This window comes from Sphingobacterium kitahiroshimense, assembly GCF_025961315.1.
GTDB classification, from domain to species: domain Bacteria; phylum Bacteroidota; class Bacteroidia; order Sphingobacteriales; family Sphingobacteriaceae; genus Sphingobacterium; species Sphingobacterium anhuiense.
Genome location: NZ_JAOQNK010000001.1, coordinates 3921664 through 4037006, shown reverse-complemented (window position 1 = coordinate 4037006; position 115343 = coordinate 3921664). Strand labels below are relative to the sequence as shown.

General features: G+C 39.1%; 73 protein-coding genes and 1 tRNA gene (2 of these 74 only partly in view). 38 read left to right on the top strand and 36 right to left on the bottom strand.

Annotation, left to right across the window (positions count from 1 at the left end):
- The 10 genes from M2265_RS17740 to M2265_RS17695 all read right to left on the bottom strand — a co-directional run.
- Nucleotides 1-2774: the 5' portion of a family 43 glycosylhydrolase gene (locus M2265_RS17740; protein WP_132769623.1), read on the bottom strand. Its footprint begins 622 nt before the window's first position; 2774 of the gene's 3396 nt are visible here — the first part of the coding sequence; it begins with the start codon at nucleotides 2772-2774; its stop codon lies off the left edge, out of view.
- A gap of 71 nt (nucleotides 2775-2845) precedes the next feature.
- The gene (locus M2265_RS17735) at nucleotides 2846-5905 is read right to left on the bottom strand and encodes a beta-L-arabinofuranosidase domain-containing protein (RefSeq protein ID WP_132769625.1); all 3060 of its coding nucleotides are present in this window, start codon (nucleotides 5903-5905) and stop codon (nucleotides 2846-2848) included.
- Between the two features lie 272 nt (nucleotides 5906-6177).
- Entirely contained in the window at nucleotides 6178-8421 is a 2244-nt protein-coding gene (locus tag M2265_RS17730) for a S9 family peptidase (protein WP_132769627.1), read from the bottom strand.
- A gap of 68 nt (nucleotides 8422-8489) precedes the next feature.
- Nucleotides 8490-9911: an APC family permease gene (locus M2265_RS17725; protein ID WP_132769629.1), complete on the bottom strand. Its 1422-nt coding sequence runs from the start codon at nucleotides 9909-9911 to the stop codon at nucleotides 8490-8492.
- 21 nt (nucleotides 9912-9932) lie between these two features.
- Nucleotides 9933-11708: a DUF885 family protein gene (locus M2265_RS17720; protein WP_207902405.1), complete on the bottom strand. Its 1776-nt coding sequence runs from the start codon at nucleotides 11706-11708 to the stop codon at nucleotides 9933-9935.
- A 16-nt stretch (nucleotides 11709-11724) separates the two neighbouring features.
- Nucleotides 11725-12984: an NAD(P)/FAD-dependent oxidoreductase gene (locus tag M2265_RS17715; RefSeq protein ID WP_132769631.1), complete on the bottom strand. Its 1260-nt coding sequence runs from the start codon at nucleotides 12982-12984 to the stop codon at nucleotides 11725-11727.
- A gap of 23 nt (nucleotides 12985-13007) precedes the next feature.
- A complete protein-coding gene (locus tag M2265_RS17710) occupies nucleotides 13008-14006 on the bottom strand; it encodes a 4-hydroxyproline epimerase (protein WP_132769633.1) in 999 nt (332 codons plus the stop codon).
- 21 nt (nucleotides 14007-14027) lie between these two features.
- Nucleotides 14028-15515, bottom strand: coding sequence for an aldehyde dehydrogenase (NADP(+)) (locus tag M2265_RS17705; RefSeq protein ID WP_132769635.1), 1488 nt, complete (start codon nucleotides 15513-15515; stop codon nucleotides 14028-14030).
- A gap of 95 nt (nucleotides 15516-15610) precedes the next feature.
- Nucleotides 15611-16513 (bottom strand): dihydrodipicolinate synthase family protein, encoded by a 903-nt coding sequence (locus M2265_RS17700; RefSeq protein ID WP_132769637.1) that lies wholly within the window; start codon nucleotides 16511-16513, stop codon nucleotides 15611-15613.
- A gap of 113 nt (nucleotides 16514-16626) precedes the next feature.
- A complete protein-coding gene (locus M2265_RS17695; protein WP_237682833.1) occupies nucleotides 16627-17508 on the bottom strand; it encodes an AraC family transcriptional regulator in 882 nt (293 codons plus the stop codon).
- Nucleotides 17509-17711: 203 nt separating this feature from the next.
- Between M2265_RS17695 and M2265_RS17690 the strand changes: the two genes are divergently transcribed.
- Together M2265_RS17690 and M2265_RS17685 are read left to right on the top strand one after the other, a co-directional pair.
- Nucleotides 17712-20441 (top strand): DUF5695 domain-containing protein, encoded by a 2730-nt coding sequence (locus M2265_RS17690; RefSeq protein ID WP_132769639.1) that lies wholly within the window; start codon nucleotides 17712-17714, stop codon nucleotides 20439-20441.
- Nucleotides 20442-20929: 488 nt separating this feature from the next.
- Nucleotides 20930-24976, top strand: coding sequence for a hybrid sensor histidine kinase/response regulator transcription factor (locus tag M2265_RS17685; RefSeq protein WP_165905871.1), 4047 nt, complete (start codon nucleotides 20930-20932; stop codon nucleotides 24974-24976).
- A 152-nt stretch (nucleotides 24977-25128) separates the two neighbouring features.
- Here the strand turns inward: M2265_RS17685 and M2265_RS17680 are convergent, their stop codons facing one another.
- The 6 genes from M2265_RS17680 to M2265_RS17655 form a co-directional block, all read right to left on the bottom strand.
- Complete coding sequence (locus M2265_RS17680) at nucleotides 25129-26883, bottom strand: family 16 glycosylhydrolase (protein ID WP_132769643.1); 1755 nt, start codon at nucleotides 26881-26883, stop codon at nucleotides 25129-25131.
- Between the two features lie 153 nt (nucleotides 26884-27036).
- On the bottom strand, nucleotides 27037-29034 hold the full coding sequence (locus tag M2265_RS17675) for a RagB/SusD family nutrient uptake outer membrane protein (RefSeq protein WP_132769645.1): 1998 nt from the start codon (nucleotides 29032-29034) through the stop codon (nucleotides 27037-27039).
- A 12-nt stretch (nucleotides 29035-29046) separates the two neighbouring features.
- Entirely contained in the window at nucleotides 29047-32253 is a 3207-nt protein-coding gene (locus tag M2265_RS17670) for a SusC/RagA family TonB-linked outer membrane protein (protein WP_132769647.1), read from the bottom strand.
- 257 nt (nucleotides 32254-32510) lie between these two features.
- Nucleotides 32511-33884 carry a sensor histidine kinase gene (locus tag M2265_RS17665; RefSeq protein ID WP_021192012.1) on the bottom strand — a complete coding sequence of 458 codons (1374 nt, stop codon included), beginning with the start codon at nucleotides 33882-33884 and terminating at the stop codon, nucleotides 32511-32513.
- On the bottom strand, nucleotides 33874-34554 hold the full coding sequence (locus M2265_RS17660; protein WP_021192013.1) for a response regulator transcription factor: 681 nt from the start codon (nucleotides 34552-34554) through the stop codon (nucleotides 33874-33876). Before M2265_RS17660 ends, M2265_RS17665 begins: the two co-directional genes overlap by 11 nt.
- A gap of 161 nt (nucleotides 34555-34715) precedes the next feature.
- Nucleotides 34716-35372, bottom strand: coding sequence for a Pr6Pr family membrane protein (locus tag M2265_RS17655; RefSeq protein ID WP_132769649.1), 657 nt, complete (start codon nucleotides 35370-35372; stop codon nucleotides 34716-34718).
- 309 nt (nucleotides 35373-35681) lie between these two features.
- On the opposite strand from M2265_RS17655, the gene M2265_RS17650 reads away from it, so the two are divergent.
- Nucleotides 35682-35756, top strand: a tRNA-Val gene (locus tag M2265_RS17650).
- 57 nt (nucleotides 35757-35813) lie between these two features.
- Here M2265_RS17650 and M2265_RS17645 read toward each other — a convergent pair.
- The 3 genes from M2265_RS17645 to M2265_RS17635 form a co-directional block, all read right to left on the bottom strand.
- Nucleotides 35814-36992, bottom strand: a complete 1179-nt coding sequence (locus tag M2265_RS17645; protein WP_132769651.1) for an acyloxyacyl hydrolase — start codon at nucleotides 36990-36992, stop codon at nucleotides 35814-35816.
- 288 nt (nucleotides 36993-37280) lie between these two features.
- Nucleotides 37281-38729, bottom strand: coding sequence for a SusD/RagB family nutrient-binding outer membrane lipoprotein (locus tag M2265_RS17640; protein WP_132769652.1), 1449 nt, complete (start codon nucleotides 38727-38729; stop codon nucleotides 37281-37283).
- A 14-nt stretch (nucleotides 38730-38743) separates the two neighbouring features.
- Nucleotides 38744-42010, bottom strand: a complete 3267-nt coding sequence (locus M2265_RS17635; protein WP_243655403.1) for a SusC/RagA family TonB-linked outer membrane protein — start codon at nucleotides 42008-42010, stop codon at nucleotides 38744-38746.
- Between the two features lie 441 nt (nucleotides 42011-42451).
- On the opposite strand from M2265_RS17635, the gene M2265_RS17630 reads away from it, so the two are divergent.
- The 6 genes from M2265_RS17630 (at nucleotide 42452) to M2265_RS17605 (ending at nucleotide 54938) form a co-directional block, all read left to right on the top strand.
- Nucleotides 42452-45583, top strand: coding sequence for a SusC/RagA family TonB-linked outer membrane protein (locus tag M2265_RS17630; RefSeq protein WP_237682835.1), 3132 nt, complete (start codon nucleotides 42452-42454; stop codon nucleotides 45581-45583).
- A 10-nt stretch (nucleotides 45584-45593) separates the two neighbouring features.
- Nucleotides 45594-47171 carry a RagB/SusD family nutrient uptake outer membrane protein gene (locus M2265_RS17625; protein ID WP_165905872.1) on the top strand — a complete coding sequence of 526 codons (1578 nt, stop codon included), beginning with the start codon at nucleotides 45594-45596 and terminating at the stop codon, nucleotides 47169-47171.
- Between the two features lie 297 nt (nucleotides 47172-47468).
- A complete protein-coding gene (locus M2265_RS17620) occupies nucleotides 47469-48047 on the top strand; it encodes an RNA polymerase sigma-70 factor (RefSeq protein WP_132769655.1) in 579 nt (192 codons plus the stop codon).
- A 66-nt stretch (nucleotides 48048-48113) separates the two neighbouring features.
- On the top strand, nucleotides 48114-49259 hold the full coding sequence (locus tag M2265_RS17615; RefSeq protein WP_132769657.1) for a FecR family protein: 1146 nt from the start codon (nucleotides 48114-48116) through the stop codon (nucleotides 49257-49259).
- A 250-nt stretch (nucleotides 49260-49509) separates the two neighbouring features.
- Nucleotides 49510-52932: a TonB-dependent receptor gene (locus M2265_RS17610; RefSeq protein WP_132769659.1), complete on the top strand. Its 3423-nt coding sequence runs from the start codon at nucleotides 49510-49512 to the stop codon at nucleotides 52930-52932.
- A gap of 11 nt (nucleotides 52933-52943) precedes the next feature.
- The gene (locus tag M2265_RS17605; RefSeq protein ID WP_132769660.1) at nucleotides 52944-54938 is read left to right on the top strand and encodes a RagB/SusD family nutrient uptake outer membrane protein; all 1995 of its coding nucleotides are present in this window, start codon (nucleotides 52944-52946) and stop codon (nucleotides 54936-54938) included.
- 289 nt (nucleotides 54939-55227) lie between these two features.
- Here M2265_RS17605 and M2265_RS17600 read toward each other — a convergent pair whose 3' ends face one another.
- Both M2265_RS17600 and M2265_RS17595 read right to left on the bottom strand, forming a co-directional pair.
- Nucleotides 55228-55947: a YoaK family protein gene (locus tag M2265_RS17600; RefSeq protein WP_132769662.1), complete on the bottom strand. Its 720-nt coding sequence runs from the start codon at nucleotides 55945-55947 to the stop codon at nucleotides 55228-55230.
- 170 nt (nucleotides 55948-56117) lie between these two features.
- Nucleotides 56118-60197 (bottom strand): hybrid sensor histidine kinase/response regulator transcription factor, encoded by a 4080-nt coding sequence (locus M2265_RS17595; protein ID WP_132769663.1) that lies wholly within the window; start codon nucleotides 60195-60197, stop codon nucleotides 56118-56120.
- A gap of 333 nt (nucleotides 60198-60530) precedes the next feature.
- Here M2265_RS17595 and M2265_RS17590 point away from each other — a divergent pair, with 333 nt between their 5' ends.
- From M2265_RS17590 to M2265_RS17570, 5 genes are all read left to right on the top strand, one after another.
- Complete coding sequence (locus tag M2265_RS17590) at nucleotides 60531-63734, top strand: SusC/RagA family TonB-linked outer membrane protein (protein WP_206368566.1); 3204 nt, start codon at nucleotides 60531-60533, stop codon at nucleotides 63732-63734.
- 118 nt (nucleotides 63735-63852) lie between these two features.
- Nucleotides 63853-65781: a RagB/SusD family nutrient uptake outer membrane protein gene (locus M2265_RS17585; RefSeq protein ID WP_132769665.1), complete on the top strand. Its 1929-nt coding sequence runs from the start codon at nucleotides 63853-63855 to the stop codon at nucleotides 65779-65781.
- 39 nt (nucleotides 65782-65820) lie between these two features.
- Nucleotides 65821-67017 (top strand): DUF5000 domain-containing lipoprotein, encoded by a 1197-nt coding sequence (locus M2265_RS17580; protein WP_165905873.1) that lies wholly within the window; start codon nucleotides 65821-65823, stop codon nucleotides 67015-67017.
- A 33-nt stretch (nucleotides 67018-67050) separates the two neighbouring features.
- On the top strand, nucleotides 67051-68292 hold the full coding sequence (locus tag M2265_RS17575; RefSeq protein WP_132769669.1) for a DUF4998 domain-containing protein: 1242 nt from the start codon (nucleotides 67051-67053) through the stop codon (nucleotides 68290-68292).
- Nucleotides 68293-68303: 11 nt separating this feature from the next.
- Complete coding sequence (locus M2265_RS17570) at nucleotides 68304-69536, top strand: hypothetical protein (protein ID WP_132769671.1); 1233 nt, start codon at nucleotides 68304-68306, stop codon at nucleotides 69534-69536.
- Nucleotides 69537-70518: 982 nt separating this feature from the next.
- On the opposite strand, the gene M2265_RS17565 is transcribed toward M2265_RS17570, so the two are convergent.
- Together M2265_RS17565 and M2265_RS17560 are read right to left on the bottom strand one after the other, a co-directional pair.
- Nucleotides 70519-70713 carry a hypothetical protein gene (locus tag M2265_RS17565; RefSeq protein WP_132769672.1) on the bottom strand — a complete coding sequence of 65 codons (195 nt, stop codon included), beginning with the start codon at nucleotides 70711-70713 and terminating at the stop codon, nucleotides 70519-70521.
- Between the two features lie 18 nt (nucleotides 70714-70731).
- The gene (locus M2265_RS17560) at nucleotides 70732-70980 is read right to left on the bottom strand and encodes a hypothetical protein (protein WP_132769674.1); all 249 of its coding nucleotides are present in this window, start codon (nucleotides 70978-70980) and stop codon (nucleotides 70732-70734) included.
- Between the two features lie 454 nt (nucleotides 70981-71434).
- Here M2265_RS17560 and M2265_RS17555 point away from each other — a divergent pair, with 454 nt between their 5' ends.
- The 12 genes from M2265_RS17555 to M2265_RS17500 all read left to right on the top strand — a co-directional run bounded on the left by M2265_RS17555 (nucleotide 71435) and on the right by M2265_RS17500 (nucleotide 88937).
- On the top strand, nucleotides 71435-71620 hold the full coding sequence (locus tag M2265_RS17555; protein WP_132769676.1) for a hypothetical protein: 186 nt from the start codon (nucleotides 71435-71437) through the stop codon (nucleotides 71618-71620).
- A gap of 24 nt (nucleotides 71621-71644) precedes the next feature.
- Complete coding sequence (locus M2265_RS17550) at nucleotides 71645-73360, top strand: hypothetical protein (RefSeq protein WP_132769678.1); 1716 nt, start codon at nucleotides 71645-71647, stop codon at nucleotides 73358-73360.
- A gap of 763 nt (nucleotides 73361-74123) precedes the next feature.
- Nucleotides 74124-76862, top strand: coding sequence for a carboxypeptidase-like regulatory domain-containing protein (locus M2265_RS17545; protein ID WP_165905874.1), 2739 nt, complete (start codon nucleotides 74124-74126; stop codon nucleotides 76860-76862).
- Between the two features lie 236 nt (nucleotides 76863-77098).
- Nucleotides 77099-78235 carry a DUF4876 domain-containing protein gene (locus tag M2265_RS17540; protein ID WP_165905875.1) on the top strand — a complete coding sequence of 379 codons (1137 nt, stop codon included), beginning with the start codon at nucleotides 77099-77101 and terminating at the stop codon, nucleotides 78233-78235.
- A 47-nt stretch (nucleotides 78236-78282) separates the two neighbouring features.
- A complete protein-coding gene (locus M2265_RS17535; RefSeq protein WP_264599358.1) occupies nucleotides 78283-79812 on the top strand; it encodes a DUF6850 family outer membrane beta-barrel protein in 1530 nt (509 codons plus the stop codon).
- An 11-nt stretch (nucleotides 79813-79823) separates the two neighbouring features.
- The gene (locus tag M2265_RS17530) at nucleotides 79824-80942 is read left to right on the top strand and encodes a cytochrome-c peroxidase (protein WP_132769685.1); all 1119 of its coding nucleotides are present in this window, start codon (nucleotides 79824-79826) and stop codon (nucleotides 80940-80942) included.
- Between the two features lie 1116 nt (nucleotides 80943-82058).
- Nucleotides 82059-82715: a hypothetical protein gene (locus tag M2265_RS17525; RefSeq protein ID WP_132769687.1), complete on the top strand. Its 657-nt coding sequence runs from the start codon at nucleotides 82059-82061 to the stop codon at nucleotides 82713-82715.
- A 202-nt stretch (nucleotides 82716-82917) separates the two neighbouring features.
- A complete protein-coding gene (locus M2265_RS17520; protein ID WP_132769689.1) occupies nucleotides 82918-83886 on the top strand; it encodes a hypothetical protein in 969 nt (322 codons plus the stop codon).
- 22 nt (nucleotides 83887-83908) lie between these two features.
- A complete protein-coding gene (locus M2265_RS17515) occupies nucleotides 83909-84520 on the top strand; it encodes a hypothetical protein (protein ID WP_132769691.1) in 612 nt (203 codons plus the stop codon).
- Nucleotides 84521-84563: 43 nt separating this feature from the next.
- Nucleotides 84564-86552, top strand: a complete 1989-nt coding sequence (locus M2265_RS17510) for a sensor histidine kinase (RefSeq protein WP_132769693.1) — start codon at nucleotides 84564-84566, stop codon at nucleotides 86550-86552.
- A gap of 1 nt (nucleotide 86553) precedes the next feature.
- On the top strand, nucleotides 86554-87165 hold the full coding sequence (locus tag M2265_RS17505; RefSeq protein WP_132769695.1) for a response regulator transcription factor: 612 nt from the start codon (nucleotides 86554-86556) through the stop codon (nucleotides 87163-87165).
- 554 nt (nucleotides 87166-87719) lie between these two features.
- On the top strand, nucleotides 87720-88937 hold the full coding sequence (locus M2265_RS17500; protein ID WP_132769697.1) for an enolase C-terminal domain-like protein: 1218 nt from the start codon (nucleotides 87720-87722) through the stop codon (nucleotides 88935-88937).
- Between the two features lie 362 nt (nucleotides 88938-89299).
- Here the strand turns inward: M2265_RS17500 and M2265_RS17495 are convergent, their stop codons facing one another.
- Together M2265_RS17495 and M2265_RS17490 are read right to left on the bottom strand one after the other, a co-directional pair.
- Nucleotides 89300-89548, bottom strand: a complete 249-nt coding sequence (locus M2265_RS17495) for a hypothetical protein (protein ID WP_021190102.1) — start codon at nucleotides 89546-89548, stop codon at nucleotides 89300-89302.
- 290 nt (nucleotides 89549-89838) lie between these two features.
- Nucleotides 89839-91077 carry a phage integrase SAM-like domain-containing protein gene (locus M2265_RS17490; RefSeq protein ID WP_132769699.1) on the bottom strand — a complete coding sequence of 413 codons (1239 nt, stop codon included), beginning with the start codon at nucleotides 91075-91077 and terminating at the stop codon, nucleotides 89839-89841.
- Between the two features lie 579 nt (nucleotides 91078-91656).
- Here M2265_RS17490 and M2265_RS17485 point away from each other — a divergent pair.
- From M2265_RS17485 to M2265_RS17475, 3 genes are all read left to right on the top strand, one after another.
- Entirely contained in the window at nucleotides 91657-92040 is a 384-nt protein-coding gene (locus M2265_RS17485) for a response regulator (RefSeq protein ID WP_132769701.1), read from the top strand.
- 53 nt (nucleotides 92041-92093) lie between these two features.
- A complete protein-coding gene (locus M2265_RS17480; RefSeq protein ID WP_132769703.1) occupies nucleotides 92094-92531 on the top strand; it encodes a hypothetical protein in 438 nt (145 codons plus the stop codon).
- Between the two features lie 101 nt (nucleotides 92532-92632).
- Nucleotides 92633-93802, top strand: a complete 1170-nt coding sequence (locus M2265_RS17475; protein WP_132769705.1) for a hypothetical protein — start codon at nucleotides 92633-92635, stop codon at nucleotides 93800-93802.
- A gap of 74 nt (nucleotides 93803-93876) precedes the next feature.
- On the opposite strand, the gene M2265_RS17470 is transcribed toward M2265_RS17475, so the two are convergent.
- The gene (locus M2265_RS17470; RefSeq protein ID WP_165905876.1) at nucleotides 93877-94974 is read right to left on the bottom strand and encodes a PAS domain-containing sensor histidine kinase; all 1098 of its coding nucleotides are present in this window, start codon (nucleotides 94972-94974) and stop codon (nucleotides 93877-93879) included.
- Nucleotides 94975-95438: 464 nt separating this feature from the next.
- Here M2265_RS17470 and gldL point away from each other — a divergent pair, with 464 nt between their 5' ends.
- Together gldL and gldM are read left to right on the top strand one after the other, a co-directional pair.
- A complete protein-coding gene (gene gldL / locus M2265_RS17465) occupies nucleotides 95439-96251 on the top strand; it encodes a gliding motility protein GldL (protein ID WP_132769708.1) in 813 nt (270 codons plus the stop codon).
- 30 nt (nucleotides 96252-96281) lie between these two features.
- A complete protein-coding gene (gene gldM, locus M2265_RS17460; RefSeq protein ID WP_132769710.1) occupies nucleotides 96282-97814 on the top strand; it encodes a gliding motility protein GldM in 1533 nt (510 codons plus the stop codon).
- A gap of 271 nt (nucleotides 97815-98085) precedes the next feature.
- Here the strand turns inward: gldM and M2265_RS17455 are convergent, their stop codons facing one another.
- The 5 genes from M2265_RS17455 to M2265_RS17435 all read right to left on the bottom strand — a co-directional run bounded on the left by M2265_RS17455 (nucleotide 98086) and on the right by M2265_RS17435 (nucleotide 101651).
- A complete protein-coding gene (locus M2265_RS17455; RefSeq protein WP_132769712.1) occupies nucleotides 98086-99033 on the bottom strand; it encodes an Rpn family recombination-promoting nuclease/putative transposase in 948 nt (315 codons plus the stop codon).
- Nucleotides 99034-99310: 277 nt separating this feature from the next.
- On the bottom strand, nucleotides 99311-99613 hold the full coding sequence (locus M2265_RS17450) for a hypothetical protein (RefSeq protein WP_132769714.1): 303 nt from the start codon (nucleotides 99611-99613) through the stop codon (nucleotides 99311-99313).
- A gap of 95 nt (nucleotides 99614-99708) precedes the next feature.
- Nucleotides 99709-100173, bottom strand: a complete 465-nt coding sequence (locus M2265_RS17445; protein WP_207902406.1) for a DUF5675 family protein — start codon at nucleotides 100171-100173, stop codon at nucleotides 99709-99711.
- Nucleotides 100174-100764, bottom strand: coding sequence for a fibronectin type III domain-containing protein (locus M2265_RS17440; RefSeq protein ID WP_132769716.1), 591 nt, complete (start codon nucleotides 100762-100764; stop codon nucleotides 100174-100176).
- Between the two features lie 569 nt (nucleotides 100765-101333).
- On the bottom strand, nucleotides 101334-101651 hold the full coding sequence (locus M2265_RS17435) for a hypothetical protein (protein ID WP_132769718.1): 318 nt from the start codon (nucleotides 101649-101651) through the stop codon (nucleotides 101334-101336).
- 313 nt (nucleotides 101652-101964) lie between these two features.
- Here M2265_RS17435 and M2265_RS17430 point away from each other — a divergent pair, with 313 nt between their 5' ends.
- Together M2265_RS17430 and M2265_RS17425 are read left to right on the top strand one after the other, a co-directional pair.
- Entirely contained in the window at nucleotides 101965-102222 is a 258-nt protein-coding gene (locus tag M2265_RS17430; RefSeq protein ID WP_207902407.1) for a helix-turn-helix domain-containing protein, read from the top strand.
- Nucleotides 102219-103445, top strand: a complete 1227-nt coding sequence (locus tag M2265_RS17425) for a type II toxin-antitoxin system HipA family toxin (protein ID WP_132769720.1) — start codon at nucleotides 102219-102221, stop codon at nucleotides 103443-103445. The genes M2265_RS17430 and M2265_RS17425 overlap by 4 nt, the downstream gene beginning before the upstream one ends.
- 795 nt (nucleotides 103446-104240) lie before the next feature.
- Here the strand turns inward: M2265_RS17425 and M2265_RS17420 are convergent.
- The 4 genes from M2265_RS17420 to M2265_RS17405 all read right to left on the bottom strand — a co-directional run bounded on the left by M2265_RS17420 (nucleotide 104241) and on the right by M2265_RS17405 (nucleotide 111550).
- Nucleotides 104241-105887, bottom strand: coding sequence for a RagB/SusD family nutrient uptake outer membrane protein (locus tag M2265_RS17420; protein WP_132769721.1), 1647 nt, complete (start codon nucleotides 105885-105887; stop codon nucleotides 104241-104243).
- Nucleotides 105888-105892: 5 nt separating this feature from the next.
- Nucleotides 105893-108943, bottom strand: a complete 3051-nt coding sequence (locus tag M2265_RS17415) for a SusC/RagA family TonB-linked outer membrane protein (RefSeq protein ID WP_243655405.1) — start codon at nucleotides 108941-108943, stop codon at nucleotides 105893-105895.
- A 765-nt stretch (nucleotides 108944-109708) separates the two neighbouring features.
- Entirely contained in the window at nucleotides 109709-110767 is a 1059-nt protein-coding gene (locus tag M2265_RS17410; protein WP_132769722.1) for a histidine kinase, read from the bottom strand.
- Between the two features lie 15 nt (nucleotides 110768-110782).
- Complete coding sequence (locus M2265_RS17405; protein ID WP_132769723.1) at nucleotides 110783-111550, bottom strand: LytR/AlgR family response regulator transcription factor; 768 nt, start codon at nucleotides 111548-111550, stop codon at nucleotides 110783-110785.
- 159 nt (nucleotides 111551-111709) lie between these two features.
- Here M2265_RS17405 and M2265_RS17400 point away from each other — a divergent pair, with 159 nt between their 5' ends.
- The 4 genes from M2265_RS17400 to M2265_RS17385 all read left to right on the top strand — a co-directional run bounded on the left by M2265_RS17400 (nucleotide 111710) and on the right by M2265_RS17385 (nucleotide 114466).
- Entirely contained in the window at nucleotides 111710-111910 is a 201-nt protein-coding gene (locus M2265_RS17400; RefSeq protein WP_132769724.1) for a hypothetical protein, read from the top strand.
- A gap of 26 nt (nucleotides 111911-111936) precedes the next feature.
- Nucleotides 111937-112509, top strand: coding sequence for a hypothetical protein (locus M2265_RS17395; protein ID WP_132769725.1), 573 nt, complete (start codon nucleotides 111937-111939; stop codon nucleotides 112507-112509).
- Nucleotides 112510-112573: 64 nt separating this feature from the next.
- Nucleotides 112574-113386, top strand: a complete 813-nt coding sequence (locus M2265_RS17390; RefSeq protein ID WP_132769726.1) for a hypothetical protein — start codon at nucleotides 112574-112576, stop codon at nucleotides 113384-113386.
- Nucleotides 113387-113473: 87 nt separating this feature from the next.
- The gene (locus tag M2265_RS17385) at nucleotides 113474-114466 is read left to right on the top strand and encodes an AraC family transcriptional regulator (protein WP_132769727.1); all 993 of its coding nucleotides are present in this window, start codon (nucleotides 113474-113476) and stop codon (nucleotides 114464-114466) included.
- 66 nt (nucleotides 114467-114532) lie between these two features.
- Here the strand turns inward: M2265_RS17385 and M2265_RS17380 are convergent, their stop codons facing one another.
- Nucleotides 114533-114802: a hypothetical protein gene (locus tag M2265_RS17380; RefSeq protein WP_132769728.1), complete on the bottom strand. Its 270-nt coding sequence runs from the start codon at nucleotides 114800-114802 to the stop codon at nucleotides 114533-114535.
- 536 nt (nucleotides 114803-115338) lie between these two features.
- Between M2265_RS17380 and M2265_RS17375 the strand changes: the two genes are divergently transcribed.
- Nucleotides 115339-115343: the start of a MauE/DoxX family redox-associated membrane protein gene (locus tag M2265_RS17375; protein WP_132769730.1), read on the top strand. Its footprint extends 604 nt past the window's final position; the window shows 5 of its 609 coding nt (coding positions 1-5); it begins with the start codon at nucleotides 115339-115341; the stop codon falls past the right edge of the window.

The following is a 115343-nucleotide window of genomic DNA, read 5'->3' as shown; positions in this document are numbered from 1 at the left end:
AGCGGTTTGGACTTCGGGATATCAACCACTAATGCTTTACTCACATTTCCGAACTCATCTTTTGCAAAAATTGAAATAGTCTTGCCCACATGTGCGCGATCGAATAAATGATAAGGTTCTTGAATCCAACCCGTATCGTATTGACCTGTAGAAAATAGATACAACAAGTCAGACCGATCTCCATGGATCTGTACAAATATATTGTTATCATTGATCCAATACGGATTAACCGCAGTAACCGGTACATAATTATTCAGATCAGCGGCACTTTTAGCTTTCCATGTCTGATAGTTTTCGTGCATCTGATCTAACGAAAATTTTTCAGGATAAGCATTGAAAAAATGAACAGCATGTTTCAATTCAAATTGATCATTTTTTATGCGCAACAGTCTATTCATCTGTTTCACCTGATCTTGTTTTCCATTTTTATAAAATAACGTTTTTCCCTGATCGCATATTGCCAAACCGTGATTCCAAGCTTGACCATCAAACCAGTCAAAAGCTAAGGTATAGGATGGTTGAACAATAATACTAGACAATGCAGAATCTTTCAATTCACCCATTTTAAGGGCAGTACGATTGCCTTGTAAGAGCACTTCTCCATAAACTACAATGTCATGATGTTGACTGGATCCCTGATTTCTTACTTTGTTGATTTTACCGATAGCAAGATCATCTGTCTGTATTGCGAAAAACATATTTTCAGCATGATAAAAAGTCTCCTTTTCCTTTATTAATGTAGCAGAGAGATCCACATTAGCTACCTTAAAATCTGCCAGATAACCTGAAAAATGCTGATCCAAAAGATCCGATGCGCCTACCACAAAATAATCTGCAGGATTAACAAATAACATTCTGTTTTCTTCTCGTTGCAACTGTCCGTCCACATAAATACGTTCCATATAACCATCAAATGAAATTATGATATGGTGCCAATGATCTGCTAGCGGTAGCGTCTTAAAACCCATATCAGGCCAGGCACCATGGATAACAGCTCCGCGCTGCGCATCTGTTCCATAACCGAATATTGCTTTGCTAATATCTTGATTGCCTTTAGACCACGCTACGACGTTTTCAAATCGATCTATGTTAGGATTGTTTATCCACATAGATACGGTGTAAGGACTATTACCGGCTAGCGATTGAGGAACTGTAAATGTCGAACGAAGTGAAGCTGAACCATTTAAGAAAAAGGCTTTCTTCCCTTGGTAATTCTTGACATAAACGGGTTTTTCACTATCTAAACTTCCTTTTAACAAGCCCTTGTTTTGGATCGTTGTGATGCGCTCACCTTCACGATAATCCAACGCATCTAAATGGATTAAAGAACCAAAAGTCTTCTCATTAGGAGCCATATTTTGCGGGGCTGACCATACCGTTTCTTCCATGAGAGGCTTATCATAAACTTTAATATTCCATACTCCACGAGGCAAACCCGCTAATTGTGTATTCAATATATGGAGACGGACATATCGTGCCGCTACATTTCCATGCGACAATACTGGACTTGCCCAACGGTTATTGTTAGACTGATCATCATACGGTGTCCAATTTTTAGCATCTGTTGAAGTTTCTATCCGGTATTGGTAAGCATAAGTAGGATATTCAAATTGAATGGCAACAGTCTGTACATCTGTTATTTTTTCCAGGTCGATCATGAGCCAGGCGGGTTGATGATTGTCTTTTGCTCTCCATAAAGTTCCGTTATTGTCATCAACCAAAAAGGACGCCCTAAAATCTTCATTATAAAAAGAAGAGACCACCACAGGCTTTCCAAACGCTCGATCCTCCGGATAAGATTTTTGTTTGATGAGATCAGCAATTCCTTCATGCGTAGGAACGACTTTTTGTATATCCCCCTCAGGTGTAAAAAAAAGCTCATCTACTGCAATTTGCCTATGAAAACCACCACCTGAATGCGGATTGTTATGCCTGTGATACACGATGTAATATCGACCTCCTTCTTCCAGCACACTATGGTGCCCAGGACCATGTATTGTACCATCATCATTTGTTACCAATATGGGATTATCGGCCGGATATTCAAATGGTCCCATCGGTCCTACCGTACTTTTTACATATTGGACGCGGTAAGTATGATCTTCGCAATGACCAGATGAATACATCATATAATATATACCATTGCGTTCAAACATAAATGGAGCTTCAAAAAAATCTTTTGCCACTGTGTTGGGGATCAACTCAATTTTTTCAAAGCTCTTCATGTCTTGCCCCATTAATCCTACAGCGCAGCCATGGTCTGGATAAATACCCCAAGTACCCCAATACATATAAATTTTTCCGTCCCGATCCGTAAATGTTTGACCATCCAAGGTAATCACTCCAGGAATCATATAATTGGGTATAATAGATTTACCGTTATCAACCAAAGATGTCCAAGGCCCAACAGGTGTATCTGATACCGCACCGAATATCTCAACAGGCTGACTATAATACAGATAATACCTTCCGTCATATCCTTTTGTCATATCGGGAGCCCAATACCAATGCGTATTAGGCCAGTTCATGGGTTGTATAGTCCAATTCTTAAAATCTGTGGAGGTCCATGCCTGCGATGGACCAGCCCCCCACCCATTCCCATCAGTTGTAGCGTAAATATAGTAGGTGTCGCCTATTTTTTTGATTGTAGGATCAGCAAAATACCCTGGCAATAATGGGTTCATAGCATGAGGTGCTTCATACTTTTTTAATGACTGAGCAGATCCAGCTCCCATGATAAGGGAGAAAAAAGCTGAAAACAAAATTTTTTTCATAGTCTGTATGTATAATAAAGGGGTACATCGTCAAGCAAAGTACCCCTCAGATTTTTTAGCATAATTTGCACTTATTTCAACGTAACATCCAAATAAACAGAGTGTCGTCCGTAGGTATCATAGAATGGTTTAAAATCAACTCCATCAATCTTGAACGCTAAACGCTGCGGATCTCCCGTTATTGATTTGCTGATATCCTTTGCATCCAAAGACACTTTACGCCAATCTTTTCTCGCTTCCGGTTCTTGAGCCGCCAACAAAATAGGTCCATAAAATAAACTGGCAATATTCTGTTGATCCATGACCGGATCTAAATAAAATTGGAAAGGCATTTTCAGCGTAATGCGATCACCATTCTTCCAATGGCGACTCAATTTCAAGTAAGAACCTGGCTTTGCCTGTACTTTTTGATCTTTACCGTTAATAGTCACATAAAATCCTTTGGTTGCCCAGCTCGGCACACGGATATGAAGATCAAATTTACCATTTCCATTTATGGTCAGCTCGGTCTCGTCTTGTTTTGGAAAGCTGGTCTTCTGTTCCACAGTCACCTTACGTTCAGTCCAGTCCAAAGTAGAAGGAATAAATAGATTGACATATAAAGCTTGATCATCCTTGCTTTTAAAATAAATACTATTCTGCAATTTGGTACTACTTTCTATTGCGGTACCATTACAACACGTAAAGCCTGTCATATTGGGGTTTCCAAATTGCTTTATTGCTCCTGGTCTCAGTGGCACATGGTACGTATTCGCTGGAGTATTTTCAGCAACAGAAGCTAAAATATGGTTATACAATCCACGTTCATAGTAATCCATATATTCAGCACGTTGATCAAAAAGAAACAGGTTGCTCGTTAATTTAAGCATATTATAAGTCGCACAAGTTTCATTCTGTCCACCTTCAGAAAAACCATTTTCATATAACGTCGCCGGTTCTGCTGTAAAAACTTCAGCATTAGCCGGATTGCGTGCACCCGCAACCCCACCTATGCTGTACATGTAGTCATTGACAGCTTTATACCAGAAATTGTCTGCTACGCGGTAGTATTCAGGTAGGTTTGAAACTTGGTATAGCTCGATACTCCCCACAATTTGTGGAATATGTTGATTGGCATGCAACCCCCGAAAAGTATCGACATTCTTCGCCAATCCATGTGCATGCTGCGCATTGCCAAAGAACATATCGATATTGTCAAACAATTGAGCAGTTTTCAAATAGTGTTCCTTATTGGTGATGCGGTAGAGATGCGCCATTGTCTCATTCATTCCTCCAAATTCACCTGCAATGTAAGTATTCCATACCTTTATCAGGGTCTCCTTAGGCAATTGACTAAGACGCGCATGCACCCAGTCTGCCATTCCTGTTGCCACTTGAAGCGCCTTTTCATTGCCGCTTACCTCATAAATATCAATTAAGCCGGCCAAAATTTTATGTAAGGTATAATAGGGAGCCCAAACTTGCGTTTTCTGTCCCCCATATTTCGCACCCTTTTCCAACATAATAAATTGATCGGGTGGATAGGCGCTAATATAACCTACACCCCAATTCCAATAATCCGTACGGATACCTTCTTGACTCAGATCAGAGTCATAGGTTGATTTGCCTGGACCGTAAGGTACAGCAGTCGGATCAGCTATAGCCACGGCATCTGCTTGTTGTGGTTTGCCCGACAATTGTGCCAGTTCGTATAGGTTATTGACCATATACGTCATTTTCTCTGCAAAGTTAGCGTGCAAAGTTTTATCATATCCAGTACTCGCATAGGCCTGTGCAATCGCAGTCAAATAATGACCCGTAGCATGGCCTCTGAGTTTGGTATCCTGACTATCCCAGACCCCTAAAGGTTTAGCACCTTCAGGCTGTCGTTTCCCAAATGCATCACGAAACATATAGAGAAAAGAGTTGGGATCAGTCGTCGCTAATGTGTTGATAAATTTATCCCGATTTTCAATGAATTTCGTTTCTTGATTTTGCGCATCAGCTTGCAAGGAAACCTGATTAAGATCAAAAACTTCCAGCTTTAAGCTTGGTGCAGCATTGGTCTTGCTTGACTTTACAGTCACGATTGCTTTAGGTTGTAAATCTGTTCCCGGAACTCGTCCTGTAATGGTATAACGTCCAGCTTCCAAGACGGTACTGTTATCATTTGGCGAAGGCCACAATACCCGTACTTTAGGACCAACCATCTCCTCTTTATATGTTCCCTGTATATAACTTGGTAAACGTGGTAAATCTCCTAATGCGGTTTCCACCTGTATATCTGGCACAGCAACTAAGTAAGCATTATAGAGTTGTGCTTGGGTCAATGGAAACTCCGGTAGGTTATCCTCCACTTTCGTCACATTTACGTCGCGATTACTTACTCCACGTTGTGAATTGGTATAAATTCCAGTAAGCTGATTTTTACTCAGCGGAACACGATAGATCCGAAAATCATGCAACATGCCATCCAATGACGGAGATCCTGTCAAAAATGATTTTCCGATATACAATTTGTTCTTATCTCCAGAAGATCCAAAAACTTCGGTCAACTCACGCGGTATCTGCTTAGATTCCCCAACAAGCACAGCATCCACATAAGTCTTCATCGTTTTAGCCGGAATATCCACCACGATCGTCAGGTAAACCCACTTGTTCAATACTAATGCTGGAGAAACCGCTCCTTTTTGATTATTTTTCCCTGCTGTTATTAAACTTTGGAAACCATCTTGAATGGTCGTGCCAAAAGGAGCTGCAAAGAAATGTTTATGCACATCCTTTCCAAAGTCAAAAAAGACTTGATTTTTTTTATCCGAACGCAAATAAACCCAACCTGAGATACTTAACGACTCCATATCGGTCAATGCATCAGCAGGGATCTGTATAAAATCATTACTTTCTCCCGTCAACGACAATACTTTTCCAAACCGCTTATCGTTGATAAATGCAGCATTCCGTCCAGCTGTGGCATGCAGATTATTTCGAGACCAATCTTTCAAATCTCCATTAAATACATATCGTGCGATCATTCCAGTTTCGCCGATTCCATCCAATATCTGATCCCCATTTTGAGCCTGCACTGGGCTGAACCCTTTCGTTAGGATCGTAGCAACGAGGATAACACGTAAAAAAAAAGTGTAACTTTTCATGTCTAAATCATTCCTTTATGAGCTCGCAAGCTCGGTTTAAAGTTATAAAGGCGATGAAGCCTTCAAATTATTTCCTGAGCTCACAAGCTCAATTTTCATTCTGTCTATGTTCAACAACATGCAAGCAACCGTTAAATCTATCTATAATCACAAAAATTAATTTTTCGATCTTATCTATGTGCATGCCTGTCTATGCCAATCGTTTTACGATCGGCATAATGATAAGATACTCCTGTTTTGGTTTAAAACAATTATCAGTCAGCGCACTTTCGCTAATAAGCCGTCCATGCTGGAGGTTCTACTCCAAGCAAGTGTTTCACGAAATAATCGCGACGTTTCTTTTCTCCAAAATCACCACCAGAAGCATGCCCCATTCCCGGAACCATAATGAAGTCGTGGTCTTTACCATGTTTAATCAACTGATTAACGAACTGATAAGTCGATGCAGGATCCACATTATCGTCTAACTCACCCACGATCAATAGCAACTTTCCTTCTAATTTATATGCATTTTCGATATTAGAGCAAGCTGCATATTCAGGTCCGATCGGCCAGCCCATCCATTGTTCATTCCACCATATTTTATCCATACGATTATCATGGCATCCACAAGATGAAACCCCTACCTTATAAAATTCAGGATGAAACAAGAGTGCTCCAGCAGAAGACTGACCTCCAGCAGAAGTACCATAAATACCGACTTTTTCAATATTCATATAGGGATATTTAAGCGCGGCAGCCTTCATCCAGGCAATACGATCAGGAAAACCAGCATCTTTTAAATTTTTCCATGCCACATCTTGAAATGCCTTCGAACGATTGGATGTTCCCATTCCGTCAATCTGCACGACTATAAAGCCCAGTTCAGCAAGCTCAGCTAGTCCTGCCGGATTAGCAGAAAATGATTTAGGGACAAAAGCGCTATGTGGACCAGCGTAGATATACTCGATGACAGGATATTTTTTGTTCGGATCAAAATTTCGTGGACGGACTATAATCCCCCAGATCTCTGTTTTACCATCTCTAGCCAGAGACTTAAACACTTCAGGTTTGCGCCATCCCATAGCCTCCAGATCCGAAATATCTGCATGTTCCAAATCCATCACAGTCTGTCCATCTGCCACACGTCTTAGTACGGCCTGCGGAGCTTGGTCAACCCGAGAGTAGAGATCTACAAATAAAGAATGATCAGTATTGAAGGTTGCCTGATGATTGGCTGCTTCAGGAGTAAGTTCCTTCAAACCCTTACCATCAAAACCAATTGCGTAATAACGGATTAAGTAAGGATCCAAATCTTTATTCATGCCACTCGCCTCAAAAATAATTTTTTTGTTATCCTCATCGACATTAACAACTTTACGCACGACCCAATTTCCTTTTGTAATCTGATGTTTCAATGCGCCCGTTTTAGCATCGAACAGATACAGATGATTCCACCCATCGCGTTCAGAAGCCCAAATGATGTCATCTGTTTTTTTAAGATCATTCCGATATTTCTTTCCACTATAATCAATAAATGTTGCGCTGCGCTCCGAAATAATGACTTTTGTTTTTCCGTCCACAGCATTCAATTCCAGCACGTCATACCGTTGATGACCACGTTGGTTATATTCAAATGTGATTCCAGTATTATCCGCCTTCCATACCAGTGCAGACAATGAAAATTGATTGGCGACCTGGGCAGGATCTACAGTTATCACCCGACCATCCATCACATCAATAATAGTTGGATAATATTGTGACAAAGCATCTCCAGGTTTATTATAATCTCTGGTTTGTAATTTAGGTTGTAATTGATCCACTGGAGAAGACTCCAATAAAGTCAACTGTCTAATTTCAGCCTTTCGTACTTTTGAAGCAGCCAATTTCTTTGAATCATTGGACCATTGGATACGGGCACTATAATACTCACCGGGGCTTCCATCAAAGGTCAACTGTCGCTCACTTTTTGAATCCCCTTTTTTGCTGATGTATACATTACTATTTTTAATATAAGCAGTATAGGCCTTATCGGGTGAGTCTACAGATTCCCCCTTACTATCATCCCATCGTGCTCCCCAATATCCGTCCGATCTACGGTCAGCACCTGTTGCAGGGACATCTCGCAACTTGCTCAGTTTATTTTCCTGGGCATTCCACTTCCAGACCACTTTTTCTTCTGTAAACTCCACTTCGTTGGCCGTCAGCACTTTCAGATCTCGTCCCCACAATACACCTAATTTCACTTCTTTATCCAACTGATCGGATAGCTGCTTTTCAATCGCAGCAACATCGGTATCTATTTTTTTCTTGTTCAGCGCATCGACCAGATATAAGCTCCTCTTTCCGTCTTTCTGGGTCACCCGATAAGAAAAACTATCTCCTTTTTCAGACCAAATAATCTGCTGTGGAACCTGATACACCTTGCCAAATGAACTCCTGATCTCTTTGGCACGTTTATAATCGTCCAATGTGCCCTGTGCCATTGTCGTAAGTTGCAATAGCACCACTAAAACAGCGGTTAATGTTAACTTCATATGTGTTATTTTTTTATATCTTATAGATGATGCCTTTATCCATAAACAGGCATGATGAAATAAATAGATTACGTCTTCGCTTCCTTTTGTTTCACAACATAGTATAATGGGATACCCAAAAGCGTGATGATAATACCTGGCCAAGTAAATTGCGGTTTATAGATCACCAACAAAATAATAAACGAGATCCCCATCAAAATATAGATGGCCGGTATAAAAGGATATCCAAAGGCTTTATAAGGTCTCGGTACATCGGGGCGCTTATATCTTAGCCAAAAGATGCCGATGATGCACAAAACATAAAACATAACAACCACACAGGTAATCATATCCAACAAATCGCCATACTTACCTGTTAAACACCATATAGAAGCAATCACCGCCTGCAACCACAAAGCGTAAGCCGGTACTGCATTCTTATTTAGGGTTCCTGTTTTCTTAAAAAACAAACCATCCTTAGCCATGGAATAATAGATCCTTGCACCAGCCAAGATCAGTCCATTGTTACATCCAAAAGTGCTGACCATAATCATAATCGCCAAGATGGCTATACCAACAGGACCAAAAATTTCTTGCGCCACAAGCATGGCCACACGATCTTTAGGCGCACTGGCCATCTCCTCGATCGTCAATACACCCGTATACATCAAATTTGTCAAAATATAGATCACGGTCACAATGAGAGTCCCCAGTGCTAAACTCAGCCCAATGTTGCGTTGCGGATTCTTGATCTCGCCTGCTACAGCAGAAGATGAATGCCAGGAATCGCTGCTGAACAACGCCCCTACCAAAGCAGCAGATATGGCACCAAATGCACCAAAAGTGGCATAATCTGCCGTCGATCCATCCACATTTAATCGCTGTAGATTCCACATATTCTCCGAAGACCAGTTTTGATTCCACACCTCCAGATCGAAAGCCGCAAAACCAAAAATAACCAATAAAACCAAGCTTAATATTTTGATCAAGGTAAGTATGGTCTGTACCATTTTGCCATTCTTTACACCCCCTGTATTAATAAAGGTCAGCAGCAAAATAACAGCGATAGCCAGCACTTGAGCAGATGAAATATGATAGTTCCCCATCACCAGCAAATAAACATCTTCATCTAGTACCGGAAACAAATAAGCTGTAAACTTGGAGAAAGCAACCCCCACAGCTGCAATCGTAGCCGTCTGAATAACGGCAAAAAAAGTCCAACCGAACGTAAAACTAACCACCGGCCCATAAGCTTCTTTGAGATAAACATACTGACCACCAGCTTTCGGAAACATGGCACTGAGCTCGCCATAACTCAAAGCTGCGGCTAAAGTCATAAATCCGCAGATCAGCCACACCACCATCAGCCAGCCAGCAGACCCCGTATTTCGGGCGATATCTGACGATACAATAAAGATACCCGAACCAATCATACTTCCGGCAACGAGCATCGTTGCATCCAATAAACCTAAGGACTTTTTGAAATCTTGACTATTTTCTTGACTGCTCATAGATTGAGGATTGAATTGCGCTTATTTAAAATTATAAAATTTCCATTTTGCTTGATGGTTAGGTTCAAGCTTTTGATTTGTCAATATCGCCCTGACCATCTCCATAGGTAAGTAATTCTCCTTAATGACCCGGTCATGAAATTCGGTATAGGACATTTTCCCCGATCCGACCAATTCATCACTGATACTCAGTAACTGCAAACCACCGATCAAATAAGCCAATTGATATAAAGGATCGTAGGAACCTTCAAATGATCGCTTCACTTCACCATGCGCATTTGCAGGTTCATGACCGACCTGATTAACTAAATAATCAACACATTGCTGTGGCGTCCACTCACCTAAGTGAAATTTAATACTGAAGGTAATCCGTGCGCAACGGTGCATCCGCCAAAATAACATCCCGATACGTTCTTCCGGTGTTTTTGCAAAACCCATTCTATAGAGCAGTAATTCCCAATATAACGTCCAGCCTTCTGTCCAGAATGGTGTATTGAAATTCTGCTCACGATACGGTTTATACCTTTTATTCATAAAATACTGTAGATGATGCCCCGGATTGAGTTCGTGCTGCACCGTACCCAAAGAAAAATGTGGATTGTTACCACGCATGCTCATCATTTTCTGATCATAAGTCATGGTATTGGTCGGATAGGAAATACTGATCTCACGCCCTCCCGTAAAAAAAGGATTCACCAACTGCCGTTCAGGAGTCATCATAATCATTCCCCAGGTCTCATCCGCCAATTCAGGAATTGCAATTAGCTCGTGCTCCTTGATAAATGCTTGGGCCCGATCATACAATTCATTGATCAGACCAGGTTGTTGCCCTTCTGGCACATAGGTGTTTTTAACCTTTTCCTGCGCGGCCTTCCAGTCGTCTCCAAATCCCATCTCACGAGAAGCTTTTAATAACTCTGCCACGCACCATTCCCATTCCTGATCAGCGATACGCAACAACTCATCCGCATTATATGCAATCATTTCTTCACGTAACTTTTTGTTGAGTGCAGATTTTCCGATCGGTTGCCCACCAATATTACTGCCATCATTAAAGACTTTCCAATTGCTCTTTCCCTGCAAAGCTGTTTTATATTGAATCAGTTTTTCATTTAAACTTTCATAAGATTTAGGGACCCACCAAGTAAACATCGGGTCATATCCATTATAGAAATCGAACGCACTCTCCAAACGGACTCGCAATGACTCCACCATATTGACCAAAAAATTGACATCAGCAGATTCAATCGCGGCCGCATTTTCTAGCTTTTGAATCGATTCAGAAACCTGATCAGTCGTTTTTTCTAACACTATGGCAACATCCTTGCCGACCACAGCGGCACCGCGACGACGTTTCTGTTCAAACTGAAGAATATTTTCGGCAAAGGGTAAGTAGGCCTTCAGTCGATTGTAAGAAGCTAATGTTTCTTTGAGTTCTTCCTTTTGTCGTTGCACTTTTTGGTTCAGCAAAATATAATCGACTTGACCATTTGTATTCAATTTCTTATAATCAAATCCTTTTAATTTAGCTAAATAGTCATCATCGATCTTGACCAGTCTATTGATCTGCTCGGGTGAGGCTGCCGACTGCTGAAATCCCCAATTTTTAGGCATTGGGCCATAAAAATAATTGACAGCCTGCAGATCATGGCGGTATTGTATGATATAAGGCTCAATAGGTGTTGTGTGTTGATACAAATCCATATCTTGGGCATCTGTTAGCGAAGAAGCCATACAAAGCACTCCAATGACTATAAATTTCTTTACGTTAGGGTTATTGTTGTTTTTCTTCATCATTTAGGTTTATTTTTGTCTATTGAAACCGATCTGGACTAAAGCCCTTGATATCCGTTTCTGTAGGTTTATCGGATAGTAGCGCTGTGATCGCTTTTCCGTAAGCAGGTCCCAAACTCAAACCCATCATACCACCCGCACCCGCAATGCTGACATTGCTGTATTTAGAAGTCCTGCCCAAATATGGAAGCCCATCTGGCGAACATGGTCTGTAGCCAAACCAGATATCCTGCGGATAATCGACCTTTAGATCAGGGAAATATTTAGGGATAGATTCGACGATACCTTTTACGCGATTACTGTATATCTTATCATTTGCCGGACCTAATTCCATGGTTCCACTAAAACGAATCTGATTATTCATAGGCGTCACCGCTACACGAGCTTCTAACAGCAAAGCCGCATGTACCATCTGGTTATTGTCGGTTGTATTATGCATAAAAGAATACCCCTTTCCAGGCATTAAAGGTAACTTCAAATGTAACTTCGAAGCTAATGCAGGTAGCGACGCTCCCCCAGTCACGACAATTTCATCGGCATGAAATGCTCCTTTTGAAGTAAGGATTTCAGACACCTTTTTACCTGAAAACTTGAATCCTGTTACATCTGTTTGATAGTGAACCTGGACACCATGAGCGAACAAGTAATCTGTCAATGTTTTCATCAATTTGGGAGGATACAAGATACCATCACATTTGTATAAAATACCTCCGATCGTATCCATTCGGAGATTAGGCTCTAAAGCCTGTATACCCGCTTGATCAAAAACTTCCACATCCAATCCCAAGTTTTGGGCTTTTTCTGCCAATTCAATTTCTTCATGCGCAACATGGCTAGATTTGTAGAGCATCATAATACCGTTCTGTCTTAGCTCAAAATCAAAACCCTCCTGTTGAGCCAATTCATCATATGATCGGCTACTCGCAAGGTTCAAATCACGTATAGCTGCTGCATTTCGGTTTACATGTTTTTCATTGGCATGCTTCAAAAATTTCAAACCCCAATCGATCAATGAAAAATTCAATGAAGGTCTGACGTAAAATGGACTTTTACTATTCAGCATCCATTTTACACCTTGTGCCACGATGCCTGGTGCTGCCAATGGTGTAAAATGACTAGGCACGATCATTCCTGCATTGCCATAGGAACAATTGTCTTGCCCATTCCCTTTCTCTAAAATTTGAACTTCCCAACCATCCTGTAAGAGGTAATAGGCAGTAGACAATCCTGCTATACCCGCCCCTATGATAGCAACTTTTCCTTTATTATGTGTTGACACTTTTTTTGATATTTTAATAGTAATTACATAACCTGAAATCCTTCTTTATAGGGGTCTTCATCATCAATAATGATTTGACTATACCCCGTAATTCTTGCCCAGCCTTCTACAGAGGGAATGATGGCAGTCTGCCCCGATATAGTTGTTTCTTCTTCGATACGACCGACAAATTGCGAACCGATATAACTCTCATGAACAAACTCTTCTCCTTTTTTCAACTTCCCTTTAGCATACCATTGTGCCATGCGAGCAGAAGTTCCCGTACCACAGGGAGATCTATCCAATGCATTCTCACCTACCAACACAGCATTTCTTCCTGTAGAATTTTCTTTGGTTGGTTTCCCAGTCCATTGGATATGGCTCAGACCATAAATATTTTCATTTTCAGGATGAACAAAATCTGTCTGCTCATTAAGTAAATGGCGAATAATTTTCCCATAATGAATGAGCTGACTCGCTGAAAAATCGCTTATATCTCTAAAATTTTTCTGCGGATCAACAATGGCGTAAAAATTCCCACCATAGGCTACATCAACAATAATTTCACCCAAATCTGGGCATATCACGTTAAGTCCTTCTTTATAGAGAAAAGACTTAACATTGGTCAGCTTAACCGTTTTTACCTTTGGTCCTTCTTGTACATAATCGATCAGGATTAAACCTGCTGGTGTCTCTAGACGCAGCTTACCCGGTACTTTAGGGATGACCAATCCCTCTTCAATCGCAATAGTCACAGTACCAATAGTACCATGTCCACACATCGGAAGACAGCCGCTTGTTTCAATATAAAGTACACCGGTATCATTATTTGGATCTGTTGGCGGATACAGAATACTTCCGCTCATCATATCATGACCACGGGGTTCAAACATCAATCCTTTACGAATCCAGTCATATTCTTCCATAAAATGTAGCCGACGTTCCATCATCGAATTTCCATGCAACACCGGCCCTCCTCCTGCTACCAACCTAACTGGACAACCACAGGTGTGGGAGTCAATACAAAAAAACGTTTTCTTCATCAATTGCTATACAAAAATGTCCTAAATACTTGTTGTTGTAACCACAGCACCATCTACGATCCGCGCAATACCTAATGGATTTTCATTTTTCAACTCTTCTGGCAAGAATTCATCTGGCCAGTTCTGAAAAGATAAAGGGCGTACAAAACGCTTCACCGCATCCGGTCCTACAGAGGTAAATCTTGGGTCGGTACAGGAAGGAAAAGGACCTCCATGCTGCATCGCATAGACCACTTCTACTCCAGTTGGCATTCCGTTAAATAAGATACGCCCTGCTTTATCTTTCACCACATTAAAAACATCTAGATGTTCTTGCACATCCTCCTTAGTCCCTGCAATTGTAATCGTCAATTGTCCCTTGAGCTGCTGCGCTATAGCCAGTACTTCATCATCATTTTCGGCTTCTACCAATACAGCAAAAGGACCAAATACTTCTTCACTTAATACCTGATTTTTTAAGAAATTGCTTGCTGAAGTTCTAATGATCCTGGGACGACCTTGACCTCGAGTGGATTCAACACTCGATTCGGCGATTACAGCTACCGCATGTTGGCTGCTTAATGTTATTTTATTTTTTTCAAAATGTTCATAAATACCCGCATTGAGCATTGTGCCCGGAGCAATAGTAGCTATTGCCGATGCCAACGCTTTTTTAAACCGTTCTAGAGCATCACCTTTTACAGCTATAAATACCCCAGGATTGGTACAGAACTGGCCCACACCCAAAGTCAGCGAAGCGGCATATTCTTTCGCGAGATCTTCCGCTCTATCCGTTAGGAGATGGGTAAAGGCAAATACCGGATTGATACTTCCCATCTCGGCAAATACCGGTATCGGTTCTTCCCTTTGGTTAGCGATATCAAATAGGGCTTTCCCACCCCAATACGACCCCGTAAAGCCAACCGCTTTCACAAGAGGATGAGCCGTCAGATAGGCACCTATCTTGGTATCTGTACCTTCAATATGGGCACCAAGAATATGGCTAAACACTCCTTCCGGCCACCCAAATTCTTTAATAACAGTCGCTATCGCATCGGCCATAATGGTCGATGTTTGAGAATGTCCCGAATGGCCTTTCACAATCACTGGACAGCCTGCGCCAATAGCACTCGCCGTATCACCTCCTGCCGTAGAAAAAGCAAATGGAAAATTACTGGCCCCGAATACAACAACTGGTCCTATGCCCAAATTGAATTTCCGGATATCACTTTTACCTGTTTCAGTATTTGCTAAATCGATGCGGGCTTCTGTATAAATACCCATTGCCACCGCATTGGCATAACTGCGCCATTGCCCTACTGTTCGTGCCTTTTCGCCTGTAAGACGAGGCAAAGGCAATGCTGTTTCTGCATGAGCAGTCTCCAAAAGTTCCGGGCCTAACCCTTCAATTTCAGTTGCAACAGCATGCATAAATGCGGCACGCTGCGCAATCGTCGTAGATTTCAAAAATTGAAATGCTTCTGCCGCTATGCGAATACGCTCATCCAAATAAACTTGTGATTGATTCATTATTTATTTCAATTTTTATATATAAAAAACGCACCGTAGGCGAATAGTATTCACCAATCGCCCACAGTACCTTAATGCTATTTAACCTGCAGATCCTAATTTAACTGAGGGCGATTAGCAATACCATCAGCAATAACTTTATTAATTCTTTCCGCTTCTTCACCCACCAACGGAAGTCTAGGTGCACGAAGATGTGGCGTACTTATTCCTTCGGCTGTTGCGGCAAGCTTAATATATTGAATAAGCTTAGGGTGGATATCCAGCTCCAATAGAGGCATAAACCAACGATAGATTTCTAATGCCTTATCGTATTCACCATTTAAAGCATAATTATACATCGCAACAGTTTCATTCGGAAAAGCATCAACTAAACCAAAAACCCATCCATCAGCACCCACTACTATTGATTCCAAAGAGATTGTATCTACACCACCTAATACCTTAAAGCGTTCACCAAATTTATTTTTCATCCGGGTTATATTTGTCAAATCTCGGGTGGATTCTTTTACCGCAACGATCGTTGGACAATCTTTCAATTCATCAAACATAGCAGTTGATACAAACACCGAATAATCAACCGGGTTATTATAAATTAATATTGGCAAATCTGTTGCATTCGCTACTGCTTTAAAATATGCGACCACTTCACGGTCATCAGCCCTATAGCGCATCGGAGGCAATAACATTAAACCGTCTGCGCCTAATTCTTTTGCTTTAACAGCAAAATTAACAGCATGTTTAGTTGTATTTTCTGCAATGTTTAATATAATCGGTACCCGGCCGGCGATAACCTGAATTGCGTAAGTCAATAATTCAAATTTTTCATCCGTATCCAGAACTGCTGCATCACCCAATGATCCTGCAATGATAATACCATGCACCCCTGCTTTAATCTGTGCTTCGGTATTCTTAGCAAACATATCAAAGTCAATTTCACCATTCTCTTTAAAGGGGGTCAATACTGCTGGGTATACACCCTTCCAATTTAATTCAGCCATAGTTGGTTTTTACTTTATTAGTTTAATATTTTCTTTTATCAAAGAAACCAACTATAATAGAAGTAAACTAACCGCCTTTTAATAATTACTTATTGGATATTGACATTTACAATCTATTCGTAAAGTAAATTTTTATAATTAGCAACATACATCTTGGGTGAGATTCCTAGAATACTTCTAAAAACGCGATTAAAATTTGTAATACTATTAAATCCCGAATCATAAGCAACAATCGAAATGCAGTCATAGTCCTTTCCTCCCAATAACCGACAAGCTTCTCTCACTCGTAATTCATTCAAATACGAAACAAAAGTTTTACCAGTGCTTTTCTTAAAATAGCGACAAAAGGCCTGTGGTGTAAGATTAGCCTTTTCCGCCATCTCATTTAAACCAATATTCTCCTTATAATTATTTTCAAGAAAATTACATAAGGTGGTAATCCTAAAAGATCCAACTTCCCCAAAGCCATGAGATATCATTCCAGAAAGGGGTTTAAGCTTAAATGACAGTTTATTCAAAGACTTCAACAAATAAAAAAAACTTACAAGCTGTCCCAAACTATCCGAATTCTTAAGTGCTTCTATTCTCCGGCTCACTTGTGGTAAGTATAATTCAGGAACTTTAAAACCACGACCGTTTTTGTCAATAAAATCAAGTAGCATACTTAATTCTGGAACATTCAAAATCTTTGACAAAGCACCTTTTAAACTAAAGAAAATAGAAATGGACTGAACACAACCGTACATTAAATCATTTTTAAAAACATGAGCTTGGTTAGATCCTAAAAGAAAAATATCATTCTTTTCAAAATAATGTACATTATCATCTACTAATAATTGTCCAGCTCCCTCTTTGATCCAGATTAACTGATATTCCTCATGACAATGCATATGAGGATAAAACTTATCCAAAAAATCTTCTTGAATAAAAACGGTTCTATCTTTTGGAACGGGAACCCGATATTGAACGGGTTTCATAAATTGAATTGGTTTCATAAATAGATTGGTTTATAATAAATGTCATTTATACATTAAATTTATAACTTAGTTGTTTACAAAACAAATATTTTGTTGCTTTATATCAATAACATGTTACACATTGTTAAAATCTGGTAATAAAAAAAGAACTTAATAAGTCAAATTTGTAACAGTTCACCTTATATCCTATTAAAGATTAATTAATCTCTAAACTTTGCAAAATGAATTTAAAGAAAAGTTGTTATCTCCTATTTACAATATTTTACATCCAATATAGCCTTCCAGCATTAAGTCAACAGGATGAACATCCCGTATGGAAGGCAACAAAAAGTCAACCTGCTACTTTAGGCATAGACCAAGGAGCCAAAAGTTTTAATCTAAATCAGTTGAAAATTAAAGTGCTTAATACGTCACAAACTTTATCGGCTTTTCAACAGACCAATGGCGATCTTGCTTTTGATTATACGCCTATTGAAATGCTCCATAAACGTGACCGTAATAACTTTTTCCATATCGGCGATATCAACATCAGTCTTAAACGACAAGGAGAGACACAGTGGTCAAGTTATTCTTCGGCCAAAGACCGCAAGAAAGTAATCGAAATAACGCCTTCAAAAACAATTCTAGCTGCTGCTGACATTACCTCAACATTAGGAGACATTCCATTAAAAATTGTGCGAAGCTGGGAAAATGTAAACGGCGATCTGATCTTAAAGTTTCAAATCACTAATCCTACCGATCAAGCTATTGAAATCGGAGCTTTGGGCATACCGCTACCCTTCAATAACAATATGGATTGGAAAAATCTGAATCAGGCGCATGCACAAAATGTGTTTTTCGACCCCTACATTGGAAAAGATGCAGGTTATATGCAAGTGAACCATTTACATGGAAATGGCCCTAGCCTATTGGTTCTACCATATGCCAATGCAGGATTTGAGGCATACAACCCCTTAAACACTGATCCTACACCAAAAAGTATTACTTTCGAAGGTTTCCATGAATGGATGATCCATAGCAAAGCACTAGCTGAAACAGAATGGAAAGGAGTAGAACAATGGAATACACCAACTTCGACCCTATTAAAACCAAATGAGTCTAAAACATTTGCACTCAAGTTTGTCCTGGCACCAAGTATTAAAGAAATTGAAAATACGCTCCTAAAAAATAATAGACCCGTGGCAATTGGAGCTCCTGGATATGTCGTTCCATTAGATAATCCTGTCAAGTTGTTTATCAAACATAACAAGGCCATTAAAAACATTTCTGTCTATCCAGAGGGTTCTTTAAGTATTATTAAGCAAAAAGATACACCACAAAAATGGCATCAATATGAGGTCAAAGGTCAACAATGGGGTCGTGCACGATTGACTATTACCTACCAGGATGGTATCGAACAAACCATCCAATATAAAGTGATTAAGTCAGAAAAAGATGTGGTGAATGATCTTGGAAATTTCTTAACGACCACACAGTGGTATGAAAATGATAAAGACCTTTTTGGAAGATCTCCATCTGTTATCAGCTACGATTATGAAGATAAGAAATTAGTCACCCAAGAACAGCGCGCTTGGTATGCCGGCTTAAGTGATGAAGCCGGAGCAGCTAGTTGGCTAGCCGCAATCATGAAACAGGTCTTACAGCCTAATACCACAGAGATCGCAAAGTTAAAACGCTTTGTCAATGAAACCATGTATGGTCGAATCCAACATAAGGACGGTGATCAAAAATATGGTGTCGTCAAAAGTTTATTTTATTACGAACCTGATTCAATGCCAGCAGGCACTTACCAAACAGATATTAATTGGAAGACTTGGTCGGCATGGCCTAAAAAAGAAGCTGATAATATTGGGCGTTCTTACAATTACCCCCATGTTGCTGCTGCACATTGGGTCATGTACAGATTAGCCCGCGATTATCGTAATCTCGTACAGGAAGAGAGCTGGGATATCTATCTAGATCGAGCTTTTCAAACCAGCATGGCGATGATTGAAAAAGCACCTTATTATGCGCAGTTCGGCCAGATGGAAGGCAGTATATTTCTACTTATCCTCCATGATTTACGTCGCGAGGGATTAACAGATGCGGCCAATAAATTGGAAGCTGTGATGCGTAAAAGAGCCGAACATTGGAAAACCCTTGATTATCCATTTGGAAGTGAGATGCCTTGGGACTCTACAGGACAAGAAGAAGTATATTTATGGTCTCGATACTTTGGTTTTGACGATAAAACTCAAGTTACCTTAAATGCCATTCTCGCGTATATGCCTACAGTACCACATTGGGGATACAATGGTAGTGCCCGTCGTTATTGGGATTTTGTATATGGGGGAAAACTATCCCGGATCGAGCGTCAACTTCATCATTATGGTTCCGCTTTAAATGCTATCCCTGTATTAACAGAATACCGAGATCACCCTGATGATTTCTACCTGCTTCGTGTAGGCCATGCAGGTATGATGGGGGCATTAGCCAATGTAACTGCAGATGGTTTTGGTCCTGCAGCATTCCATTCTTACCCCTCTACCTTAGCTAACGATGGTATATCGGGCGATTACGGTACTGGGTTTTATGGCTATGCCGTAAATTCAGGCACCTACATCATAGAACATCCAGAATTTGGTTGGCTGGCATTTAGTGGTAATCTGAAAGCCGATAAAAATAACATCGAAGTAGCAATAAAAACAGCTTCCAAAGGTCGTGTTTTTCTAGCCAAAGAAAATTTATGGTTAACATCCGATGCCGGAGAAATTGAAACCTTCACCTACAATCAAAAAGATAAAACTGTATTGTTAAACTTTAATACAAGTCAATCCGCGATAGTACCAAATATTTTGCTTAATATCAATCCGGAAAGTGGCTATGAAATTGAAGGGTTTAACAAGGATAAATACAACCGTTACGAAATACCCGCAAATACGAATACCGTGAAACTTGTGAAAACAAAGTAACATCAGGTCATTTATATTCTTGCAGAAAAGCCCTGTTTAATATTAAACAGGGCTTTTTAGTGTTTCAAATTTTTCCCTGAGTCTTTCTACAGACTCATCTTTATTATTTTCACATCGAATAAAGCATTCTCCCTATGAAGAAGAGTTTCACAAAAACCTACCTATTTCCGTCCGAATATCATTGCTTTATCGATCAAAACTACCCACCTGTATCTTCATTTTAAATGATCTGTTAGCTTGATAAATGTAAAGCAAACAGTTATTATTTATTAAACATTCTATATCTTTAAAAAATCACCGGTTTTAAAGATAAAATATGTGTCCAAACGAGGTACCGTTTAGCGTATAATGTCTATCTATAAATTTATGATATTTAAAAATATTTGATATTTAAAAATCTGACAACAAGGGAAATAGCAGCATTTTTTTGGTAAATAAAAAGCCATTTTTAAACAAGGTAAATGCTGTTGAATGGAAAAATCACAACAATGAACAGTCATAAATTTCATCAACTAATAATTTCAATACTGATTCTATTGTATTATACACGACCGTGGAGTGCAGTAAGCCAAATTACGAATTCGAACATCAATCAACAAATATCGAACAGTTCGGTTAAATCAATCTTTCAAGATAGCCAAGGCTACATGTGGTTTGGCACATTTGATGGATTAAACCGTTACGATGGTTACGAAATCAAAGCATATCGCAATCAGCTGAATCAGACCAATAGTCTTCCCCACAATTATATTTATTGCATTGTAGAAGATCAATTAAAAAAATTATGGATCGGAACAGGACAAGGCGTTGCTATTTATGACCGAAATTTTGATACCTTTTCCCTTCTGTCTTTCTTAGACTTTGACAATCCTGAAAAAAAATATATCATGAATGTCGACACAAAGACGATTCAAGTCGACAAAAAAAACAATGTTTATATTGGGACAAACGGATTAGGACTATTACTCAAAGAAAATAACCGGGATAATGCCATCCGTATTCCATTAAAATTTGACAAAGAAAGATCAGTAGTGGATTACTCAGTTCCTGTTATTCATATTGATAAAAAAAATCAAATCTGGGTATTTATTAGTGACAGAGGTTTATATCGATTCGATATTCAAAATCAAGAATTACAACTTATCAATCATGATATTCTAGAAGCAACAAGTATGACCAGTAATCAAACTGGTGATATTTTTATTGCAAACTATCACGGTGTATACATTTTTCATAACGCATCTCGAAAAATATCAAAAGTATTTCAAAAAAATTTAAGTTCGGATCAGGTCAATCAACTAACCCTAGTCAATGACGATCAGCTATGGGTTTCTACGCAAGACAATGGCATATCCATCATCGATTTAAAAAACGATAATGTGCGCTACCTGAATCAGTCTTCCTTAGCTCCCAATGCTTTAACGAGCAATGCGATCTATACAACCTATGTAGGAAAAGACAACAAAAAATGGATTGGAACTGCTAAGGGAGGTATCCATTTGATTGATGATCAGCAACTGAATTTCCAATCACAGCAGGATAAATCATTACAAAACAATACTAACTATCCAAAATTTGTACGCTCCTTTGCTCAAGTTGATCCATCCACACTTTGGATAGGCACAGAAGGAAATGGATTGTATATATGGAACCGTTCCACAAACCTATTTCGATCTATAAAAAAAGGGGATCAGAACTTAACGGACAATGTCATTAATAATATTTTAGCAGATCGTAACGGTAACATCTGGTCTGCAACCGACAATGGGATTGTCCTATATGAGCAACATGGTAAGTCTAAAACCTACACGTGTATTGCCGATAATGGACTGATCAATAGTAGCGTACAGATTCTATTAGAAGATGCTGCAGGAAATATTTGGGCAACTACTTTTTCAAATGGATACCTCTACAAATATAACCCGATCACAGATCGATTCGAGCAATTCAATGATTCCTTAATCGATCTGAACTGCTTAACCGAAGATAAATCAGGAAGTCTTTGGGCTGGAAATTATAACACATTAATAAAGATTAATAAACAATCGCAAGCTTTTGAAACTTATCACATTGGAAAACCCGTCCGTTCAATCTATATCGACAGCAAAGGTCGTATGTGGATCGGAACCGAGGGTCGTGGACTAATTGAATTTGATCCAAACAGCAAAAAAATAAAAGTTAATTATTCCCAGAGCAATGGACTCTCGAACAATTCTGTTTTAAATATCTTAGAAGATCGGAAAGGAAATTTATGGTTGAGTACTTTTAATGGTCTGTCTAGATTTAATACAACTACAAAATCATTCACAAATTACGATCAAACAGATGGTCTGCTGAATAATGAATTTTCGTATAGTGCCGCTCATAAACTAAGTGACGGACAACTCATCTTTGGCGGTATCAATGGATTTGACTTATTCGATCCAGACAAGATCCAAGCCAGAAAACATATACCATCACTGGCATTGACTACCATCAAAATTAATAATATTAAACTGAATGACTCCACTCATCAGGTTCAACTCAATGATAAACATCAAATTTCCCAAATAACCTTACCCTATGGATCATCAATATCCATTGACTATGTTGCCCTAGAGTTCGCCTCCCCCAACAAGATCAAGTACAGGTATATGCTCGAAGGTTGGGATAAAAATTGGAATGATGCAGGAGTCTCCCGTTCCATTAATTATAATAATCTATACGAAGGAAAGTATACATTACTGATCAATTCAACAGATACTGAAGGCAAGTGGACAAAAAATATTGTACCGCTAACGATCCGTATATTACCACCCTGGTACCGTACCTGGTGGTCTTACCTGATTTATTTATCAGGGATAGCATGTGCCTTTTATTACTACAATCGCTATCGAAACAAACAAACGGCACTCCAATACCAGGTTGAAGTTTCGCAATTGCATGTCATCAAGGAACGTGAAATTTATGAAAAAAGGCAAGCCTTTTTCACGAACATATCACATGAATTCAGGACTCCACTTACTTTAATTATTAATCCTATAACAGACCTGTTGCAAAGCGATGAAAATAACCGGAATTCAACCACATTACAAGTGGTACACCGTAATGCCAAACGCCTTTTAAGTCTTGTCGATCAATTATTGATTTTTAGAAAAGCGGAGGAACAGGGTGAGAAACTTCACATTAGCCAATTTAACTTACACCACTTTGCAGAAGAGATCTATTTCTATTTCTCTGCACAAGCAAAATTACAGCATATTGATTATCAATTTTCTGCAGATCGTGATGACATTATCATCCAAGCAGATAAAGAAAAAATAGAGATTGTACTTTGTAATTTAATCTCCAATGCCTTTAAGTTTACTCCAGAACACGGTCAAATTACTTTTACTATAAACTGCCATCCAAAATATATACAAATATTGATCAAAGACTCCGGCATTGGAATTCCGGATCATATCGGCGATAAGATTTTTGAAAAATTTTATTCGGACAACCGCAATGGAACAAAAAAACAGACCGGATTTGGAATTGGCATGTATTTGACCCGAACTTTTATAGCGATGCACAAAGGACATATTTCCTATCAAAGCTCGCAGGACCAAGGAACTGTTTTCGAGCTCAAGCTTCCCTTACTAAACGAAAACTATCAACGGGACCATTCATCCAATCCAAATAGTAATTATACCTCAACGTTAATGGAAACATGGATCTCTTCACCAACAGAAACAACAAACTCGTCTAATAAGCTTCATTCTGTTAGTCCAAAAGTAGGTTTATTAGTCGTTGATGATGATGATCAACTACGAGATTATTTGGTTAAGCTTTTTGAAAATGATTATATGGTCTATCATGAAGCAAACGGCATCGATGCATTATCTACCATTAAAAGTAAGCAACCCGAGGTTGTTATCAGCGATGTAATGATGGATGGTATGAACGGTATAGAGCTCTGTCAAGCCATAAAATCCAATCCATTATCCAGTCATATTCAAGTTATCTTACTCACCAATAGTGCTTCTTCAAGCACTAAGCTAGAGGGGATCCGGTTTGGTGCAGATGATTATATGAGCAAACCATTTGATGCGGCTGTATTGCGTGCCAGAGTCAATACGCTAGTCAAAAATCGTCAGCATCTACAAGAGTTTTTCTTCAATGCAATTACCCTTCAGTCCAACACATTAAAAATAACCGACAAAGACAAAGATTTCATTGAAAAGTGTATTCGCATCATCGAGGAGAATTTATTAGAAGATTTGAACGTCACCTCCCTATCTGCAAAAATTGGTATGAGCCATTCCAATTTATATAAAAAGATAAAAGCCATATCCGGACAAACAATAAATGAATTTATCCGATCGGTCAGGCTCAAAAAAGCTGCAGAAATATTAATCAATACGGACGCAAAAATTAATGAAGCTGCTGATATGGCTGGATTTTACGACATCAAATATTTTCGTGAACAGTTCAAAAAGCTATTTGGATCAAATCCTTCAGATTATGTAAAAAAATATCGAAAAGCATTTCAAAACAGATATCGAATGCCCGATTAGACGATTAAATTACAGTACCCATTAAGGTAGAAAAATCTGTTTCAAATTGTTTATAGCACATTTAAAACAGATTTTTGATGCACCTTAAAGGTAGATTGATTTATACCAATGTTAAAAACCTTAAAGCAATGAGATTAACGAATGTCCAAATTTCATTTAAATACATCAAGCTTCCATTGATCTTTCCATGAGACGGTTACCGTACCATTCTTAAGGTCAATCGGGAGCCAGATGTAGCGACTATCCAACAAATTTTTAGGCTTCCAACGGTCCGCCATAAAAATAAAGGCGTCCTTCTTTCCCGCAACAGGTAAAACAAAAGTAGATTGCGCGTCAAAGGTAATTTGCGCGTCGGGGCCACGCATCGGATCTCCTAAAGAAGTCCAGGGTCCAAAAAGATCATCTGCAACATGCAATTCCGCCTTATTGGGTGCCCAACCTGTACAACCGCTTGTAAACAAATAATATTTTTTATTGTATTTAAACAATGCAGGAGCTTCGCGATGATTTCTAAACAATAATTTATCCGATGCTGTAGGAGCCAAATAATCAAGAGTCAACTTTGATAATCTCAATTCGTAATTCTCATCTGAAGAATAGATGTGATATGCAACATCATCATCATCCACAAAAAGTCCCATATCCCTCGACATATGACCATTAGGTCTAAAGCTGTCTACCAGCTTAAAAGGACCTGTGGGAGAATCACTAATTGCAACCGCAGCCCGCGCCGCGGCATAACCTTGACCTTTCAACTCGAGATGAAACCACATCACAAATTTCTTAGTCCTTTTATTGTATATGACCTTTGGTCGCTCTATGATACAACCCCAAGCAATATCACTCTCCTTATCATCTGACGGAGAAAAGGCCAATTTCTCAAAAGTCCAGTTATAGAGATCCTTAGAAGAATAAACATTGACACCCTGTGATTCAGTTCCCCCTCTTTTCTCACCATACCAATAATAAGTGCCACTATGATGAACAATTCCACCACCATGTGCATTTATGTGATTGCCTTTATTATCCTGCCAAAGCTCGCCAGGTACAAATTTTACTTTTTTTTGCTGTTTATCACTCTTTTGATATACCCTGACATAATCAATCTCATATTTGGCCGGCAACAGATTTTCATCAACTTCTCCTCCGTTGATACCGCCTAAAGCTAAATTAAGTAAGATATAATGTGGCTGTTTAAAAGGATTAAATCCTGTACCATCACGGTTTGTCAATTTATCCAGCTTCACTTTATTCATCAGTATATCATCCACATACAAAGCAATCTCATGTTCATCCCAGTACATGCTCCAAACATGAAATTGTTTGGCCCATTCTATTCCCCCTAAATTTGAAACCGCTTTTTTCTGACTATGCCAGTTCGCCTGCCATCTTTTATCCGTCCCAGAAGCAATATTTGCTAAGATATTACCCTTATAGTATTCCATAATATCTATTTCCCCGTTCGAAGGCCATTCTTTTTCGATTCCTAGCGTCCAAAATGCAGGCCACAATCCGTTACCCACCGGAATACGGGCCCGCATTTCAAAGATGCCGTACTTCCAGCTATGCTTGTCAGATGTATTAATCGATGCAGACGTATAGCGGATATCTGATCGCGAAAGCGCCCAATGTGGAGTGTCCGGTTTATAAGTAGGATTAGGTTTAATCTCTCGTCTAGCTTCAATAGTCAATATACCGTCTTTACAGGATACATTTTCTTTCTGATACCATTGGTCTTCCTGGTTACGCATGAACCCCTCCTCAAATCTCCAATTTTGATCATTTACAGAACCCTTTTGATCAAAATCATCAGACCAGACCAATGTATATCCTTCCTTAGAAACATGTTGTGCACTTACCTGTATAGCAAGATGCAATAGAAAAATCAAGTAGTATAGTTTTTTCATGAATAAAATACGTTATTTATTAAAATCCTTTTAAGTCTCTTTCTCCTTAGATCGCGCTTTGCATAAAAGATCCCCCATCTCATATTATCATGGAGGGGGATACTAGGCAAAAAAAACAATTCTTTAATTGATGTCGACAAGTAGGTTAACCTATCAATAGCCTGTTGCCCCATTTCCGGCAACCAAAGGCCATCCCGGATTCTGGTAAATAACAGCATTTTCAATACTTCCGTCTACCGAAGTAAGTTGAAAATGCTCTATGGCTACAGGAGATAGGTAATGCGCCATTGCAAATTTAATTCCAGCATATGACAACGCATTACTGCGGACTTCCAAAGGACGCAGATAAATACTTAAAGCCGGATCGGAGACAACAGATTGATCACTCGAAGCACCATATTTCAACTGCGCCGCCGTATACCATTCCTTCATTGGCCCCCAGAGTTTAAACCCTTCATAATGATCGGGAGTCGTAATTAACTGATCCATTGCTCTCCAGCGTTTTAGATCCATCAATCGCAAACCCTCGGCCATCAGTTCGTTTCTTCGCTCCCTGCGGATATTATATAAGGTCGGTGAAACAAAATTTCCAGCAGAATAAACGCCCCAGTCTTTCTTTTCCAAACTCATATTTGTTGCCGCAATAGTTGCATTAAAATCAGGATCCACCTTTGCCCGCGTTCTGATTGCTCGCCAATAAGCCTCCGCTTTTCCATCCAGATTACCATTTTTTTCATAAGAAGCCTCAATATAATTTAAATAAGCTTCCGAAGCTCTAAACGTAATACTTCCGGTATATCCGCCATTATTATTTGTCTGTAGACCATCATAGGAGATACCTTTACGGATGGTGTATCCTGTTGTATAACGACGTTCCCAATCTGTTTCCCATATACTGGGATACGGTTCCACCAAAGTATAGTGTGTACCTGCGCCAACATTGATCAGCACGTTTTTCTGTCCCGGTTCTTTCAAAAACAACTGCAATCGACCATCACGGTCTTTGCGCACATTTGCAATGTAATCATCCCCATGATATCCGCTGCCGGAAGCATATACCGGAAGTCCATTTTTCATTAAGAAACTCTCGACCATACTACGCGTTAAGCCAACCGCATAATTACTTCGCTGTTGATACACAGGAACATTATGGGTAACCAGACTTTGATTATACTGGCGCCATAACAACACTTCACTATAGTTGGACATATCAACCGCTCCAAACATGCTGAAATAAGGATTTTCATTATTGGCCGATTCGATGATCCCCGTATTATTGACCAGAGCAACCGCATCTGCAACCGCGGCGGCAGCAGTCATGGATGCTGACAAGAAAAAGTCAATTTCCCCATCAATACTTCCAGAAGGAAACGTATAACTTTTCAAATAATCTTTCGATTCCCCTGGCCAACCCGCACCCTTAGGTACAAAAGCAGTTCCTTTAAAATATTTCAACCAGGTACCTTCATATAAACCAACGCGCGATTTTAAAAGCTGTGCAACATGTTGTGATATCCTCTGTTTCTTTCCATCGGGAGAATTTGTCTTCAATAAAGTTATTGCCGAATCCAGATCAGACAGAATAAAACGTGCTACTTCATTTCGAGGCGCTCGTTTACTCGCTTCTATTAATATATTTTTATCCTTATCGGACATGACATTTTTAATGATCGGAAAATCACCCAATGCCTGCAGTTTTGTAAAATAAACATAAGCTCTCAAAAAATAGGCCTCTCCTATATAATGCTCCACATTAGATGCATTACCCAGTAATTTCTTTTCCTTCCATTTTGGCACCACGGTGTTGATAAAATAATTCATCTGGTAAATATTTGAAAAGTTCCAGTCACCGCCTTCAGCTCCAACACGCCATTGACCTGGAATAAAGCGGTTATCTAAATTTGGCATGGCCATGTTGTCCGTATTACCATCAATTCCAAATGTTCCAAATGACCACGTCCCGTGCGAAGGAAACACCTCCGTATAACGTGCAATGGTATAAGCCGCTAATTGCGATTCTTCCGTCAGGTAAACTTCTGGGATGATTTGGGAAGGTGGATTAATATCCAAATATTTATTACAAGAAGAAAGACCGACCGCAGTTATCAATCCCAATTGAAATATATTAAAAATTTTATGCTTGAATTTCATGATGAATTATTTTTAAAAGGTTACACTTAAGCCCGCTGACCATACTTTTGTTAAAGGATACACAGTACCGTTACTGCCTCCGTCAATGGTTTCAGGATCGAACATCCCCGCCACCTTCGATCCCGTCCAGACGTTTTCTCCTGCGATATACACACGTAAACGTTCGACACCAATACGATTGGTCGTCGCTTTAGGAATCGTATATCCCAATTGCACATTTTTTATTCGGATATAGGAAGCATTTTGTAGGTAGCGACTTTGTATTTCTTGATTTTTAGAGGTACCAAAAGTCGGACGAGCATAGTATCCATCCAAGTTTTCACCAAGTACATTATCTGCTGTACGGAAATAATCTAAATGATCCACCAAACCTGTAGACCACCATTTACTATTTGTCGCTCCCCAGAAATAATAGCCTCCTTGCCATACATCACGTTTCATGACACCTTGAAAGAAAATACTGAAATCAAAATTCTTATACTCCGCATTTAGATTTAAACCAAAAGTATACCTTGGTGTGTTATTTCCGATGACGCTCAAATCCCCTGAATTTCCTTCCGTACTAGCTCCTTTATCAATTTTACCATCACCATTTATATCTTTGTACATCACATCACCTGCGGCCCATTGTGTACCGATAGCGCTCTGACCTCCATTGGGAAGCGATGCCAAATGACGATCCATTTCCTCTTGTGATTTTGCTATCCCCAGCGTCTGCAAACCCCAGATATCACCCCATCTTTGGTTTGTACGGTATTTATTTAATACACCAATCTCATTTGGATATCGTGTTATTGTTGTTACGTTATCCGAAATCAAAAACTTAGCACCATAACTTAATCCGCCTTTTGTCCGATCATTCCAACCAATAGTTGCTTCAAAACCCTGTGTTTTCAAGTCCGTATTATTGGTCTCTGGTACTTGAGTACCCAATGTAACAGGTAACTGCGGAGCTGGGCCTACCATATCGTAGGTTCTACGATCAAATACTTCAAATGAACCTGAAAGTTTGTTATTTAGTGCGGCAAAGTCAACACCAATATTGGTGGTGTTAATAGACTCCCATGTCAATAGCGCACTGACTAATCCCGGAGCCGAAGCTGTGTTAGGACGTGCATTATTGATTAACCAACCGCCATTGTTTGTTCCCGTAGGTTGCACCACATAAGTTGGATACCATATTTCTGTATTCTGATTACCCAATTCTCCATACGAAGCTCTGAACTTAAACATATTGATATAGGGTAACGCCTCTTCAAAAAAGGTCTCTTTTGCCACATTCCAACCAGCAGAAACAGAAGGAAACCATCCCCATCTACTATCACTTCTGAATCGAGAAGATCCATCATAGCGCAAATTTGCTTCGAAAAGATATTTATCCCTAAAATCATAATTTAATCGACCAAAAAAACCTGCCGAAGCCCATTTTTGGTATTCCCCAGAAACCGATGGTACTACAGGATTGCCACTGATATCTGTTCCTGAAGCAATATTAATAACCGGTTGATCCGGTAGGATAATTCCATCCCTTTGCACGCCTAAATTACGGAAAGCAGTTTGTTCCGCTTGAAATCCGACCATCCCTTTAAAATGATGATCGCCCATGCGCTTATCATACTCTGAGTAAATATTAATATTGTAGTAATTCTCCTTCAATCCAAATTCGTAGACATTCGACGTATTTTTATATAAATAAGGATTACCATTTACATCATGATTATACAGTTTTTGAGAATCCCAATGACGAAATTGTGTTGTCGTACGATAATTGAGATTAGCAATCGTTTTCCAACCTTTTAAAGGCTCCAATGTTAATTGCAATTGCTGATAAATGTAATCTTTGGTTGAATTATCCACCCCGCCCTCTTTCATAACCAAAGCAGGGGAAGGCGAACTATAGAGAAATCCATTCGGGTCGTATAACGGGAGCGTGGGCCATCCTTGACGACCTAAATCATCATAAAAACTATTGGTCAGTGCGGCAGGTCGTTCATAATCCTCTCTTACCAATCGCGCATTATAGCCAATTTGAAAAATGTCGGATACTTTTGAGTTTATTTTTGCCGAAATCGCATACCGATCATAATGATCTGTATTGAAGGCCATCAAACCCTGCTGTTTCATAAAATTTCCTGACAGATAATACGTAGTTTTATCCGATCCTCCATTCAGGCTTAAGTTATGCTCATGTGAAAAGGCTTGATCCCGATACATCGCTTTAAACCAATCTACATTATCATTACCGTATGCATACCCATCTGCCCAATATTGCGAATTGTCCGGAGATACAATAATTGAATTTTTATTTGATCCGTTTTGATAATCTAAAATGCGCTTCAGGTATTCCTCAGAAAAATGAGGCGTACCATTTCCATTTACTTCCGCCTGATTGAAATATTGGGCAAACGTATAAGAATCCATCATCTTAGGCATTAATGTCGGTTTATTCATTCTCAGACTATTGTTATAATTAACAGAAGTCTTTCCAACTTTTCCCGATTTTGTTGTAACTAGGATAACACCAAATGCGGCTCTAGAACCATAGATAGAAGCAGCTCCAGCATCTTTAAGTACAGATACACTTTCGATATCCTGAGGGTTGAGAGCTGCTAATGAGCCTTCTGATCCATCGATCAAAACTAAAGGTGAAGAAGAAGAAGTTCCTATCGTCCCTACACCACGAATATTTATCGCTGGATTAGATTCCAGACTTCCACCATTTTGCGAAATATTTAATCCAGGAGCAAGACCTTGCAAAGCTTGAATCGCATTTCTCACTGGTCTATTTTCCAATTGCTTCGCATCAACAACAGCAACCGACCCTGTTAGATTTGTTTTTTTCTGTGTTCCAAATCCAACAACAACAACTTCATCCAAAAGGTCTCCCTCAGACTCCTTTAATGTCACATTTAAAGTATAAATACCATTCTTTGAATCGGTGATATCCTGAAGAACAACACGTTGTTTTTCATAACCAATAAAGGTAAATATAACAGCATTGGCACCCGTTGTATTTAAACTGTATTGACCATTAGCATCCGTTTGTGTTTTTAATGAAGATCCTTCGGCAGAAACCGTCACTCCGGGTAAAATACCCGCTGCATTAGTAACTATACCCTGGATCTTGGTGATTTGTCCGGAGGCATAATTAAAGCCTAACAAAAGAAAAAAAAAGATAAAAAACCCTTTTCCTTTCCAAAAAAGTACATTTCCTTTCATAATTATAATTGGTTCGTTTTAAACAATCCAATATTAGGAAACAGAGCTAATTAAAGAGAGGGGCTAATTCGTAATTTTTGAGGGTGTAATTAGTTTAAACAAAAATACATGTCTTAAGTTCCTTAAAACCAATAAATTAAAAAACAACAGATAATGAAGGAAAATTACTTTTCCCTATCTATTTTCATGCTGATGAAACCAACATGAAAACAAAATTTTTAAAATAAATTCCTCTTAAGGGCACAAAAATAGAAAAATTACTTAGGGATATAGACGCTAACAGATGTCCCCTTATTTTCAATCGAGGAAACCGAAAGTATGGCATGATGCAATTCAAAAATATGCTTGGCCAGTACTAATCCTAATCCGTTTCCATAGATTGCACCCACATTGGAGGCCCTATAAAAAGAATCAAAAATATGCGGCTGATCGTGTAATGGGATACCGATACCATGATCCGCAATTTTGACTACCACAAGATTTTCATGACAGACCAGTGAAATCGTGACCATTTTTTTATCCCCGTACTTACAGGCATTAGAAACAATATTACTGAAAGCAATATAAAAGAGATCTGGATTTACAAAGATATTCATCTCACTGCTATCCTCAGGAATATGCGAGAAATCCAGAAAGATCTCACAGTCCGGGTTCATGCTTTTTTCACTCTTCTGCACATCATATAAGAGTTCATCGATCCGGATCCACTGTTTGCTTTCGATCTTACCCTCAAATCCGGTGCGTGACAAGAGCAAAAGATTATTGATGATGAGATTCATCTTTGAAGCATGTTTAACAATTGCCTCGACCGAGTAATACGCTTCATGATTTTTATCCAGATGATGCAAGGCCAGTTCTGCTTCCCCACCAATAATCGTTAAAGGCGTACGTAACGAGTGGGATGCATTGCCGATAAAGCTCTGCTGTGATTTGACCGAAATATCCAGTCGTTTCATCATCGCGTTGAAATTGGAAATCAATATTCCGATTTCATCATCATCATTCGAATAGTTATTTTTAACCCGTTTGTTCAGATTTGATATATCCACCTGAGTCAATTCCTTATTGATAGCTTTGATAGGTGCAAGCAGTCTATTCGCGAAATAAAAAGACAGCAGAACAACCAAGATAATGGCTAATGCCCCACCTGAAATTAAAGTATGATCCAGTATTTGTTGTTCATCATGTCCATACTCATCAACTCCAGCAGAAATAACCAATAGGTTTTCCTTGTGTAAAGAATCGACAAAAAATAGGGCTACATAGGAGGTTTTATTATGCAGAAACTGCGCTTTTCCGTTCACAATAGCTTCTTCATAGAAGGCATCGGGTAAAGGGAGATCGGGTTTATAGCGGAGATCGGTATGCCCTTTAACAATCCGCAACAGATAATCTTTACCTTCAGAAAGCTGACGTAGATATTTTCGGGTTACTTCGTAATACACCTTATTATTATACGCATCATTCTGTATGATATGATTACCAACAATAGTGGCATTTTCTTCCAGCCGGTGATAGAATTTGGTCTGCAGACTGTCCTTCGTAAAATAAGAAACATATAGGGCGAAGGATACAATATAGGCGATCGAGATCGCTGAAAAAAGGACAATGACCTTAGTTCTAATTTTCATTTCTCAGTATATAGCCCATACCGATAACAGTATGGATAAGTTTCTTTTCTGTAGGATAATCTATTTTTTTTCGCAGGTAGTTGACATAAACATCCACCACATTGGTACTCATATTAAAATCCATACCCCATACTTCTTCCAAAATATCAACCCGGGATAAAATCTTATTTTTATTGACCATTAGATATTCCAGTAATCGGTATTCAGTAGCCGTCAGAATTACGGATTTACCTCCACGTTGCACATTCTTACTGTCTCTATCCATGACGAGATTATCAATAGTAATGGTGTTACTGGTCGTGGTCTGCTGTCTGGCCTTTCGAGACTGCCGATTGATTCGCGCACGAAGTTCGTCCAGTTTAAAAGGTTTGGTCAGATAATCATCAGCATCACGATTAAATGCTTCAACAATATCTTCCGTCTGATTTAGTGCACTTAATATCAAGATCGGCACATCTTTATTCGTCTTCCGGATATTTCTACAGATCTCCAACCCGTTCATCCCCGGAAGCATCACATCCAAAATAATCAAGTCATATTGGTTAAGACCCGCCATTTTTAATCCCGTAAATCCGTCCATAGCGACACTGATCGAATGGTTTTCTCCTTTCAATCCCCTTTCAATCAACGAAATTACAGATGGCTCATCTTCAACAAGTAGTATTTCCAATTCTTTTTTATTTTAATGTAAAACAGTCACAAGTGACATACTTTCTTAACCCATTAACTTTTTAACCATCTCACAACTTACAAAAATAGGCAATTTCTTCGAAGCAATCGGCTCTAATCTAGTTACTACCTACTATCGTCTAAACACTATTATCTCAATACTTAATAAAGTGTATTATTATTTTCCCTTGCACGGCTAATCCATGCGAGCAGTTGACAAAGAACGACAAAGAATATTGTTAAACCGCATACGTAGGTCATAACCCCCGCTGTACCTCCGGCAGTTGCAGGATCTAAAAACGGATAAGGGTACCAACCCTTTATCGAAGCTCGGATAAACGTGTAGATGACCCACAAAAACGGGAATATCAATAAATAAAAAGCTTTGCCGGATGTAATCGGTTTTCGTGAAGGCCATAACAACCACCAGACAGTAATAAAAAATGGACCAAATTCATGCAGAATAAAATTGCTCCAGCTAAAATGGTCTGGGTCAAGTTGCGTGTTACGAAGCAGAACGGCAAATACAATCCCGGTTACCATCATATAAAGAACTGCTCCCGCGCGAAGATACCTGAACCATTCACCAAGTTGCCTATTTCTAAAAATTGCCACCGCGGCAATCAGGTAAGTAACCATCGCAATAAAATTACTCTGGATTGTAAAATAACTGAATCTGTTCCAGCCATAACCAGGAGATGTCGGATCCACATTCCAGGCGGTCCAAGGTTCAATAGAATCCAAGGTAAAGATAGCCATTATGATTAATACTACCGCATTAAGTCCTTTCACATTCTGAGGTAAAGCCGTTTGTTTCATAGTTTCTCAAATGTCAATTCTCTCAAAAATAATTAAAAAACTTTTAATATAGTGACCGAGTAATCTTATATCGTCTAAATACTATTAAATAACCCGGCAACAAAAGTTCTAATCGACTAACTTTCTAACCTTCTACCATCTAACTACTAATTACTACCATCTAACTACTAATTACTAGCATCTAAATACTAAAATCTAACTGCTTTTAAGTAACTAACTTTTATTTTACAAATAAAATTGCTTTATTTGCACCAGTTCATTCAGGCACAGGGAAGCAAACCCGTTTCTATGACCTACCGGAACAACAATGGAGGCTTAGCTCAGCTGGTTTAGAGCACTACCTCGACAAGGTAGGGGTCACTGGTTCGAACCCAGTAGTCTCCACAAAAAAGAGCATCTGAATTCAGATGCTCTTTTTTATGATGTATTTTTATAATAATGCTACTTTTTCTTTTTTAACTGCAATCCGTACCCCATAGTCCATTCGATAAAGTCCGCTTTTCCGGCATGGGCTTTAATAGAAACACCTGTAAAAATATCGCGATAAACTTTGTACCGAACCCCGGCTCTCAGATAGATCGGGCTACTCTCACCATTAAATTTATTACGGTGTAAATAAGCTCCAACATTACCATTAAGATATAATCTTGAATTCAGAACGTGATCAATGTAAAATGCCGGTCCGTAAGAAAATAACGCAGAAAATGACCCCGCTTTATCGCCTGCAACTTGTTTATCGTTACCGCTAGCTGAATAGAAAGCATCCATTCCGGCACCGATACGCCATTTATAACCCAAATGTTTACTATAATAAGCGCCAAGTGTTGATTTAAAGTATTGCTTATCATTTTCACGATCGATCTGCTTAAATCCAAAAGCATAATTAAAGTGGAGTTCCTGCTTATTTTCCATTGGCGGAACTGTCGATTTTCTAAAGTCAAAAGGTTTGCTTGAAGGGTTATATGCCACAGAAAGACTGAGCGGTAATAAGTTTATTCCTGTATTGGGCAATGCCAGGGCACCATTGCTGAAATGATGAAAAGCAATTCCTGCTCCAAGTTGGAATTTTTGACTCAACCGGTAATTTGCCTGTACCCCAAGATCGATGTAAACATTATTCTTACTGCCAATAATCAGATTTAAAGGATTATCCTCTTCGTTATAAGGATTGAACCGCCCAGAAAGTCCCAGACCAATTCGGTAATTAAAATTCCATTTGCTATCTACTTTTGGTGAAATAGGAATGGCAACAAAGCCATAGACTGCAAAAGGTTTACCAAGATGCTCCTGTCCAAAAGTACTGCTATACACTCCAATACCATAGATCGGGTAATTGTATAGTTCATTGTACACACTCGTGACAGAGTCACGGTACTGACTCTGAAAGCCAACGCGGAAATTAATACCACTGTAATACGAATCTGCAAGCGTTTCCTTTGTACGTTCATTCATCTTCAATTCACCGCCACTTTCATGTTCAAGCTGAAAGATCAATCGAGGTTTTCCAGAGCCAACTGATTTACTGGAATCCAAGGAGCTGGAAATGCGGGGACTGACCTGCGCCGTTAAGGCAAAGGAACTAAATGTGAGCGTGATAAAAATCAGAATTCGTACGATCATTAAAGGGATGTTAATTTAAATAAAGATTAATTTGTTTGCAAAAGTAGCAACTCCTAAACCAATTGCAAACACTATACACAAAATTACAGCTTATCGCTTGCATGGGAACAGGTGTATCAATCACTTTCTCACCTTCCGAATAGTCATATAGTGAATGAGTAATCTAAAAGTCTAAAGCTGAATTTCTAATCTTCTCACAATCTAACCTTCCATCCATCACAAAAAATGAGCCGATTACGTGATGTAATCGGCTCATAAAATAAAACGATATGATATCGCTCTAAAAAACTATTTTTCCCACCATACTTTCGTGTGGTAAGTATCTCCCCCCATTTGCGCAACAGCCTTTGCATAATGATCTGGGTTAAACCTTCTGACCTCATTTTTATACATAAAACGCGATGGCATTACCCCATCATGAAACATATAAGGTGTTTTAGGCAGTTTTGGAAAACCCGTGCGACGATATTCAAACCATTGCTGATAATCCACCATAAATAAACTCAGGTATTTCTGCATCATAATGCGTTCCTGAGTACCATCAAATTTTGCGGATTCATTCTCAAAATAAGTTGCCGGCATAACACCACCATATTGTTCTATCGAAGCTTTTACACCTTTCTCGTACGCCGTTTTAGCTTCATTTGTCAATCCTAATGCTAAGTAAGTTTCTGCTTTGATAAATTCAACCTCAGCATAAGGCATGATCAGTTCTTTAACAGGAGTACCCACCGCTTCTGGATATACTAAATCTCCATTCGGTGTGCTCGGATTGAAGTTATAGGCAGAAAGATCGCCGGAATGCCCTGCCGGGATTCCACGATAGCCTATGCTCTCCACTTTACCATCTACTAAACGTGTCGCTTCTTTCATGATAAAGGGACGGCGAGGATCATTCAAAGCATTCAGATTGTCTACAAAAAATTCAGCCATTGCCGTAAAATTCACGTAATCCTGTCTTCTTCCCCAAGCATAATCATAAGGTGCTAAGCCCGTCACCTGTACCACCGCTGCTTCTGCATTCGATTGAAAAATCGGATAATCCGTCGGGTTATCTAAAATTGTCTTTATTTTTGAATAAGCATCCATACGTTTCGACTGACGTAAATAATAGCGTAGTAGTAACGAATTATTAAATTTACGCCATAGCTTTTTATCATTCTTATACAGGATATCTTCCCCATTCATGACAGATTCACCCTGATAAAGCTTGTTCGCCTCTTCCAATCCCTTTACCATATCCGCATAAATCTGTTCCTGCGTATCAAACTTAGGTTTCGTTACGCCACTTTCAGCCTGCAGACCTTCAGACAAAGGAACGTCTCCAAAGCTATCGGTTAAAATACCTACGATATAGGCTTTCAAAGTCTTAGCAACAGCCTGATAAGCTTCATTATTACTTTTCAACGCAGCCGCTTCCATTTCGCGGATATTACGCAGATAAGCATAGCTTGTATTCCAAGTGCCATCGCCCGACTGTTCTGTAAAATAGTAGCGGTGGATGCCATTCGCAGCGCTGGGATTGGCCAAACCTGTTTGCATAATTTCCCAGGTAAAGTCATTACTTCGTACTGTAAAATAGGTACTCATCCCATATACTGTGGGTGTAATTAAAGAACCGGGTGTCACCTGTTCAATTTTATTGGGATCTGTATTTAATTCATCAAAATTTTTGGTACAGCTTACAAGACTAGTAAGTCCAGCTAAAAATGCGATACCGATATATTTTTTATTCATCTCTAAATTCCTCCTTAAAAGCTCACTCTCAAATTAACACCATATGTTTTTGTGCTCGGCATTTGTCCCATTTCCACTCCCGGCATAATCGTAGCACCGTTTAATGCGGCAGTCTCCGGATCGAACATCGGGAAATTGCTGATCATAAATAAATCTCTCCCGAAAAAGGCGATAGAAGCACTATTCACTTTCCAGCGGGATATTAAATTTTTAGGTAAAGCGACTTCAAAACGTACTTCACGAAGTTTTAAATAAGAAGCATTAAAACTATTCGTCTCGACATTCGCACGACGGTAATAATCACCATACCAGGTATTGATAGGCACTTCTTTTGTATTTGGGCTGAAAGTTCCGTCAGCATTGGCAATCACACCTTCACCAGCGATCATTCCTGTCTCTCGTCCCTTCAACGTGTTGGTCAGTTTACCCTGTTCAGACATTTTATGGTGCGTTTGGGAATATACTATACCCCCATATTGTCCATCAATCAAAGCACTTAGGCTGATGTTTTTATATCGGAATTCATTGCTGAATCCACCCCTCCAATCGGCATAGGCATTTCCTATCTTCACCTTATCCGATGGTCGAACAGGAAGTCCTGATTTTCCATCAATCAGAACCTGTCCAGCATCATTTCTTACCAGGCCATATCCCCACAGATCACCCGTAGATCCACCAACCGTTGCAATAATCTGTGCAGCGCCAGACCCACTAGAAGCAATAATCTGCTGCGGTGTATCTACTCCCTCACTTAATTCTAAGATTTTGTTATCATTCTTAGACCAGGTCAAGGTCGTATTCCATTGGAAGTTTTGATTTTTAACCGGTGTACCCGTTAAACTGATTTCAAGACCTTGATTTCGGATTAAACCACCATTAATGATGGCAGAACTGTATCCCGTTGTCAGATCTAAAGGCACCGTTAAGATCTGGTTCTTAGAGCGGTTGTAATAAAAATTGATATCAGCCGTCAATCTATTGTTCAGGAATGCAACATTCAATCCAGCCTCCGTAGAAGTCGAAATTTCGGGCTTCAGTTCCGCATTATGTAATTTTGAAGGAGCTTCTGCTGACCCTGGGAAAATAGAACTTGAGTAATATTTACTCGTTTGATAAGGATCTGCATCATTACCAACCTGTGCCCAAGATAGACGCAATTTGGCAAAAGAAATCGCCTTTGGTAAAGTCATCAGATCACTTAAGACAAAACTACTGCTAACCGAAGGATAGAAGTAAGAGCGGTTTTCCGCAGGTAATGTTGAAGACCAGTCATTGCGAGCGGTAACATCCACATAAATTTTATCCTGCCATGATAAATTCACCAAACCAAACATACTTTGAATCTCTCTGCGTGTTAAATTGTTTCCATCGGCCAAACCATTGGTCAGGGCATTACTCAATTTATATATTCCTGGTATATTTAGACCCCGAGCTATCCCTGCAGCTTCTTTGATATTCCGCTTCATCAAGTTACCACCCATTGTAGCACGGATCTTAAAGTCTGGTGTAAGTTGATCGTTATACGTCAATAAGGCGTCAGTATTCGACTCTAAATAGAAGATATCCTGCTGTTTATAGTAGCCCTTAGGGAAATTTGCTGTATCCCAAGGACGGCGTTGCTCGCGCAGGTTAGAGTTCATATTCATACCAGAACGTACCATCAATTCCCATTTCGGATTGAACGTATATACACCTTGTACCATTCCATCAAAACCATTGCTATTTAGGCTATTGGTCATTTCATTGGCGATAACAAATGGATTTTCAATATAGGAACTGAAAGGATGGATCTGTTTAATATTCTCCTGACCTTTTTGCCACATCGGGCGGTACCAATCCAAATCAATACTTGGATTTTGAAAGATCATAAAGTAGGAAATCGACTGATTATTATACCCCGTTGCAGGCAGATTATCACTCGTCTTATTCGTGTAATTAGCTTTTAAATTTAATTTCAATTTATCACTAATTTGAGCACTTGTATTGAACGATGCTACCAGACGTTCAAAGCCTGTGTTCGGCATGATCCAATTATTTTTGGTATGTGTGATGGAACCGCGGGCCGAATATTTATCATTTCCGCCATCCAATGCCACACTGTTCATATAAGTCGCACCGGTTTTAAAAAAACCTTTTACACCATCTTTATAAGGTCCCCAAGGAGTACGTGTAGCACCCTGACCTTCAACAGCCGGATCATATTGGTAAAACAGCTGTCCATCAAATTTCGGTCCCCAGGCACTGGAAGTCCCCCCCGTACTCGCACCATCTTCGCTAAGACCATAAGAGTAATACAATTCACCCGCTGCATTCCGATTCAAGTTTCCCTGACCATATTCATACTGCAAGTCGGGCATCTTTAAGATATCTTGAAAACTCGTATTGGAGTTGACCGTAACGCCCATCCCCTTCCCATTGCGCTTGCCCGATTTTGTCGTAATGATCAATGCACCATTACCTGCTCTGCTTCCATATAATGCAGTCGCAGCTGCACCCTTTAGCACGGAGATCGACTCAATATCATCCGGGTTGATATCACCAAGCCCATTCCCAAAATCGACCGGTACATCCTTATCTGCACCACTCGATCCAGCTCCGTAAGCATCCGTTACGCCAGAACTAAAGCGACCATTTACCATAGGCACACCATCAACAACAATCAAGGCCTCATTTTTCGTCGGATCTAAGGATTGATCACCGCGAAGTGTAATTCTAGCTGTATTCAAAGGACCTGAACTCGCTTGTGTAATATTAAGACCCGCAACTTTGCCTTTCATCGCATCCACCCAATTGCTGGATGCCGCATCGGTCATCTGCTTACTGCTGATGGTACTAACTGCATAACCTAGTGATTTTGCTTCTCTTTTAATTCCCAGAGCCGTCACGACAACTTCAGAAATTGCAACGTCTGAAGATTCTAAAGCAATGACAACTTGCTGTGCATTGGACGTAAAAGTGCGCTTTACCGGCTGGTATCCCACACTTTTAAAAGTTACCTGTTGATTCGGTAGGGCCTTAATTTCAAATTTACCTTGTGCATCTGTTGTTCCTAGAGCTTTACCTTCCACCAAAACCGTAACTCCCACAATAGGAACATTTGTTTTTGTATCGACAACACGTCCTGAAACGATTATACCTTGTTGTTTGATCGCTAAGGTTTCCTGCTTAGAAAAAAAATTGTTGTTCGCTTCAGCAGTCGTCATTCCTAATCCTGCGATCAATAGCAAAGAGGTAGCTTTAGATACAGGATACCGATAAAATTTAATTCTTCTATTTTTCATTCTTCATAAGTCTTCAAAACACAGCAAGCAATTGCAGGGTTGTTTAAAACTGTTGCAATACTACGCATGTAAGATCAATTATGGGTTAAGGCTGTGTTAACATAACATTATGTTTAAGCTTCCATAAAAATGAAGCAAGCTAATGACGGATATATTAGGAGATATCACCTCGTTATACAATAGCACAAAAAACTTCTTAAGTAGTTAAGTAGCTGAATTTAGTCGCAATTTCTTTTTGTTAATACAAGATCACAAAGAGCAAATAGAATAAATTTATTTACGTTAGATGTCTTTTATAATCTGTAATTGTAAATACTTAACGAAGCATTTTACGCAATCGATTGTCTTTTTTCAACTCTTTTGTTTTAATTTTTTTTGGTGTATTTTGGACACCTATGATGACAAATCATAATATAAACCACACTCACTAATTAAAACATTATGATAAAAAAGATTACTAAACCTTTTTTTGTAACTAACTTTTATCCCATTACATCTGCCCTCATGTTGGCTTTGACTATGCCAAATCATGTACATGCAAGTAATACAGATAAAATTATTGTACAACTTCAACTCAACCAGCAACAAGCTGTCTCTGGCTCAGTATCCTCCAGTTCCGGCCCCCTTAATGGTGTCACAATTACTGTCAAGGAAAATCCCACAATCGCAACTTCAACTGATAAAAAAGGACAATTTTCAATAAAAGCCAATTCAGGACAAACCTTAATTTTTTCTTTAGTTGGATTTGAAAAATTAGAACGTGTTATCACATCTGGAAACATGTCTATACAGCTTACCGAATCCAATGAAACGTTGAATGAAGTTGTAGTGGTTGGTTTTGGAACACAGAAAAAAGTCAACCTAACTGGAGCAGTACAAGCAATCAGCAGTAAAGATCTACAAGATCGTCCGGTAACCAATGTATCAACGGCCTTACAAGGTAAATTTGCAGGAGTAACCATCATTCAAAATTCAGGTCAACCCGGGAAAGACGGTGGAACGATTCGTATCCGTGGACTGGGTACCACCAACAATGCCAACCCTTTAGTTTTGGTAGATGGTGTGGAGAGCTCCATGAACAACATCAATCCCAATGATATTGAAAACATCTCTGTCCTTAAAGATGGCCCTAGTGCTGCCATTTATGGATCTAAAGCCGCCAATGGGGTTGTTTTGATCACGACAAAAAAAGGGAAAATGGGCGATCCGCAATTAACCTATACCGGTTATGCTGGCTGGCAAGATCCGACACGCTTACCTAAATACATGCGATCATACGATCATGCTGTTATCTTGAATGAAGCCTTGGCGAATCAAAAGTTAGCACTACGATTTTCAGAAGCAGACTTAGAAGGATTCAAAAATAAATCTAATCCCGATAAATACCCCGATACCGATTGGTTAGATTTATTATATTCTGGAAGCGGTCTACAGCAGTCACACAATCTGCAGTATTCTGGTGCTACCGAAAAGGTAAATTACATGGCTTCTTTGGGTTTCATGGATCAGAAAGGTGTTATTGATGTCGCTAAATCAGACCGTTATAACTTTAGAACAAATCTAGGAGCTAAAATTACATCAAAGCTTTCGATGAATTTAGGTTTATCCTACAACTATCAACGGATCAATGAACCTGTAAATCCATATACAGGAGATATGGCTCAAATTTTTAGGCAGGCCAATCGGATACCTTCTTTCATTCCCTATAAATACTCCAATGGATATTATGGCTATTACGGTGATGGAAATCCCATTGCCTGGTTAGATATGAAATCAACTGATGCCATGATCTATAAACATGCCAACATCAATGTATCCGCTGAGTATCAAATCGTAGAAGGACTGAAATTTAAGCAGGTCGTGAGTTTCCAGCCTAGAGATAATATGTCCTCAAAATTTGTAAAGGAAATTCAATTCTATGATAACACCACAGGTTTACCAAGTCAAAAACAAGGTGTAAATAACTTAACGGTTTATAACAATCAAGAAGAATTATTAACGCTTCAATCCTTACTAACCTATGACAAGACTTTTGGTAAGCATCAACTTAATGTCTTAGGTGGTTTTATGGACGAAACAAGACGTGCCGATTTTTCGAGTGCATATCGTCAGAATTTTTTAGGAACTGAATTACAAGAATTAGTTCTAGGAGACCCTTCTGGACAAGTGGCAAATGGTGGAGCTAAAAAATTGATTTTAAGATCCTATTTTGGTCGTGTAAATTATGTATTTGCTGATAAGTATTTATTTGAAGCCAATGTGAGACGAGATGGCTCATCCAGATTTGTCAGTAGCAATCAGTGGAACACATTCCCATCATTCTCTGCAGGATGGCGAATAGCACAGGAAAATTTCTTTCAGAATTCAGGTTTAGCAAATTCCATATCTGAATTAAAACTTAGAGGTGGATGGGGTATCTTAGGTAATCAAACTTTAACTGGCGTAGGTGAAAACGCTTATCCTACCAATGACGAGTGGTATCCAGGTATTTACACCATAAACTCTGGCTTTAACTATGCATTTGGCAATGCCTTATCGTCTGGAGGTGCCGTTTCTGTTGCCGCAAATCCAGCTTTGCTTTGGGAAAGATCAGTAAGTTCTAACATCGGTTTAGATTTAAACTTTAAAAACAACTGGAGTTTTGTAATCGATTATTTCAATCGCACGACCGATCGTTTGTATACAACTTTACCTATACCAATTCAATTTGGACTTCCTTCTCCGACTCAAAATGCAGGAAAAGTTAGAAATAGAGGTTTAGAAGTTCAAGCAAATTATGCTAATAGAGCTGGAGAGTTTAAATTTGACATTGGTGCAAATGCATCTTACATTAAGAATGAGATCCTAGAGTGGAAATCAGATGCCGCAGAGCCACATTCTACATTTTATGTCCGCGATCGTGGTTTACCACTTCGTTCATTTTATGGTTATGAGACATTGGGCATTTACCGTTCCGATGAAGAGTATATTAATTCCAAAGTTACAGGTGTCACAGGAGATGTTGGCGCTGGAGATTTAATCTATAAAGATCAAAACGGTGATGGTAAAATCGATGGTAATGACCGTGTTTATCTAGGCTCCCCTGATCCAAAATTCATTTTCGGCCTTACAACTAATTTCTCATACAAAAATTTTGATCTTAATATGTTTTGGCAAGGCGCTGCTGATGTAAAAGGATACCTCTGGGGTGAAGCCTTAGGTAGCATTACCGGTTCGGATAAACCAACAGAAATTTATGCCGACCGTTTCCATATTGTCAATAATCCAAATGGTTCTATGCCTCGAGCGTTAACCTCTTGGAGTCAAAATTCAGCATCTACTAATCCTTCCGATTTTTGGGTTCAAAATGCAAGCTATGTCCGCTTAAAAAATATCACATTAGGATACAATATACCACAAAGTGTATTGAACAAAATTGGTATCAAAGGAGCGAAAGTATACTACAGTGGTCAAAACTTATTGACAATTACAGGATTTGCCAACGGATTTGATCCAGAAGCACCAGCAGATTCAAGAGGAAATTATTACCCACAGGTAAAGACCAATATTTTTGGTTTGAATGTTAACTTTTAAAAGAAAAAAAATGTTACGTAAATATAAATACATCATATTGGCATGTGCCTTAGGGTTAGCTTCTTGCGAGTCATTAGACCAACAGCCATTAGACCGATTAAGTGAAAAAACGTTTTGGACGTCAGAAAAAGAAACACTTTTTGCAGTAACGGGATTATATAATGGATGGGAGTCCGGCAGCCAGATCTTTTACATGGATTGTGCCTCAGACAATTCACATAATGATTTTTCACACGAAGGCTTTCAACAAATCGGTAATGGATCATTCAACCCGACAAACCCAGGTAATGCGAGTTCAAGATTCACCTACACACATATTAGGAGAGCAAACTGGATTTTAGAGAATATTGATAAAGCTCCAATTGCTGCTGATTTGAAGAAAAGATTAACAGCAGAAGTAAAAACACTGCGCGCTTATCGATACTTAGATTTAGCCATTCTTTTCGGAGATGTGCCCTTAATAACCAAAACCTTAGCCATAGAAGATTCTGCCGTTCCAGCTAACCCGAGGGCAGAAGTATTTAAATTTATCGAAGATGAATTAATAGCTGCAGCAGCAGATCTACCTGTCGTTCAAGCAGAAAAAGGAAGAATGACAAAAGGGGCAGCCTTAGGTTTTTTAGCTAGAACATATGCTTTTCAGAATAAACATGCTGATGTTTTGAAGGCAACTCAACAAATCATAGATTTCAACCATTATCAATTATTTAATGACTATGCTAATCTGTTTGAGGCCGCTAACGAAAATAACTTAGAAGTCATTTCAGATATCCAATATATAGAAAATACATTTGGTTATACTGAGCTAGGTATTATGATGCCGAATACCATCGGGGGTTGGAGTTCAATTATTCCTGTCCAAAATCTTGTGGACGCATATGAAACGAAAGACGGAAAAACCATTGCTTCCTCTACGACTTACAACCCTGCCAAACCATATGATAATAGAGATCCAAGACTAGCTGCTACTATTGTATACCCTGGAGCATTGTATGCTGGAAAATACTTCGACCCATTAGGCGATACCAAAGATCACCCAGCAAGTGCAGATAACGCATCTAATTCAGGATATAATTACCGTAAATATCTTCAAAACCCTTCATCTTATAGTAATGTGTGGAATGTAGGCGTGAATATTATTGTACAAAGATATGCGGAGATTTTACTGCTAAATGCTGAAGCTAAAATTGAACTAAATCAAATAAATGCTACAGTTTATGATCAACTGAACAAGGTAAGAATAAGAGCAGGTTTACCAAAAGTAAATGAATCCGAATATGCCTCTCAAGCTAAGCTAAGAGAGCTGGTTAGGCGTGAATTTAGAGTTGAATTAGCAGGTGAAGGCAGACGCAGATTTGACATTATACGTTGGGGTGTTGCCCAAGATGTAATGAATACAACTGTTTATGGAAGTTTATCTAAAGGATCAGTTAATTCGACTACAGGTGAAGTTACTTTTACAAATTTAACCGATAGATTCCTAGTGGAAAAAAGAACGTTTACTGCTGGTAAAAATGAACTTTGGCCGATACCACAAAGTGCCATTGATGCAGGAAAAGGAAGTTTAGTTCAAAATAAAAATTATTAAATAAGCATTTATCAAATACAAAAAGACTGCCTCTACTTATGTGGGGGCAGTCTTTTTTTTGCATTTTCGAACCGAAAGATTTATATCTAATCGTATCATTATTGTAAAAGACTATTACTACAAATAAATTTAAACTCATAAATCCGATCCGCAAAACAGCGTTAACACTCGCCACATGCATACCTATAAAAAACTAATTTCCAAAGCAATAACAAGATTGAAAACCATATATTATGTACTACATAATTTGTGATTTATAAAAATACTACATATATTGGGTATCTAGAAAACCGCTTTATGAAAAACACTCAATTTGGGGATGACGAGCTATTGATAAAGTTGAGGGATAATGACCATTCAGCACTTACCGCTATATACAATAAGTACTGGAAAAACTTATACCAATCCAGTTACCGTATACTACAGGACCATGACAAATGTGAAGATGCCATTCAGGAAGTATTTGTAAACCTCTGGGAAATCCGTTCAAAACTGTTCATTAAAATATCTTTAAAATCATATTTATACGCATCTGTACGTTATGAGGTACTGAGACAATTGAGACGTAAGACTATTACAGAAGATATTGTAAACTTTATGGATACGCTGAGCACCGATAGCAATCAAGAACTATTGGAATATAAGGAACTCGATCAACAGATCAATCAGATCATCGATGCACTTCCCTCCCGTTGCCAAGAAGTTTTCAAGTTAAGCCGTCTGGAGCATCTTTCACATAAAGAAATTGCTGAAAAATTGGCCATTAGCACGAAAACAGTTGAATATCATATATCAAATGCGCTACTATTCTTAAGGAGTAATCTGGGAAAAACCCTCAGCGTGGAGTTATTTATGGTTCTTCTACTCCATCCTTAAAAAAAATCAATTTTTGCCTAGGGATAGATCATCCCTTTTACTCATATATACATATAACCATAAATTTTGACACAAAAAGAAATTCTAGCATTACTGGATAGGTATCTCGCAGGTGAAACATCTTTCGAAGAAGAACAGCTATTGTCCAGATTTCATGAGACCTATGGTAAGGGAAAAGAATTGGACGAAGCATTCTTTACAGATGAGCGCCGATTGGCGATTTTATCCAAGATTGAAAATCAAATCCATTTTCAAAAGAGCAGATTTATAAATTGGAAACGATGGTTTCCGGTAGCTGCGGCAGTAATAATCATGCTGAGCATTACTGGAATGCTTTATTTCAATCAAAAGCTTGAAAATACTTCCAAAGTAGACCTGTCTCAACAAGCTGAACAGATCATGCCAGGAACGAATAAAGCCATCTTAAGACTTGCGGATGGAACCACTATTTCACTTGATGATAGCAATAGCAGTAATCTGACATTGTTAAAAGAAAAAGGTTTGACGGTGAAAAGCAATCATGATGGCCAGCTCCTGTATATCATTGCGGATACAAAAGCAAAAGGATTGAAAGGTACCAATAGCATAGAAACACCTCGTGGGGGCAAATATGAAGTTTTACTTCCAGACGGAACACATGTCTGGTTAAATTCAGCATCTTCTCTCTCGTACAATTTAGATTTTAGCCACCAAAGAAAAGTACAGCTGCAGGGAGAGGCATACTTTGAAGTGGCAAAGAAAAAAGTTCCATTTACTGTGCAGCACGGCATGCAGGAAATCCAGGTTTTAGGGACCCATTTTAATGTAAATGCTTATGAAGATGAAAGCTATTCAGAAACAACCCTGCTAGAGGGGCAAATTGCACTTCGATCATTACATGGAAAAGATGAAAAAACCATTCTCATGAGGCCCAATTTTAAAGTAACGACCGATCATCATTCTGGCCTATCAAAACAGAGCATAGCTGATATAGAATCTGTTATGGCTTGGAAAAATGGTGATTTTCTATTTGAAGATCAAGAATTGGCGTCCATATTACGTGTCATTGCAAGATGGTATGATGTAAAAGTGGATTATAATTCACTTCCAAGAACACGATATACACTACAATTATCCAAGCAAGTACGACTTTCAGATGTATTGAAAATGCTGGAAAAGACAGGACCGGTCAAATTCCAATTCAAGCAAAATACGATAAAAGTTGAAAAATAATTATCCATTCAAAACCTACTAAAAAATATGCCTATGATAAAAAACAACTAAACAAACACCTAAAAACAAAAAAATCCAGTTGCACCGCCATGCAACTGAACCAATTAAAAGGTAACCAAATAAACTTAAAGTATTACTAATCAATCACCTAATGAACAAATGTATAAATAAAATGATGCATTGTAGGGAATTATTTTTCATTTTTTTGAAGGAAATCCCTGCAATCTTATGTAATGGTTTTTTCCTAAAAATGAAAATAACAACTTTCCTTATTATTGTGAGCTTACAGGTTTCCGCCAATGTACTGTCGCAAGAAATAAGCTTAAGCGTAAAAGAAGCCCGCTTAAAAGAAGTACTCGTCAGTATTCGCAAACAGACAGGAATCAGGATGGTTTATAATACTGAATTAATCGGCAAAGCAAAACCTGTTTCTGTAGATATAAAAAGACTGCCGCTACAACGTACCCTGGAACTGGTATTAGCAGAACAACCCTTTGATTACGAATGGAATGGCAACACAATTTTGATTAAGCCCAAATTGGAAACCGCTAAAACTGTGATAACAGAACCTGTACAAACACAGTTGGTTGTTTCCGGTAAAGTGTATAAATCCGGCAATAGTCCTCTATCAGGAGTAAGCATCAGAGAAAAAGGGACAAATAATGGTACGACTACAAATGAAAATGGCACATTCACACTAACAGTAAAAGATGCCAGATCAACCTTAGTTTTTAGTTATGTAGGCTTTAAAACAATCGAAAATATCGCTTCAGCGCAGATGAGTATCACCTTGGAGGAGGACGCTTCTGCCATGGACGAAGTTGTCGTCGTTGGCTATGGCACACAGAAAAAAATAAATTTGACGGGTTCCGTCTCTACGGTCAGCGCAAAGCAACTTGAGTCCAGACCTGTGCAAAACTTAGGACAGGCCCTACAAGGAATGGTACCGGGACTAAATCTGCAAACTGCTGGTCTAGGTGGCGAACTTAACCAAACCATGAGTGTCAATATACGCGGAGCAGGTACAATCGGTGTTGGTTCCTCTTCATCTGTATTGGTATTGATCGATGGAATGGAGGGCGATATGAATGCGCTAAATCCTCAGGATATCGAAAATATATCCGTTTTAAAAGATGCTGCTTCAGCCGCTATATATGGCTCTAGAGCTCCTTTCGGTGTTATTTTAATTACAACAAAGGCAGGGAAAATCGGAAAACCGGTGGTCAATTACAACAACAATATCAGGTTAAGTGCACCACGAGGTTTACCAACCATGCTGGATTCTAAAACATTTGCTTACTATTACAATGAGGTCGCAGCGAATGATGGCGAAGCGGCCAAATTTTCACAAACTGTCCTTGATAAAATCATTGCCTATCAAAATGGAGAAATCAGTACCGTCTCCACAGCGGGTGCAGATGGAAAATGGCAGTACTATACCGGATCGAACGCCAATACCAACTGGTTTGAAGAATTTTATAAAAACTTCTCCACTTCACATGAACATACCATGAGTGTGAACGGTGGATCAGACCGTGTTAAATATTATTCTTCACTGAATTATATGGATCAGGATGGTTTAAATAAATATGCAAACGATAATTTCAAACGTTTTTCATTTGCTACAAAATTAGATGTCAAAATTTCCGATAAACTAGATCTATTAACAAATACCCGGTTTGTAAGAGAAGATTTTGATAAAGCAACGCATATGAATGACCTTTATTATCATAATATAGCCCGACGCTGGCCAACCGTTCCTGTACGCGATGATAATGGATTCTTTTCAGAACCTTCAGAAATAAATCAATTACTGGACGGAGGACGTACCAACTACCAAAAAGACTTTTTATATCAGCAGATCCAGTTAAAATATCAACCGGTCAAAGGTTGGAACATCACCGGTAATGTCAATTACAGAATCACCAATAGGAATGATCACGGGGAAATCTTAAAAGCTTATGCTTATGCTGTAAACAAAGAACCTTTCCTTGTTCCGGTCGGTTACAACAGTGCTGGCGGAACCAGTGTCGCGGAAACTGCTCGAAAAGATGAATACTTCAGTACCAATTTATTTTCAGACTATAGTTTCAATATTGCCGAAGACCACCAGTTTACAGTTCTGGCAGGATTCAATTCAGAATTGAATAAGTACAGAACACTAAGCGGAACTATGAGCGGTTTGATCACAGACGATATCCCTACTTTAAATACCGCAACATTAGACCCTAAAACCAATGGTGGTTATCAGCACTGGGCTATTGCAGGATTTTTTAGCCGGGTCAATTATAGCTATAAAGACCGTTACCTATTGGAATTAAATGCCCGTTACGATGGTTCATCTCGATTTCCGACAGACTTACGATGGAATCTCTTCCCCTCATTTTCTGCAGGCTGGAATATTTCCAACGAAGCCTTCTGGCCTCTAAAATCTGAAATATCACTATTCAAAATTAGAGGATCTTATGGAGAACTCGGTAATCAGGGAACAGACAACTGGTATCCTTTCTATTCCATCATGCCTGTTACAGCCGGACAAGGTAGCTGGTTACTCAATGGTGTGAAACCAAATTCGGCAAGTGCTCCAAATTTAATTTCCTCTTCTTTAACCTGGGAACGTGTTTCCAGCTGGAATCTGGGATTGGATGTCGCGGCTCTCAACAATCGTTTAGGACTCGCATTTGATCTCTATAAAAGAAATACCTATGATATGATTGGCCCCGCACCCGATCTACCTGCGATTTTAGGAACAGCGGTACCTCGCATCAATAATTCAGAAATGTACTCTAAAGGGTTTGAAGTTGAACTTTCATGGAAAGACGATATCGGAGATTTCAACTATGGCGTACGTGCTGTATTATCAGACGATCAACAGACCATCACAAAATACCCTAATTCAACCGGAAATTTTACCCAATGGTATAACGGTAAAAAGAACGGAGAGATCTGGGGTTATACAACGCTAGGTATCGCACAGACTCAGGAGCAGATGGATGCACATATTGCCAATACCAAACAATCCTTCGCTACCAAATGGCAAGCAGGAGATGTTATGTATTTGGATAAAAATGGAGATGGACAAGTAAATAATGGAGCAAATACCTTGGCCAATCCTGGTGATATGAGCATTATCGGCAATAGCCTACCCCGCTTTAGATACAGTTTAGATCTTACTGCCAATTATAAAGGATTTGACGTTAGGGTATTTCTTCAGGGAATTGGAAAACGGGATCACGTGCCCAACGGACCTTATTTCTGGGGTGCCAATGGCGGTATGTGGCAATCCGCAGGTTTCCAGGAAAACATGGATTTCTTTAGGGACGAGAATTCAGTGATGGTACAGAACGATGTGCTGGGGATCAACACCGATGCCTACCTACCAAGACCTTATTTCAACACCCAAAAGAACCAGCAGACCCAGACACGATATATACAGAATGCCGCTTATCTACGGTTAAAAAATGCGCAGCTCGGCTATACCTTCAACCCAACTTTATTATCAAAGATCGGACTGTCAAAAATCCGTGTATATGCTTCCGGAGAGAATCTATTGACATTTACAAAAATGGCAAAAGTATTTGACCCGGAGACGGTTGGTTTAGGTGGCTGGAACGATGGTAAATCATACCCGTTCTCAACCATCTATTCTTTTGGATTAAGTGTGAATTTTTAATGATTTGAATAATGAAAAAGAGCTATATAAATAAGATACAACAACTCTGCGCAGCGGTACTTGCCTTTAGTACATTATTATCCTGTAATAAATATTTGGATAGAGCACCTTTGTCCGATGTAACACCCTCAGAGTACTTAAATACAGAAGCTGATCTCGCTGCATATACCATTACCCGTTACAATTTTCCAACACATGGAGGTTGGGGATTGGGTACATTTGCTAATGATAACGGGACAGACAATCAAGTAACTTCGGGCTATGCGACACGTTGGGTACCCGGCGAATGGCGGGTAGGCGCTACAGGTGGAGACTGGGATTTTACGAATATCCGTCAGGTCAATTATTTCATCGAATCGGTAGTTCCCAAATGGAAAAGTAACAGCATAACGGGCAATAAGCTCAATATTGAGCATTATATCGGTGAAGCCTATTTCTTACGGGCTTACGAATACTTCAACAAAGTACAGGCATTGGGAGATTTCCCCATCTTAAAAAATACCGTAAAAGATAACCTGGAGGAATTAACCGTTATTTCCACTCGTAAACCCCGAAATGAAGTTGCCCGTTTTATCATCGCAGATCTGGATTCTGCGGCTACTTTACTCAGTGCAACAACTGCTTCCGGGAAAACTCGGATCACCAAAAATGCTGCACTATTGTTAAAATCCCGTGTGGCACTACATGAAGCCACCTGGTTGAAATACCATAAAGGAACAGCTTTAGTACCCGGCGGACCAGGATGGCCAGGAGCAAAATCAAATCCTAATTTCGCCATGAACATCGATCAGGAAATCGATTACTTCCTGACACAGGCCATAGCGTCTGCGCAGTTGGTAGCAGATGGAGTAGCTTTAGTTAACAATACAAAAGATAATGGCTTTAACTCATCCAATAATCCTTATTTCAAAATGTTTGGAGATTTTGACCTAAATGCCTATAGTGAAGTGCTTCTTTGGAGACAGTATAGCCTACCTTTGAATGTTACACATGCTGTCAATCATTACATGAACAGAAATGCAGGGAATTCGGGTTATGCAAAAGGATTAGTCGAAAACTTTACCATGGCAAACGGATTACCGATTTATGCAGCAAATTCAGGATATAAAGGCGATAATTTAATCAGCGATGTAAAAATTGACCGCGATAACCGTTTACAGATCTTTATGAAAGCTCCGGGAGAGCTAAGCTATACCGATCGAAAGAATACCAATGGGCAAGATATCGCAGAGGGAAAACCGGATATTTTGGGTATTGCTGAAACTCGATATGTAACAGGTTATGCCCTTAAGAAAGGATTCAATTACCTGATTGCACAATCCGAAGGTGCAACAAGCACCACCGGTTCTATTGTATTCAGAGCCGTTGAAGCTTACTTAAATTATATCGAAGCCAGTTACCTTAAAAATGGTTCGGTCAATGCTAAGGCGCGGGCATACTGGACGCAAATCAGGGAGCGTGCTGGAGTCAACACCGACTATATGAATACGGTCAATAATACCGATATGAATATGGAAGCAAAAGGTGATTTCGGGGCCTATTCTGCCGGACAATTATTATCGGATAAAGTTTTATATAATATCCGGAGAGAAAGACGCCTGGAATTAGTTGCTGAGGGCATGCGCTTTGCAGATCTAAAACGCTGGAGAGCATTAGACCAACTTGCGGCAAAACCTTATATTGTTGAAGGCATGAAAATATGGGGACCTATGCAAGAATGGTATAAAGATGAAAAAGGAGTTTCATCGTTGATACAGCCAAATACTGCAGGAAAAACAGCCAATGTTTCCCTGCAGTCTGAAAGCAATTATCTTAGACCTTACCGCATCAACTTAGCGGCAACCAATTTAGTCCTCGACGGGTATAAATGGATCAGTGCACATTATTTAAATCCAATTGCCATGAGCCACTTTACCATAACTTCACCAGACGGTTCACCCGAATCTTCAAGCATATACCAAAATCCAGGCTGGCCATTAATGGCTAATCAAGGAGCAACAAATTAAGCATACTGAAGTACCGTACTGCATACCAGCAGTATGGTACTTTTTTTATACAGAAACATTCTGAAAGAAAAAAGAACAATAGATCACTCCATCTTGCCGGACCAAGAACTCTATTATGTATATACAGAATATTTTAGAAAACAACTTAGGCAAACACCTGTCGGCACTCGAATTGTCTCTTATTGGAGCGGATGGGAAGAGGTCTCCAATAAGTTTTGATCTCGAACATACTGCATGTAGAGGTTTACTCAACTTTTGAAAAAAAATCATTTAGGCTGCATTTGTTTATTTAATCATGGCTTCCCAGCTTTTTTCTTCTGAACCGGTAATATCCCAAAAGGATGCGGTCAAAATAAAGTGCAATCAATAATATGAGTATAGGTAAAAGCAACGTTTTTCGGTCAAACCATACATATAAAAATGCTCCTATAATTCCACCAAGGAAAAATCCACCAATAATGATTACCTTGAGTCCAATAGCCCCCCTCAGAAGTTTCCGCTCATTACTTTTTTTGTAAAAAATCATTTGCGATAATTCTATACCTAGATCAGTAAACAGTCCCGTCAGATGAGTCGTACGTACCACAGAACCTGATATCTTTGTGACAAGCGCATTCTGCAAACCCATCGCGACCAATAATAAACAAGATAGCCAAACTGAGTAATCATGTAAACAGAAAGTAACAACTGCAAGAAGAGAAATTTCAATAACAAGAGGTAATGTGTAAGAAAAATGAACAGTATCTTTAGAAGTCATTTCTAAGGTTGTATTTGCCAGGAAAGCACCAAGGAAAAATGAAATCACATAGAGTATGCTCAAGAAAGCTAACCCATAGTTATTCCGAAAAAGCTCTTCAGAAAAAAAGGCAAAGTGCCCTGTTACATTTGTCGTCAATGTCCTAAAAGAAAGAACTCCTACAATATTCACTACACCAGAAACTACGGACAATAATGCTGCCAGCTGCACATTGTGTACAAAATTCCGTCCCTTATCTCGATGTCTAAACATGATGATCAATCCACATTGTAAAGATACAAAAAATCAATCTCAGCAAAAGAAATGTGATTTATCTTTAAATAGTTACTTAACAGACTTACTTCATAACCTACTTAGCTGAATACATAAACTTTTGATGGCCCTTATATTTCCACAATCAATCTTTCTCATCGGCACAGATCTTAATGAGTCAGTAGTCCATCTAGCGCATAGGATTTCTTTAAATGAGGATAGCGTTTTCGATATTCTGATGGGGTACAACCAAAAAGCTTCGTAAACTGTTGCCTAAAATGCTTAACATCTCGAAAACCAACTTGATAAGCAGATTCATTTACATTCGCTTTAGTCGTAATTAAAATTTGTGCAGCTCTACGAAGTCGGATGTACCGAATAAATTCGTTAGCAGATTTTCCTGATATCGCTTTAATTTGTCTATAGAGATTCGAATGGCTCATCCCCATGGTTTCGGCGAGCACTTTTACCGTAAAATCTTCTTCCAACAAGTGTGCTTCAACCGCTTGGATCACTTTCTCCAAAAACTCTTTATATTCAACCGGAATTTTGTGGTCATTCGATTGCAACGTTATATGGCTATGGAAGTATTCATGCAGACGATTCCTATTTTGAATCAGATTATCCACACGTGCCATCAGCATGTCTTTATCAAACGGTTTAGTAATATAATCATCAGCCCCCCCTTCAATCCCCTTCAACTTTATTTCGGATGAGGAACTTGCCGTCAAAAGAATTAAAGGGATATGACTCCACTGATTACTTTTCTTAATTTTATGACAGAGATCAATCCCCGAACCTCCCTCCATCATAATATCACTGATGATGATATGCGGTTCTATTTTTTGTAAAATTGCAACAGCCTGCTCCCCATTTTCAGCCTGCACGACATAAAACCTATCTTGAAACAGTTTATAGATATAATTTCGAATATCAGCATGATCATCCACCAATAGTATGATTTCTCGTTCTATCGAAATTGATGTATCTGATCCCTCGAGATAATGACTATTTTTACGGTCGGCCTTTTCTGCCATAACCGGATCGTTTAGCCCCATCGTTTCCCGAGAAGAAAAAGCACTATTGGAAACTTCTAAAATATGATCCTCATCATTAAGAATAGCATGCTGTGGCAGGTCAACACAAAAAGTCATGCCTCGATCAGCATTGGGGTAATAGCTGATTTCACCCTGATGTATTTCCACAAATTTTTTGACTAAAAATAAGCCTATTCCAAAACCTTCCTTTACCGTATTGGAAGAAGAGAAGTCACGCTGAAACGGTTTAAAGATATCTTCCTTCAGCAGAGTCGGAGTACCGTTACCCGAATCCGATATTTCAATGCGAATACCTGTGACCGTACTATTCATATGCACGGTCACCATACCCCCACCTTGTGTATATTTTAGGGCATTCTGCAATAGATTAAAAAAACAGATTTCCAATTTTTCAAAATCTCCATAACATGGATAAGCCTCGATATCAGTTTTCAACGTATAGCTTATATTTTGCGAATGTGCGATTTGCCGAAAACACAGAAAAACTTCCTGAACCAAATGCACGATATCCAGAGGAACAAGAGATAGTTCATCAAAGTTTCCTTCGGATTTTCTGAAGAGCAATAATTTATCGACCAGATTCAGCAATCTCTTGGAATGACGATATACGTCCTGAAGTTCTTCGTAATCTGTTACACGATCTTCACTATCCTTCAGCAATTCTTTAATTGGATTTATAATAAGAGTAAGCGGCGTACGTATTTCGTGCACGATATGCGTAAAAAATGTGACCTTCTTCTCTGTAAGTTCATTTTCTTTATCACGTTCAAACTCAGCGGCCTTCAATTTCGTTAATAATAAAGCTCGATGTCGTACATACAGAAAATAAAGATACAGTGCAGCGACAACACACATTCCATAACCTGTATAAGCCCAGCCTGTACGCCACCATGGAGGCAAGATTTGAATCACAATAGTACGCTCACTAGGATTCCACTCACCATTTGCATTCGTCGATTTAATTCTTAGCGTATAAATTCCTTCTTTAAGGTGCGAATAATATGCTGATCGCTGTTTATCCACATAATTCCAATCCTTATCCCATCCTTCAAGAAAGTATGCATATTTAATCCGATCTGAAAAACTATAATCTAATGCGGCAAATGAAAAGGACAATACCGCCTGATTGTAAGGGATGGTCAATTTGCTAATGGCATTGAGAGGACCTGTGCCATAACGTTTATCAGTACCATACGGATTATTATTAATCTGGAGTTGTGTCAATTTAAGTGCAGGAAAAACAGTATGGACTAAAAGGTCACGCGACTGAAACAAATTGAATCCCCGAATGCCTCCAAACACCAAATGTCCATCAGACAATTTCAGCGCGGCATTGTAATTAAATTGATTGCTTTGCAATCCATCAGATGTATAGAAATTTTGGAATGAGCGCACTTTGGTATCAAATTTTGATAGCCCATGATAAGTCGATATCCACAAATTGCCAAAATCATCATTAAGTGCGTTTAATAAAGTATTACTTGGCAATCCCTCTTTCTCTGTATACGTTTTAGATTGACCCGTCGCTATATTAAAGTAACGTAGTCCTCCCCCTTCCGTACCTATCCATAAATGATGACGATCAGCCTTCTTGATAAACCGGACAGGTGTGCCCACTGCATATGTTTTAAAGCGCCTTGTTTTCAGATCCAAGCGGATCAATTCAGACCAAGATCCCATCCAGAGGATATCTTCCTTTTCTTCAAAAAACGTCAGCACATCATATATCGGTAAGTTTAAAGGTTTAAACTGATCTTCCGCTACATCAAAAAGATAGACCACTCCTCCGCCCAAAGTCGATGCCCAGATTCGTTTTCGGCTATCTTTAAACAAGCGCCAAGCTGCTGCATTTACATATTCGGTTTGGGGATAATAGCAGGTATAGGATTTGATCTGACCGCTAGTCATATCTAATTTAAAAATACCAGAATCATAAGTCCCGATCCATAATTGATGATGATCATCCTGAATAAGTCCCGTGACAAATGCGCGCTCTGATAATAGTCGGGAAGTATTGGGATATGGTACAAAGACTTTCTGTTTTAAATTCCACTTCAATAAGCCAGAACCATCCGTACCGACCCAAATATGATCATTATCCGCTTGCTCTAGCACAGAAATAAAATCTCGGGAACTTACCTTCTTATCCGGTGAATGATGTTTTACCAATTGAAATTTACCCTTCTGCGGATCGATCACATTCACTCCACCGCGTATCGTACCTAGCCATTTCCGACGCTCATTATCTTCATAAATAGCAACAACAGCATTACCGGTTAGTTGTTTTTCATCAAAACCCGTATTCTTTTCGATTTTTTTGGTATCCACATTAATCTTCTGAATGCCATCACCATCGGTACATACCCAAATTTTACGATCCTGACCAAAATATAGATTAACAATCCGCTTATTACTTAAGCCATTTACAAAACTGTAGTACTGAAAGGCATTAGTCTGCCAATCATAGTAAGTGACCGACCAACCATTTGAAAACCAGACCCCCCCATCACTAGAAGCAGTCATCAATGTTGCGTTAAAATCTCCCTGTACAAGAACTTGAATGCAGTTGTTTTTACGGTCATATATCGCTAATCCCACCCCATGTATCATCAACATTAATCTTCCATCGAAAGTTTTACAGATCGAACTTACACTGTACGCTTGATCAATTACTTTTCCTGAAATATATAAAGGGACAGTATGTGCTTTAAGACCTTTTGCGGTGTTCTTGATCGTCAATAAACCCGCTTTTCCGGAGGTAGCAAAGAGTTGACCATCGTTATCTTTCTCGAGCTGATGGATGGAAAAATCAATAGGTTGCATTTCCAAATCGCCTTTAACCAGATCTGCCCGAGTAAAATGATTGCGATCCATGTCAAAAACCCCCAATCCGCCTTTGGTTGCAATATAGAGATTACCAGTTTGATCTTCAAGAATATCGGTGATGCGATTGTCGGGAAGCGATTTATTCTCTAATGGATTATTTTTAAAGATTTTAAATTCATAGCCATCAAAACGATTGAGGCCATTGAAAGTTCCAAACCACATAAATCCATCTTTATCTTGATAAATATCGGTCACAAAATCATTGGACAAGCCATGATCGATCCCCAGATATTCGATGGATGACTGCGCTCGTATATCAAAACATAGCAATAAAAAAATAAGAAGGCATAATAGATTGTACCTCATAATTATTGGCGTAAATGATTGGTTTGTATAGCTATAAATCTATGTAAAAAGCAGACTTTTTACAAGTGTTAAATTAACATTTAATAGTTGTAAAACCAATTTTGCCTGTGTTTTACAGAAATAGGTCTCCCTTGTCTTCTAAACAGCTAAAAAAACCATTTAGCACGAAATATTGAGGTAGAGAAAATCTTCACATTAAAATCTCAACACTCCAATTATGCTGATTTTCCCCCTTATTTTTGACCAAATCCCCCCCAATTTAATCAAAAGATAGTTGCGATAATTGTACATCGAGTAAAAATACTCACCAATTTATAACCAAACTAATTATTAATGAAAAGAGGTAAAGTGCTTAAAAAGCGTCTTGGAATTTGGATATTTCTAATGACGTTAAGCTGCTATGTTGCCACAGCTCAACAAGTCCGTGTGACGGGAAAGGTCTCGGGTAGTGGCACCCCAATACAAGGGGTTACTGTAGGAGTTCTAGGTAGCGAATCAAAAATACTGACAGATGCACAGGGGATGTATGCTATAAGTGCCAGTAAAACCGCAACCTTGGTTTTTACAAGTGTAGGCTATACACGTCAAGAAATAGCATTAGCAGAAAAAAAAGTTGAATCCAATAATACCATCTTACTGGATGTCATACTTCAGATGAATGAGAATGTGATAGAAGATGTAGTTGTCACCGGTTTTGGGCAACGCGAAAAAAGAACATCCGTTGTGGGTTCAGTAACGACGATTAACCCAAAAGAATTAAAAGGGCCAACGAGTAATCTGACGACCATGCTAGCAGGACGTGTAGCTGGTATGATTGCATTTCAGCGCAGTGGAGAACCCGGATCTGATAATGCCAATTTTTTTATCAGAGGGCTGGGTACATTTGGTACCGGTAAACAAGATCCGCTGATCTTGATAGATAATGTCGAATCATCCCCAACCGATATGGCACGTTTACAACCGGACGACATTGCCAGCTTTTCAGTCCTACGTGATGCCAATGCCGCCGCGATGTATGGCGCGCGCGGTGCGAATGGTGTCGTACTGATCACCACAAAACTAGGCTCCGAAGGAAAAACAAAATTTGAATTTCGTTCAGAAAACAACATTTCCACCAACACCAGAAATTTTCAGTTTGCCGATAACATTCGGTATATGGAAATGGCCAATGAAGCTTATCTGACACGACCTGCAGATGCTTCGAGCGGCCAGGGATTGCCCTATTGGCAAAGTAAAATCGATCATACCCGCGCTGGAGATAACCCGCTATTTTATCCTAATAATAATTGGATTGATCAGCTGATCAAAGATTATACCCTCAATCAGCGAAACAATTTAAATATTTCAGGAGGCGGTGCCAAAGCAAGGTATTACTTAGCAGGAACTTACAATATCGACAACGGAATTCTGAAGGTTGATGGCATCAACAATTTCAATAACAACATTAAATTGAAAAATTATTCAGTCCGTTCCAATGTCGACATCAACTTTACTCCGAGTACTACAGGAATTGTACGGGTCTACGCCCAATTTGATGATTATAATGGCCCTATAGGTGGTTTGGACGAGAATAACAACCGTATCAATGGTGGTGCCGTCACCTTTAGACGTGCAATATGGTCAAACCCCGTAATGTTTCCAGCGCTATATCCATCTTCGTATATGCCTTACATGAACCATCCCCTATTTGGCAATGCACTAAATCGAAACGGAGGTCTGTTTGTGAATCCTTATGCCGAAATGGTACGTGGCTATCAGGAATTCAACACCTCGACCATTATGCCACAGATTGAATTACGTCAAGACTTAAGTGCTATCGTACCGGGTCTGAACTTAACGGCTATGACCTACTTAAAACGATACGCTTATTTTGAAGTGAGCAGAAGGTACAATCCATTTTATTACTCGGCATCATCAAATGCTGATGGCGACCTGACACTGCGTGTCATGAACGACGGCTCTCAAGGTTCAATAGGCCCTGTTGGAACAGAATATCTCGATTACTCGGAATCTGACAAAGAGGTCAATTCCATGTTTTATGCGCATGCTATTGCCAATTACAACCGCGGATTTGGCAAGCATAATGTCGGAGCCACCCTAATTGGATTGCTTCAAAATTCATTAAGTGGCAATGCCGGATCGCTACAACTGTCTTTACCAGCGCGTAATATCGGTCTTTCTGGTAGATTTACCTACAATTTTGATGATCGTTATATTGCCGAATTTAATTTCGGTTATAATGGATCCGAGCGATTTGCAAAAGCAAGACGCATGGGTTTCTTCCCTTCCTTTGGTCTATCTTATAATATTTCAAACGAGTCGTTCTTTGAGCCACTCCGTGACGTGGTCAATAAATTCAAACTACGTGCTACGCATGGATACTCCGGAAATGATCAGATCGGTAGAGCACAGGATCGTTTCTTCTATCTTTCAGAAGTTAACATGAATGCCGGTGAAATTTCTTTCGGAGAACTGGGGGGCTATAACAGACCTACTATTGCGATCAACCGATATGCCAATGAAGCCATCACATGGGAAAGATCTCGCCAGACCAACTTCGGGATGGATCTGAGTCTATTTAATGCAATTGAATTAAATATTGACATTTATAAACAAATCCGCAGCAATATACTCACAAATCGGTCTTATATCCCTAGCACAATGGGCCTAAGAGCCCCTATCGTGGCAAATACTAATAAAGCAGAAAGCAAAGGTATGGATCTGACATTGAGCTATAATAAAAACTTTATGAACGGTTGGTATCTTCAGGGAAGAAGCACATTAACCTATGCCGTCAGTAAACGCTTGATCGTTGATGAACCGGCTTATCAAGAGCCTGGACGCTATACCGTCGGAACCTCCGCCTCACAAGAATTCGGATATATAGCTGAAAGACTCTTTGTTGACGATCAGGAAGTATTAAATTCTCCCGTTCAATTTGGCAAACCTGGTATTGATTATTTAGGGGGTGATATCAAATACAGAGACATCAATGGCGATGGCCAAATTACCGATTTAGATCGTGTAGCCATTGGCTACCCAACCACACCCGAACTGATTTATGGGTTTGGAGGTACAGTGGGCGGTAAAGGACTCGATTTCAGTTTCTATTTTCAAGGTTCAGCAAGATCTTCATTCTTTATCAATCCTGAAAACATCTCTCCCTTCTATCTCAACGGAGGTTCTCAAAATGGACTTCTAAGCGTAATCGCTGATAGCTACTGGAGTGAAGAAAACCGAGATCTATATGCTTTCTGGCCAAGATTAAGTGAAAATATTGTTGCCAACAACAACCAAAGATCCACATGGTGGATGCGTAATGGATCATTCTTAAGATTAAAAACTGTTGAAATCGGCTATACTTTCAAAGAAAGTTTAATGAATAGACTTAAAGCAAAAAATCTGCGGATTTATGCCAATGGAATGAATCTATTTTCGATCAGTTCCTTTAAAATGTGGGACGTAGAAATGGGTGGACGAGGTATCGGCTATCCGATTCAAGCCACCTATAATATTGGCTTACAGCTTGGTTTTTAAACATTACAAAATGATAAAACGCTCATGAACTGCAGCACAGGATTCCATCATTTGAACCCTGCGCAATCATATCGATTGCAGACAAGCAACTCATGATTATTTATAAAAAATTATCCAAATGAAAAATTTAAAGATAAAAAAGATAAAACGCTACCTCATTTATCTATCCGTTAGTACCATCGGTTTTTCCGCATGTGCAGATTATATTGATGTCGTTCCCGACAATGTCGCGACTATAGACAATGCATTTTCATTGCGTAACGAAGCTGAAAAATTCTTATTTACCTGCTATGCATGGCTACCCAACAATGCCGATGCGCAGAGCAATACCGGTTTTTTAGCAGGCGATGAAGTATGGATTCCTGTCGCGCAACGCGAGATCTATCCAGCCAATAATTGGCGGATTGCACGCGGAGGACAAAATGTAAATGCCCCATTAGTAGATACCTGGCGCAGCGGCATGTGGACCGCTATCCGTGATTGCAATATCTTTTTAGAAAATGTTTCTAACACATCGAAAGTACCCGATTTATCCAGTGAAGATCGTTCGAGATGGATTGGAGAAGTCATGTTTTTAAAAGCCTACTACCACTATATCTTGATGCGCCAATATGGCCCAATACCCTTGGCACGTACCAATACTCCTTTGGATGCAAACCAGCAAGAAGTTCGGGTAACACAACGACCTGTCGACGAAGTCGTGAACTACATCGTATCGTTATTAGATTCGGCTTCAAACAGTGCTGTTCCCTTGATCATTCCAGATCAGGCATCTGAATTAGGCCGGGTCACTAAGCCCATTATTCAAGCGGTAAAAGCAGAAGTTTTGTTAACCGCTGCCAGTCCCTTATTCAATGGTAATTCAGATTTTCAGGCGGTCCGCAACAAGGATGGAGAACCTCTTTTTAATCCCGTATATGATGCCTCCAAATGGACACGTGCCGCTGAAGCGGCCAAAGCCGCAATTACAGCAGCAGAATCAGCCGGCACCACATTTTTCCCATTTCGCAAAACGGAATATGGACAATTTAAGATGAGTGATGAAACCGCACAAATATTAGGTATAAACTTAGGTTTCAATGAGCGCTGGTCCTCTGAGCACATCTGGGCAAATCCTAATTATCAAGCTTGGAATATCCAGCGTGATGCCATGCCATTACTCACCATTGATGCTGTAGTAGGTACTGCAAGACAGCATTTAAGTGCCCCGATCAAAATTGCCGAAATGTTTTACACCAAAAATGGCGTACCCATCAATGAAGATAAAACCTTAGACTTTACCAACAGGTTTACCTTAAGAACAGCTAAGAATGAAGAACGCTTTCATATTAAAGAAGGTTATACGACAGCTCGGTTAAATTATGACCGTGAATCACGATTTTATGCATCATTAGGTTTTGATGGCGGTATCTGGTTTAAATTTGACACCAAGAGCTTATCCGATGAAGACACCTATTATGTACAGGCAAAACTCAATCAACCTGCAGGCGCAAATAATCATGGATGGATCAATGAAACAGGGTATTTCTTAAAAAAACTGGTCAATTGGGAACAGGCTTTTGCCAGCAGTGGCGTGAGTTACAAATCATACCCTTGGCCAACGATCCGTTTGAGTGATATCTACCTGATGTATGCCGAGGCCTTAAATGAAGCCAATGGACCATCTACAGAAGTCTACACATATCTGGACCGCATCCGTGAACGTGCAGGATTGGCCGGTATCGTCGAATCCTGGAGTTCATTTTCAACCAATCCCAGCAAACCAAATACGAAAGATGGTCTACGCGAAATCATTCAGCGTGAACGCATGATCGAATTGGTATTTGAAGGAAAGCGCTATTGGGATCTCCGCCGTTGGAAATTGGCGGTTAATTATTTCAACCAAAATATCACGGGATGGAGTGTTAACCAAGAAGTGACCAGTGATTACTACCGCTTACGCACGCTGTATGCACAAACATTCGTTGCACCACGTGATTACTTTTGGCCGATCGCACAAGGAGAATTAACCGTAAACCCTTCACTGATGCAAAATTTGGGTTGGTAGCCCTTATTTCATTATAGATGATACAAGATAATTATGAACATGAATCAAACAAAACTGTATATATTCACATTACTCATGCTGATAGCAGCATTGAGTAGTTGCAAGGAGGAGTTTAAGACTGCTCAGGTAACCAATGCTACTGCTCCACAACCTGTAAGCAATGTCCAGGTCGAAAATTTACCGGGAGCAGCCCGTCTCCATTACACACTTCCCAAAGATCAGGATCTGCTTTATGTACGCGCGACATACACTTTGGCATCTGGTCAAGAAATGGAGGTAAAATCATCCTATTACAACAACTCGTTGCTTGTAGAAGGATTTGCGGATATGAAACCTCATGATATTAAACTCTCTACCGTAAACCGCAGCGAAATTAGCTCAACACCGGTAACCATCCCGGTCACTCCATTGGAAAATCCGATCTGGGATACTTTTCGAAGTTTAGAAGCAATTGGAGCCTTCGGCGGAATACGGATCACTGCAGATAATGAAGAGGAAAAAAATCTGACCATTATGGTCATGGTGGATTCCTTAGGCGAGTGGGTTCCATCTGTAGACAATATTTATACATCGACAAAACAGATCAATAGAACCATTCGCGGATTTGCCCCTAATCCGAAACAATTTGCGATCACCATACGCGATAAGTACATGAATTTTACGGATACCATGGTGACCACCATTACACCCCTATTCGAAACTGCATTGCCAAAATCCCGTTATAATGCCATTAGTTTACCTACTGATGCTAAACAACAATATGCGTCGACAGGATTATCAAAAATGTGGGATAACGACATCATCAATTGGCCCAATATCTCACTCACTGACGTCACGATCAATGGTCCGCAATGGATCACTTTTGATACAGGAACTTTAGCCAAAATGAGTCGGATCGTCATCTGGAATTATCCGGAATACACCAATAATGGCCGGATGTATTACTATGGTGGAAATGTAAAAACTTTCGAAATCTGGGGTTCAGACAATCCTCCTTCAGATGGCAGTTGGAATAATTGGAAACTACTCGGAAACTTTGAAAGCAAAAAGCCTTCTGGATTACCGATGGGCCAGCAGACCGATGAAGACTACCAACTCGCCAATTCGGGACTTAGTTTCGATTTTGATGTCAGTGCTCCAAAGGTGCGCTATCTCCGCATAAAAACTTCAAAAAACTGGCAAGGTTCTTCATTTATGGCAATCGCAGAAGTTCAGGTATATGGAGACCCACGCTAACGGGGACCACCATTTATTTTTAAGACAAAAATTATGAAAACACAACTCATTAAAATAATAGGTAAGAGCATGTTGCTTGGCGTCGCGCTACTTCATCTTTTCAGCTGCTCAAAAAGTGATGATTATAAAAAATATCTACAAGATGGAGAAAAAAGCTATACTGGAAAAATAGATTCGATAAAAGTTTATTCTGGAAAAGAAAGAGTATATATCACCGGTCTATTTATGGCTGATCCGAAAATCGAACGATTAAAAGTCTATTGGGACAATCGACAGGACTCCGCCGAGCTTAATATCAATAGAACGCCAGGAGTGGATACGTTAAAGTTATCTCTACCCATCCGAGAAGGGGTACATAATTTTGAATTTATCACTTTTGATGGACAAGGAAACAAATCACTCAGCGTTTTTAAAACAGGAATTTCCTATGGCGAAAGGTATGGATCTGGCTTACTCAATCGCCCTTACTACACGACAGGATATTTTGCTGGCGATCAAAACACCACCATTACTTGGGGCGGTATCGATTTGACCAGTGGAGCAACATTTACAGAAGTCGAGTACACCAATACTGCAGGAAAGCTGGTCATACAACGTGATTCGATCCATATCAGTGAAAGCATATTAAAAAACTATCTTCCTGGAAAACCATACCGTTATCGTACCCTGTTTATCCCCGATACCTTAAGTGTCGATACATTTTACACGAACTATGTCACAGAGATATTGCCCAAAGAGATTTACTTCAAAAATATGAATTTCCCGTTCCAAACTTCTGCCATGGCAGGCAGCAGATGGGGAACTCCAGCAGATTGGCAATTGAATGATGCCGCAAAAAACTTTAAACATACCGACAATAACTTCTATGGTGGAATAGAGATCCGCTCCAACCAGGCCTGTTTATCGTTCGAAGCAGGATGGTGGCAGTGGGCTACACCATCGCCAAACTTAGCTCCGATTGTCAATGGAAAAATGTATCAAACAACCAACCTTCAACCTGGAAAATATCGGTTTACCATTACTAAACTGGACAAAGGAGCTGCCGGAACAGTCCATTTAGTTGCTGCTAAGGGAACCCAATTACCTGACCAGGCTAATTTAGCAGCTGCAAGTTTAGCTTATAAAGTTATTTCAGGAACCGAGGCCATACTGGAATTTAATTTATCTGAAGCAAGTGCCGTCACCATCGGACTGTTGGGTAACATGCCTGGAACAGCGAGTGATGGATCATATATCAAGATCACAGGTAATATGACTTTTGAAGTTTTACCATAAAAAAAGAAAACATGAAAAAAAGATATTTCTATCTGCTTATGCTCGGCTTAACTGTGCAGGCATGCGCCAAATCAACATCAGATCTGGTACCCGTAAAGCCAATCGAAAATCCAGAAGGAATTGCGCTTCCTGGTTTAGGACAATTAGCATTTTCCAATATCACCACTTCGGGAGCAATGGTTAAAGGAATGGTGACCAATAAAGGCGGTGCACTAGTCACCAATCGAGGTATTTGTTGGAGCACAAGTCCCAATCCCACGATTGAAAACAATCCGCACGAAGCTACGGTAAGTAAAGGATCAGGAGAATTTAGCGTTCAGCTCAATTCCCTCGTGCAGTCTACAACCTATTACATCAGACCTTATGCCAAAAACAAAGGTGGGGTAGCATACGGAGATCAGGTTACTTTAAAAACGGCAGATATACAATCCGTCAATTTTGCCCAAACACCGATGTTTATTATCGGTTCATCACGAGCGTATTACGATGTAGAAATCTTGAATAGCGGTGGTGGAGCAGTCACGGAGCGCGGCGTTTGTTGGGGCACAGAAGAAAATCCAACAATCACGCAAAACAAGGTTGCACATGGAGCAAACGGTATTGGCAAATTTCGAATCGGATTAACAAATTTAACTCCACTGATGAACTACCATCTTCGCGCATATGCTATCAATGAAACCGGGGTGAGCTACGGAACCAATATTGCCTTTCGAACAATTAAGAAAGGTAACGTCACGTATACATTCAACAAAGCAAGTAGCCCTACAGCGGAAGAGCTTGCCGCTTACTCACGCCTGCAAGTAGCAATTGACAGTGCCGTATGGTATGCGAATCAATATACATCAGCGACTAAGCATGTATACCTTAATTATGTACCTGGAGTTGCTACCGCTGATGCGAATAATGAAGGATGGATGCGATTTGGAACAAATACTTCTTACCAAAATATCCGGACGATGCTACATGAAATGAACCATACATTTGGAACAGGCACAACAAGCTGGTGGTCACAGCAAGCAATAAGTGCTGGAAAATATCAATTTACCAATGGAAACAACATGTTAAAATTGATCAATTCAGATCAAAATGCGGTGATAAGTGGCGATAGCCAGCATTGGTGGCCATATGGTCTGAATCAAAATTCAGAAGTCAGTTCAAGTTGGGACTATGTGTACAACTGTCTGCTTATTGAAGCGATGCGTAAAGATGGGATGACGAGCCATAGCGGAAGTTATACACCATAATTATTGTTTAAAGTTTTAAATCAACAATAAAATTAATTAAAGATCTTAAAGCCTCAATCTTCGGATTGGGGCTTTAATTATAATTTAAGTTCGAGTCTAAAAGTCTTTTCTCAAAAATAAGTTCCTGTTCATCTCCCATATATGCTGCCTTAGCTAAAAAATAATCGTCCCTGGAATAACTCTGTCATTTTTTTCTTACCTACAAACCATTTTGTCATCAAAAAATCTAAAAATAACATCTTTCTTACCATATATTTAATTCCCTTCCTATTTTTGAATCTATTTTCCTACTAAAATTAAAATAATAAACATCTATACCATAAATAGAAATACTTGTCAAAACAACAGAGGCGCAAACTATTGTAGCAACACTACCAACATACATACAATCTAAAAACAGCATTTTCTATTCAAATTAACTATCAATATGCTGACCTATATCACTGTCTGTCTTAGCTAAAGATATCGTATTTAATATAAAAATCCTGCTACAATACCAGAACCAACTCCTGTCACTGCCAAGCCTGACATTGTTAAATACAAAAAATTGGAAGTGGTATTACCATTTTGATACATAACTCCTATTGAGAGTGCCCCCCTTATCCACACCTATTTGCCGTAAGTCCGACAAAAAACATGAAACTCTTACGCGATAACAATCCGCGGTTCCTTATCCTCATAGATCTATACACCCGTAAGTCCTAAAATCTCTATAGCATCCTTTAACCCCTCGGAACCATACATTTGGCATTGAAAAAGAAGAAATGTAGACCAGTTCTCTGATGAATTTATGTTTGAATTATTAGAAAAGGAATTTGAACATTTGAGATCACAAATTGTGACCTCAAAATAAGATAATAGAGGTGGAAATCTCTATTATTTTCAATATGTTCAAAGAACAAAAATTCTCAATGAGGATTGAAATCCTTACTATAAAAGACTTTCTGATGACCGCACACATACAATGTAAGCGACTTAGGCCCTATAAAAGCTGATCTAGATCTATCCTGATCTCCAGGGGTAACATCAGATATACCGAGTTTTTTAAATTCTCTCTTTTAGGAACTCTCTCTCTAAAAATATTGCTAAATCCTTCATGGAGCCATTTTCCGTCATCTTCCAAATATGTGCTATATTTATTATCTAAAATTTCAATTATGTCTTTGCTATTTTTCATTTGTTCAGTTATTTATTTTTATTGATTCTCCTCTATATTTCCTGAGTCGTTTGTAGCCCTAGTTTGTGTCTTAGAATTGTTCAATTGTAACATCCCCTCCTTTTCATCTCGGATATTTTTTAGACATTTAATAATAGTGGAGGCTGCAACTTCATATTTCTCTACAGCCTCATTTAACAATAAGTAACCATTTATTATATCTGAAATTGCAGATTGTAGCCGAGCTTTATTCGACACTCTCTTTAAATCATTATTATTCCTTTCCATTGTAGTTTATTTTGGTTTACAATTTATTGTAAACTCCTAAATCATGAAATATCCATAACAAAGATGATTCCTTTTACAAAAAAAATGCGCTTTCTTAACATCTCATTGTCGTCCTGTAGAGGCCTCATTACAACATGTAGTTTTCTTTCTACAACATATTGATAAATAAAGCTTAATTATTCATAAAAAATCTGCCTCATTAAATACAAGGGGAAACACACATGTGTAAACATGTAATTTTATTAACCATTTAATATAAAACATATTTAAATACTAAAATATACACAAACAAGTTAACACGTAGCTATTTCACTACATGATGTCAACCCGCCTCTACAAATAAAACATAAACAATTATAATACAGTTCGTTTTACTATTTATGGTTGTAGTATTGCTGTCACAATAGCTACTGTACCAAATAAATTAAGAACATCAAAATTAAAATTTTTAAGTATGAAAAAACAAGAAAAACGCAAACCATATGTCGTGCCACGGGTCGATGCTACGGTTGTTGTATTAGAACAGGGCATTGCCGCAGGATCTGCGTCGGTCAACCCTGGAGACTCGTCCAATCCTTCCAATCCTAAAACTGAAGATTGGTTTGATGGTGGTGGTCAGAACTCGGACTTTGATATTTAATATTCCAGCAAATTAAAAGACAAGATGAAAAGTATAATATCAAATAACATAAGAAGAAACATATCCGGATTGGCTGTATTTTGCTTATTACTCACCAGTTTCACATCCTGCTCTTCGAAAGATGAACAGATGGCTCCAGCTGGAGACGGCGCAGTATTAAAAGTTGGTGTGAAAGGAATAGAAGAAGCAATAGTCGGCGGAATACCTAGTAACTTAAAAATGTCCAATAAAGGAAATAGCGGCATTAATAAGCAATCGTTGGTATCTTTGGGGGGTGTAGACGCATTTGTGGATTTTGGAGAAGGTACGGTCGGTCAGGAAGCTCCATTGGAAGCAAAGACTAGCTCATCCGATACTTTAAGCAAGAAAGCTGCCTCAAGTACAACGAAGGCAGCATCTTCTTCAATGGAAAATAACACTAGATTCCGACTTCTGATCTATGATGCGACTCATACTTTAGTGGTGAATCAAGTTGCTACTTCAGGAGTCGATCCACAAATCAAGGTAGACGCCAATAAGAAATATACTTGGTACGCATTTTCTGTAAATGAAAAGAATGCAAGTGTTCCAGATATTAATGGCGCCGGAGTAATCTCCCGTAGTGGACTAGAAAACAAAGATGTCTTGTATGCTTCAGGCAATGTCAATACTGTAAACGGTGAAAATTATTTGGATATTACATTTAAGCGCATGACTGCTAGAATTCAAGTCAAATTGAATGTTAGAGGGCTTTTTGCCAGAATAGAAAATAGTACAAGCATTTCATTAGTTAAAAGCAGCTCAAATACGACTGTTTTGCAAATGGGTGATTTGAATATGTTAACAGGGCAGTTTAATAATGTGGTGAATGTAGATAAAGCAGTGTTAGCATCGTCAATGGTGGGGGAAAATGGAAATCCTGCCAATACAGTTAAAGTCGCAAGCTTCTTTACATTAAATACGGCAACAATTCCTGCCAATAGCTTCAAGATGAAATTAAACACTTTAAAAGTAACATTAGACGATACACGTGTAAGAACATTTACTCCAGTAACATATACTTATCCAGGAGCTTATAGCCCTACAATAGGCAGCACCTACGGATTGAATATCCGCCTTATTGAATCTCCTGTTAAAGTTAACGGTGTTTTATGGGCACGATCCAATCTGGTGTATAACGCAAATGAGATGGACCGTTATAGATTAAAATCTAATCCAGGGGGGTCAACTCCAGCGACAAAAGATACTGAATTTTGGAATTGGAAGTCCGCTACACCTACTGGGACAGCTAACAGTGTTGACCCTTGTACATCCGTCTATCCAGCAGGCACTTGGCGTATGTCGACAAAGAAAGAGTGGGAGGCCGCAGGACAACCTGATAATAAACAAGAGGTGTTGGGACTATTCTGGGGTGCGCAATATGCTTATAAGTGGAATAGAGATAGTGACTACCCCGCTAATCCTGCTTATGATGACAATGATCTTACGTTATCATTTGGAGGCTACCGTACTAAACCAAACGTAACTGGTGGAGGAACATCAGTAGTGGGAAGTCCAGGTGGTATCGCTTTAGGTGCTTTTGCTTCTGGTGAATGTCATTATTGGACTTCAGACAATAGAGACTCCAATACATCGTATGCTGTGAAGTCTGCCTTCACAAGAGTTGCATGGTTATTTTCTTGGGGAAATGTAACCTACCCTAATAACAATAATGCCGAGGGCAGGAACATCCGCTGTGTAAGACAAATTGTTAATAATTAAATCCATAAAAGCTTTGAATCTATAAGCTTTTGTGGATTGGCAGAAGTCAATATTTTAATTTTGCCCTGAGTTTATTATTTCTCAGGGTAAAATTAGATTGCAAAATCTTCCTGTCTTGTGCTTACGTTAATTTCTAGATCTGTTTGCAAAGGAAACTCGGATTTTTCATTGATTTAACCCTTATTCCATAATCCATTTAGCTTCGACCAAAACGGAGCTGTTCTTCTGACGGCGAGAATAATAAAAAATAACCATGAATCCTCCTCTGGAACATTTTTCCATCTGTATCCCAAATAGTCATTCACAGTTCCATGTTCATCTCCCACAACAACATAATTAATCTGTTTAAATCATATTTAATCCTTTCGTCGAGATTCGACAATAGGGGCTTCCTTCTGCTAAAGGGGCACCAAGAATAGTTGCTGTATCATAATATCCAACGCCCTATAAGAACAAAAGATCCCGCTTCGCAACAAGCATCCTTAGCGAATAAGGCTGTCGCTATATTTCAACTGGATAACTTCTTAAAACTGTAGCAAACAGAACTCCGGTCCAAATCGTCCCCTTGAATCTTTATAGCTAAAATTCAAAAGAAGCTAAATTTAAAAATACGTTTTTTTGCATGCAAAATTTAAAATTACCTTATTCTATATTTAGATTGATTAAAAATAATTTTAAAAACACGTTTTTTTAAGCTAATTTTGGCACCATCTTAATTCAGCTATTATAGCACAAGCTGAATTATGCATTTTTATGCATGCTTATGAAAAAAGAATTAATGGTATCTGTTTTTTGCAGCATGGCTGTTATGGTCAATGCTCAAGAGCGGTTTTATGGAACGGTAAAAGATGAGCAAGGACTACCTTTACCCTTTGCATCGGTCACTTCCCTAACTACTAATATCAGCTACATGACCGATCGTTCGGGAAATTTTGATTTTGACGTTCAAACCCATGATTCCATTCGTATTAAAGTAGCCTATCTTGGAAAACAGACCCTCAATCGCTCCTATACTACAAAACAATCAAAAGAGCGTCAGACTATTGTTCTCCGCGAACTATCTCTGACCTTGGACGAAGTCAATATTTTACCCGATGTAAATAATAATGGTCATTCCAATTCGTCCATTCATATTGACAAGCAGGCGATCGATCAGCTGCAGGCTTTCAGTCTGGTAGACGTCATGAATGCCTTACCCGGAAAAAAAACATTACCTCTAGACCTCAATAGTCTATCGACACTCACCTTACGTGGCGGAGGACTTTCCAATCCTGTGTTTGACTTAAATAATTCACAGGGGATCGCCATTGTCATTGATGATATGCGAATTTCCAATGATGCCAATCTACAGACCAGAGGACTTGCGCGCGGCGGCCTTAATGGGAGTACCCTTACCTCAAATGGGTATCGCGACAGCTATTTTGGCAACCAGAACGCAAAGAGCTACGATACTCCTTTTCAGGGTATAGACTTGCGTGATATACCCGTTAACAATATTGAAAAAATAGAGGTCATTCAAGGTATTGCTCCTGCTCGGTATGGCGAAGTAACCAATGGTGCTGTCATTATAGATCGACAGGCCGGAAAGAGTCCTTATGTTGCCAGTTTTAATATCAATGGAGGCTCTACCAACAGTTCGCTCAGTAAGGGGTTTTTATTATCACCCAAATGGGGAGCACTAAATTCCAGCACCAACTGGACCTACAGTAACGCCGATCCGAAAGATAAAGTCAAGTCTTTTCATCGCTACACACAAAGTTTAATGTGGACCAATGTTTTTGGAAAGATTAAAAATACGCTTTCACTGGATTATTCGGGCCGTAACGACAACAGCCGCCAGGACCCCGATGATGCAACACTCAGAACCTCCAAATTTACCAACAATACATTTTCACTGAACAACCGTATGGGGATCCAAATCGGTAAACAATGGATGAAAAATTTGCAGGTCAACAGCAGTATTTCTTTGGGTAAACAAAAATCTTATGCCAGCTACGCGGTTAACCGAGGTCTTACACCCATTGCCTATTTAGATACCACAGGTATTTATGAAGGTAAGTATGTGTACCTATCAACAATGACGGAAGAATTGATCATCGGAAAGCCCGTTAATGCATCAGTCAACCTTTCTGCAAATGGCTATGTACAGTTAGGGTCTGTTAGTCACAACTTGAGCTATGGTACGCGTTTTAATTATTCGAATAATGGTGGACAAGGTGTAGTTTCTGACCCCGAGCGCCCTAGATTGGTCGGTTACAATCAACAGAATTTGCGCCCCTATTCCTTTGAGCATATTCCATCGGCCAAAAACTGGAGTCTCTACCTCGAAGATCAGTTTGACCTGACATTGGGTCGCCGCATCGTTTCCAACAATCTTGGTGTACGTTATGATGTACAAAATGGCTACGGTACCGTTCAGCCCCGTTTCAATTCGCGACTGCAATGGAACCAGCGATGGACATTTACAGGAGCGCTGGGCATTGCGACCAAAGCACCTTCTCTCGCCCAGTTATATCCCGGACCTACTTTTATTGATTATGACCTGATCACCGCAAGTGCCGGTGGTATTGATCCTTCGTTGTATCTTTTATACACGGATAAAATACAGATCGACAATAGCAGAATCAAACCATCCAAATCATTTCAGGTGGAATTTGGTGTAGAGCGCAAAAGTCTCTGGGTCAATTCATCCATGTATGCGTATTACAAGAAAAACAGTGACGGTTTCTATGCGATGAACAACTTGCGCCGATATGAGCTGCCCCAATATACGGTCTGGTTAAATCAAACAACAAATAAATTCGAATATGCTTCAACAGGAGAAACGCTTGTTACCGGAGGTTTCATTGACCATCAATTGACCAATGGGTTAGCCTCGGAAAGCTACGGTTTTGAATGGTATCTATCTACCCCTAAAATTCCCGTTATAGCAACCTCATTTTCCCTCAATACTTCATACAATTATACAAAAGCGAAAAGTGCGCTTAACGATGCTTTTACTCCCGAAACAAAAACTTATCTGAATGATAACCGCTATATCAAAACGCTCTACTATGAACCATTGCTGCTATCGACAAAATCGTTGATGTCAAAATTGAACACCGTAACACATTTTTCGCGCATTGGATTTGTCATCAACCTTTCTTTGGATATCAATATTATGGGTGAAAACCAGACCCTGAGCAGCCAGGATCCGATAGCCTATCTTGATGACAACATCAGATACTATACCCTCACCGCAGATGAGGCAAAGGGAGCTCCATTCAATACACTTGTCAAACAGACCAAAGACAGTAAAACAGAAAATACACCGTTTGTTTATACGACGATGAATATGGGTTTTGAGAAGGAGATCCGAAAAAACTTCAGGATCAATATGCGCGTCTACAATCTTTTGGACCTGCGGCCATATAGGCTTATCACACTTGATAATGGTGTCGAGCGGATATTCAATCCCAATACTAAACCCAGCTTAACCATAGGAACAACAATAAAATTTTAACAGATAACACAGCTAATAAAATGAACAAAAACCTACTCATCATCGTCATGCTCATCATGAGCATCGTCCTGGGATGTAAAAAGTCTGATGACGACCGCGTACGTCCAGTATCACTCAACCTTACGTTAAAAGCTGCAGAAGGCGACATATCCTTTGATGTCTCAAAAACAGTCGTCAAAATCACTAACCGTACCACAGATGCAGCCTACTCTGCAACGGAATCTTCTACAGGAAAAGTGGTCTTTGCCAGCATAACTCCTGGCTCTTACGATGTATCTGCTGTGCTTGTGGTCAGCGCACAGGAATACACGCAAAAAACAGGAATTTATACGGAAGAAGAGGTGACATTCAACGGCGCTTTAGACCGACTGGACGTCAGTTCAGATACCGAGCAGCAGCTTGACCTCGCCATTGGTAAAGTCGGCAATTGGGTCTTTAAGCAAATCTATTATGCAGGATCAGATGTCGTAAAAGGCGCAACTTTCAGGGATCAATTTTTGGAAATTTACAACAATTCCAATGCCGTAATGTATGCCGACAGCCTTTATATTGGCCAGGTAGAAGGAAAAAACAACAACAATAGCGGACCATATTTTCTCTCGGGCAGCAATCAGTACGACTGGACCCAATCACTTGGCATTACTGTTGGTGCCGGACTGGATGCCAATAAAGACTATGTGTATGCAAATAGCGTATTTATGGTACCAAGTGATGGTACAGGCAAGAAATATCCCGTTCAGCCCGGTCAAAGTATCATTATTGCGGCGACAGCAGTAGATCATACCGCATCTTATGCTGACAACAGCAATACAAATGTAAATATTACCGATCCAAACCTGACCGTCAATCTATCCAAAGCAGACTTCGAGACCAATCTGGTCGCTTATCTGGGTGGCACTCCATACAAATATGATATTGATAACCCCAATGTTCCAAATATGGATGTCACTTACTTTATTTCGGGCAATGAGATGATATTAAAGGCCAACGGACGCGATGCCTTCATCCTATTTAAAGCCAATCAAAATTTACCAGCGGTAAAATCGCTACCTACCGTAGCCACACCTGATCAACGCGAGATTACCGCCGCAACAAAGAAACTACTTCAGATTCCGGTCAGCTATATCGATGATGCTGTAGAGGTCATGCATCCAACAGAAAGTCAGCGTATACCGAAACGTCTACCTGCCGCGCTGGATGCGGTGCGTACTTTTGTACCAGCCGGACAATATTCCAGCCAGTCACTCGTACGTAAAACTTTAAAAACTGTCAATGGTCGCCGTATCTTAAAAGATACCAATAACTCCAGTGAAGACTTTGGTTACCTGAACAAAGCCGACGCATCCAAATCGGGGAGTTCATTTATTGATTAATATTTTAACGCATTGAGACAGCTCCGTCTGTCTCAATAATTTTTACTATGCGATATTTTAGCCTTTTCATCTTGCTCTGTTTTTGTTCTTTGGCACATGCCCAACAGAATTATCATTCAGATTCATTGCTTTGGAGCAAATCCGGCGAACAAAAGATGCAGTATCTTTTTGGTCACAGCGTTTTATTACAGGATACCGCGCGGCAAAATTTTGGAGACGTGACAGTCTATTATGACAGTAGAAATCAGAACTATCGCACCAGTCAGATGGCCCAAAAAACCACTGTAGCGGCGTTTGAGGCCCGAGGAATCAGCTATCTATCGGATAAGATTGTAGTTTCTGGCGCATTTCGTTATGCAAAAACCTGGGAAGATAGCCTTGCTTATTTTTTAGGCGGTCTGGATGACAGCAGCATTCCGGGTTATTTTTATACACCTAAAGCCGGAAAATTTGAACGTCAGACTTACGATGCACAGGCACATCTGGGATACAAAATAGATCAACAATGGCAGGCTGATCTACAGGTCAATTATACCCATCATTGGTCCACGCGCTCGGTTGATCCAAGAATGGAACACTATAGCATGAAATTTTTGCTAAAACCCAGTATTTCGTATGTCACCCGAAGTCAGCAGCATTTTTCTGTTTCCGGTATTTGGGGATACGGCAAGGCGCAGACCGATATCACTTATAAAAACAGTAGGCTGAATAATGGAGCTTTCCTGCCGGAGTATCATCATTTTACAAGTTTTGGCTACGGCTATACCAAACAACTTGATTCTACCTCACTTCGGCAATACGATCAATATCGCGGATTAGAATTAGCTGGTACATGGATCCAACCGAGCTGGACATTGTATTGGTCAGCAGGCTATATAAAGCGTAACAATGAAAACACCAATGATGTCCGTCACATGCAGAATTACCATGTTAAACAAACATTCGACCTGGACCAAATTGACTTAGACTTGCTCTTCACGGACAAGCGGATCAACGGCAACCTGGTACGCTTCAACCTAAAAAGCACAAGCGGTCATGATGGTGTTTATCATAAAGGCAAAAATTACTTCTTAAACCGATGGAACATGGGGTTATTGTACAGTAAAGCATTTGCTTCAGCGTCAACATCGCCCAAAGAGGCTGGAATCTCGGTACAAAGTGCGTACGACAAACGTGACGATGCGCTAACCGAACATCTCGCTGAACACAGCTGGATTGATCTGGCAGTACCCCTATCGTGGTCCAAAATAGGAAAGTCTGCAGACCGCTTTCGACTGCAGTTAACGCCCTCCTACCGATTTGTCTTAACAAATAGCCTCCAAGTTCCAGAGAGCCAGATCAATTCGTACACACGAGGTATTGCTTATCCTGAATTTTATTATTATGATGCCGATATCTTTGCGTTACAGACAAAACTATCCTATCTGACAAGCAAGATATTCAACACAACAAAAACGGCGTTTTTTATCGATCTTCGATTTGAATCTGCCTCCAAATTAAAAACAGTCCTTGAGGAGAGTCAGGCTTTCAGAGGTCAAAATACAAATTGGCGCATGGGTGTCAACTTCTATTTGTAAAAGAGAGAGAAATGAAAAAAAGTATTATAATAAGTCTATTGACATTGGGCGTTGTATTATCCTCCTTTGTATATTCACACCAGGAGGAGCTACGTCAGTCTTACGCACGTCCAGTGCATGAATGGCCTAGTCCGACAATTGATCCAGGCGTAAAGTGGGCTGAATTCAAGTCACTCCCAAAAATTGATTCGAATTATTTTTCATTAATGGAGCGCCCTGATGTCAAACTGGGCAAGTTATTATTTTTTGATCCCATCCTATCAGGGAGCAACCAAATATCATGCAGCAGTTGTCATAATCCGCAAACTTCTTGGGCAGATAAATTGACAGTCTCGATCGGCAATGATCATCTTGAAGGAAAGCGGAACACAATTTCATTATTAAATGTCTATGCCCGTAAGGCGCTATTTTGGGATGGCAGGGCCGGCTCTCTGGAAGAGCAGGCTTTAGGTCCTATTGAGGCTATTCATGAGATGAACATGGATCTCACCCAACTTATCCCCAAACTGAAAGCTATTCCGGCCTACAACAAACTTTTTAAAGCCGCATTTGACGAAGAGGATTATTCGATGCCTGAAGTTTTGAAGGCTCTGGCTGCATTTCAACGTACACTAACCAGCAGAAGAAGCCGTTTTGACGAATTTTTAGATGGGAACTATAAGGTATTGACCGATCAGGAGATTCGTGGGTTGCACCTCTTTCGAACAAAAGCTCGCTGCATGAACTGTCACAGTGGACAGTTTTTTACGGACAACCTATACCACAATATCGGTCTTACTTATTACAAACGGAAATTTGAGGATCTGGGTCGTTATGAAGTCACCAAAGACCCCAACGATATCGGCCGTTTTCAAACCCCTTCGCTTCGTGATATTATGAATACAGATCCGTGGATGCATAATGGATTATTTTGGAACATGACAGGGTTGTTGAATTTGTACAACAGCGGTATGCAGATGAATTCAGCCACTGCTGAGCAAAAAGCGAAAGATCCGCTTTACCCGGTTACTGATCTACTGATGCAACCACTCCAGCTGAGTAAATCAGAAATCAAAGATATTGAAGCTTTTTTACATGCTATTACAGCCACCAGTTATCGTATGCGTCGTCCAGAAAGCCTACCGAGATAAGTGATAGCATCATATTACAGTCGTTTTTTTGATCATTAATAATAAGCTCAGCTTAACAATATGGTATACATTTAAAGAATAGAATTGCAACTGATAGCATCGTAAAATAGCTAAAAAGGACTTCAAAAATTTGAAGTCCTTTTTACTAAAAAAAAACCTTGGCAGGTTAATTTTATCTCACCTCATCACACAAATCTTACTTGATATCCTTTAGAATTTCATCGCTTATTTTTCTATTCATAAGAACCTATTCAAGTCAAACACATCAGCATCTAAAATAAGCGTACTCAAATTAGTTTCTTCCTAATGGAGAAACCGGAAGCTCATTTGTCCAGCAATTTTTCCTTGTATCTTGTATATGTCGAACTTCACCAAAAACAACATTAATGCTTTATTATCTCAAATAAAATTTGTCCAGCTTTTATATTGATAGATGTTTTTTGCCCTTGTTTTGTTTTATTCTTACAGTAGATATACGAGCTATTCTCCGCATCATGTAAATTGATACTGATCATGAAGAATTTTAATAATTAATGATACAAATTGAAAATGTACTGAAACAAATACGTTATAATGATTTTTATAGTTTAATATATCTTTCAAAAAATACGATAAGCCTGTAAAAGGCATATCCCATCGTAGTTAAGAAAACCCTCATATAGACTCAGATGTGCTTTGATCATTGGAGTGGGTATGCTTCTGCTTGTATTGCTAGCTCATTTCGTTTTGCGATGTGTGGATAAACCGATCAGGAAGCGGTTGAGTCAGGGTAAAAATAATCGCATAAGAATTATTGGTTAGTTAATTAAAAATAAACCAAATATGAAAAGAGACTTTTAGATGTACATCTTACCAATATCGAAGGTCTTGGTTTTACAAACTGGAGAAAACTGATGCCCGAATTGAAGAAATTGGGTGTGCAGACATCGACTCACGCATGGGGATCTTTAGTCAAGACATACTAATTAAAATATTTTAAAGTTTTTTAAAGACCTCCAAGCTTTATGGAAATAATTCTAGCAAACGATATCCCATAATGAAAATCCTTGTTTTCGTGGATTGACCAGTAATCACACAGACATTAAATTTGTTAGAGTAAAAGATAAAAACGCACGTATGAAGAAACTGGTGGTTATTTTATATCGAGGATGCCTATTGATGTTAGGACTATGTTTACATCTAAGCTGTGGCAAAGACACAGGTAATGACAGGGATGCGGCTCAAAATGATTTCATCAGCGCCATGCAAGACGAAGCTTACTTGGGCGATGCCAAATCCACCCTGCAGGTTGGGGGAAGCGATGCTTTACCCTCGCTCTCCGGTACTTCTTCCCTAAATGTTGATAAAATATATGGAGATAGTGTTACGGTAGCAGTGATCGTTAATTTACCTAAGGGCGATGGCTTTACACTCGGCATACCCGGAAAACAGCAAGGAAAGAATTGGAATGCCACCTTTAAAGGTGGCACATTTTCCATCAAAGAAAACGGTAAAATGGAAGGTAAAGTTTCCGATGGTAACAAGGAATTTACCTGGGATGGGTATCTTTCTAACGACAGTGCTATTCTAACCATTCGCATGAAATATCTGATTGCAGACGGCAATATACCAGCTTCTTCGATTCTGACGACAAAAATGACTTTAAACAGGGCTCAAAGCGACACACAGGATAATATGACTAACTGCAATAATGTGTTATGGGAGACACGACCGGTATTCAACTTATATAATGGAGGAGTTGATTTAATCCGGGTGCCTATATGCCACTCCTAAATAAATAAGTAAAGCTGAAACCATCATGATTTATTCAAATCAAGTAAAACGAGTTCATGAATATCACTAAAAAAAGAATTGTGCATGAATAATCACATATGGAAATGAGTAAATCTTGGTAGCTATATCACAACTGAAGCCACTGAAGGCAGCATGAATGCCTTGAAGAGAAAATCGACTAATGAATAAAAAAAATAAAAGGATGAAAAAGACAAATTTATTACTGATAGTGGTATATCTGGTGCTGCTAACTGCCTGTTCAAAGGATAATAACGGGCCAGATGGTGGTGACAATGGCTACCCGTCCGCGTTAAAAGGAACAATATATTACGACTGGGCAACCGAGGGAATCCTCAAAGTGAGTTTACCCGATGCGGTGGGATCCACCTTTATTCCCGATAACTCCAAACTCAACAACTTCGACATTTCAAGAGATGGCAGATACAAACTTACGGTCGTGAGTGAGCAAACGTTGGGCAAATACCCCATACGCTTTACCCTAAGTGACATAACGAACGGCAGCATAGTTGAGGAATTTGTATACCAGAGCCCGGGACTGAATGCGTACTGTAAGGGATATCTTTCGCCCGACAATAGTCATATTGTTGTGCTTTCGAACGATAAGGCAGACGGTATCACGATTCTAAAACGAAATGGCGACTTCGTGGTCCGTATTTACAACATCAACGGGGAGGAGCTGGGTTTTAATGACCAGCGTTTATGGCTGCCTGGCAACGCGCTTTTGATAACGCATAACAACTATATCATACGCTTGGCCCCACCCTATACATCCGGAACTTTGCTGAAAGAGATGAAATATGACGACTGGGGCGACGTGGCAGTCAATCCCGCAGGCAACCAACTCGCTGTGCGCATTGCAAACCATGTGTATACCATGGATATGGATGGGACAAACCTGAAAAAGGTGACCACCAGCAATTTTAAAGAATCCGTACCCGAGTTTTCGCCCGATGGAAAACACCTACTCGTAGGCACTGAATACAGGCAGACCGGACCCTTTGGCTGGATGTGGTCGCTAAAGATTATCCCCAATGATGGCAAAGAGTATAATGTGGATCCAATTGCGCCAAACACAACCGGTGTCATACCCGTGGTCCTAAAAGGCAAAGACAGGATTGAAACGGCAGGTGGACAGATGATCTGGCGCTAATGTATAACGTAATGAGAAAACGATGAAAACGATACATTCAACATTGCTTCTGGCATTTATGTTATTGCTAACAGGCTGTGCAAAAGAGAATAATGAACAGGAGGCAAACCAAAATTTCAACGAGATCTTTGGAGGCACCCCGTTTAAAGGCACGGCCACAGGCATACGTTCCCAAAATGGGGCTAATGATTATACCTGGAAAGGTGAAGGTCGGATTGCATTGATTGAAGCCACGGCAGACTCCGTATCGATGGTATTTATGGCCGATTTTGGTGATCTGGGAGAAATGAATTTTAAAGTGCGTGGCAAATACGATCGCTCTACATACCGTATGGACACAACAGATCCAAGCATTTTCTTTCGCATCATCGACGAAAACATCACGGGTGCGATCAAGAATACGCAGCAAGAGATGTCATTCGAAGGATCCCTAAAAAAGGAAACGGCTAGCATGACCATGCGCGTGAATTTTAAAGCAGAAAATGGTCCCTTCCCTAGCGGATCGTCGCTCAAACTCACTTTTGATACGCGCCGGACGATCGCTGATGACGACAACGGTGACGGGTGCGAGATGCGCCTGGTACCGATATGGAGCCCATCAGGAGTAACAATGGGTATGGTTCCAGATTGTTAATATGATGATTAATCTGTAATTTCAAAAAACGATCAATTAAATAATGTACAAAATCCTGTTACTTTTTGCGTATTTCTTACTTTCCATTGGTAATACATCTGCACAGTCACCAGAGCAATTGACGCAATATAGCGATAGTTTGTACAGGCAGTTGCAGCAGATCGAAGACACCGAAGAAAAAGCATTGGCATTGTTGGATCTGAGCTTCTTTTGGTCCGATTACAATACAGAAAAAGCATTACACTACGTTTCCGCTAGCAGAAAATTGCTGGGTGATAAAGCCAATACGGACTATTACCAAGGACTGCTGAGTTTCTATCTCGGAGCTATCCAGTTTGACGTCGATCTTGCGCAAGCAAAGAAACTCTACATGCAGGCCGAAAACTTCCTCAAGGGTGATATACCCACGAAAAGCAAAATTTCTGCGACACATTACCGAGCCCGTTTGTGGGGAAGCTATGGTGCACTTTTACAACGTGAAGGAAAAGCTCACGAGTATGTGCAGGTGCTGATCGACAAAGTTATTCCCATGGCCAAGAGCATTAAAGACTCTACCCTTTGGGGCAATAATCTTCAGAATGTCGCGATGGCTTTGATGAATCTACAGGAATACAGTAAAGCCGAGCAATATTACAACAATGCCTTGACCTTACTGCACGACAGGAATGCTGCGGCCGAGCAACGCTTTACCCTCTTTGTTAATGCAGCACGCAACGCGTTGCTCAATAATAAATATACACATTCCCGAATCTTTTTAGACAGTGCTTCCCATACCTCAAAATCAGTATCAGCTTCTTCCTACCTCCCAACCTATTACAGCGTAGAAGGAAGCTATTGGGAAAAACAACGAGATTTCGACCTTGCCCATATTTATTTCGAAAAAGCACTGGTGGGCGCAAAAGAGCAGCATAACAGCGATATGGTTGCCTCTATACTATTCAGCCAATCCGCGGCATTTCAAACAGCAAACAAGCCCGCATCAGCGATGAAGAAACTGCGTGAAGTGCTTCCCTACATCGAAAAAAATCCTTCGTTGAAGAATAAAGAAATGGTTTATTATAATCTAGCAACTACTGCGGTACAGCTAGGAGCCTATCAGGAGGCTGTAAAATGGTTTGAAAAACATAAAATTGTACTCGATACCCTTCTTGCAGATAAAGGCACGGCGCTCACGCTGGAACTGGAAAAGAAATATCAGACCAGTGAGAAAGAAAATGAACTCCTCCGCGTAAAAGCAGCCCATCAGCAGCAACAGCTTAAAATGCAGCGCACACGCCTGTTTGCCGGCATTTTCCTGCTCACGTCAATTATACTGGGTATGCTCAGTCTCATTTGGTACATATCGTCCAGAAACAGAAAAAAGCTAGCGTCACAACGGGAAAAACTTAACCTCTTCAATGCCATGGTTCAAGGACAAGAGCGAGAACGCAGCCGTATAGCACGCGATCTACATGACGGTCTAGGTGGTATGCTAGCCAGCGTAAAGCTCAAATTGTCAGCTGTTGCAAATAGAGAGGCGAAAGTACAGCCACAAACAGATTCAGCAATGGATTTATATACAATTATCAATCAAATGGACGATTCGGTGAATGAACTTCGACGAATAGCCCGAAATATGATGCCCGAGTCTTTATTGTACATGGGACTGGAGTTATCCCTACGCGATCTATGCAATGCGATGAATCAACCGCAGCTAAAGATAGATTTTCAAGCCACTAACTTGCAGTCAGATTACCCCCAGTCTTTTCTGATTGCTGTATATCGTATCGTGCAGGAACTGCTCACCAATGCGTTAAAACACAGCGGTGCAACCCAGATCTGGGTGCAATGTTCGGAGGCAGATCATTATTTTTATATCACCGTTGAAGATAACGGCAAGGGATTTGATCCGTCTATGCAGGACTCCAAACAGGGAGGAATAGGATTATCTAATATCCGTAACCGAGTAGATATTTTAAATGGCCGCTTAGAAATTGATGCTGCCATAGGTAAAGGCGCATCTTTTCACATTCAATTTGAACTAATCAAATAATATGATTTCAGTAATTATCATCGATGATCATCCACTCGTACTCAATGGCTTCGAGTTTATCTTGAAAAACACTTCGACAATCAAACTACGCGGTTCATTTAACAGCGCGGAAGACGCTTTCGAATTTTTAGCAGCCGAAGCCGTAGATGTGGTTCTTATGGACATCAATATGCCCGAGATGAATGGTATTGATGCAACAGAAATCATCAAAAAAAAATATCCAGAGACCCAGATCATTGCGATCAGCAACCACAACGAAGAAAGCATCGCATTACGTATGTTAAAAGCCGGAGCAATGGGATATCTGCTAAAAAATGTATCTACCGACGAATTGATCGAAGGAATAAAGGCTGTGGTAAGGGGCGAGCAGGTGCTAAGCAAGGAGATGAGCTTTATCTTAAGCAATAAGAAAGACCACATACCATCCGTTAGCCAACGCGAGCGCGAGGTACTCAAGCTGATGGCCCAGGGGCATACTACAGCAAAAATCGGCGAACACATGTTCATCAGTCCATTAACAGTCGAGAGCCATCGCCGAAATTTGCTACAGAAATTTGGGGTAGTCAATACAGCCTCCTTAATTCATAAAGCCACAGAGATGAAGTTCATCTAGATAACAGCAGTTTTAGATGATTGGGATGCACAGATGATGTTTTCCTGTAAAAAGATATAGAGTAATTTCTCATGACCGAAGGGGTCATGGAAGATCCCACCAAACCTGTAAGGGAAATGATATGGACACTTACACAGCAGTAAAAAAGCTAGCTTCTTTAGGTTTAATATATTAAGACCATTAACAAATTTGAATTATTTCTGACTTTATCAATACTCCTCCCAGAATACATTAATGAAAAATCATATATGTCTTTTATATAATAATGATACGATTTGGAAATCGATTGAAACAAATGTGCTATAATGATTTTTATATTTTGATGTAACTTTCAAAAAATACGATGATACTTTAATTCAATCGTTTATCGTATTAAAAAGAACTGATAAACTTAAATGGTTCTGGTCATTGCTTGAGGTATGGTACTGCCTTTATTGCTAGCCCATTTCGTTTTGCGATGTCTCGATGAAGCAATCAGGAAGCGGTTGAGTGAGGGTAAAAATAATCGTATAAGAATTATTGGTTAGTTAATTAAAATCAAAAATAAACCAAATATGAAAAGAAGAACATTTTTACAGGCTTTAAACGTAGGCATGGCTTCTGCAATACTGTATAATGGAACAGGACATGCCATGACGCTGACCTCTCTCCTAGACAATAAATCGCAGGATAAAGAATTGTCCTATCATCGGATCCAGGAAATCAAATATTCCACTGTTCAGATGAAATATCCCCGACTTGTCGGAAAAAATGCACGCCTTGACCTCCATGGATATGGCCCCAATGTCGAGATCTGCTGTATTACAACAGACAAAGGCGCGATGGGATGGGCCTCACTCCGCGGATCAAGAAGAGATGCAGAGCAGATCGCAAAAGAACTACTGGGTAAAAAAGTATCCGAGATTTTTGCATCTGATATCGGAACTTTAGAAGCTAGACATATCCCTTTTGACATGGCTCTCCATGATCTCGCGGGTATTATATTGCAGAAACCGGTTTATCAAATACTTGGTCGAAAAACACCGTATCTAACCGATTACTATAGTGGTATGATCTACTTTGATGATCTCGAGCCCTCGGAAAAGCCTGCAGGTATCGACCGTATACTCGAAGAATGTCGGTATGATTACGAAGTAGGATATCGACAGTTCAAACTCAAAATCGGTAGAGGTTATAAATGGATGCCCTATAAAGAAGGCCTACAGCGTGATATCGATGTTACCAATGCCGTCGCAAAAGCCTTTCCAGATTGCGGTATTTTAGTGGATGGCAACAACGGTTTCTCCGTTGACCAATTCATCCAGTATCTCGAAGGAATTCCTTCAGTAAAGCTATTCTGGATCGAAGAACCCTTCCATGAAACCGTTGCTGATTATCAAAAATTGAGAAGTTATATAAAAAAAACAGGCAGAATTACCTTATTGGCAGATGGTGAAGCCGATCCGGATCCAAAGCTTTTACAAGAGCTTTTTGAAAAGAAACTTTTAGATGTACATCTTACCGATATCGAAGGTCTCGGTTTTACAAACTGGAGAAAGCTGATGTCCGAATTGAAGAAATTGAGTGTGCAGGCATCGCCTCACGCATGGGGATCTTTACTTAAGACATACTATACGGCACATCTCACAGGCGGACTAGGTAACACGGTCACTATTGAAGGAGTAACGAGCACGTCAGATGATGTTGATCTTTCGGGATATAAGATAAAAAATGGTCAATTGGTTCCTCCCTCTAATGCGGGTTTTGGCATGCCTCTCCTGAAAAAGATTTAAGAAAAATGGTGATGACTTTTAAATAAATAAGTGATCTTTCCCTGTAACGATCCCCCTCATCACCGTAATGTGGGGGATAATAGTTTTATCTCTAATGTAAGATAATAGTACAGCCGATTTGCACATGAGATCAATATGGACAGATCTGTATATATGCCTATACTTCTAAAACAGAATAGGATGATATAGGAACAGATTGAAAACATCACGATTCGTTGACAATTTAAAAGAATATAACAATAACATAAGATGTGAACTAGCTTTAATTCCCTTAGAATATACAAATAAAAAAGCCGATAGGATTTCTCCTAATCGGCTCTCATATTAAATAAGTATATTTTTCGTTTTTTTGCTTCTCAATCCTAATCTGGCAAAGTAACCTTTCCTATAAAAGGGTATTCCTCTACGGTATCAATTGCTTCCGAAATCTGGTAGCACAGCTGATAGGTATCCTGAAGGTTTTCCGAAAATTGAAAAAACTGATCTTTTTTTACTTTTTCAAAGATCCAGATCGGATCCAAAGGATTTGAATTGTACTTCGTAATAATTGCAGTATATCCATTTTTTTGAGCTTCTACAAGTCTCTCTTTTGTAATATTTGCTAATTCCATATTAAACTAATGTACAAAAAATAATTTTAAGCATTTTACCAAAAGTGGACAAAAAACACTTAAAAATCACCAAAATCATTGGTTTACATCCAAAAAAGCATCTTTTTAGGCTAAAAAAAATAAAATTCCCAATGTAACAAAAGGTCTAACCTACTAACCAACTCACCTTCTAGCTTTCTAACCTTGCAATTACTAAATACTACAATCAAATACTATGAAGTAACAAGTGACCAGTAACGGAGTCACACAAAGTTTAACCAGCTCACCATCTAACTTTCTAACCTAAACACTTATGCGACTAAAAATTTATCTTTATATGATTTTTCAAAATATTGCCCTAAAGACCGAGTTCTTTCGGTGTCAATTGTAGAAATATACCTATGAAACATCTGTTCAGTCGTATGTCCGGTAGCTTCCATCAACAAAGAAGTCGGGATCTTACCGTAAAAATTTGAAGCGAAGCTTCTACGTCCGATATGGCTGGCAATAGCCTCCCATTTTTGCACGAGCATTTCAATTGATCTAAATCCCAATCTTTTCCGGACCTTAACAAGATTGTTTATCCCCACCAGTTTAACCACCTCTTTAATCTGGCAATTGTATTTATGGGCGGAAAGTTTTTCAGGAAAAATATTAGCATTTTGAGCCAAAATATTCAATGCGGCGGGGTGTAAAGGCAATAAAATCTCCTTTTGCGTCTTTTGTTGCACAAAGGACATACAAGGTTTTCCATGTATAATTTCCATATTCTCCATATTGAAATTCATAAAATCAGAAACACGCTGACCGGTATAACAACTGATAATAAGCCAATCTTTTGCTGCCTTCAGATCTTCCGGGACCTCAGTTCTTTTGATCCTGATTAATTCATCCTCATTCAGCGTGACAAATAAGTTTGATTTCTTCTCCCTCGGAAGTTCAAGTTCATAAACATACGTACGAACACCTCTCTTTTCCAGAAAATTAAGAATAGTCCTAACAAAATAGATGGTGCGATGAATGGTACTTTTATTATATGCTTCAAAATCTCCAAATTCTAGAAATTCTTTTACAAAAGAAGCATTAACCTCGGGCAAAAGAAGATGCCTCTTTCGATTACCTTCAAAACGTTCAAGCAAATGTAGAAAAACCATATAACGTTTTGATGTAGAGGAAGAAATTAAATGCAATCGGCTATTTATATAGGACTCTATATGCTCTAACAAACTATCTTTTGGATAGCCAATTTTTGAGCTTGAGCTATATTTCTTTATAATCTGCTGCAACCTATTTGGAGAAAGTTGCATCGTATTTTTAATATTTTCTAAATATTCAGCTATAGCAATTTTCAGATTGTCCAGCTTATTATTCAATTTTTTAAATTTCTTTAAATAGATGTTTTTAGGTCTTTGCTTCTCCTCATCCCACATGGACGGACATATTTTTAGTGGAGTCTTCAGTAGATGTTCTTTCTGAAACTCATCAAAAATTCTAATAAAAATCGTGGCTGTTGGGTTGGGCGTCTGCAGGGTAAAATCAAAATTAATCATTGAACTATATCGTTATTTATCTGTGAATAAAGATAATACCATATTCGCAGAAGTCCAATTCAGACTACATTCACCTTATTCAAAGGTACTAATTTTTTCCTAGTAAAATAATAAATACTGTATTTTTTTCTTAGGTAATGGAAAATTATACAATCCCCGCTAAATACTCAAATTTTAGAAATTAAACTTCCTCTAATACATAGCTCCAAAATATGATAAAAAATATTTCCAACTGAAAACCAAGTGATTACACATAAATAGCAGTCTGAATTGGACTATTAATTTGCTCCATTTTAGATATTGTTAATAACCTAAAGCGCACCAACGATGAACGAGAAAAGATTACAAAAAGAACTATATGTAGCTCCAAAAATAGAATGGATATTAATTGAAATGGAAAGTTGCTTCAGCTTTTGTCTAGAAAAATTATCCTATGAGGATAAAGCCGAAATAAAGAGTTCGTTAGTAACGAATAAAACAAGAAAGATTGACCAAAAACACAAAAATTAAATAAAATATTGAAATTCAAAACCATAAAACACGACAAACTAAATCCAAGTTTCCATATTGATAAAAATTATGGTTAAAAAAATTAAGATTGCATTTGCGGACGACAGTATCCTGCAGCGCACTATTATAAGAGCCATCGTCGACCAGAACAATATTTTTGATCTGTTATATAATTGCAGCAATGGCCAAGAGCTAGTTGATCAACTGGAAGCTTGTACCGAATTACCTCAAGTATGCATTATTGATCTACATATGCCTTTGATGGATGGGATAGAAACAGCTAACAGGATTAGAGAAAAATTTCCTTCCATTAAGCTATTTGGCTACACGAGCTCAATTAAGGATTCTGAAATAGAGATATTCCATAAAAGCGGAGTACAATTGATATTCAATAAGACCAATTTTAATATTGTGTTACAGGAAATACATCGTTTCTTCACGACAAACAGTTAGTAAGTGATAGAAATAGAACCTTTAAAGAGATAATTTTCTAATCTGAATAAATAATGAATAAAACCTTCCGGATATCTTTAGGGATATTTTTCTACCTGATTACACTAGGCATACCAGAAACTAGGGCTCAATCTGTCTCTGCGACTATAAAAATCGATCTCAAGTCTTTTTTATCCATAGCTCTATCCGAAAAGAAGGAGGGAAACCTTAGTGTACAACAGCAAAACTATACTCCATTAGAAATAACTTCTATAGGTCCTTATCAATTGGAGATTAGAAGCAGTAACGATCAGGAGCTGAGCAGTATATCTATTCCAGAAATATCAGATAATTCACTCACAATGATTACAGTTCGACGATGTTCATCCGCAATAGATCAAAATGCTTACTCAACTAACACGATATCCAAAATCGGAGGAACGTTTAACATAGGTATTGTTGAACATAGAGCGGCAGAAAAACCTTTAATTATTTCGGTTACTCCGCTGTGATTTTTTAAAGAATGAGACAGACAAAATTGTAAGCGGGTCTTCATTCACTGCAACATTTAATGCAAATTTTAAAACACCATAGATTTAATTATTACATTCAAATGGAAAAAAATCAAGAAGAATTATGCAATTTAACTGATTTCTATGTCTTTATAAATAAGCTTCTAAATGCGCTATTTTATGATCAATCGATCATCAACCGAAAGATGCAGGATGTTGAAGCTATCATACAAAATGAAAATATACAGTTAACCGGTAAAGCCTTTTTCAAGATAATACATACACTCGGATTAGATCTATCCCTTATATGTCAACATTTTTTTAAAGATATGCCTATCATCCGATTGAAATATCCGGAATATGAAATTAAAAAACTATCTGATTTATTTTTTAACACTCATATAGCTATAAGTCCATCAACAAATGTAGAAGAATCACCATTGAGCGAAATATTTAATAAAAATTACGACCATCTTCTAGCATATGAAGTATATGCGTTAGCTATTGTCGTTGGAATAGAAACACATATTCTTTTTGATTATCTATATGGCAATAAAAAGAAGAGGTTAATATTAAGATTTGAAATTATCGATGATGGAATGAATTGTAAAGAGAAGGTCAATTCACTTCCTGAACACGAAATAATTCCAGTAGAATTACCTGTCCAGAAGTTTATTCGTAAGAAAAATATATCCAGAGAACAAAAAGGACAGCTGTACAGTATCCTTGACTATATGATCAACTATACAGATTTTTTTCTCACAGATCGTACTGCCGTAGAAATTACAAAGGAAATTGAAAATAATTATCAGCATTTTAAATCTCCCTTACATATCAATAACTTAATGAATAAATTTGTGGGAAAAGAACTGACTAGGTTCAAAATAAATACGATTAAAACAGACGGAGAGATCTCTAAAAAAGAAAAATTCATCTATACCAAAACCTCTAAAAAACATGAGGCAATAAACGAAGTCGTTCGTTATATTAAACCTGAAGATCGGTCACGAGTAGTTAAGTTTACTAATTATAAGAACACCAGATTAAAAAACGATAAAGAAAAAGAAAAGGCAGAAATGGAAGCAATAGATAAATTGTATGACCTTATTGCGAATAACCCTGGTCAACCACTGTCTTTTTATTTAACAATATCGAATATCAAAGTACGTACCCTTGAATTCCAGCTCCAAAAACTGATAGAAGCAGGTAGATTGGAGTATCGCGACAAAACTAAACCCGTTTCCTACTGGCCCGTTAGCAGGAATGACTGAAACCAAATAAACATTATAAACATGCCACCCTATAGCTTTCTAACCTTTTAACTTTCTAACCTTCTCACCCTCTCCTAACAATCCTCTACACTTTGCGGAAAAAATAATCGAACAACCGTTCCTTTTCCTATAGCACTTGAAAGGTTGATAGTGCCTCCCATAAATTCCATTAGATCTTTTACCAATGATAATCCAATTCCTGACCCTACTATATGTGAAGAATTGGTACCCCGAACTTCCATGAGTAATACTTTGGTTAATTCATCTTCAGGAATACCAATTCCATTATCCTCAAAAATGTAGACAATACCTTGATCTGTCTCTTCACTATCAATATGCAGATATGCCCCTTTACTATTGGCAAATTTCACAGCATTACCAATCAGGTTAACAAAAATCTGATATACCGCACCACTGTCTGCATTTAAAGAATAGAGATGTCCCAACTGAAATTCGATCTGTCGTTCTGGAAAATTCAGCTTCACTTCATTAATCCATTCTCCGATCCTTTTATCGATCTCGACACAATCAGCCATATTTTTTGAACCACGTACTTTATTGAGCTGCAAAGTCTGGTTGATGATGGATTCAATATTCTGTATGGATTCAGAGAAATTTTTATACCATCGTTTAGCCACGTCAACAGAAAGATCTTCATTTTTAAGCAGAAAATCATTTCCCATCTTTAAAACAGATAATGGATTTTTCAGATCGTGCGATAAGGTACTGGCCAAACGGTCCAATTTATAACTTAAAGAAAGCTCCTCGCGCTGTCTTTCCATTTTATTATTAGCCAATTTTCTTTCGGTCACATCACTTGCCGTGTGCAATATAGCGTAAGTCTGTCCCTTCTCATCAAGTATCGCTTTATACTCAAAGTCGAAATAACGTTTGATTTTTCTGTCTCCCACCACAATATTGGCGGCGACTTCCGTGGCATTATAAGTAATGCCGGTCTTCCAGACATTTTTAAGAATAGAACAAAACCCTTCCTGTACAAAATTTGGAAAACAGGCGCATAAGGTCTTTCCAATGATGGACTCATCAGCACACCAGATATCCAGCATACCCTGATTAGCATAAGCGATATTCAGATCACCGTTATTATAAATAGCGGTTGCTTGGGGCGAATGGTGTAGCACCGACAAAATATAGGAATCAAAAGCGATCATTGATTGAGGTGAAAAAAGTGAACAAAAAATGCATATATGGTATTCAAAAGAAACTTTTATCGCAACAGCTAGATTTTGTGACATCGCTCAGCCCAGGTTATTTTTTAGTAGCCGAAGCAGCATAAAACCGAATCACATTCACCAATATAGAACGATGGGACAAAATTATATAAATATAATATTAAAAAAACAATAAATAAGCCGCTTTTCTACCTAAATTTCATCACAGCAAGAGATGTGGTTTGATTTTTGTATTTAACAGACGCAATCTTTTCCTACCCATGCATGCACATGTAGCGCTATCTGAATAAGATCGCAAATAATATGCTGTGTGGCTCGAAAAGCAAATAATTTCTTTTGTTATATCATTTTATATTAAAAAAAGTGAAAAATACGTTTTACATAAAAAGATATCAAGAACCAAAATAGTAATCAATTTAAATACATTTATAACAACAAAAACTATGAGTAAGAAAAAAGACAATTCGAAATGGTTAAATGTCGCCATCTCTTGGGGAGCGAGTATTGTCATCATCGGTGTACTGTTCAAGATTCTCCACATCGGCGGTTCCTATGCCAATTACATGATCGGAATCGGATTAGGAGTTGAAGCCTTCTTATTTTTTCTAATGGGTCTCAACCCTCCTGCACCAGAACCAGATTGGAGCCGCGTATATCCAGAATTGGATGAAAACTATACCGGTGAACTACCTACCAGAAGTGCAACTGTCGTGAACACACCTACGGGACCTTCTGCTACTGTAGCTTTGGACAAAATGTTTGCAGATGCTAATATTGACGAAACAAGTATCGGCAATTTAGGAAGAGGATTACGTGATTTCAGCGAGAAAATGTCGGCGATCAATAAAATCTCAGATGTTTCTTTGGCAACAGAAGATTTTACGCAAAAGCTGAAATTGGCAACATCCAAATTCGACAGCATGAGTGTTGCTTTTGAGCAGGCTTCTGCTAATTTGGTACAGATGTCCAATTCATCCGCAGATACTGCCAGCTACCACGAACAGGTGAATAAGCTGACAACAAACCTGCAACAATTGAATGGTATGTACGAGCGTGAACTACAGGATTCGGCTACGCACTTAAAATCGATGAACCAATTTTATGAAAATTTAAGTTATACGATGCAAAACTTCAATGAGTCATTAGATGATTCTAAGGCATTCAAAGAAGAAGTTGGCAAGTTGGCAAAAAACCTAAACGCTTTAAATGCGATCTATGGCAATATGTTGAGTGCAATGAACCAACCGCGTGTTTAATTCATCCATGTATAATCTAAATCAATAAAAATGGCATTAGGAAGAGAGACACCAAGACAGAGAATGATCAGCATTCTTTATCTGGTACTACTTGCATTACTTGCATTGAATGTGCCCGATACGATCTTGGATGCATTTAAAAACATCAACAATAGCCTCGAATCATCTCGCTCAAATGTCAACACTGCCGTACAGCAATTGTTCTCGGCATTTGAAAGCACCAAATTAAAGGAAGAGCCTGCGCGTGCGAAACCGATCTACGATAAAGCTAAAAAAGCACAGGCGATCATCGGAGAACTGAACACCTATATCAGCTCACTAAAAGAAGATTTCACCAAGCAAGGTGGCGGTATTGATCCTGAAAAAGGAGATCTTGTTAAAAGAGAAAACGAAGATATTTCGCCGAATCTGATGATCAATGAGAAAAAAGGAACCGTATTAAAGGATAAGATCAATGAAACAAGAGCTAAGCTCCTCGCTTTATTGACACCTGAAGAACAAAAAAGTGTTTCCTTTTCATTGGAAGCAAAGGATCCTGAAAAATCTGTCAACGGCAAGAAAAGCTGGGAAGAAATCAATTTCGGAAGTGGCACTCCCCTAACAGCAGCGATGACTATTTTGACCAAAATCCAGACCGATGCTCAAAATGCGGAATCGGATATGGTGAAATTAATCTTAGGCAAAATGGATCAGGCAGTTGTTAATCTGGACAAATTTGCCGCAGTGGCTGTTGCTCCAACATCGTACTTAGTACAGGGACAACCCTATAAAGCAGAAGTATTTTTAACCGCTTCAGATTCTAAATCACAACCCGCCATCAGTGTCAATGGTTCACCATTACAGATTGTTGATGGAAAAGGAGTGTACAATGTATCGACAAGCAAGGAAGGTATCTTCTCTTGGACCGGAGTTGTGCAGGTGAAACAAACGGATGGTTCGATGAAAGAATATCGTACAGCGACACAGACCTATCAGGTGGCACGCCCTTCGGCAGTTGTATCACCGGACAAGATGAATGTGCTTTACATTGGTGTTGATAACCCATTATCCGTTTCTGCTGCAGGAACACCAACAGATAAGGTAAAAGTTAGCATGACAGGCGGTAGCCTTTCAGGATCAGGCGGTAAGTACAATGCCCGTGTTTCCTCACCAGGTACTGCACGCATTTCTATTAGTGCTGAAGTAGCACCGGGTAAAATGCAGACCTTGAGTACCACGGAATTCCGTGTTAAACGTATTCCAGATCCAATTGCAAAATTTGCAGGAAAAACAGGTGGCAGTATGGCTACCGTGGCGTTGAAAGCACAGAATGCAATCTTTGCGAAACTGGACAACTTTGACTTTGATGCGAACTTTAAGGTGACTAAATTTACAATGATCATTGCCAAGCCACGTGCTGATGCCATTGTATTATCAACTTCTGGCAATCAATTGAGTTCAAGTATGGCATCTGCCTTAAACGGTATCACGCCGGGCACCCGTGTTATCTTTGATAACATTGTCGCTGTAGGTCCGGATGGAACTTCGAGACAATTAAACGCAGTAGCATTGACTGCAAACTAAAGATACTAATACCTACCTATTTACACATGGCCTTCTCCTTGATCGGGGAAGGCCTTTTTTATGATAATCATTTACCGCTTGATAGTATCAAATGATATTATCAGAACACGAACTATTTCAAAAAAAGGCTGTAACTTTTTACAGTTGCAGCCTTTTCTATTTTATTCAAAGTTTAATTAATATTGATTTTTACGAATTTACTTTTTATTCGTCATTAGAATATATTTATAACAAAGCTTTAGCAAGCTCATTTTATAAAATATGAAGACAGCTAAAGCTGTTCAACTTCTTCTATAGAAAGCCCCGTGGCTTTAGAAATTTTTTCAATCGAAATGTCCATTTTTTTCAAATTAATGGCCGTCTCAATAGCTTTTTTTCGCTCACCTTCAATCTTTCCTTCAATCTTTCCTTCGATCTTTCCTTCAATCACTCCTTGAGCATGACCAGATATTCGACCTGCCTTCAATGCTGAATTATATACACTCTCAGCATCACGCTTATGTTTCAAACTTGCTTCGTATGACATGAGATCCTCCTCTGTTAATTTACCTATCTCTCCTATTTCAAAGATAAGGCCAAATATCCTCTTATCCAAAAAATACGGCAATTTATCCATGGTGCTCAAGTGTTTAAGTAGATACAACCACTGATCCATGACACTATTCAGTTCATTTGGCTTCTTTGTAAAAGACGGAAGGGAAACCATTTTATATCCCAGCTTGTCATAAAAAACTTCATGCGTATACTTATCGCATAATGCGACATCATAAAAGTAGCGACTTTCCGTCTCATGAACAGGTAGAGCAGATTTAATTCTATCCATTCTAAATTCTAATATACCGATGAAATAAACTTCAGGAAGAAAATAATCGTTGCCTTTTTTACCTCGTGCCAGTTGTTTATTGATCAATCGAGAAGTATAATACACTGCTCTATCTTTAAAGAATTCTTGAAATAGTTGTTGCATCTCTACAATAAAGTACTCGCCATTACTCCCCTTACAAAGCAGATCAAAGACAACACGACGCATATCCTGATGATCTCCATCGTGTTCAACCAATTTATAACTCAAATCAGAAATTACTTTTTGCCCCTCAAATAAACTGTTAAGAAATTCAATCAATAAAATTTTGTTTTCTTCTCGACCAAAATAAAATTTCCACCCAAAGTCTGTATTAGGGTCAACGTATTTACCAAGATGTCGATTTGACTTCGCCATAATTATTAAGTATTGGTTATAAGACAAATATAATTATAAAAAATCTAAAATACTAATTTATTTAGCATTTTAGATTTTTTACAACAGAGCCGTACCTAACCGTACGGCTCTATTATTATCATCCTATTTGCGTTTCCTGAGCTTGCCCAGGAGTCTACTTGTCACAAAACTCACCACTGTCCCAACCGCAGCGAGGAGTGCTGTCTGAAAAAGATCGCCAAAAGAAAAACTTGCCCATATCGAGCAGATGGTTCCCCCTAGTGCCGAAATCCGGATATCATTCAGTTTCATCCAAGATCTCCTTTCCAGTTTCCAGGTCATATTTTACGATGCGATCTGGAGGTTTTATAGCGCCGGCAACATCATCTTCTGTACCACCCAAAAGGCCATTTGAAGAGCGTGCCTGTGAATTATTTTTCGCCGCAGATGCGACTTCTTCATCTTCTACCATTACAGACTCAATAATACCCATTCCAAGTCCGATGTATTTAAGGACATTCAACACTTTAGCAGGTAACTTCACCGGCGCCAGCAAGATGATCTGTATAGCACCGCTTATTTTTTTTATGATTTTTTTCATTGTTTTTTTTAAAAAAGGTTAGAAAGCTAAAGGTTAGTTAGTTAGTTAGTTAAACCTTTCTCACTTACTAACCTTCTCACTCTCTAACATCGTTACTAGCTTACTCCGTTACTGTCTAGCATTTGGTTATCAACTTGCACACAAACTGCATCATATGCCATTTTGTCGATCAGCATTTTGTATAAAGAGATATATGCTTTCTTCGATTTTCGTAATTCATAGTCACCATCGATCAATTCATAGCTGTTACCGACCAGGATGCAACCAGAAGTATCACCAATATTATTTCCGATATGGATATAGACATAGTTATAATTAGGAATTCCTTCGATTTCGACCATGCCCTTGTGAAACTCTGGAAACAGGCGTTTATACCGGGCATTCATGGCACCATAGGCATTCAAAATCAGAGAGTATTGACCAGCTGGAATTGCCGTTTCCCCTTTGATTTTCACATCGCGAATGGCATCTTCTAGTGCATAACAGATGAATTCTCCATCGACAAAAATGTAAGACAGGGTACTTTGCTTCCCCTGTCTCGCTCGTACTACTTTTATCACCTATCGAACCAGTATACTTGCCGCATCGCTCCAGTCACCAGTACCCTGCGTGTTGACCGCGCGAACCTGCACCTCATAAAATTTTCCAACTTCCAGAGGAGCAATGATATTCCCGCGCGATGATGTCGTCGTAAAACGATCACCCCATAATTGTTCAAAGTCATCACGGATCCGGTAGCGGTATTCATAGATGGTTGCCATTTTCTGCGGAGCAAATTCCAGTTTTACCTGTCCCGATTGGCGGCCATCCGAAAGCCTCACATTATCGATTTTAAGCGGTACCTGATTACCGAACGATGCACTGTTCGTTGGAAATCCGGAACTAAGCAAGGTTGAAAGATGCCCTTGTGCCACACCGTTTATATAATAACCCAACTGTTGCAGCGCAACGATTAAGGGTTCCCGGCTTTCATTTTTAAGTGCAGTATCTTCGGGCGATCCTCTTTTTCTAGATACCGCAAGCTTGGTGATAAAATCTTCCAAAATTGATTCCAGATCCAGCAGATCAGGCGTCGGATTTGGGTATTTGGGATTTCCGGTCATTGCACCGATTATTGTTCTGCAAGACATCACCAATTCATCGTCTCTCATTTTCGCAAACCCGATCAGGGCCTTCATTTTTGTTGCCATAATGTTTCATTTAATTACTTGAATAAACTATTCCAATCCATTAGTCCATCCATTTAAAAACCTGTTAATTAATACATTAAATATTCCTCGCGAGCTTATTTAATAAGACAAACATATCGTGATAGCGAGCGAAAATGAAGTTTTGAGCTAGATTGAGTCATATTGATTTCTTTTGACCTCATTTGATCGGCACAATTCAAAAAAAGGCAGGTTTCGCACTATGGCGCAGCATATCTGGCAACTATAACAGCGGCGTCGCCCAAGCGAAAAAATGTAAAGTTATCCGTCCATCTCCTAATTTTACAAGAGCGTCTGATTTCCCTACCCGTCATTTTCATTTTTTCCATCCGCACCATCGGCACCTCATGGATAAATTGATTATTACCAGGATCAACATGACACTGGCGGGCAATTAAATGAAATTGTCTGATAAAAATGTAGATTCCCCGACTGTATAGAGCATTTCCCTCTGTTGCGAAATAGGTAAAGCCACCGTCATTGACCTTGTGCCATAGCGCGAAACGGCAGCCTTAAACCTTACCCTTCATACGACTACGTTCCATAGCCTCGGTCAGGTCCTCTTCAAAGTAGCGGTCGTCCCCGGTCAGTGTCATGGGTTTAAGCAGACCTTCCTTCACTCGTCTCTTATATGTGGAAAGGCTTATACTCAAATATTCCATTACTTCACGCTGTGTCCAAAGCTTACGTTCAGACAGCGAACTAGTTTCGGCTTTTTTGCCTCGTGAAGCAGCGGTGAGTAGAGAGAGCAGTTTACAGATCAGTAGTAAAGCTTCTGTTAGTTTTTCAATTTTATCAATAAGTGTATGTAATAAGATACTTAAATTCATGGTCTATTGAGTTAAGACCATCAGCGCACAGGTAGGGCAATTTCCTAGACCTAGAAAGCAACAAATAACAGTTCAAAGGTCCGCCAAGCCCCTAAAAACAATGGAAATATCCCAACGGGATGGTAAAAGTTTATAATTACCTTTAAGATAACGATTAACGATAAGAAATACAGTCTGTAACAAGTATAATTATCACTAACATTTTGTATATTTGTACTACAATAATATTAGTTAATACCACAAAACTAAATTTACTACCACTATGATATCACTTATATCTCCATCTAAAGCACAATTAAAAATTGCAAAGTATATGCAGAAAAAAAGATTATCTGTGGGTTTAACTCAAGAGGGTCTTGCTGATCGGTCAGGTGTGCCTTTGGCTACTTTACGCAAGTTTGAACAAAAGGGCACGATTTCTTTAGAATCATTGCTGAAGCTGTTAATTATTGTTGGTGGACTGGAAGAGATGATTAATACATTAAAACCCACTAAACCGCACTTTAGCTCAATAGATGAAGTATTAAAAGACACTAATCTCCCAACCCGCAAAAGAGGACATATAAAATGAGAGAAGCTATCAAAGAAATTAAAGTCGGCTTGGATTTTGATTCCCATATTCAACCCGTAGGGCGTTTAGCCATTCATGAAGAAACCATTTATTTCGAGTATTATGCTGAATTTTTACAAACTGGTATCGCTATTTCTCCTTTTCGTCTTCCTTCACAAAGCGGACTAATAGAACTTCCTAGACGTCCTTTTGAGGGATTAGCAGGAGTTTTCAATGATAGTCTTCCTGATGGCTGGGGCCGATTACTTTTTGATCGCATGGCAAGATCTCAAGGTATAGAACCAGCAACGATTTCCCCTTTAGATCGTCTTGCTCACGTTGGTTTCCATGGCATGGGAGCTTTGGTTTACGAACCCGATAATAGTACCTCTGATGCACATCAATTCATTAACTTGGATCATTTAGCTACTCAAACAGAAGAAGTATTACAAGGAACTTCCGAAGATATTTTATTAGAGCTTTTGGCTTTAAACGGCTCATCTGCAGGCGCTCGCCCCAAAGCACTGATTGCAGTCGATAAGCTTCGTGAAAATATTTCATATGGTACCGAGCACCTCGATAATGATTTTGAACCCTGGCTTGTTAAATTTCCTAATTCACAAGATGGTTCCGATTCCGGAGCAATTGAATATGTTTACGCATTATTAGCCAAAGAAGCGGGAGTTCTAATGCCTGACATCCATTTATTTTCTTCACAAAAAGGATCTGGCTATTTTGCTGTTCAACGATTTGATAGAGATAAAAATAATAAATTTCACATGCACACTGCGAGCGGTTTATTACATAGCGATTTTAGAGCACCATCACTAGATTATGAAGATTTATTAAATCTAACACACGTACTAACTAAAGATATTCGCGAAGTTGAAACCATGTATAGACTTGCTGTTTTTAATGTACTCGCTCATAATAGAGATGATCACGCTAAAAATTTCAGTTTTTTGATGGATAAAACTGGGATATGGAAACTATCACCCGCTTATGATCTCACTTTTTCTAGCGGTCCCAATGGAGAGCAAAGTACAATGGTAAAAGGTGAAGGTAGAAATCCATCAATCAGTCATTTACATAGCCTGGGTACAGAAGCAAAGTTATCAAAATCTCTTATTGCAGAAATTATTGAGCAAACGAGAGATGCTTTATCGCAGTGGAAAGACCTAGCTAAAAAATTTAATGTACATCAGAAAAATATATCCCACATATCTTCTTTCATTAACAAATAAAATAGCTAATGGAACCTTTTAACTTTAAAAACAACAAGCAACGCTCAGGCACAGTAGTAAGAAATTAAAAACAGAACAACTAATACCATGATAGTAGTTATGTGTAAAAAATTTCACTTACTACTAACATGGTAGTAATAATTTCTAATGAACAATTTAAAAATTCATAAAACAAAATACCTCTCCAATGAAAACCATTACTTTATTCGGACAGTACAAGAACTATAAGCTCACCTTAAAAAATACCCATTTTTAAGGTGAGCTCAATAACTGACCTTAAAACAAGTACAAGAACTACAAGCTCACCTTAAAAAACACCTCTTTGTAAGGTCAGCTCAATAATTGACCTTAAAACAAGTACAAGAACTATAAGCTCACCTTAAAAAGCACTTCTTTTTAAGGTCACCTTCGAACAAGCGCTAAAAAACTATGAAACGAGTAACGCAGTAATGATGAGCAAGGAAATGATAGCCATGTCGCTGCTCACGGCTTCCTTAACTCGACTAAGTGATAAATTGAGATGGCTTTTATTTGGCAAACAGTCACACAGTGACAAATTAAATAATGAGTAAAGATCTGTTCTACTTTACAGAAAGCTCTTGATTACATTCAATTTATGCAACAGGTGGATGGTAAGAAACTAAAACAAGTAAGCATAAAAAATGGCAATGTATTTCTAAAAGTGAAAATACATCGCCATTTTTTATGCCGTCTTTCAACAACACATAAATCATATACTGCTAGCAGTATAAAAGCACAATAGACTCAAAAAGATAGCCACTATACTTTTATTCATTAATAACCCGGGTTTTGTTTTAGATTCGGGTTCATCGTTATCTGTTGTTGAGGGATCGGAAATATTATCTTGGTCTCAGCTGTCGGTTTATGATCCCACCAATTTGCTGAATGAAATTTGCCAAAACGAACTAAATCTCTCCTTCTGAAGCCTTCGAAAATAAACTCACGTCCACGTTCAGCTAGGAGCTCTTCCAGTGTCAATGTTGCTGTCGTATATTGTTCCTTTGTCCAATCTGGATCAGAAAATGCCCGTTTTTTGCAAGCATTGATCAAATCGACCGCATCTTGAGAAGCAACACCGCCATTTTTACGCATCAACGCTTCTGCTTTCGCGAAATAAATCCAGCTCAAACGATAAACGTTCCAGTCCGTATTGTTGTACTGATCATTGACAGGGATTTTAACGCCGTCGACAGTTCCATCAATCGAATTACCGAGTTTATATTTATTGAATCGGATTCCACTGTTTTCCTCACCATCGCTCATGGTTGATGACGTCCCTCCAGACTTTGCTCTTCGAATAGCGTCAACAAAGACAAGCTGTTCTCCCTTATATTCTTCCGATCCTTCAACAATTTTACCGTCGGCAAACTTAACCATCGGACCACTGAAAAACCACTCCTTTTTCCGCAGATCCTTTTCGTTGTACTGACTAAAAACCCCTGGAATGACGACAATACCATTATTACCATTTCTTCCGCCACCGTAAATCTCGCTCTGCAAAAAGTGATAAAATTCACTTGGGAAACCAGGCTCAAAATCGGCCTTTTGATAATCGTATGCAATAGAAAACAGGGTTTCTTTGGACATATCATTTGTCGGCACATACGAATCTTGTATGTTCGGATCCAGCGCCATGGCACCATTCAATCCGCCTGCTGCACCTGCTATCAGTTTATCAGCTGCAGCGATACAATCATCCCATCGTGGTTGTCCATACCACTTTTCAGCATTTAGATACAGCTCGACCAACATGGCGTAACCAGCAGCTTGAGAAACACGTCCAAGCATACTTTTCGACAATTTTGGTGCAGCACCAATATTCTCTAAAATTTCCTTTTCAATAAATTCAAATACTTCCTTAGTAGAAGAAGGGGCCGGTAAAGGCTCCTCTGCCGAACTCGGTGCTTTGGTTGTAATGGGTATATTTCCAAATAAATCCATTAACTTTAAATAGTGCAGTGCCCGTAAAAGCTTAAGCTCGGCAATATATTGCTTCTTCTCCTCTTCGGCAATTCCCATGGTGGAAACATCGGATTTTTCAAGAATATCGATCGGACTGTTGCATAATCCTACCCCCCAATACATTAATACCCATGCATTATTTAATCCACCTTCGTCGACTGTCCAGGTATGATAATGCAGTCGCTTCCATTTTCCACCGTCCTCTCCGTGACGCCCTTTGGTTGGCCAGGCCAATTGATCGGCAGATAATTCGGCAGGACGCCACCATCCATCCTGTCCAGATGGCGATATCCACGCATTGGCATGGGTATAAGGCCGCAGTACAGCAGATATAACTTCATTTTTATTTTTATAAAAATCATCCGCGACAATTACATCATAAGCATTTTCATCCAATTTTGTACAGCTTGACGAATTCACCAAACATGCCAGCATTAAAATCTTAACAATATTTTTCATAGCACTTAAAAACTAAAATTTAAACCAAACAAAAACGACCTTGTATTCGGGTAAGGACCTCTACTATCAATACCTAAACTTTGTCCATTAACTTCATTCCCTAATCCCGCATCCAAAACAAAATCAGGATCATTGCCCGAATATCCGGTTATGGTCGCCAGATTCTGAACGGTCAAGTAAGCGCGTAAGTTATTTATCCAGCTTTCATTCTTTAATTTAAACCGGTACCCCACTGTTACTTCATCGATTTTCAGATGACTTCCACTTTCCAGATAATAATCAGAATACATGTACGTGTCGTCTATATCTTTATATTTAGTGAAGGCATCACGCAACAGGTTTCCTGACCATACCTTATTCCCATACGAGAGTGCTGTCGTATTCAATATGTCATAATCAAATTTTCCCCGCATAAAAATGCGCAGATCAAAATTTTTGTACGAGAAGTTATTTGTCCAGGAAACATAATATTTGGGTACAGCATTTCCTAATACCGCCAAGTCAGAAGAATTTAAATCATCTCTTGAATTATTGATCTCATCGTTTCTTACAGCCTCACCATCTCGATTATAGAACAACCATTTTCCGTCGTCGTCAAAGCCTGCAAATCGTTTTCCAAAAAATTGGCCAACACGCTGCCCCTCGTAAGTCGTAAAAGCATCACCCAAAGCTCCAGCACCACCAATAGATCCGAATGTTTTATATTTCACGGTAAACACATCATTGGAATAAGAATCCAATACATTTTTCAATGTACTTGCCGTAAAATCCATGTTCCATTTAAAATTATCGTGATCAATGGCGCGATAGCTCAATGCCAATTCAATCCCTTTTGAGGAAAGCGTACCTACATTTGAATATATATTATTTCTAATATATGGCGGCTGCGGGGTGGTATAAGTATCTAAAAGATCGACTGTTTTTCGTTGAAATACATCAATAGACCCTGAAAGTTTATTGTTAAACATCGTAAAGTCAACTCCGATATTCGTCTCTTTTTTTGTTTCCCATCTTAGATTCGGGTTTGGGTTGCGATCGGGTCCATAAGTTTCCCGATAGGTTTCATCCGGGAACAAATATTTTCCGCCACCGCCCAAAGTCAGCCGAGATGCGTTATTGGCAAAACCCGTATTTCCGGTTTCACCATATCCGGCGCGCAATTTCAAGTTATTGATAAAATCGACATCCTTCATAAAATCTTCATTGCTGATGTTCCACCCAACAGAGACTGCAGGAAAGCTTCCCCATTTGTTATTCGCCCCGAATTTGGATGATCCTTCACGTCTGAGAATAAACTGAGCCATGTATTTATCTGAGAAAGTATAGTTTATCCTTCCAAAAAAAGCGATCAGCGTATTGTCATTCTTATAGCTGTCCATATTGGCACGACCATCCCTGAGTGCCTGTCCCTCCGACAGATTATCCTCATGAAAATTATCGTTTATAAAACCCCTATTATCAGCACTTTGCCCCTCCTCCTTTTCATAGCGATAACTATACCCCGCCAAAGCAGTCAATCCATGCTTATCTGCAATTTTTGTATTATACTGTAATGTGGGTTCAAAAGCATACCGCTCATTCAGCAAATTGGATTTGGAAGCATATCCACCACCGGGATAATCTTGATCTTCTAATGACGCCTCACTGTCTAAAGCACGATAGGCGCCGTCGATATAAGAATTACGTTGCACCGAACCAAAAACACTGGCCTTTAGTCCCTCCATAATATCAAGATCTGCTTTTCCATCCAACGACGACGTTTGTTGTTTCCGATAGCTCGTTTCGGTAAACAATCGTGCAAATTCGTTTGTACTTGTCCGGTCATAACGATAAGATCCATCGTCATTAAAATTTGAAAGTGTCGGGTTTTTGGTAACTTCACTCTCCCATCCTCCACCGCCCAGCAAGTTCGCATTATTGGTATTGGTAGCCATATTGAGCAAAACGTTCAATCGATCGTTAAATCCCTTTTGATTTATACTGGTCCTAACTGTATATTCCTTTCTTGAATTTTCTTTTGCAATACCTTCCAGATTTCGAAAATTGACACTACCACGATAGGTCGTTGACTCATTTCCACCGGACATGGACAGATTATGATTTTGTGAAAAGTTATCCTTGTTGATTAAATCATCAAAAAAATCTGTTGAATGTCCGAAATCCGGTTGTTTTATCTCTCCCGATGCGATCTTGTCCCTAAACTCTTGGGGAGTTAAAAAATCAGGCCTATTATAGACATACTCTTTTCGGAGATAATTGGAATAATTAAATTTAGCCTTGCCAGGCTTTCCTCTTTTTGTCGTAATAAGTATGACGCCTGCATTTGCACTTGTTCCATAAATTGCGGCACCAGAACCGTCTTTTAAGACATCGACAGATTCAATATCATCCTGTTGCAGCAGATCGGGATTACCCCCCGGTATTCCATCAATAACAAATAAAGGACTCGCACTACCCGTAACAGAAATCGCACCCCGCAGCTGGGTCGCTACTCCAGAATTTGGATTGGATCCACTCCTGGAAACTTGTAGACCAGCTACCTTACCCTGTATCAAATCCAGAGGATTTCTTGCCCCGCTTTGGCGAAATTGATCAGCGCTGACGTGTGCGACGGATGATGTTACTTCTTTCAATTTTTGCGTACCATAACCGACAACAACCACTTCATCCAATTGACTTTGATCTGCTTCCATTCGGATGGAAACATTGGAACCTGTAACAGTAACTTCTTTCGTTTTAAAGCCGATGGAAGTCGCAACCAGCACCTCTCCAGACTTAGCCTCCAAGGAGAAATTACCCGATGCGTCTGACTGGGTACTTTTTGAAGTCCCCTTTACAGCAATTGTAACTCCTACAACTGGCTTACCGGCACTATCAATTACTTTACCTTGAAGCTGCTGTTGGTTTGTAATTGATTCCTTAAATAAACTGTTCTCAAAAACAGTTTTAGAATTAGCCTGGGCTTGCTTGATGGTAGAAGCCAGGACAATAAGCGAGAAAAACAGCTTGGATTTTCCTTTCAAATGCGCCATTGTTTTTAAATCTACTTTGGTCATATATCTAGTTATTGAGTTAATAAAACGATTTAGCAAATTGACACAATCGTTCTGTTTATAATTAATATTTTAAAAGTATTACATTGGTATGGAGGTGCGTTTTGAATGAATATAATCTCAGATTAACCGCCCCAATTTACAGATTCACGAAAATAAAAAAGACGAAAAAAATGACATTTTAATTTAGCAAAATCGTTTTTATGTTTAAAACATAAATTACTCGAAATCAAATTGGTTTGCTATGCTACTTTAGTGTATTTTTAGTTTAGTGTGTAATTCTTACTTGAAAGTACGTAATAAAATGCAAGAGTCAAAAAAAAATCATATCACTAGGATAATATCAGAAAAGCATAATTAAAAGAAAAGACCCATTATTACAGTTATCATAATCAATAGTGCTTAACTGTAGGATCTGTTTTCCATGTATGTTTTGATATTTTATCAATAAGTGTATGTAACAAGATACCTAATTCATGGTCTATTGAGTAAAGACCATCAGCGCACAGGTAGGGCAATTTCTTAGACCTAGAAAGCAAAAAAAGTTCAAAGGTCCTCCAAGCCCCTAAAAACAATGGAAATATCCCAACGGGATGGTAAAGGTTTATAATTACCTTTAAGATAATAATTAAAAACCAACTAAATTTTGAAGAAGTGATGAGTAACACAGTGAGGAGTAAAGAAGTAATGGACAAGTCTATCTTCTCTAATTACTAAATACGAACAATTTTAATACTATCGTCTAACCAACTACTATTATGGTAGTAGTTAATGATTACTGGCTACATCCATATCAAACGCTATACGCACCCTGTAGATCTTGGCAGATATCTCTATTCCCATAAAACCCAACTCTGGGTCCAATAGCTTTAGAAGATCTTTAGTACGCTGCTGAGAGGTACCTGTACCCGTTGAAACCCTGCGCATTTGAGAAAGGCTGTTCGCTACTTCCAGCATAACAAAAGATTCGTCTTTCAATCCGATCGTAATGCAAACAGGAAAATCCTGATTATCTAAATCACCATATTGAAAAGCATTTTCAACCAGATTGATCAAGAGCATGGGCGGTACCAAAATGGAAGAAGCAAAAGCCACATCGCCCCTTATCTGCAGAGATATAGGTTTCCCTTTTCGCAGTTCATAAATCTGACGGATCACTTCCACCTGATCCAGTTCATCTTGACAAGCGATCAGTTTTTTACCATGATGCATCATATAAAACCTAAAAATCCGATTACACCTTTCCATTGCATTTATGGCAGCCTGAGGATCACGGCGGACCAATGGCTGGATGATGGTCAACGTATTATTGAGAAAATGTGGCGAAAGCTCTTGCTGTAGCAACTGCACTTTCAATAATGAATACGCTTTCAGTAGCAGATCATACAGCATCGTCGATTCTTGCAGCAACTTCCAGTCACCGTATCCAACCTTCCAGATATACATACATAGCCCAACGATGGAGGGCAAGAGGAAAATCACAAATACATGCCAAAAATTTTGGATATCCCATTCACCTTCAGACCATTCTAACCCACCCCATAACCAGCTCCCGCCTAATACAAGAATAAGAATCAACGCATAGAGCACTACAAAACCGATAGCCAATAAGACGATATGAGGTCGGCAAAGTTTATATACGAATGGTAAAAGAATATAGCGTGAACTAAAATATAGCGAAAAATACGTGAGGCATAAAAAAACAAAATCCAACGTACCATTGAAATAATCGGGCACTACCAAAAAATAGTAGATCGCTAAAAATATAATGGAAAAACCCGCAAGTAAGACTTCCGCAATAAGATATGTTCGTCGCTGTCTATGCATGCCCTAATTAACAGCTTAATAATTAGGGTCATGCTTTGCAAAAAAGGCATCTATGTCCTTCCTTCCCAGATTATAGACAACGAGGATCTCATTACCAACAGTCAGTTTCTCGTTTTCATAATGCTTCACATAGTCCATATTGACAATCTCAGATTGATTGATACAGATCAGATTTTCTAAAAACCAATATTTTTCTTTAAAATCCTTAACGGTACTCGCCGTTCTTGCTATTTTAACCAGTAGACCCTTTTCATTTTGACCATAGGCATACAGATAATTACCCGATTTCTGTAAGTACCTCACATCATCGATCATGATCTTGATGAAGCTACGCACCCGCTTTCCCATTTCCTGCTGATTATTTTCCGGCAATTGATCCATCATGAGATAGTCCAATTTAGGTTTACCCGCATTTCGCATCATACGACGATATTTATCCACCAATGCCAGGAGCAGATCATCTGCGATCGGTTTTACCAAAAAGGCATCCACCAAATGCTTCCATGCATCCGATGTATATTTTTGATGTCCGGTGCAGCAGACAAAATAAAAGCAGTACGACTTTAATAGCGTTGCTGCCTCTAAACCCGTGACATCAGGCATTTCGATATCGCAGAAAATGAAATCTAACAAGCGGTTTTGTGTTCTTAAAAACTTATGCGCCTGTGATACACTATCAAACGAACCAGTGATTTCAAATAATCCTGTTTCAATCAATTTATCTTCAATAGCGCAACGTGCCAAATACTCATCATCAATAATAATAACGCGGTGTAGACTCATAAAACAAGTAATATAACTGGAAAAATAATTATTAATTCGTAATGTAATAAAAAATATTTAAACAACGAAAAATAGTATAACATAGTATATAAATAGTTACTATTTAATTGATAGATGAAATTAGGGATATTGGTCTCCGACAAATCAATATTCTTGAAGATGAAATACAACAAAAACCTGAGGATCATGGCAGCCACTGCTTTAGTGATCAGTATAGTTCAATTGACAATAAAAGAAAAGACACCTGCGAAAGCCGAGCCTATCGTAACTGTAGCACTATCGACATTGGACGAGCCGATAAAAGACGGACTCAAAACCAAAATTTTCACCATCGCTGATAAACCTAAAGACATTAAGTAAATCAATAAGATTTTCATCAAAACCCTATGAAACAACGTTGGACCCGAAGGTTACTGTATGGTTTATGTGCTATCCATTTCAGTATCGTTATTGACACCAATTTTGGGCATCTGTATAAGCACCTTCCAAAGTCAGAAAGATTCGCACATCTGCATCCCCTATTTGGTAAATTGATAAATACGGACTTTTTAGGCCTTTACGCATCCTATACAGGTATTCACGGCGGATATACTTTTTACAGCCCATCTGTAGGCAATAGCTACCAGATACATTTCCATTGCCAGTCCAATAAGGTCAATAGTTATTATAATTCGCCCGGTATCCGTACTGAAGCCGGGCGGATTCGGTATCAAAGTTTTCTCGATATGAGTACCATATTTTTAGAAAAAGACCAAGAAGAAGCGAAAGAAAGTGTCCGCCTTGCCGTACAGCTAGTTACGGAAGAACTTATAAGACAATACCCCTCAGATAGCATTGTGAGTACGCTAATAACCAATCTCACGCCAACTTTAGAAGCACTTCGATCAGATCATCATCAAAAAACCGTTTACGTTTCGCTTTATCAGTATGCAAGCACAAGCAGTACAACGCACCTCTAATGGTTCGGTTCTATGGGGCATGTACCTGTTGCCTAAAGGGATCGGACTACTATTGAGCCTCGAGATGATACAGCTATGGCCAGATTTGGAATTGCTCTATTCGCATCATCTCTTATCAGCCAGCCATATCCAGCAATATCAATTACCCTGGTCTATGTTCATCATCAACACCGATCTGATCTATGTATTTGCAGCATTATACATCCTAAGTGGATTATTCATGTGTTTTCATTCGTACACATTTCTTCCTACACTCAGCCTTTTCATCTTACATTACAGCTTTTTTGTCGGCAATAGTGAGTGGAGCTACGGGGTCGATTATCTAGCGCAGACAGGTTTATTTTTCAGCCTAATGTTTGGAAGCCGACCAAAATGTCTACAAAAAAGTCTAGGGTTGAAAAACCTCGGCACCACATTTTTCCGTCTACAGCTCACCTTTGTTTATTTCTTTGCAGGACTCGGTAAAGCCTTTGGGGAAACCTGGTGGAATGGCGAAGCGTTCTGGAAAGCGATCCAACAGCCTATTGGTGCCAGCTACTTTTCGGTCCCCTTATCTGCATATCGCTACGAATATCTTTGGGTGCTTTTAGGCATCATCACCATACTGCTGGAACTCTGCTATCCACTGGTATACATAAAAAAAACATTTCGACCACTCATTATCAATGGTATCATCCTGATGCATATCGCCATAGCCCTGAGTATGGGTTTGCTCCATTTTGCCTTATTGATGATCTGGTACAACCTCTGTGCCTGGGACCATCCCTTATTGAATATCGCCAAGCCAAATATAAAACCTCTTGAACGCTCCAAGCCAAAGCTGCAGGTGCCCATCGCGACAGAGACAATCAATACAACGAAAGGAGGTACGAAGTAATCTAACTCTCTAACCTACTAATCCTCTAACTTTTTAACTCTTTAACCATCTAACTTTTACCTATCTAACCTACTAACAACCAAATCAATGATCAAAACCTATCAATTTCTCATACCTCAAGGTGCACAGTTCAGTGGACCAATGCACAACTTCCTACCACAACGGCCCGATGCTACTACAGTTAAACACCAAACCGAAAGTCTCCAGCTTGTGGACATGTATTTGGACTATCATTCAGTACTCCTTTACCGCATTGAAGCATATGCTGAAGCAGACTGTATCTTGCCACTTAAAACAGAAAAATCAGATTTTCATCTGCTTTATGCTTTCAAATCCCCAAGTCAAATTATTATCGAAAACAACAAGAGCGAAGATCATATTCAGCTACCAGGTGGACATGGCACGTACGCCTATGTACCAAAAGGAAAATTTTCCGTCCACCTTCAGTACGGTCATTATCTTGTCTATGGTTTATTAATTGATGTAGGTTTTATTCGGGCTAACATCTTTCCCTCACATAGCTTTCTCTATGAATTTAGAACCGCACGATTACGGGATAAAAAGAAATTATTCCAGACCCCGATCTGGCCTATCAAAGAAAAAACGAGTTATCAGATCCAGCGATTAGAAGAGATTTTTTTTCATTACCATTCCGGTCATGAAGCCGAGATAATCAAAATGCTCTATATCCTATTTGACATTGCTAAGTTCAAACAATTTACGAGTTATGAATGGCTTGATCCAAATGAAGATCTTGCTAAACGTGTACGAGGCGCTATACAAGACCTCGTTAGTCAAGAATTTAGCAATCTATCACTAAGTGGATTATCTGAAAAATTCAGTATCGGGCACAAACGGCTCATTGCTGTACACAAACAGTATTTTGGCCTGACTTTGCAACAGTACCTGCACGAACTTATTATTATAAAAGCGAAAGAAAAGTTAGCCCTGTACACTGTAGGTGAAACAGCCACTTATTGTGGCTATAGCGAGGTGATCAGTTTTTCCGATTTTTTCTTTAAGAAGGTGGGTATGCGACCGAGCGCTTATCAGCAACAAATATTGGCACAAAAAAAATAATGTATTCAAAAGAGCCAATTACGGTCAATAATTGGCTCTCCTGCATCTTTTAAAAGTGAGCTACCACTAAACGGGTACACTTTTAAAGTTAAAAGGTATTCCTGCCAAACCTCTACCGCTCAGCCTTAAACTTAATAAGCTGATATCGGGTACTTTTTCTTTTATCTCATCAAATATAACAATGAAACCATAATTGATATCCTTAACAGCATGCGCAACATACAACGTTCCTGTCGGTTCATTTAGTGGACCAGCGTTATAGCTTTTGTATAGATTACCCTTTGGATCGACAAGGTCCTGATCTGAAAACTGGATCACCTGATCGCCATCTCCCAAATATTTTACTACGGAAAGTCCAACCCTGTCTAACTACTCAATACTAACAATCTAACTACTATGAACTAACCGCTAACCTTCTAACAACTTATCAGTAACGAAGTGACAAGTAAACAAGTGACGGTCATTTCTAACCAAATAACCTTTTCACCTCCTAGCTCCTCTAACTTTGTAACCCTCTAATCAACTAACCTTCACTGAAAAAACTCCGAAATCAGAATATGTCAATCGCCGAAATGGAATTTTTCAGTACGCACTACCTTTGAATAAAGATGCAAACAAAAACAAAGTAGTAATGAAAATTCTAATCAAACGATATAACCCATACATAATTGTAGCCATTGCACTGATATATTTGGTTACTTCAACGGTTAGTATCAAACGATTCTCACAAGAGGTATTAAAAAATCAAGCTCACGATATGCGGGAAGCAGTTGTGGATTTACTGAAACCGCCACAGTGGTATTATATAGAAAATAATACCGCGCCAAATCACAAACAAGGAATCTGTTAAGCGAAAATAAGATTAAGGAAACATGAA

What these genes read in the sequence shown, in the direction of transcription:
- gldM (WP_132769710.1), top strand. Translation starts at nt 96,282, where the DNA reads ATGGCATTAGGAAGAGAGACACCAAGACAGAGAATGATCAGCATTCTT.
- M2265_RS17475 (WP_132769705.1), top strand. Translation starts at nt 92,633, where the DNA reads ATGGAAAAAAATCAAGAAGAATTATGCAATTTAACTGATTTCTATGTC.
- M2265_RS17670 (WP_132769647.1), bottom strand. Translation starts at nt 32,253, where the DNA reads ATGAAAGGAAATGTACTTTTTTGGAAAGGAAAAGGGTTTTTTATCTTT.
- M2265_RS17415 (WP_243655405.1), bottom strand. Translation starts at nt 108,943, where the DNA reads ATGACCAAAGTAGATTTAAAAACAATGGCGCATTTGAAAGGAAAATCC.
- M2265_RS17420 (WP_132769721.1), bottom strand. Translation starts at nt 105,887, where the DNA reads ATGAAAAATATTGTTAAGATTTTAATGCTGGCATGTTTGGTGAATTCG.
- M2265_RS17645 (WP_132769651.1), bottom strand. Translation starts at nt 36,992, where the DNA reads ATGATCGTACGAATTCTGATTTTTATCACGCTCACATTTAGTTCCTTT.
- M2265_RS17405 (WP_132769723.1), bottom strand. Translation starts at nt 111,550, where the DNA reads ATGAGTCTACACCGCGTTATTATTATTGATGATGAGTATTTGGCACGT.
- M2265_RS17630 (WP_237682835.1), top strand. Translation starts at nt 42,452, where the DNA reads ATGATAAAAAAGATTACTAAACCTTTTTTTGTAACTAACTTTTATCCC.
- M2265_RS17690 (WP_132769639.1), top strand. Translation starts at nt 17,712, where the DNA reads ATGAATTTAAAGAAAAGTTGTTATCTCCTATTTACAATATTTTACATC.
- M2265_RS17625 (WP_165905872.1), top strand. Translation starts at nt 45,594, where the DNA reads ATGTTACGTAAATATAAATACATCATATTGGCATGTGCCTTAGGGTTA.
- M2265_RS17525 (WP_132769687.1), top strand. Translation starts at nt 82,059, where the DNA reads ATGAAGAAACTGGTGGTTATTTTATATCGAGGATGCCTATTGATGTTA.
- M2265_RS17435 (WP_132769718.1), bottom strand. Translation starts at nt 101,651, where the DNA reads ATGAATTTAAGTATCTTATTACATACACTTATTGATAAAATTGAAAAA.
- M2265_RS17580 (WP_165905873.1), top strand. Translation starts at nt 65,821, where the DNA reads ATGAATCAAACAAAACTGTATATATTCACATTACTCATGCTGATAGCA.
- M2265_RS17685 (WP_165905871.1), top strand. Translation starts at nt 20,930, where the DNA reads ATGAACAGTCATAAATTTCATCAACTAATAATTTCAATACTGATTCTA.
- M2265_RS17705 (WP_132769635.1), bottom strand. Translation starts at nt 15,515, where the DNA reads ATGAATCAATCACAAGTTTATTTGGATGAGCGTATTCGCATAGCGGCA.
- M2265_RS17490 (WP_132769699.1), bottom strand. Translation starts at nt 91,077, where the DNA reads ATGATTAATTTTGATTTTACCCTGCAGACGCCCAACCCAACAGCCACG.
- M2265_RS17560 (WP_132769674.1), bottom strand. Translation starts at nt 70,980, where the DNA reads ATGGAAAGGAATAATAATGATTTAAAGAGAGTGTCGAATAAAGCTCGG.
- M2265_RS17710 (WP_132769633.1), bottom strand. Translation starts at nt 14,006, where the DNA reads ATGAAGAAAACGTTTTTTTGTATTGACTCCCACACCTGTGGTTGTCCA.
- M2265_RS17500 (WP_132769697.1), top strand. Translation starts at nt 87,720, where the DNA reads ATGAAAAGAAGAACATTTTTACAGGCTTTAAACGTAGGCATGGCTTCT.
- M2265_RS17425 (WP_132769720.1), top strand. Translation starts at nt 102,219, where the DNA reads ATGAGAGAAGCTATCAAAGAAATTAAAGTCGGCTTGGATTTTGATTCC.
- M2265_RS17450 (WP_132769714.1), bottom strand. Translation starts at nt 99,613, where the DNA reads ATGAAAAAAATCATAAAAAAAATAAGCGGTGCTATACAGATCATCTTG.
- M2265_RS17545 (WP_165905874.1), top strand. Translation starts at nt 74,124, where the DNA reads ATGAAAAAAGAATTAATGGTATCTGTTTTTTGCAGCATGGCTGTTATG.
- M2265_RS17730 (WP_132769627.1), bottom strand. Translation starts at nt 8,421, where the DNA reads ATGAAGTTAACATTAACCGCTGTTTTAGTGGTGCTATTGCAACTTACG.
- M2265_RS17485 (WP_132769701.1), top strand. Translation starts at nt 91,657, where the DNA reads ATGGTTAAAAAAATTAAGATTGCATTTGCGGACGACAGTATCCTGCAG.
- M2265_RS17675 (WP_132769645.1), bottom strand. Translation starts at nt 29,034, where the DNA reads ATGAAATTCAAGCATAAAATTTTTAATATATTTCAATTGGGATTGATA.
- M2265_RS17635 (WP_243655403.1), bottom strand. Translation starts at nt 42,010, where the DNA reads ATGAAAAATAGAAGAATTAAATTTTATCGGTATCCTGTATCTAAAGCT.
- M2265_RS17665 (WP_021192012.1), bottom strand. Translation starts at nt 33,884, where the DNA reads ATGAAAATTAGAACTAAGGTCATTGTCCTTTTTTCAGCGATCTCGATC.
- M2265_RS17605 (WP_132769660.1), top strand. Translation starts at nt 52,944, where the DNA reads ATGAAAAAGAGCTATATAAATAAGATACAACAACTCTGCGCAGCGGTA.
- M2265_RS17495 (WP_021190102.1), bottom strand. Translation starts at nt 89,548, where the DNA reads ATGGAATTAGCAAATATTACAAAAGAGAGACTTGTAGAAGCTCAAAAA.
- M2265_RS17700 (WP_132769637.1), bottom strand. Translation starts at nt 16,513, where the DNA reads ATGGCTGAATTAAATTGGAAGGGTGTATACCCAGCAGTATTGACCCCC.
- M2265_RS17595 (WP_132769663.1), bottom strand. Translation starts at nt 60,197, where the DNA reads ATGAGGTACAATCTATTATGCCTTCTTATTTTTTTATTGCTATGTTTT.
- M2265_RS17530 (WP_132769685.1), top strand. Translation starts at nt 79,824, where the DNA reads ATGAAAAAAAGTATTATAATAAGTCTATTGACATTGGGCGTTGTATTA.
- M2265_RS17505 (WP_132769695.1), top strand. Translation starts at nt 86,554, where the DNA reads ATGATTTCAGTAATTATCATCGATGATCATCCACTCGTACTCAATGGC.
- M2265_RS17535 (WP_264599358.1), top strand. Translation starts at nt 78,283, where the DNA reads ATGCGATATTTTAGCCTTTTCATCTTGCTCTGTTTTTGTTCTTTGGCA.
- M2265_RS17550 (WP_132769678.1), top strand. Translation starts at nt 71,645, where the DNA reads ATGAAAAGTATAATATCAAATAACATAAGAAGAAACATATCCGGATTG.
- M2265_RS17510 (WP_132769693.1), top strand. Translation starts at nt 84,564, where the DNA reads ATGTACAAAATCCTGTTACTTTTTGCGTATTTCTTACTTTCCATTGGT.
- M2265_RS17395 (WP_132769725.1), top strand. Translation starts at nt 111,937, where the DNA reads ATGAAACAACGTTGGACCCGAAGGTTACTGTATGGTTTATGTGCTATC.
- M2265_RS17655 (WP_132769649.1), bottom strand. Translation starts at nt 35,372, where the DNA reads ATGAAACAAACGGCTTTACCTCAGAATGTGAAAGGACTTAATGCGGTA.
- gldL (WP_132769708.1), top strand. Translation starts at nt 95,439, where the DNA reads ATGAGTAAGAAAAAAGACAATTCGAAATGGTTAAATGTCGCCATCTCT.
- M2265_RS17590 (WP_206368566.1), top strand. Translation starts at nt 60,531, where the DNA reads ATGAAAAGAGGTAAAGTGCTTAAAAAGCGTCTTGGAATTTGGATATTT.
- M2265_RS17600 (WP_132769662.1), bottom strand. Translation starts at nt 55,947, where the DNA reads ATGTTTAGACATCGAGATAAGGGACGGAATTTTGTACACAATGTGCAG.
- M2265_RS17680 (WP_132769643.1), bottom strand. Translation starts at nt 26,883, where the DNA reads ATGAAAAAACTATACTACTTGATTTTTCTATTGCATCTTGCTATACAG.
- M2265_RS17470 (WP_165905876.1), bottom strand. Translation starts at nt 94,974, where the DNA reads ATGATCGCTTTTGATTCCTATATTTTGTCGGTGCTACACCATTCGCCC.
- M2265_RS17410 (WP_132769722.1), bottom strand. Translation starts at nt 110,767, where the DNA reads ATGCATAGACAGCGACGAACATATCTTATTGCGGAAGTCTTACTTGCG.
- M2265_RS17390 (WP_132769726.1), top strand. Translation starts at nt 112,574, where the DNA reads ATGATACAGCTATGGCCAGATTTGGAATTGCTCTATTCGCATCATCTC.
- M2265_RS17725 (WP_132769629.1), bottom strand. Translation starts at nt 9,911, where the DNA reads ATGAGCAGTCAAGAAAATAGTCAAGATTTCAAAAAGTCCTTAGGTTTA.
- M2265_RS17565 (WP_132769672.1), bottom strand. Translation starts at nt 70,713, where the DNA reads ATGAAAAATAGCAAAGACATAATTGAAATTTTAGATAATAAATATAGC.
- M2265_RS17430 (WP_207902407.1), top strand. Translation starts at nt 101,965, where the DNA reads ATGCAGAAAAAAAGATTATCTGTGGGTTTAACTCAAGAGGGTCTTGCT.
- M2265_RS17385 (WP_132769727.1), top strand. Translation starts at nt 113,474, where the DNA reads ATGATCAAAACCTATCAATTTCTCATACCTCAAGGTGCACAGTTCAGT.
- M2265_RS17575 (WP_132769669.1), top strand. Translation starts at nt 67,051, where the DNA reads ATGAAAACACAACTCATTAAAATAATAGGTAAGAGCATGTTGCTTGGC.
- M2265_RS17520 (WP_132769689.1), top strand. Translation starts at nt 82,918, where the DNA reads ATGAAAAAGACAAATTTATTACTGATAGTGGTATATCTGGTGCTGCTA.
- M2265_RS17400 (WP_132769724.1), top strand. Translation starts at nt 111,710, where the DNA reads ATGAAATACAACAAAAACCTGAGGATCATGGCAGCCACTGCTTTAGTG.
- M2265_RS17610 (WP_132769659.1), top strand. Translation starts at nt 49,510, where the DNA reads ATGAAAATAACAACTTTCCTTATTATTGTGAGCTTACAGGTTTCCGCC.
- M2265_RS17455 (WP_132769712.1), bottom strand. Translation starts at nt 99,033, where the DNA reads ATGGCGAAGTCAAATCGACATCTTGGTAAATACGTTGACCCTAATACA.
- M2265_RS17555 (WP_132769676.1), top strand. Translation starts at nt 71,435, where the DNA reads ATGAAAAAACAAGAAAAACGCAAACCATATGTCGTGCCACGGGTCGAT.
- M2265_RS17620 (WP_132769655.1), top strand. Translation starts at nt 47,469, where the DNA reads ATGAAAAACACTCAATTTGGGGATGACGAGCTATTGATAAAGTTGAGG.
- M2265_RS17515 (WP_132769691.1), top strand. Translation starts at nt 83,909, where the DNA reads ATGAAAACGATACATTCAACATTGCTTCTGGCATTTATGTTATTGCTA.
- M2265_RS17480 (WP_132769703.1), top strand. Translation starts at nt 92,094, where the DNA reads ATGAATAAAACCTTCCGGATATCTTTAGGGATATTTTTCTACCTGATT.
- M2265_RS17570 (WP_132769671.1), top strand. Translation starts at nt 68,304, where the DNA reads ATGAAAAAAAGATATTTCTATCTGCTTATGCTCGGCTTAACTGTGCAG.
- M2265_RS17720 (WP_207902405.1), bottom strand. Translation starts at nt 11,708, where the DNA reads ATGATGAAGAAAAACAACAATAACCCTAACGTAAAGAAATTTATAGTC.
- M2265_RS17735 (WP_132769625.1), bottom strand. Translation starts at nt 5,905, where the DNA reads ATGAAAAGTTACACTTTTTTTTTACGTGTTATCCTCGTTGCTACGATC.
- M2265_RS17695 (WP_237682833.1), bottom strand. Translation starts at nt 17,508, where the DNA reads ATGAAACCAATTCAATTTATGAAACCCGTTCAATATCGGGTTCCCGTT.
- M2265_RS17640 (WP_132769652.1), bottom strand. Translation starts at nt 38,729, where the DNA reads ATGAATAAAAAATATATCGGTATCGCATTTTTAGCTGGACTTACTAGT.
- M2265_RS17440 (WP_132769716.1), bottom strand. Translation starts at nt 100,764, where the DNA reads ATGAGAGACGATGAATTGGTGATGTCTTGCAGAACAATAATCGGTGCA.
- M2265_RS17585 (WP_132769665.1), top strand. Translation starts at nt 63,853, where the DNA reads ATGAAAAATTTAAAGATAAAAAAGATAAAACGCTACCTCATTTATCTA.